The organism is Limnothrix sp. CMB-01, from assembly GCF_055193175.1.
The window spans coordinates 1,395,687-1,511,029 of sequence record NZ_CM143720.1 but is presented as its reverse complement, the minus strand read 5'-3'; the positions used below and the strand labels follow the sequence as shown (position 1 = coordinate 1,511,029).

Genomic DNA, 115,343 nt, shown 5'->3' with positions numbered 1-115,343 from the left:
TAAGGTGGTGGTTTTTGGGGGCCACGATCGCTTGGAGTCGGCGGTGCGCAATCGCTTGCGGGAATCGAAGGTGGAATTGGTTTGGTGTACGGCCCAGGCGGGTCTGAACATGGCTCAGCAGGGGGAAAGCCACATCTCCAGTGCGGACTTGGTGATTATCGTGACCGGTTATGCCAGCCATTCCTTGACGGAAAAGGCGATTCAGTCGGCCAAGAAAATGGGCATTTCACCGGAGATGGTGAACACCACGGGGATGACCAAGCTGCTGGAGACGATCGAGTTTGGGCTGAAGGCGAAGTTGCTGGCGAAGCGCTTGGGGGGTTAGGGGCGATCGCCCCTTGGGTTCAGCGTTGGTTGGCGGGCCGGCGGCCCCGGCCGTTGCCCGGCGGTTTAGAATGGATTGCGCATCAGTTTGAAGATTTGTTGAGGAATGGCGAGGGGGTGCGATCGCCGGGGTGGGGAGGATCTAGCCCCTGCCGATGATCCAAGGAATTTCCTGCGCAATCTCCCTGGAGAGCTTCTCCCTGGAAGACGGCTCCTGAGAAATCCTGCTCGTCTTGCCTTGCTCCGGTTTTCGGCTGCTGTTTTAGCTACCTGCCAGCCCCGGTCTCTGTTCTGGTTGCTATCCAACGGTGTCAGACCCTGGGGCCGGGCGATCGCCCCTGACTCTCGCGCGGCCTATGACCCCTGCAATTGCGATTCGGAACCTACAAAAACGCTATGGCGATGTTACCGCCGTTGATCACGTATCGCTGGAGGTGAAACCCGGCGAGATTTTTGGCCTGTTGGGGCCCAACGGCGCGGGCAAAACCACCACGATTCGCTGTCTTTGTACCTTGGCCCAGCCGGACGGGGGAGAAATTTTTGTGTCGGGGGTGTCGGTGTTGCGGGAACCCCGATCGGCCCGTAAGCGGTTGGGCTATGTGGCTCAGGATGCTGCGCTGGACAAGGTGTTGACCGGGCGGGAAATGCTGGAGTTGCATGGTGCGCTCTATCACTTGCGACGCGAGGCGATCGGGCAGCGGATTGCAGCCATGGCGGATCTGCTGGGGCTGGGCGACTGGCTCGATCGGAAAACGGGAACCTATTCCGGTGGCATTCGCAAGCGCCTGGACTTGGCCACGGGGCTGCTCCACGAGCCAGATGTGCTGGTGTTGGATGAACCCACGGCGGGGCTGGATATCGAAAGCCGGATGGCCGTGTGGGAGTTTTTGCGGAAGTTGCCCCAGTGGGGGACAACGGTTTTGATCACCAGCCATTACCTGGAAGAGATTGATGCGCTGGCCGATCGGGTGGCGATTTTGGATCAGGGCCAGGTGATTGCCTTGGGCACACCGTCGGAGTTGAAGGCTCGGTTGGGGGGCGATCGCATTTCCCTGCGCATTCGGGAGTTTACCCCCGCTGCTGAGGCGGAAACGGCCCAAACCCTGCTGACGGCGCTGCCCTGTGTCAAGGATGCGATGATCAACCGGAGCCAGGGAAATACGCTGAATTTGGTGGTGGATGATCTCGATCGGGGGTTGACCCTGGTGCAGCAGGCCTTGGAACAGGCGGGGTTGCCAGTGTTTGGCATTGCCCAATCGCGCCCGAGTTTGGATGATGTTTATCTGGCTGCGACGGGCCGGACATTGCTCGATGCGGATTTGGCAGCGGGCGATCGGGATCCTAAGCTGGCCCGCAAGCAAAATATGCGCTAGGCCTCAGACCATTCCTTCCAGAGTTTCCAGTTCTCCATCTAGTTCTCCATATTCACCCCTACCCTCCAGATTCCCCTAAGCCTCATGAGCACGACTTTGCCCACGGACAGTCCCACCCGATCGCCCGCCCTGGAACCCTCGCCCCTGGCGGAATTTTGGCAAGAAACGGCGGCCCTGCTGCGGCGATTGTTAATTCAACTGCAACGGCGGCCGGTGACCTTGGTGGCCGGCACTATTCAGCCCCTGATGTGGTTGGTGTTGTTTGGGGCCCTGTTCCAAAATGTCCCGGCCGATTTGTTTGGCGAGCATGTGGGCTATGGGCAGTTTTTGGGGGCGGGGACGATCGCCTTTGCGGCCTTTAGCGGGGCGCTGAATGCGGGCTTGCCGGTGATGTTCGATCGGGAATTTGGCTTTCTGAATCGGCTGTTGGTGGCCCCCTTGGTGTCGCGCTTTTCGATCATCACCGCCTCAGCCCTGTATATTGGCTTGCTGGCCTTGATCCAAACCGTGGCGATCGTGATTGCGGCGGCTGTTTTGGGGGCTGGGCTGCCGGGGGTGGCGGGGTTGGCCGTGGTCGGGGCGATCGTGCTGCTGTTGGTGGCGGGGGTCACCTCCCTCAGCTTGGGTCTGGCCTTTGCGCTGCCGGGCCACGTGGAATTAATTGCCGCCATTTTTATCACCAACTTGCCCCTGCTCTTTGCCAGCACGGCCTTGGCTCCCTTGTCGTTCATGCCCGGTTGGTTGCAGTGGGTGGCGGTGTTGAATCCCTTGAGCTACGCGATCGAACCCATTCGCTATCTTTATCTGCATCCGGACTGGAGTTTTAGCAGCATTGTCATGCAAGCGCCCTTTGGATCGGTTAGTTTTGGTATGGCCCTCGGGGTTCTATTCATTTTTGATTTGGTGGCGATCGGGCTTGTGCGGCCATTGCTGCAACGGCGGATGGCATAGGGCGCTGGATCGCAGGAGCAGGCTAGACGTGGCATGGAGCAGAATCTAAAAGACAAGCTGGATTGCTTTTTAGCATCCCCCTATGGACGCACGATGCTGGGGGAATATGCTTACCTCCATGCCTCGGAATGGTTGCAACAATATTGCGAAGCGGCCGGCGCAATGGCGAACTTGCCGGATTGGTTGCTCCTCCTGTTGGAGTTGGGGCAAGAGTCGGCGGAGATTTTTGCGAGTTTGACCGATGCCGGAACCCTGGAAACCGATCGCAAAACCATGTCCCTGTTGCTGGAGCGACGGGGGCCCCTGTTGGCCCAAACCAGCGGCCGGCTGCGACAGACCTTGGAACTCCATCGCCCGGGCCTTGACCTCAGCCAGGATGCGATCGAAGACGCTAGCCTATTGGCATCAACCCATCCACCGCGATCGGGGTTGGCGGGTTCCGGCCGTCGCGACAACATCGTGAATCGCAACCACTGGGAACCGAAGGCGGACTTTTTGCCTCACAGTGAAAGGCGGGTGATTGGCGATGTGGGGGGTACCCCTCTGCTGTTGGTGGGCTACGAAAAAAACCAGTCCCGATCGCCCATGGTTGCTCGCGCCACTTCCGGTAACCCTCAACAGGATTCGCTGTTTGCGGTTCCCCTGTCCGATTTGCTGGTGCATTCTAACGAACCCGTTAATATCCCTGAATTGGAGTTAGCTGAATCATGAGCCATCTCTCGATCGCTCCCTCGATTGCCTGGTTGTCGGGATCCTCGATCGTCACCGTCTTGAGCATTCTGGCCTTGGGCAGCAACCCCGCGATCGCCCAATCCTCGGCCCTGGGTGACCCAAATGCCAATGGATCGTCCGGTGATGTGCGCCCCAATGAAGTGTTTCAAGGCTCCGGCGTTTCTGCCCAAGACTTGATTCGCAACATCATGTTGGCCCCGGGGCAAACCCTGGATGATTTCAATCAACAACAATCGGGACGGATTGACAACGCTGCCAATGAGTTTTTGCGCCAGCGCCAGCAGCGATTGGAACAAAACGGCCAAGGCGGTGCTAGCGTGACCCCCAGTAGCCCCACTCGCAATTAATTCGCGATGCGGTCTACAAAAACCCCGCTCGATCGAGTCGCGATCGGGCGGGGTTTTGCGGATCGAAATGCGGATCTGAATAACGATCGGAAATAACTGGGTGGATTGGGTCGCGCTGAATTGCTGGGCTGAATTGCTGACCCAGCCCCAAACCCTACAGCAAGTTCAAATCCGTCACGGCTCCCAGGCTGCTGGAAGAGACCAACTTGGCATATTTTGCCAACGTGCCTCGTTTGTAGCGCGGTTCCGGCGGTTGCCAGTTGGCCCGGCGGGCCGCCAGCTCCTCATCGGACACATTCAGTTGCAGCTTGCGGTTCGGAGCATCGATCGTGATGCTGTCACCCTCCTGCACCAGGGCGATCGTGCCACCCACGGCCGCTTCGGGAGCCACGTGACCCACCACCATGCCGTAGGTTCCGCCCGAGAAGCGCCCATCGGTGATCAGCCCCACCGAGTCGCCCAGACCCGCACCGATGATCGCCGCCGTCGGAGCCAACATTTCCCGCATTCCGGGGCCGCCCTTGGGCCCTTCATAGCGAATCACCACCACATCACCGGGGTTGATTTGATTCGCCAAGATCGCCTTTAAGCAATTCTCTTCCGACTCAAACACCCTTGCCGGGCCGGTGATCACGGGATTTTTCACGCCGCTGATTTTGGCCACGGAACCTTCGCTGGCCAGGTTGCCCTTCAGAATGGCCAAGTGACCCTGTTGATAAAGGGGCTTGTCGAAGGGACGGATGACATCTTGGTCGGGGCGCGGTTCGTCGGGGATCTCCGCCAGGGTTTCCGCGATCGTCTTGCCGGTGATTGTCAAGCAATCCCCATGCAGCAGCCCCTGATTCAGCAAAATTTTCATCACTTGGGGGATGCCGCCGGCCTTGTGCAAGTCAGTGGCCACATAGCGACCGCTGGGCTTCAGGTCACAGAAAACGGGCACGCGGGCGCGGATTTCTTCAAAGTCGTCCAGGGTGAGGGTCACCCCGATTGTGTTGGCGATCGCCAGCAGGTGCAACACCGAGTTGGTGGAACCACCCACGGCCATGATCACGGAAATGGCGTTTTCAAAGGCCTTGCGGGTCAAAATTTGCTTCGGTGTGCGGCGTGCTCTGATCGCTTCGGCCAACACGCGGGCAGACTCGGCTGCGCTGGCGTTCTTCTCGTCATCCTCGGCGGCCATGGTTGAGGAGTAGGGCAGGCTCATGCCCATGGCCTCGTAGGCGCTGGACATGGTGTTGGCGGTGAACATGCCGCCGCAGGAACCTGCACCGGGACAGGCGTTGTGTTCCACGGCCATCAGCCGGGCTTCGTCAATTTTGCCAGCACTGAATTGGCCCACGGCTTCAAAGGCGCTGACGACGGTCAGATCTTCCCCGTGCAGATGGCCGGGTTTGATCGTGCCGCCATAGACAAAGATGGCGGGAATATCCAATCGGGCCATGGCGATCATGGCTCCGGGCATGTTTTTATCGCAACCGCCGATCGCCAGGATGCCATCCAGACTTTGGCCGTTGCAGACGGTTTCGATCGAGTCGGCAATTACGTCCCGCGACACCAGGGAATATTTCATCCCTTCAGTGCCCATGGAGATCCCGTCACTGATCGTGATCGTGCCGAAAATTTGGGGCATTACGCCAGCTTCGCGGGCTGCGGCCATGGCGCTGTCGGCCAGGGTGGCAATGCCCATGTTGCAGGGGGTGATGGTGCTGTAGGCGCTGGCGATGCCGACGATCGGTTTGCTGAAGTCATTGTCACCAAAGCCCACTGCACGGAGCATGGCGCGGTTGGGCGATCGCTGCACACCGCTGGTGATCTGTTGGCTGCGGAAATTGTCGGACATGGGGTTTTGCTCTCTCTAGCCGATCCAGAAAAGCGATCTTTAATTGTCGCACTGGGTCTGTCGAATCAAGCTGAACAAATCTCGATCGCCTGGTTTCTTAATGGTTTGGATGGTTTGGGGGACTGGAATAGCTTGTTGGGGAGCTGTTTGGTTCCATAATTGACGCTCCCGCCGGTTGATTGCTGGTTTTGCTGCTGGCTGGGTTGTTGGCCTTGCCGCTGGCCTTGCTGTTGGTCTGGTTATCGGGTTGCTGGCTGGGTTGACGGCCCGGTTGAGAACTGGATTTGCCATTGGCCAGAACGCGATCGCCCGCGCTGGTCTCGGAGCCTGGGAGGGGGGCGGTGGTGAAGCGATCGACCGCCAATTGCAGGTAGGCCGCTTCTTTTTCAATGCCAATAAAGGCGCGATCGACTCGTAGGGCTGAAAGGCCCGTTGTGCCGCTGCCGCTGAAGGGATCGAGCACCAAATCTCCCGGATTGGTGCTGGCGGAAATGATTCGATCGAGTAAATCCAGAGGCTTTTGGGTGGGATGTTTGCCTTGCAATTTCTCCGAAGCCGGTGGGGTGGGAATTGACCAAACACTCCGCATTTGTCGGCCAGAAAGCTTGAGGGGATCGCGGGGAAAATCTCCCAGCTTCATGGCTTCATAGTTAAAGACATGTTTTCCTTTTTTGCTTTTGCGGGCCCAAATTAGGGTTTCATGGCTGGCCGTAAAAAAGCGACAGGATAAATTGGGACTAGCGTTGGGTTTGTACCAACAAATTTCGTTCAAAACATGAAAATCCAAACATTGCAGTGCAAAGCCACAGGCGTAGATATTGTGATAGGTTCCTGAAATCCAAATCGTGCCATTGGGTTTCAAGATCCGCCGACATTCCTGAATCCAAGCGCGGTGAAATTCAAAATCCTGTTCAATGCCATTGCTGCGATCCCAATCGCCTTTATTGACACTGACGGCCCGGCCGCCATGACAGGTAAACCCGTTATTAGACAGGTTATAGGGCGGATCAGCAAAGATCAGATCCACACTATTGGCCGGGAACAGGGGCAAAATTTCAAGGCAATCGCCCTGGTAAAGGGTGCATCGATCGCGCTGGTAGAACGGCTGGACTGCCACAGAAGGCTCGGACATGGTTCTAGGCCAAACGACACACCAAAAGGAAGGCTGGAACGGGACACAACCAAGCCCCGATCGACATAGAAAGATCAGCTTATCGAGAAAGCAAGATTGTGGCTAGCTAAATCCGCTGCTTAAACTTAGTCGCAAACCTAATCTAAACCGTTGGTTAACTCTACTATCAACCCTAATCTAATGCAGGGAACCGTAGCTAGGTTAGCCAGAAAATAACAATCTGGCTAGGTAATTTGCCAACTTTGTTTACGGATCAATGGGCTAATCTTGACGCTGGGCCAGCGCTTGAGGGCTTTTGGGAAACGACAAATTAAGACCGATGCCGCTGTTCACGGCCTGAAAATTTTGGAACGGGAGCCAAGTTGTGGTCGGGGGGCATCCATGGCCACCGGTTGATGGGCGATCGCCCGCCGAGTGAGTCGCGATCGCCGGTTAACAGGCCGGTTCAGTTGATTGGGCCGATCGAGCCGAACCAACGGATCGCACCAAGACTGCATGGGTAAATTGGGCCGCTGGGCCCGTCACGAAGGGGATGCTCGATGGTCTAACGGTTGATTAACCGATTAACCCCACCGATCGTCGCCTTTGCCCAAGGGTTCGTCCAGGGCCATTTGTTCGATCGCGCTGGCAATTTTTAGGGCCTTCAGGGCCTGTTCGCCGCCGATCGAGGGTTGCATCTCGCCCCGCACACAGTTCACAAAATGCTCCAATTCCGCATGGAGCGGCTCCGTGTTCCCGATCGCCACCGACTCGATCGACCCATCCAGCCGATAGCAAGCCTGACTGGCGCGATCGCCTGCCGGATAGCTGGAGGTTTTGCGATGAACCAAAATTTGACGCGCCAGGAAATCCGCCTCCACGAGTGAATCCTGGCAATGGGCGGCAATCCGGCGAATTTTGCGGTGTGTCACCTTGCTCGCCGTCAGGGTAGCCACAATCCCATTGGCAAAGCCCAGGGTTGCCGTCACATAGTCCAACTGACCGGAAGCGGCCCGGCTGCCGCTGGCCGACAGACGCACCACCGAGGAGTTGGCAATTTCCAAAATCAGATCAATGTCATGGATCATCAAGTCCAACACCACCGACACATCATTGGCGCGATCGGCGTGGGGACTCATGCGATGGGCTTCGAGCGCTAACACCCGTTCCGTTTTCAGAACGTTGAAGCATTCTTGAAACGTGGGGTTAAATCGCTCAATATGTCCCACCAGCAAAATGCATTGACGTTCGGCCGCCGCATTCACCAGGGCCTCCGCTTCAATGATGCTGGCGGCGATCGGTTTTTCCATCAGCACATGCACCCCGGCCCGCAGGCAATCCATGCCCACGGTGTAGTGCAGCTTGGTGGGAACCGCGATGCAAACCGCATCCACCAAGGGCAGCATGTCTTTGTAGTCTTCAAAAAACCGAACGCGGTATTTGCTGGCCAATTCCAGCCCCCGTTCCACATTCAGATCTGAAATTCCCACCAATTCCGCATCCTTAAGCAAGCTCAGGATCCGGGCGTGGTGTTGTCCCATGTTGCCGACCCCGATCGCGCCAACGCGGATGGGATGGTGGCTCGGCCGGGCGAGGGCAGGCCGAATTTGAGCATCGAGCGATTCGCTACGGGATTGCACGCGCGTTTAACAGCAGCAGTGAAGGGGCAATGGGGCGAGGAGTGATGCCGCCAGCGTCGGCCGGCCACATCCTACCATAGGGTGGATTTTCGCGAGAATTCTTGACCCATGACCGTCGTACCGCCTGGAACTCCGGAAGCCGCCCCAACGCCCTCTGCCCGATCGCCCCAGTGCCAACCGCTCAAAGCCGTTGTGTTGCTCTCCGGTGGTTTGGACTCATCCACGGTGCTCTATCAAGCCAAGGCCGATGGGTGCGACTGCTACGCCCTGTCTTTTGATTATCAGCAGCGCCACCGTCGGGAACTGCAAGCGGCTGTGGCGATCGCCCAAGCGGCCGGCGTGGTGGCCCATCAAGTGGTGCGGTTTGACCTAACCCAATGGGGTGGCTCGGCGCTGACGGATAACCAGCTTGATTTGCCGAGCGATCGGCCCTTGGACGGCATGGCGACGGAAATTCCGATCACCTATGTGCCGGCCCGCAACACGATCTTTTTGAGCTTTGCCCTGGCCTACGCGGAGGCGATCGATGCGCAACGGGTTTATATCGGCGTGAATGCCCTGGACTATTCCGGCTATCCCGACTGCCGGCCCGACTATTTGGCGGCGATGCAGTCGGTGTTTCAGTTGGGCACGCGCCAGGGCCGGGAAGGCCAACCGATCGAAATCGTTGCGCCCTTGGTGGAACTGCGCAAAACGGACATCATTCAACTGGGCGATCGCTTAGGCGTGCCTTGGGCGGAAACTTGGTCTTGCTATGCGGGGGGCGATCGCTCCTGTGGCCGCTGCGATTCCTGTCGGCTGCGGCTGGCGGCCTTCGCAGAATTGGGCTTAACCGATCCAGTCCCCTACGAAGCTCTCCCCTCACAATAGACTCAATTCTGATGTGTGCTATGGTTGGAGAATGAGACCTAGCCAACCACATCAGAGCTTTCGGTTTTGAGTCTGATCAGGTCAAAAGAAACTAGAGACTGCTGACCTAATCGTTGATCTCTAGTTTCAATATCTTTGGTTCGATCGTTATGATTCATGAAAACTTCCTAGAAAATCATAAAAACATCAATCCTAAAACTTGACTGATTCCGTAGGTTTAAGTTTTAAAGACATTCAGGAGACTGGATAGAAATGGCTAAAAAAATCGCTCTCTTTAATCATAGGAGTGGAGTAGGTAAAACCACAATAACCCTTCACTTGGGTTGGATGTTAGCTAAAAAAGGTAAACGAGTTATCTTAGTTGATAGTGATCCGCAATGCAATCTAACAAGCATGGTATTGGGTAAGGTCACAGAAGAAGATGAAGAAAGAATTCAAGAAATTTACAAGACGATTTCCAATATAAAAACAGGACTTGCCCCTGCGTTTGAATCCCAGCCACGGGCAATTGAAGCCATTGATTGTGTGCCTTTAGAAGGCTACCAAAATCTATTCCTTTTACCCAGCCATCTTAGCTTTGCTGAGTATGAAGTGGCACTTGGATTCGCTCAAGAGTTAAGCGGTTCAATTCAGGCTTTGAGAAATATACCAGGAGCAATCAATGACTTGTTAGATAAGACGGCAGAAAAAATCAATGCTGACTATGTTTTGATTGATATGAGTTCAAGTTTGGGAGCAATCAACCAGAATTTACTAGCAATTAGTGACTTTTTTCTGATTCCTACAACTGCTGATTTCTTTTCGATAATGGCTATTGACTCTCTAATCAAGGTCTTACCTAGATGGTACGCATGGGCAAAAGTCGCAAGCTCACTGCAAGTTCTTCGAGAAGCTCATTACCCTTTTCCAGCGACAAAATTGAAATTTTTGGGAGTTATTATACAAAATAATCGCATTATTCACGGTAAAGCAACAACAGCCTTTCAAAATTGGACTGAAAAGATTGAGAAGGCAGTTTCTGAACAGCTTATTCCGGCACTTCAAAAAAGTAATATGACGTTGCCTGATTATTTATATCGAGAGCAAGGAGTGCAAGACAATCTTTCCTTAGCTAAAATTCCCAACTTCAATAACTTAATTGCCTTGTCTCAAGAGCACCGAACGCCTGTCTATGATTTGACTCCTGAGCAACTTGGGCAAACAGGTATTGTTCTGAAAAGTAATCAAAAGAAGCAAGAAGAGTTTAGACAAATGTTTTCTGATTTGGCCGATAAGATTATTGCGCTTAGTTCTGAAAGTTCGGTGTATGCAGTCAGCCCTTGATCAATTTCGCATCAGTATTGGTCGAGTTAGAGACCTGATTGCACTACACAATTCTATGAAAGCTCAGGCAACCGGTGCATTGGATGTGTCGGATATGCTGCGTGCAGCTTTGGTGCTGACGGTGAGTGCTCTGGATTACTATATCCATGAGGTTGTGACGCTGGGAATGCTGGAAATCTATCGAGGCGATCGCCCTGAGCCAAGCCCTGCCGGAAACATAGCCCAATCAGCCTTTGCCCGCTTTCAGGTTTCCTTGGGTAATGCACGTCAAGATCGCCTGACTGCAATCAATCTCGCAGATTGGCTGGAGTTTGAAATTCAAAAACTTCAGGGTTATGAATTCCTGCAAAATACTTATACCATTTCCGAATTAATTCCAGTTTTGTCTAATAGTCTTTCCAATAAACTAGATGACACTTTGTGGTTAGAAACAGAAATTCGAGAGCGTTTGAGATATCAGAGCTTTCAGCAGGCTGAAAAAATTGCTGATGCAATTAGGCTAATTTCCGATCAAAAGCTATGGGATACAGTTGCTGATCGAATGAAAAGATCCGCAAAAGAGGTTAAGCAACAACTTAGCTTGATTGTGGATCGAAGAAATAAGATTGCTCATGAAGCCGATATTAATCCAATATTGGGAATTGGCGAACGTTGGGGAATTGATGAAATGCAAGTGAGTGATGCTGTGGATTTCATTGTTGGCGTAGTCGAAGCCATTCATCAGGTTATTCAGGTTGGGTGACTCAGGGGCTAAGAGTTGCCGATCAGATAGATTAAATATCCACAAGATTGATTGAGTAATCAGTTTGTTGCCCGATCGCCCAAGAAAGGGTAGGGGCAGTGGATCGATCAATCGCTCGGAATTCCGCTACCATATGGGTCGCTTGACCGCTGTTGCTGAAAGTTGACCCCCTTGCCGTGACCGTTTCCCGCCGCCCGATCGCCGTTGACCTGTTTGCCGGAGCCGGAGGGATGTCCTTAGGGTTCGAGATGGCGGGGTTTGATGTGGCGGTGGCGGTGGAAATTGACCCGATTCACTGTTTAACCCATCAGTACAACTTTCCGCAGGGGGCGGTGCTCTGTCGGAGCGCGGCGGAGGTGACGGGGGCGGAAATTCGGCAGCAATTGGCGGCGGTGTTGCGGGGCGATCGCCCGAGTGATTCCGAACGGGTTCGTGATTCAGCGCTGACCAGCCGCCTAGGGCTAGAAGAACCAGAGCTGGAAATTGATGTGCTGTTTGGGGGGCCGCCCTGCCAGGGATTTTCCATGATGGGAAAGCGGGCCTTTGATGATCCGCGAAATGCCTTGATGTTCCACTTTGCTCGGTTGGTGAATGAGCTGCGGCCCAAGTATTTTGTGATTGAAAATGTGCGGGGCATGACCCTGGGCAAACATCGGGCGTTTTTGAGCGAATTAATTGATTTATTTGCCGATTTTGGCTACCAAGTGGAAGCCAACTATCAGGTTTTGAATGCGGCCCATTACGGCGTACCGCAGGATCGCCAACGTTTGTTTCTGTTGGGGGCCCGATCGGGCTGGCCGCTGCCCAGCTATCCAGCGCCCCAAACCCGCCGCCCGCCGGTTTGCAAAAGCGCCAAGCGCGATCGAACTCTGGCCCATTTGCCCATTTGCCCCACCGTGGCCGGGGCGATCGGGGATTTGCCCGACGTGGATCAATATCCCGAGCTGCGATCAAGCGATTGGTTGGACTTGGGCCAACTGGCCGATCCCCCCGGCGACTATGCCCGCTGGTTACGGGGTGCATTGCGGGATCCCGTTGATTTCAGCCATCCCCGTCGATCGCCTCGATCCGGCTTGTCCGGTTGTCTGCGTACCGACCACAGCGCCGCCTCAGTGGCCCGGTTCCAAACCACGCTCCCCGGCGAAGTCGATCGGATCAGTCGCTTTTTAAAACTGCACCCCGAGGGCATTTGCAACACCCTACGGGCCGGAACCCCCAGCAATCGCGGTGCGTTCACCTCGCCCCGGCCCATTCACCCCATCCAAGGGCGTTGCATCACCGTGCGCGAAGCGGCCCGCCTCCACTCCTACCCCGACTGGTTCTGTTTTCACGGCACGAAATGGCATGGAATGCGGCAAATTGGTAACTCAGTGCCGCCCCTGTTGGCGCGGGCTGTGGCTGCCCAGGTGCGATCGTGCCTGCCGGGCGAACCCACCTTGCCCGATCGCCCCATCCCGATCGGCGATCCTCAGTGGTTGAGCTACACCATGAGCCAAGCCGCCGATTTTTATGCGGTCAGCCGCCATGCGATCGCCCCGCGTCGTCGGCAAAGGGATCAGGCCCCTGCGGAAGCACTTTCCTGAGCTGCGTTTTGCGAATTTCCCGGCTATTTCCCAGCTATTTCCTAGTTAGGATCAACCAGCTCTCTCAATTCCTAATTCTCAATTCTTAATTCTCAATTCTTAATTCTCAATTCTTAATTCTCAATTCTTAATTTTGGGACTATTCCTAAACCGCGCTCTTGCCTTGCAGTTGGGCCGGCTCGATCGGCAGCTCAATCACAAATTCCGTGCCCTGGCAAGGTTCCGAGATGCAGCGCAACCGGCCCCCGTGGCGTTCCGTCACAATTTTGTAGCTAATTGACATGCCCAGACCCGTGCCTCGATGGGCGGACTTTGTTGTGAAAAACGGCTCAAACATCTTCGATTGAATATCTCTGGGCATTCCGCACCCATTGTCACGAATCGAGATGCGCAGCCATCCAGAATTAATCAAAGCTGTTTCAATCCAAATTTTGGGTGATTCTCGTTTTGTGCCCGATCGCGCCGGTAACTCACAAGCCTGATTATGGTCTTCCAGGGCATCGATCGCATTCGCCAAAATATTCATAAAAACCTGATTAATCTGTCCCCCATAACAAGAAATCGGTGGCACATTACCATAGTTTCTAATAATTTCAATGTTCGAGGAAACCTTAGCTTTGTTGAGTCGGCTCTTCAGAATCATCAATGTATTATCAATGCCTTCATGAATATCAAACCAATCGAGCGCACTAGCATCCAAGCGCGAAAATTGACGCAACCCCTCCACAATTTCACGAATTCGCTGACTGCCAATCCGCATGGACTGAAGCACCTTTGGAAAATCATCCAAAGCAAAAGCAAGGTTTTCCAAGTCCAAACTAGCCAAAGCCACAGCACCATCCAAAGAATGCTCAGGATCAATGGCTTGATCTTCAGTATTTGAGCCTAATGTGGCTTCGCTCAACCAACTCCTGGATGAATTGGCATGGGATATCTCGTGCCATTCCCTTGCTCGGGGAGAGGCTTGTAATAAAACCTGACAAGCCTCTAGTAGAGCCTGAGCATAATTGAGGCAGTGATCTAAGTTGCCATAAATAAAATGTAGAGGGTTATTGATTTCATGAACAATGCCTGAAATCATTTGCCCCAAAGTGGACATTTTTTCGGCTTGTACAAGTTGAATTTGTGTTTCTTTTAGCTCCTTGAGTTGTTGTTCAAGCTGGCGGGCTTGTTTTTCCGCCTTAAATCGCAAATGTTCCTGAATTGATAAAGCGTCTTTTAACTGTTCTTGGCTAGCAATCAATTGTTGATTGAGAGTCTCCACCTGCTTCACGGACATCTGGGTGGTTTGTTGCAGAAAAACCAGATCTGGGGTTACATCATGAAGCGGAAAATCTTTCAGTTGAATTCCTACATCTGTTAGTTTTTTAGCATCGATCGCGGATGGTGAGCACAGAAAAAGAAAGATTTCTGATTCCAGCAAATCCACCATCTGCCCCTTCAAAACCAAAGATAAATCTCGAGACTCCAGCAGAAAAAGGGATTGTCTTTTTTTAAGAAAGTCCTCAATGCTAATAGACATGCGAGGACGGTTGATCGAAAAATGATCTGCAAATAAGCGTCCCCTCAAGGGGTGGGGATAGATTCGATCGAGCGCTTGCCCCACCTGAACAATTTGCAGTTGATGATTGAGGGCCAAATGAAACGGAAAGAGCTGCACCAGCAACTCTGCTGAAAGGTGGAATGGGGGTAAGGGCAACTGATCCATAGCCCTAGTCAGTGGTGTAGTGGATGAGGAAGGTGTCGCATTCGTCACCCTGGGCGCGATCGGCAATTTGGGTAATTTCCACTTCCGTATCGAAGCGATCGCCCAGCCCTTCAATCAATCCCTCCACCATCGGCCCCAGACCTTGGCGAGTCGATCGATAGTGTAATTCCACCGTGTGATGGCCCACCTGATCACAGTCAAAGGACGGGGGACGAAACGCGGGAAACTGCACCCCTAGCCGCGTGTGCAAATCATCCAAATTGCCTAAAAAATCCACCAAGTTATCACCGCACATATTCATGATTTCTTGGTAGCCCGCTGTTTTGGTGTAACCCACCCAATAGTGGCCAAATTTGCGTAACAATTCCGTTGCAGAAATATCCAGAATAGTGGTCGCCGCTTGCACAATGTTGTGGGTGATGTCGTCAGGATAGGACTTCATCACAAAAAAATGCTCCTCCGAAAGCTGAGCATGGGCCATGATGTCGTCCCAAATCTCCTGGCCATATTGCTCGCACATCATCATCCGCAAGGCGCTGTTAATTAAGCCATACATAAAAATAAAGTGAAATCCTGATCTGACGGAGTAGGGAGTTTTGAGCACATGATCAGCAATTTTGCTTAATCATGTTCATTATATAAAGACGGCAGTTTTGAGCGTCAAGGGATCTTTCTGACTATCCTCATGGTGCTCAGGAATTTATGAGATTAACTTGGTTAAAATTAATGCCTACAGTCAAAATCAGTTACGGAAACTGACTAGCCAATCATGGTTGTTTTTGAGGACTTTCGTAAGAAATCAAACATGAATTAAAAATAAAGCTTAATTATTTCCGTCAAAAAGTTTTGTGTCTGTGACATTGCGGCATTAGGTTGGCTTGGTACGGGAGGATTGGTAACGAAGTTTGGCGATCTGGATCCATTCCCGGTTGAGAAATAAATGATCTGGGCGATCGCACGACACTGCATGACTCAGTGATGAATTCTTTAATCGCTTCATACTCTATTAGTGATTAAAAATGATGATGATTCACTCAGTGGCGGAGGGGTTGGCTCAAGGTTCTGCGGCAGGGTCAGCAATTCAAGCAATGAGTGCTCCCAAACTAACCCGATTGCCGTGGAGAGTCATCGGCTTGATGAGATTGCTGTCTTGGTATAGCGGTTTAGCCTGTTGAGAGTGAGGCGTTTGGAAGTCTCGGGTTTTTCTTTTGTTAAGGGTGATGTGGGTAACGGCAATATTTTTACGTTGGTATGTGCTTAGAAAATCTGCTTGATTCCAAAAACGCTGAGCGATCGCAGTGCAGTAATTAAGAATGCATTGCGCACCTAAAATTTGCTGCTTAATAGACTTTAAATTAGCGTCGGACTTTTTCAGCTCAATATATAAAATCCACTGACCTATGGCAGGATCATCGCAAATCAAAATATAGTCGGCACAGCGCTGCTCACCCCTAGTTCCTTGGAACAGCTTACGCCGATCCCAAAATTGATCAGCACGGATCACCAGCGTTTGTTCAGGACAGTTAGTCACAGTGAGAGAATAGACCTTGTGCATAGCTCCTGCCTGTTTTTGCCGCTCCGTTAGTTCTACCTGATAGCAATGGCGACCATACTTGATGTCTTGGGGCTGGCAGGGAACGAGTAGTTGCTCATGAATCATGGAGCGCAAGATTTCTATCTCCGCCATCTAATCTGCACCCCAAATAATTGCCTCTTGAATTTGATTCATCTCATCGATCGTTTGATCAAAGCTGCCCACTTCGATGCCCTGATCGGCATTAATATCGGCCGCAGAAAGCGTTTGGCGTTTGACTTTGCCTTTTCGCCCTGAAACAGCAATTAAATCTAGTTGAGCAATATAGACCCTCATTTGTTCAGGAGTTAGCAGCTCTTCCGGTTGATATCCCCATTGGTCTCGAATTTTTTGAAGATGGGGTTGGTCACGATTAAGCATGATTAAATGATTAATTTCCTTAATCAAATAATCGCTATGGGTAGTAATGCAAACCCTGATGCCCACATTTACCAACCTCGCCAAAAGCCGTGCAATACGGCGCTGATTTTCGGGATGTAAGTTTAGCTCTGGCTCATCGATAATCAACAGATCGTCAGGTTGGGCAGCGTGCTTTAGGTAGAAACCAATATCCAAGAGCGATCGAACTGCGCTAGAACTTTCATCCATCGTTAGCCTCAGGCTTTTGCGATGGCTGGGACTATAGTAAATTCCATTGTTGCGAACGCTATATTCACCGCCCACCAATTTTCTGAAATCTTCTAAGATTTCGGGAAACTGACGAACCAAGAAGCTCTCCTCTTTCGCAATAACTTCAAGATTTTGGGTGAAATCCACGTTCTGCTTAACCGGTAATGCATAGTCTCGATAGACCTTGAAAAGTAGTCCCATCGGATCAAAATCTTCATTAGATTGTCTCATTTCTTCTAGCAAGCGATTGCGAGCAAAAATCAGTTCATTACGAAAAATAACCGCACCTGTTCTTTCGGCACTCGCAATGAAGGGATTCGGAAGGTAATCCGAGAAGATCAGATCTTTTAGTGCATTTGAGATAATACTTGCAACAACTGACTCGGGAATTAAATTGTTTTCATTAGAAATCAAAAGTGTAATTGTTAATTCAAGACTGTTCTGAGGCTTGATCAAGGAAAATATTTCTATGTTTCTAGATTGAATATGATTTTCAAATTCTTGATTAAATTGAAGTCGCGAAAAGTCTAATTTAATCCTAAATTCAGCATCTCCGAACTTGTTTTCTGGGGCGGCAAAGATTTTATAAAGCTGCTGGCTATAAAGTCGGCAGCCCTGTTCAAGGATCTCTTGGGCTTGCGTAAGATAGCTGGGAATATGCAGTGAGACAGTTCCTTTTGAAAAAAGCTCGCTGATAATGCTTGGCTCAATTTCAAAGTTTAGATTATGAGCCCAAGTCCCTAATAAAAAGCCAAATAGGGCATAAACTGCATAAGTCTTGCCAGTATTGTTCGATCCACAAATAATTGTGAAATCTCCCAAAGTAAATTTAGCCTCTTGAATTGGCCCTAGATTTTTAACTTGAATTTCCATAGGTTGCCAACACTGGATATGAGTGACTATTACTACTAATTATAAGAAGCCATTCCAAGCAAAAACAGTTAATGGGCGAGTTCGTTGGCGGTTTCGGCTTCCCAGGCGGCGCGGACAAGGCGGATGTCGGCATAGGTGTAGCGTTGCTGCAAGAAGTCGTAGATTTCCGTGAGCCGTTGGGAGCCGCAATGGTCGATCGCCCGGACAATTTCTTGCTGGATCTCGGGAGCCACAAAATCATCGATGTTGATCGCGTAGCCTTTGCGGATTAGCTCTTCGATGTGGGTGACGATCGTGGTGGTGCGTAGGTTGCGGGCTTCGGCAATGTCCGCCAGGCGCTGGCCCTGTTGGTAGAGTTCCCAGGTGCTGTAGATGGTGGTGCTGACGGCGCGGCTGGTACGATCGCTTATTCGCTGGTCGATCGCCTTGGCCGGTGAATCCAGGTTGAATTCCTGGCAATAGGCCCCGATCGCCGCCGTGAAGGTTTGGCCGTATTGCTCCAGTTTGCGGCGACCGACTCCGGGCACATCGGCGAACTGCGCCAAATCCAGGGGCCGCAGCTTGACCATCGCCCGCAGGCTGGCATCGGTGAAGACCACGTAGGGCGGCACGTTTTGCTCGTCGGCCAGTTGTTTGCGTAGTTGCCGCAGCCGATCGAACAGGGGTTGTTCTTCGGGGGCTAGGTCTTCGGTGTTGCTGGTGGGGCGATCGCGCCGCTGGGGGGGCACGGCAACCCAGACTTCGCGTTGTTTGCGCAACACTTCCCAACTAAGGGCGTTTAACCGCAAGACCCGATATCCGTCGGTGGTTTCATCGACCAAGCCTTCGTGCCGGAGCGATCGCGCCAGCAATTGCCACTGTTCCGCCGTTCGATCCTTGCCAATGCCGTAGGTCGAGAGTTCCTGGTGGTTATTGCGCAAAATCTTTTCGCTTTTGGAGCCGCGCAATACGTCGATGATGTATTGCGTGCCGAACCGCTCCCGCACTCGGGCCACGCAGGAGAGGAATTTCTGGGCCGGAATCGTCCAATCTTCCAGGGGTTTGGGATCGCGGCAGTTGTCACAGCCGTTGCAGTTGCCGGGAAAGGCTTCGCCAAAATAGCCCAGTTGGATCGTGCGGCGGCAGACGGTGCTTTCGGCATAGTCGATCGTCTGGCGCAGTTGTTGTTGGGCGATTCGCTGTTCGTTGGGGTCGGGCTTTTGACCGATTAGATATTCAATGCTGCGAATGTCGCCCGTGCCGAAGTAGAGGATGCAGCGGGCGGGGTCGCCATCGCGGCCGGCGCGGCCCGACTCTTGGTAGTAGCCTTCCAGGTTGCGGGGCAGGTCGTAATGCACCACCAGCCGTACATCGGGCTTGTTGATGCCCATGCCAAAGGCGATCGTCGCCACCATCACCCGCACATCGTCGCGAATAAAGCGGGTTTGGTTGTCGGCGCGGCTCTCGTTGTCCATGCCCGCGTGGTAGGCGAGCGCTTCGATGCCGTCCATTTGTAGCTTGCGGGTCAGCTCGTCTACCCGTTTGCGACTGAAGCAATAGACGATCGCGGAGCCATCGGTGGTTCGCAACAGCCGCAACAGTTCGGGATAGGTGTTGCGATCCTTGGGCCGCACTTCGTAGTAGAGGTTGGGGCGGTTGAAGCTGGCGATGTGGATGCGTGGATCGCGCAACTGCAACTGATGCACGATGTCTTGGCGGACGCGATCGGTGGCCGTGGCGGTCAGGGCCATGAACGGCACGTTGGGATAGCGATCGCGTAGGCTCCAGAGTTGCCGATATTCCGGGCGGAAGTCGTGGCCCCACTCGGAAACGCAATGGGCTTCATCGATCGCGAATTGGGCCAAGCCGATCGTCTGGTGGATTCGATCGATCAGGGGCAAAAACCCTTCGGTCATCAACCGTTCGGGCGCAACGTAGACCAATTTATAAACGTTGTTCAGCAGTTCCAATTCGCGCGATCGCAACTCGGCCACGCCCAAACTGCTGTTCAGGAAGGTGGCGGAAATCCCGTTATCGCGCAGGGCGGCCACCTGGTCTTGCATCAGGGCAATCAGCGGCGACACCACCACGGTCAAGCCGGGTTGCAACAGGGCGGGCAGTTGAAAACACAGGGATTTGCCGCCGCCCGTGGGAATCACGACCAGTTGATCGCGCCCTGCCAGTGCCGCTTCCACAATGTCCCGCTGGCCGGGCCGAAAGCTGCGATAGCCAAAATATTGCTTGAGGGCCTGATCAAGGTTGGGATCGGTGACCCGATCGGGCGCTGTGGTGGGTTGCCCCGCCGTTTGGTTTGTTGTCTGACCAACCCCGATCATGTGCCTTGCCGCCACTCGCCGTGCAATTCCTTGCTGAATTTAGCCCAAAACGGCAGTCCATACCGATCTCGCAGGGGATGGGCGATCGATCCGGGGCTGGGGTTCAAGTGCGACCTGCCATAAGCCAGAAAATATACCCAGCTAATGTCAAAATAATCACCGATGGGCTGATCTACATCCGGTCATGAACTCTTCCTTTGTGTGGCGGTGGCTTGTGCGACGATCCTGCACATCTGGGCTGCGGCCCGCTGATGATCCGGGTTCAGGATTGGCGACTAGCTCTGTAGTTGTGGGTATTGTGGGTGAAGATCCGGGTTCTGGATCGGTTGCTGGTTCTGTGACTTTGAGTGATGGGCGATCGGGTCATCAAACCCAGAAGGCTCCTCACTCAATTTTAGGCTGTTTGATTTCAAATCGCTTGATGGCGGGTGACTCAGCGGTGGGGTTTACGCTGCTGGAATTGCTGATTGTGGCGGCGATGGTGGGCATCCTTAGCGCGATCGCCGCGCCCGTTTGGCTATCTTTTGCGGATAATCAACGCCTCAGCCAAGCCCAGGATGCGGCCTTTCGGACGTTGCGAATTGCCCAAGCCCGGGCCCGCCAAAATCGCCGGGTTTGGGAATTGTGTTTGCGGGACACGGGCCGATCGGTTGAGTTGGCGGTGCAGCCCGCTCGGACAGGTTTTTGTGACAATGCCCGGTGGGAACCTCTGCTGGCGGAGGCCACGGGCACGATCGGTGTGGCGATCGATGTGGATAACAGCACCCTGCGATCGCGCAGTGGCGTTTACCGAATGCAATTCCAAGGCAGCGGCTGGGTGAATGGGCAACTGGGCCGCATCACCTTTCAACTGCGCGATCGGGTGGATAGCCGCCGGAGTTGCGTGTTTGTGTCAACCCTCTTGGGTGCGTTGCGGGGCGATCGCGATCGGGCCTGCTTGCGCTAACTCGCGGGTGGTTGGCTCGCGGGCTGCTGGTTTAGTTCTTCGCTTTTTCGCTCACGCCCTGGCCCAGCTCGGGAGCCACGGGATACCAACGCCAACGCTGAAGCCGAAACCGCAGTGTGGTGAACCGGGCCCGTTCCGCCACCGGGCGATCGAGCAATTGCTCCACGGGCAACACTGTGCCATCAGTCTGCACAGCCAAATTGTCCGCCTCTAACTCCAGCATCCAATTGCCGAACCGACAGGTGACCGGTGTGATCCGAAAGCCACTCAAGGACTCGATCGGGTGGCCAATGCGCGCCCCCACACAAAACACCTCCTCCGGGGCCCGGCTCACGACCCGCAGCGCGATCGCCACTTCCTCGCGTAATTTCTCAGACTGCTCAATTAACGATTGCCACTCAGCCAGGCTGGAGGAGCCACCCGCCAAAGCAGGCTGGACTTCCCAGCCAACGGTGGCCACTCGCACAACTCCCACCAGAATGGTGATCAGCCCCAAAGTCCAATGTATGTATTTACCCATTGATCGAGAAGCAACCGCCGAGCGCCCAGACGATTACGTAGCCTCTGTTACGGTTTTAGCCCGATCGATTCAATCTCAGCCCAGTTCTCAAGAAAACCACACAGCAATTTCAGTGCGTCTGGTCACCACGATCCGATCGCCTGCCTCGTATCATGCAACCGAAGCGGGCCCCGTCTCGGATTGACCCACGGGCAGCGGCCAAAGGGTGAATGAAAAACAACATGGGCAACCCTCGCCCGGCCGCCACCAACCGGTCACTCCTAACCTCCCCCAACAAACCCTCAGAGCCACTGACTGACCATGGATCACGAAAGCGAATACATCAGCAAAGCCGAAGCCACCCGGGTGCGCGTTCTCAGCGAAGCCCTGCCCTACATTCAGCAGTTTGCCGGGCGCACGGTGGTGGTGAAATATGGCGGCGCAGCCATGAAAGACGATCGCCTCAAGGACAAGGTGATTCGTGATGTTGTGTTCATGTCCTGTGTGGGATTACGTCCGGTGGTGGTGCATGGGGGCGGGCCCGAAATTAACAACTGGCTGGGCAAACTCAACATCGAGCCACAATTCCGCGACGGGCTGCGGGTGACCGACTCCGACACCATGGATGTGGTGGAAATGGTGTTGGTGGGCCGTGTGAATAAGGAATTGGTCTCGCTGATTAACCAGGCCGGTGGCATGGCGATCGGGCTTTGTGGCAAAGACGGCAACTTGGTCACCGCTCGCCAAAAGGGCAACCGCCAGGAAATTGGCTTTGTGGGCGAAGTCAACAGCATCAACATCGATGTGTTGGAACCGATGTTGAACAATGGCTATATTCCCGTGATTTCCAGCGTGGCGGCCGATGCGGACGGCCAGGCCTACAACATCAATGCGGACACGGTGGCCGGGGAGTTGGCGGCAGCCCTGGGAGCCGAGAAGATGATCCTGCTGACGGATACGGCCGGGGTGCTGCGGGACTATAAAGATCCTTCGACCCTGATCCCCAAGGTGGATATTCAAGGGGCCCGGGAGCTAATTTCCCAAGGCATCGTCGGCGGCGGCATGATTCCCAAGGTGAACTGTTGTGTCCGATCGCTGGCTCAGGGGGTGCGGGCGGCTCACATTATTGATGGCCGCATTCCCCACGCCCTTTTGCTGGAAATTTTTACGGACGCGGGGATCGGAACCATGATTGTGGCCTCCGATCTGATGAAGTCTTGAACGCCTTAGGGGGCGGTTGCGGTTCTTCATAACCCTGATCCCGCGGCCATGAGATCGTGGGGGACAAGGGGCTGCGGCCCCTTGTCTAGTATGGGTATTGCTACAGTTCCCTGCAGCAATCTGAACCGTTCTGAACTGTTTCGAGCAATCATGACCTATTCCACAAGCACCCTGGGCGTGGCGATCGCCGGTACGGGGTTTGGCCAAAAAATCCATCTGCCGGTGTTGCAGCAGCACCATCGCACTCGCCCGATCGCCCTGTACCATCGCCAAATTCAAACGGCCCAGGCGATCGCCCAACGGCATCAGCTCCCCTATGCCTTCGATAGCTTTGAGGAAATGGTGGCCCTGCCGGAGGTGCAGGCGGTGATGATTTCTACGCCGCCCTTTTTGCACTACACCATGGCCCAAACGGCCCTGGCAGCCGGAAAGCATGTGCTGCTGGAGAAGCCGGTGACCATGACGGTGCAAGAGGCGATCGCCCTAGAGCATTTGGCTGCAAAAACGGGGGCGATCGTGGCGGTGGATTTTGAGTTTCGGATGGTTCCGGCTTGGCAATATTTGGCGGAACTGCTGGCGGACGATCGCGTGGGCCAAAAGCGACTGATCAAAATCGATTGGATGGCTTCCAGCCGGGCCGATGCCAGTCGGCCTTGGAATTGGTATGCCCAGCGATCGAGCGGTGGCGGGGCCCTCGGGGCGATCGGGTCACATACCTTTGACTACATCCATTGGCTGTTTGGGCCCGTGCGGCGGTTGTTTGCCCATTTGGTCACCTCCGTGCCCGCCCGACCCGACCCCAGCAGCGGCCAACTGAAACCGGTGGATTCCGATGATATTTGCCAAATCTTGCTGGAGCTGACCGATGGCACGCCGGTTCAGGTCTGTTTAAGCTCCACAACCTACCAAGGGCGCGGCCATTGGGTGGAAGTCTATGGCGATCGGGGCACGCTGATTTTGGGCAGCGACAACCAAGCGGACTATATCCATGGGTTCAAGCTCTGGTATGCACCCGCAGGCGAGCCGTTGCAAGAATTGCCCGTTCCCGATCGCCTGGCGTTTCCCCAAACCTATCCCGATGGGCGGATGGCGGCCGTGTTGCGGGTGGTCGATCGCTGGGTGCAGGCGATCGATCAAGGCCAGGCGATCGCCCCATCCCTCCAGGAGGGGATTGTGTCTCAGCAGCTAATGGACTTGGCCCACGAGTCCCACGATCGGGGGCAATGGGTGACGGTTCCCGATGCTTAATGGCCCCAAGCCCGCCAAAGTTGCCCCTTGCGAACCGGGGTGGCGATCGACCCCTGTTGAAATATCTTCGATCTGAACTATGCTCTTGGGATGAATCGGCCCAGCTCGATCGACGGCGGCCACAGCCAAACCATTTGGCGTTCCGTAGCCAGCCGCTGGGCAACCAGCTCGTGATTCAACTGCGGTTCTGGTGGAGACCAGCCACCAGAGGTAACGGGGAAAGTCCGGTGCAAGTCCGGCGCTGTCCCGCAACTGTGATGGGCGATCGCCCTGAGTCAGGATGCCCGCCGCGCGATGTTTACCCCTTCCACTTCTGCGAGGTTCGGACTGTGGAGTCCTCACAACTTTTGTCACCGACGGGCGAAACGCTCGCGGCCCATTCCGCATCCCCATCCGTCGTTTTCAGCCAAGCTGGCTCCGGGAAAACCAGCCCAGCGCCAACGAATGGAGCCGCTTTGGCCGCTGTGGTGCAGTCGGCCGACCAACCCGCCACCGTGCCCATGGCCCTGTTGGTTTGCACCACCTGTGCCAGCACTTGGCAAAACGGCAAGCGCGTGGGCATCAGTGGCGGTGAGCAACTGCTTGATCGCCTGCAAAGCCGTTTCGCGGATGAGGCGCATGGGGCGATCGCCCTGACTCCCACCCAATGCATGAGCGCCTGTAGCCATGCCTGTGTGGTGGCCTTTGCGGCCCCCGGTAAACACAGCTATCTGTTTGGGGATTTGCCCCACGATCCGGCCCACCTGGATCAGACCGTGGAGGCGATCGCCGCCTGTGCCGATCTCTATGTCAATCGCCCCGATGGTCTTTTGGCTTGGGGTGAGCGGCCGGAACCCCTGAAAAACGGCGTTTTGGCCCGCATTCCCCCCACCACGGTTCCGATTGCCTAGGGGCCGTTGCCCATTCCCCAGAATTCTGCATCCATCCCATATTCATCCCATCCGCCCACTAGGGCTTGGAGAAATTACCCATGCGACAAACCAAAACATTGGCATCGGTTCAAGGTCGTTTTGCTGGCGCTGTGACCGGTTTGGCCCTGCTGTTGGCTGCTCTGCCCGCATCGGCACACCACATGATGGGCGGTCAAGTGCCCAGCAACGGCTTTGAAGGATTCATGTCCGGTTTGGCTCACCCGGTGATCGGCTTGGATCACTTGGCCTTTGTGGCGGCTTCCGGCTTGGTGGCGATCGGGGCTGCCCGAGGGTGGATTGTGCCCGTGGTCTTTGCGGCGGCGGCCCTCGGCGGCACGGGGCTGCACCTGCAAAGTTGGGATTTACCCTTCCCGGAGCTAATGGTTTCCGGTTCGGTGGTGCTGTTTGGGTTGTTGCTGGCCATGGGTCGCCAACTGCCGACGGTGGCCTTGGGGGCGATCGCCCTGGTGGCTGGCCTGTTTCATGGTTATGCCTACGGTGAATCGATCGTGGGGGCAGGCATGGTTCCCCTCACGGCCTATCTGGTTGGGTTCACGGCCATTCAGCTCACGATCGCCCTCGGGGTGCGGGGGTTGGTGCAACAGTTGGCGGAAGGCTCGATCGCCCAAACCCTGCGCTACATCGGCTTTGTCATTGTGGGTGCGGGCGCGGCATTCTTAGCCTCGGCCTTGGGCGCTTAGGGCCGTTCAGGACTGGAGTTCAAGGACTGAATTCAACACCAATAACCATGCACAAAATTCCCGTTACCGTTGTCACCGGCTTTTTGGGCGCGGGCAAAACCACGCTGCTGCGCCATTTGTTGCAAAATCCCCAAGGCCGCCGGATTGCCGTGCTGGTGAATGAGTTTGGCGAAGTGGGGATTGATGGGGACTTGCTGCGATCGTGCCAAGTCTGTGACGAAGAGGAGGCGACTGGCCCCAATAACGGCCCCAGCAACGTGATTGAGCTGACCAATGGTTGCTTGTGCTGCACGGTGCAAGAGGAATTTTTGCCGACGATGCAACAGTTGCTCGATCGCCGGGAAGATATCGATTGCATTGTGATTGAAACTTCGGGGCTGGCGCTGCCCAAGCCGTTGGTGCAGGCCTTTCGCTGGCCGGAAATCCGCACGGGAGCCACGGTCGATGGCGTGATTGCCACGGTGGACTGCGAAGCCCTGGCCGCTGGTCGCGTGGTGGGCGATGTGGCCGCGTTGTTGGAGCAACGGGCCGCCGATGACAGCCTGGAGCACGAAACCCCGATCGAGGAGTTGTTTGAAGACCAGCTCGCCTGTGCTGATTTGGTGTTGTTGACCAAGTGCGATCGAGTGGAGCCGGAGGATGTGGCCCGGGTGGAAGCCTGGCTGAAGCAGGAGTTGCGACCCGGGGTAAAAATTGTTCGTTGCCAACGGGGGGCGATCGCGCCGGAACTGCTGTTGGGCTTCAATGCGGCCGTGGAGGACAACCTGGACGATCGCCCTAGCCACCACGATCATCACCACCATGACCACGATCATGACGATGAGCATGATCACGATCACGATCATGACCATGACCATGACCACGACGACGACATCAGCGCGATCGCCCTCACCCTCGGAACCGTGGAGCCTCGCGCCCTGGTGCAACGCCTAGAGCGATTGGTTCAGGAGTGGGAAATCTACCGCATTAAGGGATTTGCCGATGTGGCTGGCAAGCCGATGCGGTTGGTGGTGCAAGGGGTGGGGCCGCGGTTCGAGACCTTCTTCGATCGCCCCTGGCGGCCCGATGAAGCGCGATCAACCCAATTGGTGATTATTGGTCGCGATTTGGATCGATCGGCGATCGCGGCGGCCATTGGATAAGTTCAGGCTTGGGGAAAAGTTACATCGCCTGATTCCAGGTCGTGCCCACAAACACGATCGCCGCCATCAGGGCCAACAGTCCTTGAATCACGTTGCCAATGATGGATCCCAACAGGATGCCCAAAGCCGCCTTTAGGGAAACTTTGAAGCGGGGCACGAGTGGTACGGTGCGCCGGTAGAGCATTTCCCCCACCACGGCCCCCAACACCGGCCCCAACAAAATGCCTGCCAAAGGCCCTCCGATCGGGAGGGCCGGCAACAGGCCAAAGAACCCCAATAGCAACCCCACGATCGAGCCAATTTGCCCCCACTGGCTGGCTCCGGCCTTTTGTGCGCCAATGATGCCCGCCAGGTTGTCGATTAACAGGCTCAAGACCAACACGGCGATCGACACCCACAGGGCCGTGCTCACCAGGGCCCAGCCCTTGACGGCTCCCCAAATCACCACGGCCAACACCACCAAACTGGGCCCCGGAATGGCGGGGATGAAGGATCCCAAAACGCCCACCAAGGCCATGGCGATTAAGCCCAAATACAAAATTGTCTGACCTGTCTGCCCGTCCATGTTGAGTTGCGAATTGAGCTGCGAGTTGGTTGGCGAATTTGGGCGAGTTAATCGGGTTGGGATGACAGCGGGCTAGCGATCGAGCCGCACCCTCGGATCCAAAACTCCGTAGAGTCCATCCGCAATCAGATTGAACAGCACAATCAAAATCGCATAGATAAACGCGATCGCCATCACCACGGGCGTATCGTTACGCTGGATGGAGTCCACCAGCAAAGAGCCAATGCCCGGCACACGGAACACCTGCTCCGTCACGATCGCCCCCGTGAACACCGCTGGCACATCGAGCGCCACCAACGTCACCACGGGAATCAAGGCATTGCGCAAAATATGCCGCCCCACCACGATCCATTCCGGTAGTCCCTTCGCCCGAGCCGTGCGCACATAGCCCTGATAGACCTGTTCCAGCACCGAAGCACGGGTGAACCGCATCAGGCCGGCCGTTTGAAACAGGGCCAACACCCCGATCGGCATAATGGACTGCTTGATCTGCTCTCCCAGGCTAGCGAAATCCACCACTTGCAGGTTGCTGTCATAGATAAAGGGCAGCCAGCGCAGTTGCACACTGAACAGCAAAATCACCAGCAAGCCCGTGAAAAAGGGCGGCAGAGAAAAGCCAATGAAGGAAATGAGCGTGGCCGTGCGATCAACCCAGCCATGGCGCTTGAGGGCGGCAATTAGCCCCAACGGCAGGGCAATGAGGGCGCTGAATCCATAGGCCACCCCCACCACGGCCAGGGTGGTGGGTAACCGTTGGCCAATCAATTCCAAAACGGGCACTCGACTTACGAAGGAGTAGCCTAAGTCGCCCCGTAGCAGGGACAGCAGCCACTTGAAATAGCGGATGTGAACGGGTTGATCCAACCCCAGGGAGGCGCGAATTTGCGATCGCACCTCGGGGGAGAGGGCCCCGTTGGCGGCAAATTCACCCAAGGGGTCGCCGGGGGCCAGGGCCAGGATGCCAAAAATAATCAAACTGATGGCGAGCAGCGTTGGAATTGCCACCCCAATTCGTCCGAGGAAGTAGCGCCCCATGGGTTTAGTCGCGATTGACCCGGCTGATGGATCGAGTGATTGAATCGAGTGATTGAATCGAATGCCTGAATTGAATGACTGAATTGAACGATTGATCAGGGCATTGACCAACGTTCAAAGTTCAGAGTTCAAAGTTCAGAATTCAGACCGATGATAGGCCTTTGGGGCCGATCGCCCCGTAGCCAGCGAGACCCGCCGTGCAGATCGCTTTGGGCGGGTGTCGCTTGGCCAGATCGGCCTTAACGGACAAATTGGGGCATGATTTCAGCGGCGGTGAACAGGCCAAATTGCCCGCGCCGTTGCAGGGAAACGCCGGCCTTCAGGTAACCAAAGGCGGGGCCGCAAACGTTGGCGGCCATGCTGGTTTCGTCGCCGAGGGTGAAGGTGTGGGTGGAGATTTTGCCCTCGAAGGTGCGGCCCGTCACTTGCACGTTGGTGCTGAGGGGTTTCTTGGCGTTGCGCGTATCCACCACACCACCGACGGTGACCCGATCGCGGCTGCAAATGCCCGCCAGCTCCAGCATCAGATCATCGGCATGTTCCATGTTTTCCAAGGATAGGATGCCGTTGGTGGTGTCGAGCAGGGCTTCGACTTCCGCATCGGTCATCAGGCGGGCCCGCTCGGTGTCATAACCGGGCATGTGGGCGATGTCTTCGCGGATGGTGGCGCGGTAGGCTTCCCAGTTGGCGATGCCCACTCCGAAGGTAATTTTGACGCTGTGAACTTCGGCGTAGCTTTGGGCGGCGATCGTGGCGGCGGCGGTCAACAGGCCGGGGGTGGCTCCGCAACCGGTGAGGTAGGTGATGCCAGCGTTGGCGAGCTGATCGCCCAGGGCCAGGATCTGTTCCATGGCGCTGGTGCGCTTGAGGGCATCCACCAACACGCCGCGCCAACCGGAGGCGATGATTTGTTCGACAACCTCGGCCATGAAGGTGTTGGGCAGGTTGGGCAGGGCCAGGAAGAAGCCATCGACGTTACCCTTGGCGGCTTCGATCGCCTCGATGATGCTGGTGGGGCTGAGGGAGCCGCCGGGCAGATGGCCCACGGAACCCCGATCGCGGTAGGTGGCGATCGCCCGATCGGGATCTAGCCCTTCGGGGCTGTAGGCAAAGCCATCGCGATCGACCGCTGCCACCAACAGCATTTCGCGCTTGGGAGCCAGCACCCGCGCCGCCGCTTGGCCCAAACCGCCAAAGCCCATCACCCCAACCCGAATTGCGCCGGCCTTGTCCGAATTCACCATTTGCGCCGATGCCAAGTCCACAACCGAATGACTCATAACGGAATCCCCAAACTGAACGGGTCAATCAACTTCCAACAAATTCCCACAATACAGATTCCAACAAATTCCCAGTGCGGGAAAACGCTGGAAAAAGATAACCCCCAATCATTGCAGTGATCGGTAAATCTCAGCAATCGCGATCGCCGGGCCACCTGCTTGGACTCGGCGGGTTTCGATCGAGATTGCCTGGGCGGTGGGTTGCCCAAACCGGTAGCTGACAATACTTTCGAGCGATAAATGGTGGGCGCTCAATGGCCGATCGATTGCCCCAAACCCTTGCCAATGCGTCCCTTGACTGCGATCGGAAGTTACGCCACACTATCAAAAAGGCAAAGTCAGCGCTCCTATTCAATTTAAACAATTGTCAAGAAGCGTCTCGAAATGGATCGTTTTTTGGACGATCCGAATCGATCGACTCTCGATCGACATTTCAGACCCTCGGTAACTCGGTGAAATCCCGATTCTAAAAAGACCATGGTTTGCTCGGTTGGCGCTTTTCGCGGCCCGGAACTCCTCCGTTGGGTTCCCCGTTGCGGAGCGATCGCCCGAGTCAGTGCTCAAACACCGGTACGAGTTATCCCGCTTGGGAACTTGTGCAAAGGCCTTGAGACCGCCTGTTGGCCGCCTAGTCTGGAAACCCTGCATGGAAACCCTGGAATTCATCATTTACCCCGATGGTCGGGTACAGGAGAAAGTCACCGGTATCATCGGGGCCTCCTGTGCCGAAGTGACCGCCGCCATCGAAGCACAACTGGGGCGGGTCATTAGCCGCGAGGTAACTTCCGAAAACTTTGCTCGGGCCCAAGCGGATCGCGAGGCCTCGATCGAAGCCCAAACAACCTTCAGCGAGTGGTAGCACTCTGGGATTTCTAAGGCGCAGCTTTCGAGCCATTCGGGAGCGGCGCTTTAAAAATTTCAGCCGCGCTTGCTCCGGGGGGTCTGCATCGTTCAACCCGTTCAGATCGCTGTTAACGAAAACCACCATGTCGCACTTTAGCCAAATCAAAACGCAACTTCGCAACCTGACTTCCCTGAAAGCCGCCCTGACGGATCTGGGCATGGATTGGAAAGAAGGCCCCGCCACCGTGCGTGGTTACCAGGGGCAAACGGAAACTGCCGACGTGGCGATCGAACAGCCCAACGGCTACGACATCGGCTTTGCCTGGAACGGTCAGGAATATGCCCTGGTGACCGATATGCAATTTTGGCAACTGAACGGCTCGGTCGATCGGTTCCTGAAGCAAGTGACCCAGCGCTATGCCTTCCACACCGTGATCAACAGCGGTGCTGAACAGGGCTTCCAAGTGGCCGAGCAGGTCAAGAATGAGGACGGATCGATCCGTCTGGTGTTGCAACGCTGGAATGGTTAAGGTTCGTTAAGGGAGAGGCTTTGATCCTTTCTGCGCAACGACTCAACCGGCCGCGTCGTCTCCATTGTCTAGCGCTGGCTTTGCCCAAAGCAGTGGCGATCTCGCCAGATTTTCTCGCTTGCGATCGGGGCAGGTTCTCAGAGTCCAAACTCGGAACTTGCCCCGATTTGTTTTTTCCGATTGTCGGCTTGCTATGCCACTAGAGGCAGGAAAAACCATGGATCAGGAACCACAAGCACCAATGGAATCCGCGATGGAATCCGCAATGGGATCCACCAACCTGGGGGTCAACAATGACGCGGGCCCCGGGTTTGCGCCAGAGCTGGGCGGTGCATTGCGTGGCCTGGGCGATCGCACCGGATTGGAACCGGAGCTAGGCGGTCTGGTGCGCCAAAAAGGCGTGTATGTGGACGAAATTACCTGCATTGGCTGCAAGAACTGCGCCCACGTGGCCCGCAACACCTTTTACATTGAGCTGGAATATGGCCGGGCCCGAGCCATTCGCCAAGATGGTGACCCCGAGGAATTGATCCAAGAGGCGATCGACACCTGCCCGGTGAACTGCATCCATTGGGTTCCCTTTGCGGAGCTGAAGCGTCTTGAAGAAGAACGGCGCTATCAAGAAATTCCCACGGCGGGCTTCCCGATCGATAAATCCGTGATTGCGGCTAATTTGCGTCGTCGCAAGGAAGCGGCCAGAAAACGGCGATCGGAACAGGGTTGATCAACGATTGCAACCCACCATTACAACCAACGATTACAACCCACCATCACAAGCCTGAGTCCACGATTTAATGGTCGATCGCCCCTGACCCACGGGCTGACCCCGTTTCCCGAAGCTTTTGTTTCCCGAAGCTATGGTTCCTGAACCGCGAGTGAATGAACCCAGGGCCGATCGATCGCAGGCGGATCCTCCCAGGGCGAATGACGATCGACTCAGGGCGATCGTCATTCGCCCTGGCTTGCCCAGCGACGCAGCGGCAATTGCCCGACTTTTTCACGATACTGTGCGAGAAATTAACAGCCGTGACTACAGCCCCTCGCAGGTGAAAGCTTGGGCCCCGGATGATTTGTCGTTTCGTAACTGGGCTGAACGCAGCCAAACCCGCTGGACAATCGTGGCTGAAGATCGGTCAGTACCCGATCGCTACCTGATCGCGGGTTTCTGTGAATTGGAACCCGATGGCCACATTGATTGCTTCTACTGCCACAAAAACTATCAACGCTGTGGTTTGGGTCGGCAGCTTTACCAGGCTTTAGAAACTGAAGCACTCGATCGTTCCCTTCAACAATTGCAAGTTGAATCCAGCATCACAGCGCGCCCTTTTTTTGAAGCGATGGGCTTTATTATGCTCTCTCCCCAGACCGTAAGTGTTCGAGGCGAAAGTTTTGTGAATTACAAGATGGTTAAGGCGCTCAACCCAACTCCCAAAGGCAGCATAACCTAAGATTTAAACAAGCGAAATTTGCATCTTTGCCATGCGCTCTTTTGATGAAAATTCAAAAATTAATCACTAACAACTTTGTGATTGAAAAATGAAAAAATTAGTTGATTTAATTGAAATTAATCAACTAATTTTTGATCTGAGAATCATAGGGTAAATACTGATTGTTGATTCCTGAATTGGGAACTTAATTATAAATTTTGTCAACTGCTGGGATCGGATTCTAGCAATGGAGAAACGGGCGTGCTACCTTGAAAGTCCGGAAAAACTCGTAAATTAGTTCGAGCATTTCGAAGCATTACCCCTGCCCATTACCTGTCTCTGTCACGATCTTGCCCCCTTGATCCCGATATGTTGGTATCAATTTAAACCAGAAAATCTGTATTGATCAATCCTGGTTGTTCCGGCATTGCTTGTAAAGCGGCCTGTGAAAGCTAAATCCTGAGACTATGAATCAGAGAAAAAATAAAATAATCCTAAAAAAGTTGAATTGCCATCTGTTGTTGTGGTTCGGTCTGAATGACTGATCGGCCCTCGGCTCAGAGTGAGCCTGCCACTCACTGCTCCTATCCTCCTCATTGCTGAAACTGATGGCTCCAAAATGATGGTTCCCCAAAAATTTCGACCCAAACGGTTCCCACAATTTCTGTTGGTTTGCGCCTTCGTTCTGAGCCTGGTGATTCATGGCTGCTTGGCCGGTGGAAATCGCGAGCTGCCGACCTTGCGAGTGGGGATGAATAATTGGCCCGGCTACATGATTGCCCTCTACGCCAAAGAAGCGGGCCTCTTCCAAAAGCGCGGTCTCCAGGTGGAGTTAGTGCGCTTCACCAATCAGCAAGATAATATTCGGGCTACCATTCGCGGCTCGTTGGATGCCAGTTTTGTGCCCCTGTGGGAGGCAATGCAGGTAGACCCGGGGAACGATCGCCCGGCCTATGTGATGGTGGCGGACATTTCCCATGGTTCCGATGGGATTGTGGCGCGATCGTCCGTGCCCTCGGTGAAAGATTTGCGGGGCAAAACCGTGGCGGCCAAGTTGGGAACCGTCAGCCATCTGATCTTGCTAGAGGCTTTGCAGTCTCAGCAACTGAAGCCAACGGACGTGAAAATTAAAGACGTTTCCAACGATATTGCCGTGCAGTTGTTGTCCAAAGGCGAAGTGGATGCGGCGGTGGTTTGGGAACCATTGCTGAGTGAAACGGCGGCCAAAATTAAAGGTAAAGTGATTTTTACCACCAAAGATGTGGATAGTTTGGTGATTGATGGATTGGCCACGCGGGCTAGCTTTGCGGCGAATCATCAAGCGGAATTAACCCAACTCATGTTGGCTTGGTTAGATGCGATTCATGCGGTGGATACCCAGCCCGATCGCGTGTTTGCCAGCATTGCGCGTCAGTTGGGCCAAACGCCAGAATCCGTTGCTAAGGACTACTCCGGCCTACTAAAGGGTGGAGTTGAATTGAATCGCCGGATGTTTGAGGGTCGTCTTGAAGCCGCTAAAAATGAAATTGTGCAGTTGCTGAAGTTAGACCCGCGCCATCGCCAGGTTATTCGTGAAGATATTGAGTTTGATCGTGGGCCGATGATGACTGCAATTGAACAATGGAAACCCTAATTTCAAGCCAACAAAACCCAGACCAAAAGTCCGGGACAATCATCATTACCCCATCGCCCAAATCTCCCAAAGCGGTTGCCCCTGCCCGCAGCTTGGCTCGGCAGCTCCTCAGCAAGCTAGGAATTTCCCTGATGGCGATCGGGGTGTCCATTTTGGGCGTGAACTATCACCTGATTTCGGCCCAATTGCAAAACCAAATGGGCAAACGCGCCTTTGCCATTACCCAAGGGTTGCAGTTTGCGACGGAAGGACTGCTGGAAATTAGCCAAGAGAGCATTTTGCGGCGAGTGGTGCAAAATTATGCAACCTTGCCAACGGTGTTGGAAATTGCCATTTTGCGACCCGATGGCACGGTTTTAACCCATAGTTCGGGCTTCCTAGAAAACCAAGCCTATGCTGCAAAATATCCTGCCCTGGCGGAACCGATTCAAGGGGCGGCCGCTTCGGGGGTCGAAGCCAGTTACCCCATGCAATTGCAGGGGCGATCGGTGTTGGTGAGCCTGATGCCCTTTAGCAGCACGCTTTTTCAGGTGCAAGGGAAACGAGGGTTGGCCGTGGTAATGCTGGATCAAGAGCAAACGGCCTTGGAAATTCGCCAGAGTTTTTTGACTTCCATGGTGACTTGGGGGGCTGGCATCATTGGCATTTTGGGTTTGGGAACTCTGCTGTTGCAGCGTCTGGTGTTGCGGCCTTTGAATCAGCTTCAGCAGGCGATCGGGGTTAGCCAGGCAGGCATGACTTTCACCTTGCCTCCGCAAATGCCTGACCATGAAATCGGCTTTTTGGCAAAAACATTTGAGCAGATTTTTACCCAAAATATTGCCTTGCTAAATCAAGCCCAACAGCAAACGGTGGCCCTGGCCAAAGCCAAAGAGGCGGCGGATGTGGCTAACACGGCCAAGAGTGAATTTTTGGCCAATATGAGCCATGAATTGCGAACACCGCTGAATGGCATTTTAGGCTATGCCCAAATCCTTCTGCGATCGCGCACCATGACCGAAAAGGAGAAGCATGGGTTAACGGTAATTTACCAATGCGGCTCCCATCTGTTGAATTTGATTAATGACATTTTAGATCTGTCTAAAATCGAAGCGCGAAAGCTAGAAATTTTGCCCGCTCCGGTGAATTTCCCAGCATTTTTGCAAAGTGTGATCGAAATTTGCAAAATCCGTGCCGAACAGAAAGAACTGAATTTTATCTATGAAGCCGATCGCCCTTTGCCGGAAGGGTTGTTGTTTGATGAAAAACGTCTGCGCCAGGTGCTAATTAATTTGTTGGGCAATGCCATTAAGTTCACCGATGCGGGATCGGTAACGTTGCAGGTGCAATGGGTTGATCGCCCCGTGGAAACCGCCGCAAAATCCCACCAACCAGCACAACCTTGCTTGCGGTTCGTGGTGAAAGACACGGGCATTGGCATGAGTGCCGATCAGTTGGGGCGTTTGTTCACGGCCTTTGAGCAGGTGGGCGATCGCCGCAGAAATGCCGAAGGAACCGGTTTGGGTTTGGCCATCAGCCAGCAAATGGTGCAGTTGATGGGCGGAACCATTCAAGTACAAAGTACCTTGGGCGTGGGGAGTGTTTTTTCGTTCCAGTTGTCATTCCCAGAAACCGATCGCTGGCAAGTGCCGTTGCTGGAGTCCTACAGTCAATTGGTGGTGGGCTATGAGGGGGCGAAGCGCAATTTGCTGATTGTGGACGATCGCCCCGAGAATCGATCGGTGCTGGTGGCATTTCTAGAGCCGCTGGGATTTGGTTTGGTCGAAGCGGAAAATGGGCAAGTGGCCTTGAACTATTTGCGATCGCAGATTCCCAATCAGCTCCCAGATTTGGTGATTACGGATTTAGCCATGCCTGTGATGGATGGCTTTGAAATGCTGGAAAAAGTCCGCCATGATCCGCTGCTCTGCCATTTGAAAATCTTGGTTTCTTCCGCTTCTGTGACGCAACTCGATCGCCAAACTAGCATCGAAGCGGGTGGTGATGATTTTCTGGCCAAGCCAGTGTCAATGGCAAATTTGCTGGACAGTTTGCAGCGCCATTTGGGCGTGGTTTGGCGCTATGAATCGGAGGATGTTGCTGCGGGTTCTCAGTCCACAGCAGCCCATTTAACGAATGAATTCGCCGAACAAAAAGCCATTCATTTACCCGATCGGGCAACCCTGGAAAATCTGCTAGATCTGGCCCAGCGGGGACGCTTAAAACAACTCTTGACAGTCATTGACCCCCTGCAAACCCAAGATCCGCAACTGCAATCCTTTTGGAAGGAATTGCGATCTTTGGCGAAAACCTTCCAAGCGGAACGGATTGAAACCCTGCTGCAAACGGCCCTGGCCAGTCAAGATCAATCGCTGCCCAGCGAAGATCACACTGAGCCGGCCATTGCTGGGTCAGCCATTACCAGTCAGCCATCAACCTTTGGAGAGTTCTCATGACCAATATGCTATCGGGTTTGATTTTGATTGTGGATGATACGCCAACGAATTTGGATGTGGTTTGTGAAGCATTGAGCGATGCGGGACTTGAGGTGGCCATTGCCACCAGCGGTGAACGGGCGCTGCAGCAGGTGCAGCGAGAACTGCCGGATTTGATTCTCTTGGATGTGATGATGCCGGGAATTGACGGGTTTGAAACTTGCCAGCGCTTGAAGGCCGACCCCTTGACTCGATCGGTGCCAATTATTTTTATGACCGCGCTTTCGGATACGGATAGCAAAATTAGGGCCTTAGACTTAGGAGCCGCTGATTACATCACGAAGCCCTTCCAAGAACAAGAGGTGCTCGCAAGGGTCAAAACCCATTTGCAAATTCGATCGCTGACCAAGGAATTAGAACAGGATTTGGATCAAAAAAATGCGGCTCTGCAAGCTTCCCAATTGCACCTAATTCAAAGTGAAAAAATGTCTGCCCTGGGAAACCTGGTGGCAGGGATTGCCCATGAAATTAATAACCCGATCGGGTTTTTACGGGGCAGCATTGAGCACATTCAAGACTATTTGGAAGATTTGATGGAGCATTTGGACTGTTATCAACAGACCTACTCGGAAGCGAGTGCCCAAATTTTGGATCATGCGGAAGATATTGAGCTGGACTTAATTCGCGAAGACTTGCCCAAAATTCTCGATTCCATGAAGGCCGCTAGCCATCGCATCGCAGAAATTAGCACCAGTTTGCGAACTTTTTCGCGATCGGATAGTGATAATGAAGATGCTCAGGTGTTGGCAGATATCCATGAGGGCTTGGATAGTACCTTGTTGATTTTGAAATATCGCCTGAAAGCGAGCGATCGCCGCCCAGAAATTTTGATTCAAAAACTGTATGGGAACTTGCCGGAAGTGCCTTGCTTTCCGGGACAGCTCAACCAGGTTTTTATGAATTTGTTGGCCAACGCGATCGATGCCTTCGATGAAGCCACCCATCAACAATCCTTTATGGAATTGGCAACTCGGCAGCCAACCATCACGATCGAAACCCTCCTAGCACCCGATCAACAATCGGTGGAAATTTGGATTCGTGATAATGCCTTTGGAATGAGTGAAGCGGTGCAGCAGCGCATTTTTGATTGGGCTTTCACGACCAAAGGCGTGGGGCGTGGCACGGGGTTGGGTTTGGCGATCGCCCGCCAAATTGTGGTCGATCGACATCAGGGCGAGCTGACAGTGAACTCAACCTTGGGAGAAGGCAGCAGTTTCTGCTTGCGGTTACCGCTGCCCTCAATGTTTTCTGATCTGACTTGGGACAGTGGCGCGATGATGGGAGGGGTGTCGCCCAGTTCCCTGGTGGAGTCCCGTTGTTTTTGAGGGCCACCGCTCTTGCTCAATTAACCGGAAATCGTCCCTGTGGATCTGGCTCCGATCGTTCAACGGGAATTGCCCAACCTTCCTAGGTCTTCAGGGATTCCAGCACCCAGGGAGATTGTTTCGGGGGTTCCATCTTCGGATAGAGCGTTAGCACCTGTTCCAAACCCAGGCGCGATTGGGCGGCGGTGCTGAGGGGCGATTGTCGCTCCCGATCGAAATGTTCACCGGCCGCACAGGCAATCATGGCCGCATTGTCGGTGCAGAACTTCATGGGCGGGAACAAAACCCGTAGCCCCAAGGGTTCCGCCGCCGCCGCCAGGGTTGCCCGCAAGCCACGATTGGCCGCCACCCCACCCCCGATCGCGATTGTCGAAAGGCCCAGATCCTGTGCCGCCGCGATCGTCCGCTTGGTGAGGGCATTCACCACCGCCGTTTGGAAGCTGGCGGCCAAATCCGCCAAAGGCAGCTCAGGGGATTCCGCTTGCAGTTTTTGCACCAATCGCAACATGGCCGTTTTCAGGCCGCTGAAGCTGCAATCGTAGGGATGAAACCCCCCGTCCGGCAACGAAACGCGCCCTTCCGGCAACTTGAAAGCCTTGGGATTGCCCTCGGCCGCCAGGCGATCGATCACGGGCCCGCCCGGATAGCCCAAGCCCATCAACCGCGCCACCTTGTCAAAAGCCTCCCCCGCCGCGTCATCCCGGGTTTGACCCACCGTTTCATAAACACCCGAGTCGCGCACCGCAATCAAGCTGGTGTGGCCCCCAGAAACCAACAAACACAGGAACGGCGGCTGCAACGTTGGCTCCATTAAATAGGAGGCGCAGATATGACCTTCCAGGTGATGCACCGCCAAAAAGGGTTTTTGGTGCAGCATGGCCAGGGTTTTGCCCGCCGTCAGCCCCACCAACAGGGCCCCAACCAAACCGGGCGCACTGGTGGCGGCCACCGCGTCGATCGCCCCCCAATCGAGACCTGATTCCTGGAGCGCTTGGGCGATCGTCCAATTAATCGTTTCCACATGGCCCCGGGAAGCCACCTCCGGCACAATGCCGCCGTAGGGCTGGTGGAGGGCAATTTGCGACGAGACCACATTGGCCAGCACTTGACGATTCTTTACGATCGCCACCGCCGTCTCATCACAACTTGTTTCAATTGCTAAAGCAGTCGCCATCGTTGGGAATTTGGCTGATATGGTGAGGGGCAGTATTGGCCATTTGTTGAAGTCTAACTGGTTTCGGCCGAAGACTTCAAACGCGCCCTCTGCCTAGCCTTGCGCGGTCTGGTGTTCCTCCTTAAAGGGATCCAAACCAACGGGGCGATCGGGCAAAGTTCTCGCGACAAATTGCCGTGATTTGTAACAGAAACGTATTGTTTCATAAAGAAAGGAAACAATCTATGCGTCAGTTGTTTGCAATTGCGCTAGCGGTTTGCCTCTGGTTTGGGTTTGCTGCCCCGGCTAAGGCAGATTACTACGCTAACCTGACCCCCTGCGGCCAGAACGCTGCCTTCGTCCAACGCGCCAAAGCAGCCACCACGCCCCAGGCGAAAGCTCGTTTTGAAAAGTATTCCACGCTGCTGTGCGGTGAAGAGGGTCTGCCTCACTTGATCACCGATGGCAACCTGTCTCACCTGGCAGAATTCACGATCCCGAGCTTGGCTTTCCTGTACATCGCTGGCTGGATTGGCTGGGCTGGTCGTTCGTACCTGCAAGCCGTCAAGAAGGGTGACAGCCCCGAAGAAAGCGAAATCATCATCAACGTGCCTTTGGCTGTGAAGTGCTCCTTGGGTGGTGCGGCTTGGCCCGCAGCGGCCTTGGCTGAATTCAGCAGCGGTAAGTTGTTGGCCAAAGACAGCGAAATTACGGTTTCGCCTCGCTAAACCCGGTTGGTTTACCGGGGTGCGGTAAGGGCACAGGTTTATGGTGACAAATCGGATGACGACCTCGATCGGTCAGCCTCCGTTGCTGGCAAACAACTGATTCTGTGAGCGATCGCCTGGGGCTGGGAGGCACAACCAACCGACCCGGTGATCGCTTCCCTGTTATCAGCGATCGCCCCGTTTCCGTTCCCGCCTGGGCCATGGCCGATCGACCCCCACTCCCCTGTTTTTAGAGATCTGGATTCGGAGACCATCCATGAAAGACTTGCAGCGCTATTTGTCCTCGGCTCCCGTGTTGGCAGCCGCTTGGGTTACCTTCACCGCTGGCCTGTTGATTGAATTCAACCGGTTCCATCCGGATTACTTGGTGCCGCCCTTCTAAATAAAGGGCGATCGCAGTTTGGGCGTTGGGTTGGGTCTGCCAAAGGGCAGCCAGAACACCGGCCCACGATCCAAACAACCAGTTTTGAAAACGCTTTGTCCCGCTGATTGCACGCTTAACCTCTAGAGGGAAAACTATGGCTTTGGACGTGGTTTCTCATAACGGCGATCCCCAGGTCGGCGATCTGGTGACTCCGATCTCCGGTTCTGGTTTTACGAAGGCTTTGATTCAAAATCTGCCGGCCTACCGCAAGGGGCTGTCGCCGATTCGTCGTGGTTTGGAAGTGGGCATGGCCCATGGTTATTTGCTGTTTGGGCCCTTTGCCTTCACGAGCCAATTCCGCAACACCAGCTACGGCACTTTGGTGGGCTTGATTGAAGCAATTATTTTGGTGACGATTCTGTCGCTGTGCCTGTCGGTCTATGGCAACGTGACGACCAAGGCTCCTTTGGCCTCCGTGGCCGTGTCCGAAGTGCCCGCTGAGTTGGGCACGAAGGAAGGCTGGAGTGAGTTCGCTGGCGGCTTCACGATCGGTGGCATCGGCGGCGCGGCCTTCGCTTACGCGGTTTATTCCGTGGTGCAGTCGGGCGTGTTCCAAACCTTTGCGAACGGTCTGTAATTGACCCGGCCCTTGGTTTTCAACCTGAACTTTTAAGCCCAAAAAGGCGGTGGTCTCAATGGCCATCGCCTTTTGGTTTTGGGCGGCTCATGAATTTTGGGCCGCTGGTTTGGGCACTGATTTCTGGGTGCTGGTTTCTTGATTTTCTGGATCTTGATTTCCTGGATCTTTTAGGAGTCGATCGCGGCGGGTAAATCCGCCAGCCAACTGGCCGCCCGTTGCCCATTGCCGGGGCCGCTGGCCAAACCCCAAGACCCGGTTCCCGTAATCACGAACCCATTGGGGCCACAGGGAGCCACCGTTGATTGGCCATCCGCATGGACTGGCCGCGCCCCCACCCAGGGTTGCAGAGCCGCCAACACCGCCCCATCCGGGGATTCGGACTCCAAATTGGGGGAGCCATGGAGCGCCCACAGCTCCGGAAAGAACTGCGCCGCCGCCCTCAGTTGCGATTGCAGGGCCCACCGTGCGCCGGGGTGTTGTAAATCGAGGGGCCGATCGACCCCGGGATAGAACTTGCAGCCGCCGATCCGAATTTCCCAATTTCCGGCGTTGGCTCCCAGGGCTTCCGGCTGGAATCGATCGAGCCGACGCGGATCCAAAACATCCAGGGGAATGAGCCGATCGCCCCAGGCCGCGGCCCAGGTGCGATCGATCCAATCAGTGGCCTCCCCGCTCATATCCAGCGCCAGGCGATCGAGCGCCCGCTGCTGATCCAACCAATCGAGAAAAGCCGCCGCCGGAATCAGGGTGGGGCTGATCACCAACGGCCCGGCGCTGCCGTCCTGTTTCCAGGCCCGGCGGGGAAAGGTCAGACCCTGGGCGATCGCCGATCGGGGAATGGCGAAGGTGATCGATGTGCCCGCGATCGGGAAGAGTGGTTGGCTGACCGCGCCGCTTTGTTCCAGCAGTGGATCAAACCCCGTGGCAAAGATGAACCGATCGGTGGCGCGGCCGAGGGTGATCGCTTTGCCCCCTTGGTGGGCCCGCAATTGCTGGATTTGACCGCTGGCATCCCGATCGATTCCGGCAATTTCCGTGTTCAGTTGCCACTGAATCCGCCCCATTTGATTCAGCCGATCGGTCAATTCCGCCACCAGTCGCCCCGCATGGATCGCGCCCCCCGGTTGGCGGGTGATTTGGCCCGCAAAGGCCGCCGCTCCCAAAAAAGGAGCCAAACCGGGATTCAGGGCCAAGGCTTCCGCCACCGACACCAGAGCCGCCACGGAGCGATCGCCTGCGGCCCGGTGCAGCCGCGCCACCTCTTGGTTGGCCTTGGTCGCGGCTTGAGAACCCTGATAAACCCGCAGTTTCGCCCCCAATTGCAAACCGGTGCGGGCCGCCAGGTGCGGATCTTGAGCAGCCAGCTCGCGCCAGAGGTGCAAATTGCGGAACCCCAATTGCAGCATGGCCCGCTCCCGATCGGCCGCCGTGGCTTCCTGGGCCCGCGCCCGCTCCAAAAATGCCCCGATCGCGGCTCGATCGGCCCCCTGAGCCACAAACCCCGGATAGGCATAGCCCCCCTGATCCACAGGTGTTTCAAAGGCCTGGGCCAATTGCGCGGCCGTGAGACCGCCGGCCACCAGCCCTTCGGTGGCCGTCAAGCTGCGCCCATTGCCCGCCGTCAGACCCGCCCCCGGTGTGGCGGCGCGATCGACCATGACTAAGGGCAGTTCCGTTTGGCCCGTTTGGCGAATGGCCCAAGCGGTCAACAAACCCGCCACGCCCGCACCGACGATGTAGACCCGACGGGCGCGGGGCCCGGTGGTGCGATCGACAGGATTCAACAGAACAGAGGACATGGCAGCAACTTGGGGTCTAGGGGATGGGAGCAGGCGGGTCGATCGGGTGGGCGATCGGGGGTAATGAATTTAGAATAACTATTCAACGATGAATCGATGAAAGCTTCAAGGGCTAAACAGCGGTCACCATGACCGTTGGCAACGGCCGCCGTAGCCCAAAGCTCATTTTAAAAACGATCGCCCCAACGATCGCCCATTCACGCCGCTGCCCAATCGGCCTAAGGTTCCGGTTCCGTCGCCGGAGCGATCGCCGCAAACAGCGCCGAATAGTCCGTGTTGCCCAACCCCAGAGCGATCGCCCGTTCCACCACCGCCCGCACTGCCTGCACCGGAGCCGTCTCGATTCCTTGGGCCCCCGCCGCCTGGGTGAACAAGTCCAGATCCTTCAGCAGATGCTTCGTGGGGAAATTGGGGCGATCGAAGTCCCGATCGAGCATCCGTTGCAATTTCTTGTCAAAGGTCGGCGCGTAGAGGGCGCTGGGTCGCAAAATCTGCAAAAAAGTCTCAACGGCAATCCCTTCCCGCTGCACCAGAGCCAAACTGGCCGCAAACGCCGTCGTCAGCGACCCAATCAACTGATTCATCGCCAACTTCAGGGCCGCCGCCGACCCCACGGGCCCCACCAACAGCGGCTCGGGGCCAAAGGTTTGCAACCAAGCCCGATCGCGATCGAACTGTTGCGGCGTGGCCCCCACCATCAACAGCAACTTGCCCGCGCTCAGTTCGGGAATGCTGCCCAGGACGGGCGCTTCGTAATAGTCACAGCCCAAAGCGGTCAACTCCGCGCCGATCGCCCGGCTTTCCTCGGGGGCGATCGTCCCCATATGCACCACGGTTTTGTCCGCCAACAGCGCCCCGATCGCCCGATCCAGCAGCACCGATCGAATCGCGGCCCCATCCGCCAGCCACAACACCACCCGATCGGCCGGGGCGATCGCCGCTGCCAAGTCCGTCGTAGTGTTCAGGCGATCGATCCCTTGCAACGGTTCCAGAGCCTCGGGCGATCGGTTCCAAGCCAGCACCTCCTGCCCCGTTGCTGCCAGCCGCCCGGCCGCGGCCCGACCCATTAACCCCATGCCCAACACGGCTACTACAGTCATTGTGCTTACTTTTGTTCTGAGTGATTAGTTTGCGTGATCCTTAAGATCGCATCAAACTGCTGAGAAAATATGAATCCTTAAATGTCAATGATCAACTGAATCGATCATCCCGTCGGTTGGATGGAAGTAAGGCTAAATTGTGATGAAATGGTTGATTTTTCTCCCATATACCGAAAATTCTGACCACTCAACCGATCGACCCGGTTGGAGGGCGTACAGCGGTACGCCCCTACCCGATCGGGCCTTGTTGAATGGAGCGATCGATGCGGAAAAAATCGATCAATTCCCGTAGGGGCGCATCGCCATGCGCCCTCCGATACGCGAAATCTCGAATTGTCAATTCATGGCAACCGATCGACCCGGTTGGAGGGCGTACAGCGGTACGCCCCTACCCGATCGGGCCTTGTTGAATGGAGCGATCGATGCGGAAAAATCCGATCCGCAAAATCTCTACGGCTTCCTGAAATGTGATACAAAAAAATAGGATCTTTGCGGGTGGGATGTCCGCATTTTGGCTGGGAGATTGGGATATGTCGCGCCTGCTAATCGATCGCTACTATGCCGATTTGGCCGATTGCAAGCAATATGGCGGGCAGCTCAACGAAAGCAATTTGCGAAAATCCTTTGCCAATTTGTTAGATGGCTATTGCCGGCCTCGCAACTATCGATTGGTGGAGGAAATTTCGACTCGCACGGCCCGAGGTAACATCATCAAGTTTGATGGGGTGGTGAAAAATGCCCTGCGGTTTGATTTGGGCTATTGGGAAGCCAAAGACACTAAGGACGATTTAGATCGGGAAATTGCGGCCAAATTTGAAAAGGGTTATCCCGACGACAATATTTTATTTGAAAACACCGAAACGGCGGTTCTGATTCAAAGCGGTGAGGAAGCATTTCGGATTGAATTGGCGGATGCGGCGGCGTTGGATCGTTGCCTCAATCAGTTTTTAGATTATGAGCGGCCGGAGGTGAAGGGATTCCGGCAGGCGATCGAGAAGTTTCGGGAGGATTTGCCGCAAATTGTGGAGGTCTTGCGGGAAACGATTGCCCAGGAAGAAACCAGCAACCAGCGTTTTTTGGAGTTGCGCGATCGGTTTTGGGAAACTTGCAAAACGTCGATCAATCCGCAAATTACGCTGTTTGATGTGCAGGAAATTTTGATTCAGCATATTTTGTCTGAGGATATTTTCCTGAATGTGTTTAATGACGCGCAATTTCACCGGGACAACAACATTGCGCGGCAAGTGCAATCGGTGGTGGATACGTTTTTTACGGGTGGGTTGCGGCGAAATGTGCTGAAGTCGATCGACCACTATTACGGGGTGATTCGGCAGCAGTCGGCGGCGATCGCGGATCATCGCGAGAAGCAAGAGTTTCTGAAGTCGGTTTACGAAAATTTCTACAAGGCTTATAACCCGAAGGCGGCCGATCGGCTGGGGATTGTCTACACGCCGTCGGAAATTGTCAAGTTCATGATCCAGGGGACAAATTACCTGCTGGAGAAACATTTCGATCGGCTGTTGTCTGATGCAGGGGTGAAGATTCTTGATCCGGCGACGGGCACGGGGACGTTTATCACGGAGTTGATTGAATATTTGCCGGTGCGATCGCTGGAGCAAAAATATCGGGAGGATTTGTTTTGCAATGAGGTGGCGATTTTGCCGTACTACATTGCGAATTTGAATATTGAATATTGCTATCAGCAGAAAACTGGAACGTATGAGGAGTTCAACAATATTTGCTTTTTGGATACGTTGGATCATGCGGGGTTGAAGGAGGAGCAAAAGGATCTGTTTTCGATTTCGGTGGAAAATACGGAACGGATTCGGCGGCAAAATGCGGAAGATTTGACGGTGATTATTGGCAATCCGCCCTATAACGCTTGGCAGGAAAATTTTAATCTCCGCAATCCAAATCGTCCCTATCAAGAAATTGATAAGCGGCTGAAGGATACCTACATCAAGAAGGGGACGGCTCAAAATAAAATCGCTGTTTATGATATGTATGTGCGGTTTTATCGTTGGGCATCGGATCGGCTAACAGAAGGTGTTTTGTGCTTTATCACCAATTCATCATTCTTGGATTCAAAAGCCTTTGATGGATTCCGCAAGTGTATTCAAGAAGAATTTGATTATGCTTATTTTCTCGACTTAGGTGGCAATGTCCGCGAAATCTCGGGACGTGATGGAATTTTTATCGGTGAAGAGCATACGATCTTTGGCATTTCGGCTATGACTGGGATCGTGATTGGCTTTTTAGTCAAGAAACGCGGCAATCATGACGGCTGCAAGCTTTTCTATTGCCATCCGTTTCATATTCATGCGTTGCGTTCTGAAAAGCTCAATTATTTGAAAGCAACCAAATTTTCTGACATTAATTTTGAGCGAGTTCGACCAGACAAAAAACAAAACTGGATTAATCAGACGGATAACGATTTTGATCAGTTGTTGCCGCTGGTTGATAAGGAAGTGAAGGCGGGTCGGGGAAATAATGCGATTTTCTGCCTGTTTTCAATGGGAGTAAAAACATTACGAGATGAATGGGTGTATGACTTTTCTCTGGATGAGCTGACAAAGAAATCAACGCATATGGTAGCTGCCTATATGCATAGACTTGAACACAATAATCCTCTGGAGATGGATACTAAGTGGGATGCAGAAACAGAAAGACATTTGCTAAACAGAATTACCAAGCATTTTGATGCTTCTAGCTTGAGACGATCTGCATGGCGACCATTTATCAAAAAATATCTCTACTTTGACAAGCATTTCAATGGACGAATCTATCAGAACATGGTGACATTTCCATTTCCTGACAGCATTAATCAGTTAATTTGCTGTACAGATGCTGGAACACAAACACCATTTATGATCACAGCCAGTGATGTTATTCCAGATTTACACTTAGTTGGCACGGCTGCACAGTATCTTCCGCTCTATACCTACGATCGCGACGGCAATCGCAGCGAAAATATCACCGATTGGGCACTGCAACAATTCCGCGACAACTATCAGGATTCACAGATTCAACGGCTCGATATTTTTCATTACACCTACGCCGTTTTGCACCATCCCGCCTATCGGCAAAAATACGAAATCAACCTCAAACGCGACTTTCCCCGACTGCCCCTCTATGCCGACTTTTGGCAATGGGCAAATTGGGGCCGCGACCTGATGGATTGGCATATCAATTACGAGGCGATCGAACCCTACCCGCTCGATCGCGCCGACCTGCCCCCCGACGAAAAAGCCAACCCACCCAAACTGAAAGCCGACAAAACCAAAGGAACCATTCAAATCGATCGGCTCACCACCCTCAGCGGCATTCCCCCGATCGCTTGGGACTACAAACTTGGCAACCGCAGCGCGATCGAATGGGTCTTAGATCAACACAAAGAAAAGACCCCCAAAGACCCCACCATTCGCGAATTATTTAATACTTATCGCTTCGCTGACTACAAAGAACGGGCGATCGATTTGATTCAGCGCGTCTGCATCATTAGCATCAAAACTATGGAAATCGTGCAACAAATGCCCGCTGAATCGGTGCATCAGCCGCGAGTTTTCTGAGGCTCCAGCCAAACCGCATGGGCATAATGGGAGCCATGGCCCAAACCGCAACCGCAACACCCGCGAGGCCCACCCCATGATTGCTCAACTCGATCCGCAAACTCCTCCAGCGGTGATTTATCCCGACAGCGACGGCCAACCGATGGCAGACAACACCCAACAATTCCGCTGGATTACAGTCATTCAAGGCAATCTGGATTGGATTTTTGCCCAGAATGATCAAGTGTTTGTGGCCGGCGACCTGCTTTGGTATCCCGTGGAAGGCGACAACAAAACCCGCCAAGCGCCCGATGTGATGGTCGTGTTTGGGGTGGCTAAGGGCGATCGGGGTTCCTATCGGCAATGGCGCGAAGGAAACATCGCCCCCCAGGTGGTTTTTGAGATTTTGTCGCCCGGCAATCGATTAGCAGAAATGCTGAAAAAACAGACGTTTTACGATCGCCACGGAGTCGAAGAATATTACATCTATGACCCCGATCGCCATGAACTCAGCGGGTTTTTGCGCGGGGCAGCACCGACACCCTGGCTGACCCCGATCGAGTCCATGGAAAATTGGGTGAGTCCGCGCTTGGGTATCCGCTTTGAATTCACCGAAACTGGCCTGAATCTGTTTCAGCCGAACGGTCAGCCCTTTTTGACCTACGCGGAATTGGGCGAGCAACTGGTGAACGAGCGATCGCGCGCCGAAGCCGCCACCCAACGGGCCGAGGAGGAGCGCCAACGGGCTGAACAGGAGCGCCAACGGGCCGATCGCCTGGCGGAACAGTTACGCGCCCTGGGCATCGATCCCGATCGGCCAGTGGACGGGTAAGGCACTTCAGAACAGAATCGGGCCATTTTGGGGGGTGGATGGGCCTCTGCCTATACCATTTGGTTGAAAGAATCGCGGATTCGATCGCGATCGCCCTTGCTCCTGTCTCGTCCTATGTCTGAGTTTGTCGCCGTCGATGCCCCCGCTGCCACCGAGTTCGATCGGGCAATGATGCGCCGTTGTCTAGCGTTGGCGCGTCAGGCCCTGGGGCGCACGGCCCCAAACCCAATGGTGGGTAGCGTGATTGTGCAGGGTACGGAAGTGGTGGGAGAAGGGTTCCATCCCGGCGCGGGCCAGCCCCATGCGGAGGTGTTTGCCTTGCGGGCCGCGGGCGATCGGGCGCGGGGAGCCACCGTGTATGTCAGCCTTGAACCCTGCAATCACTACGGCCGCACGCCGCCCTGTTCCAAGGCGCTGGTGGCAGCGGGCGTGGCCAAGGTGGTGATTGGAACGGTGGATCCGAACCCCCAGGTGGCGGGCCAAGGGATCACCACCTTGAATGCGGCGGGCATTGAAACCCTGGTGGGGGTGGAACGGGCCGCGTGCGATCGGCTGAATGAGCCGTTTTTTTATCGAATTCAGCAGGGTCGGCCCCTGGGCATTTTGAAATATGCCATGACCCTGGATGGCAAAATCGCCACCACCCACGGCCACAGCGCTTGGGTGACCGATGAGCGGGCCCGGGCGGAGGTGCATCACCTGCGGGCCGGTTGCGATGCGGTGATTGTGGGGGGCAACACGGTGCGGCGAGATAACCCCAAGCTCACCAGCCACGGCCTGGAAAGTCACGATCCGCTGCGGGTGGTGATGACCCGGCAACTGGAGTTGCCCCAAACCACGGCCGATGGTCGAATTTTGCACCTGTGGGAGCCGTCGGAAGCGCCAACTTTGGTGTTGACTTTGCCGGGGGCGAATCCGGAAATGCAAGCTTGGCTGCGCGATCGGGGTGTTGAGGTGCAGGAAGTGCCGGATCTGTCGCCGGCCCGGGCGATCGAGGTGCTGAATCAGCGGCAATTTCTATCGGTGTTGTGGGAATGTGGCGGGGCCCTGTCGGCCCAGGCGATCGCCGATGGATCGGTGCAAAAAATCCTGGCGTTTATTGCGCCCAAAATTGTCGGCGGCGTGGCAGCCCCGTCCCCGGTGGGCGATTTGGGGCTGACGCAAATGGGCGACGCGATCGCCCTGGAGCGGGTCACCTGGCGATCGGTGGGTCAAGACTTCGCGATCGAGGGCTACTTGCGTCCCCTCAAAAAAACCGATTAGGGGTGCATCCCTTCCGCCGCCGCCCAACCCAGCAATTCCGCCTCATCCTCGATCGCCACTTCCACATAGGCCTTCAACTGTCCCAGGTTGCCACCCGCCAGGGTCAGCGCCGCCATTAACACTTGCTCCGTGTGGGCTGTGGCGGCCGGGTCTTGGGGATAGTTCACCAAAATTCCCAGCACGGTTTCTTGCTGTTCGATCGGGAACTGGGCTTTGACGTAATCTCGAATCGCTGGGGGCAACAACATCGCAATCTTCCCGATCGTTCCCGATCGCTGAATGTGAACTCAAACCAACCCCCGCGCCCTCGCTCAAGGCTGGCTAGTTTCAGGGTAGCGAATCCCGATCGGCCTGTTTCCCACTGAATAACCTCGCCTACAAACAAGCCCCCGAAATCCGCTCAGGATCTCAGGGGTTTCAACTATTAGCTAGACAGAACTGGTTTCAGAACTGGGTTTCACCCATCCAGGCGATCGGGTCTAGTCGCGGCGGCGCTTCATGGTGCGCAGCGCAGCACCCAAAGCCACCAAGCCCATAACGCTCACAGGTTCCGGCACAGACTTCGGAGTGGGTTCCGGGGTCGGCTCAGGAGTAGGAGTCGGGGTCGGAGTCGGTTCCGGCGTAGGCTCGGGAGTGGGAGTGGGTTCCGGGGTCGGCTCAGGAGTCGGCTCAGGAGTGGGAGTCGGGGTCGGAGTGGGTTCCGGCGTAGGCTCAGGAGTGGGAGTCGGTTCTGGGGTCGGCTCGGGAGTCGGGGTCGGTTCCGGCGTAGGCTCAGGAGTCGGCTCGGGGGTCGGCTCAGGAGTGGGAGTCGGTTCCGGCGTAGGCTCAGGAGTCGGAGTGGGAGTCGGAGTCGGTTCCGGCGTAGGCTCAGGAGTCGGAGTGGGAGTCGGAGTCGGTTCCGGCGTAGGCTCAGGAGTCGGGGTCGGAGTGGGAGTCGGTTCCGGGGTCGGCTCGGGAGTCGGAGTCGGAGTGGGAGTGGGTTCCGGCGTAGGCTCAGGAGTCGGAGTGGGAGTCGGGGTTGGAGTGGGAGTCGGGGTTGGGGTTGGGGTCGGAGTGGGAGTCGGGGTGGCAATCACGAAGGACTCACTGCCGCCGTTGGCAAATCCTTGAACGTGGAAACCAATGTCAAACGCACCGGCCGTGATCGCGTCAATCAGGCTATTGAAGGTTTTGCCCGTATTGAGGCTAAACAGAAACTCAACCCACTCACCTGGGTTTACGCCGCTGGGCTGCACAGGCGACTTGGCTTTGAAGTTGAAATCTTCATCAAATTTGACCGTGTTGCCGCCGGGCAAGTTGCCGCCACTGTCCAACGAGTCAAAATTAACACCAGCACCGGAGTCGTTGATGCCGACACCCGAGGTCTTCAGGAAGCGCGAGCTATCCACATCATCAAAATAAATCTGAGTGATTGAGGATGCCGCCGGGCCCTTGTTGCTGAACTTGAACAGCACTTTATTGCTGCCGCTATCAGTCACATCAAGGCGCAGTTGGCTCTCACCTGAGAGGGCATTGGCTGGGCTATTGCCAGTGATATTTGTAAAGTTAAAAGTAACAGCGTGAGCGCTGGCGGCAGACAGTGCTGAAGCGACGACTGCAACCGCAGCGGAGCCAACTGCACGACCCCAAAAGCTAACTAGATTGGTAGTTTGTCGTTCCATTGTCATTGACCGGCAAGGATAGAGTAGTAGGGAAAGGGCTTGGTAGGTACGGTGGAATTGACTGGCGCAATTCAAACCCAGTGCTTTATCTAAGTGAAGATGCAATGACTAACTTGAATTGCTAGTTCGACATCAGGAGCTTTTGCCGAAAACACATCTCTTCTGGGTATATAGCTAACGATATTCGATCTGTTTGGGCCATTCAAGACACTTGAACTGCTCTTCATAGAAACTTCAATTAACTTCCTTTTTGGGTATCTTTTTTAGCCTAATGTCTCAATTTCTATACGGATATCGCTAATTTTGTATCTGAACTCTAATCAGTGATTTGGTGATTGGAGCTGAAGCCAAAAAACTACGATCCAGCGCTGGATATGATCTTGGGGCATTGCTGAGTATCCCTTAGGCGATCGCGCTGTTTGTGTCTGTCGTGGAATACCTGGCCCGAGCTGGCAACTGAAGGGGGCGGGGGTCGTGTTTTTGCCGACGATCGCGATCGGGATCGAACCAATGCACCAAGAAAGTGCGCAAAACAAAAGCGACCAATTAGATTTCTCCAATCAGTCGCTTTTTGTTTTTAAAGAGCGGGTGACGCGATTCGAACGCGCGACATTCACCTTGGCAAGGTGACGCTCTACCACTGAGCTACACCCGCTTGCGTTTGACGCTTTAGTAGAATGCCAAGAGTTTTTTGATTTGTCAAGGGTTTCAGAAAAATTTTTCTAGGAATTTTCTAGAAAGTATTCAAAAAGTATTCAAGAGGATTCTGGGGCTGTTCCTGGGGACTGTTCTGGGATGTGTTGCTTTGAGCGGCTGGCTGCGGGCGATCGCCCCGTCAAGATCCGGACGATTGGGCCGGCTGCCGGGGGGCTGGGGGATAGAGCAGTAGGCTGAGGCCAACGCCCCGAATTAGCCCCACGATCGCCCCGCTCAGGAGGCCATTCAGCAGGGTGTAGCTCGCGGGGACAATTGCGCCATCGAGCCAGTCCAGGCTCATGGCCCCAAAAACCAACATGGGGAAAAGGTTCACGAACCAGGCCAGGGCACAGATCAAAATCCAGCGGTTGGGGTGTTGCACGCGCGATCGCAGGACGGGGGCTTGGAAGGCTCCTTGGATGGCGGCAGCGATCGGGAAGGCCGCTAGCAGAATTGAGAAATTGCCCGATGGCAACCGCTGCCCCAACCAGACCATCAGACCACCGACCGATAAACCCACCCAAAGGCCGATCGCGCTGGCCTTGGCCCAGGCTTGGCCCCGGCGCAGGTGCGATCGCAGCACGAAGCCTTGGGCCAGCCCCACAAAGGGCGCACCCAGCAAGGGCCCCAACCAGGGCAGCCAAGGGAACTGGGGCCAAGAGGCCAGGTGATGTTGCCCAAAGCCAACGGTTCCGGCCACGAGGCTGCTAACGATGGTCCATTCCAGCCAGAGGGGCAGGGGGCGAGGCCGGGGGTCAGGGAGTTGCATAGGAAGGTGGAGAGGGGATGAGCCGATCGCGTGGGAGCGCCACCTCAAAGCAGGCCCATGGCCCGCTGAGTGGTTAGGTCAGCAATGCCGGTGGGGCTGAGTCGTCGCGATCGCTGGAAGTTGATAACGGCCTGGGCGGTGAGGTTGTCATAGACTCCGTTTACCCGATCGAACCCCAGGAGACCAAGGGCAGCCAGGCGCTGTTGCAGGGCCGTGACGCGCACCCCTCGATCGCCCGGCATCAGCCACCGATCATCGCTGCGGGCACTGGGCGATCGCTGGGCCAGGGGGCTGGTGTTCGGAATGGCTCGCGGGGCGGCGGCGGGCCGAGGCGATTGGAAGGCAGGGACGGCGCGGGCTGGTGTTGCCGAGTTGGGGCTAGGGCTGGCTTGGCTACCGCTGGAGACCCCAAACAGGGCCCGGAGGGTGGCGGGGCTGGCTTGGCCCGTGGCGGGGAGTTGGCGCGATTGCTGGAAGGCGGTGACGGCCGCTTGGGTGATGTCGCCATAGAATCCGGTGCTGCGGGCTTTGAGGAATCCCAAGGCTCGCAACTGGTCTTGCAGGGCCTTGACCCGATCGCCGCTGTCCCCAGGTTTCAAGGCCTGGTAATCGGGATTCAGGGGCCGCATGGACGGGCGATCGGGTGGGTTGACCGGGGTGGCCGGTTGGGTTGGGGTGGGCTGGGTCGATCGCTGGCTGACTGCTTGGCGATCGGCGGGTTGCCTATTGGTCGATCGGGCATTGGTCGATCGGGGATTCGCCGGTTGGGCCGCCAAACGGGTTTCGATCGCCCGCAGGGTTTCCGGTGTTGCCCGGCCCGTGGCGGTCAACCCCGCCGCCTGTTGGAAAGCTCGCACCGCCCGGCTGGTGATTGGCCCATAGAACCCCGTGGGCGTGGTTGTGAAAAAGCCCAACTGGCGCAAGCGGGTTTGCAGTTGCCGAACGGCGGCGCTCCGTTGGCCGGGCCCCAGTCCATTGCTGGCTGTGGCCGGTTGGCTGGAAATCGGGCGGTTGGGCTGGGCTGGCGTGCCTTGGCCGTTGTCGGTTCCGGCTCGATCGCGCAGGGCCTGCATGGTGGCCAAGTCCACATGACCCGTGGTTGAGAGGTTCAGGGATTGCTGAAACCGTTCCAGGGCTTGGCGAGTGGGGCTGTCGAAATTGCCAGTGGGTTCGGCGGCCAAAAAGCCCAACCGATTCAGGAGCCGTTGCAATTCCCTGGTGCTGGGGCCCCGATCGCCCGGTTGCAGATTCGCCACCAAGGTTAAATCAGCCCCCGTGGCTTCCAGGAGCGATCGCTTTGTCACAATATCCACCGCCCCCTTGGTATAGAGACCCCGTGATCGCTGGAAGGCTTCTAGGGCGGCGGCCGTGGCGTGATCAAACTGGCCATTAAGGGGGCCGCCGTAATTACCCAGGGTTTTCAGTTGTCGTTGCAAGCGCACCACGCTGGGGCCCGCATCCCCCGATCGCTGGCTGGCCGACAGGGCCCAAGCGGGCGCACCGCCCAAGACCACAACCCCGATCGCTGTTGCCACACAACTTCGCTCGATCGCTCGGCCCATGGTGGTGTCCTCCTGCTTGCTGATGCTGATGGTTAGGGGTTGGCTGTTGTTTGAACCGTGACTTGGAGCCGTTCCTGTGCATGGCTGCTTTTGGATGGCTACTTTGGATCGTTGCCTCATCCCGAAGGCTGAGTCCAAGGGCTGGTTCAACGGAGCCAAGCTTGTCCTGGCCATGCTAGCTCAGGCGATCGACCGGTTTGCAGGGTCGGTTGCAACGGTTGCGCTGGGCGGGCGGAAGCCCCCACGACCAACCGTTGCCCGATACTATGAAAGACTCCGAAAGACTCCTTTGGCCATATGAGTGCCTCTGCCACGCCGCGTGAGATTCCTAACGCTGACTATCGGCTGCTGAACCGCGATCAGCTCACGCCGATGATGCAGCACTATGTCTCGGTCAAAGAACAACATCCCCAAGCCCTATTGCTCTATCGAGTGGGCGACTTTTTCGAGACTTTTTTCCAGGATGCTTGCACGATCGCGGAAGTGCTGGAGTTGGTGCTGACTTCCAAGGAGGGCGGCAAAGATATTGGGCGCGTACCCATGGCCGGTGTGCCGCACCACGCGATCGAGCGCTATGCGGCGCAACTGGTGGAAAAGGGCTATGCGGTGGCCCTCTGTGACCAAACCCAGGATGCTGCCGAAGCTCAGGGGTTGGTGCGGCGGGAGGTGACCCGAATTCTCACGCCGGGGACGGTGCTCGAAGAGGGCATGTTGGCGGCCCGCAAAAATAACTTTTTGGCGGCGATCGTGCTGGAGCGTCGCCATTGGGGCTTGGCCTATGCGGACATTTCCACCGGGGAATTTTGGGCCACCCAAGGGGAAGAGCCAGAACCCTTGGTGCAGGAGCTGTTGCGCTTGAGTCCGTCGGAAGTGTTAGTGCCGGTGAATGCGCTGGATCTGGTGGGGCTGTTGCGGCCGGGCGAGAGTCGATCGCACCTGAAGGGGCGGGACTTTCCCGATTGGTTACCCGGCCAGTTTTGCTATGCCCTGCGGCCCCAATCGCGGTTTGGGCTGGCGGAAGCAAGGCAACGGTTACTCGATCGCTTCCGGCTGCAATCGCTCGAAGGGGTGGGCTGCGATCGCCGGCCCTTGGCGGCCCGGGCGGCGGGCGGGCTGTTGACCTATCTCACGGAAACCCATCCCAGCTCCGAAGACCAAACCCGCGAAATTCCGCTGCAACTGCTCAAAACCTACGAAATTACAGACTATTTAATTCTGGATTACCAAACCCGCCGGAATTTGGAAATTGTCCAAACCGTGCGCGATGGAACCCTGACCGGATCGCTACTGTGGGCGCTCGATCGCACCGTAACGGCCATGGGCGGTCGGGCCCTGCGTCGTTGGTTGCTGCAACCCCTGCTGGATTTGGACGGAATTCGGGCCCGCCAAGGGGCGATCGGGGAACTGATTGACCAGCCCGACTTGCGCCAGGATTTGCAACGGCTGCTGCGGGAAATGTATGACCTGGAGCGATTGGCGGGGCGGGCCGGCGCGGGCACAGCCAACGCCCGCGATTTAGTGGCTTTGGCGGATTCCTTGGGTCGGTTGCCGGAACTGGCCCAAGTGGTGGGCGGGGGCCGATCGCCCTATTTCCGTGTGTTGCAACAAGTGCCGCCGTCCCTGGAGCAACTGGGCGATCGCCTACGCAGCCACCTGGTTGATGAGCCGCCCCTGTCGGTCACCGAAGGCGGCCTGGTTCGGGATAGCGTAAACCATGCCTTGGACACCATGCGCCAGCAATCGGCGGGCGATCGGGACTGGCTGGCCAACTTGGAGGCGATCGAGCGGCAACGCACCGGCATCAACACCCTAAAAGTGGGCTACAACAAAACCTTTGGCTACTTCATTGGCGTGTCCCGGGCCAAGGCGGATCTCGTGCCCGAGGACTACATCCGCAAGCAAACCCTCGTGAACGAAGAGCGCTACATCACCCCGGAGCTGAAGGAGCGGGAAGCGCGAATTTTGTCGGCCCGCGAAGACCTGAACCGGTTGGAATACGAAATTTTCTGTGAGTTGCGATCGGCCACGGGGGAACTGGCGGATCAAATTCGCAAGGTGGCCCTGGCGGTGGCGGCGATCGATGTGTTGACCAACTTTGCCGAACTGGCGATCGCCCGGGGCTATTGCCGACCCGTGATTGATCAAGGCCGCACGATCGAGATTCGGCAGGGTCGCCACCCGGTGGTTGAACAATCCTTACCGGAAGGGTTCTTTGTGCCCAACTCGACCCAGTTGGGGTATGAACGATCGGGCGATCGGGCGGGGAGCCAGTCCGGTTCGCTGGTGGCTGCTTCCTTCGATGCATCGATTGACGAATCAATCGATGTATCAATTAATACCCGACCGAATCCGGTCGATCGTGACTTTGATCAACACTTTGATCAACCGTTCGATCGCTCAAAAAATCCACCCCTTAGTTCAGACCTTAATCCAGCCCTTGATTCGGCTGGCCATGCCACTTTTGATCCATCCCTTGCGCCCTCGCCTGGGTCATCGGCCAATCAGCCTCAGGCCGATTTACCCGACGGGCCCCATTTGCCCGATTTAGTGGTGCTCACGGGGCCCAACGCCAGCGGCAAGAGTTGCTATTTGCGGCAAGTGGGCCTCATTCAGCTCATGGCCCAGGTGGGATCCTACGTGCCAGCCCAGGCGGCCCATTTGGGAATCTGCGATCGAATCTTTACCCGGGTGGGGGCGGTGGATGACTTGGCCACCGGGCAATCGACCTTCATGGTGGAAATGAACGAAACGGCCAATATTCTCAACCACGCCACCGATCGATCCCTGGTCTTGCTTGATGAAATTGGGCGCGGAACGGCCACCTTTGATGGCCTGGCGATCGCCTGGTCGGTGGCGGAATATTTGGCCAGCGAACTGCGCGCGCGATCGATCTTTGCCACTCACTATCACGAGCTAAACGAACTGGCCACCCTGTTAGACAACGTGGCTAACTACCAAGTGGCCGTCAAAGAATTGCCCGATCGCATTGTGTTTTTGCATCAGGTGCAACCGGGCGGAGCCGATCGCTCCTACGGCATCGAAGCGGCCCGCCTGGCTGGGTTGCCCCCCAGCACGATCGCCCGGGCCCGCGAAATCATGGCCCAAATTGAAAAACACTCGAAAATCGCCGTAGGCCTGCGCAAAACCGCCCAAACGGGGCCTCGGACTCACTCAAAAACTGCTAATGAGCTAAACAGCGCCTCAGAGCCGCCCATCGCCCAATTAGACATTTTTGGAAATGGGAGTTAGGCGTGAGGTTAGTTGACCAGTGTGATGGCTGGGTTAATCACCAGGTTGATTGCTGAGTTGAATTTGGGGCTTTATTTGGAGATCAATTTGAGATTGAAGATTGGGCTGGGTTTTGAGTTAAGCGTTGGGCTTGACTGGCTACTCGCTTTTGGGGGCTAACGGCTGGTGGCTGATTTTCTGGACTGAACCTGGCGCGATCGCGATCCGGTTTCTCCAAGACTTCAGCGTGATCTCAGGATAGTTCCCCTCAATTCAGACGAATTCTGTCACCGCAATCCTGAAAAGTTTCGCCAAATCCAGCGCACCCCATCAATACCGAATTAGCATCGATCGGGACTAATGCGGAGATCGATCGCCTTAACCAACCCAGGAGATAGTTTTGGCTTCTGCTCAGGCATTGACCCACCTCAGATCAATCCCTATGCTCAAAAAGATCACAAGAAATTTGGCAGCCGATCACACAGCGACAGAGGCTCCCTTGACAGGATAGAGGGGAACCCCCGTTCATCCTCAAAAGCAATCGACAAATGGCAGATTGATCGGCTAAAGATAAGACAGCAACGCGTCAAGGCTGAAGCCGTTGCCAGCAAAGCGAACCGGTTCTACGGTTGCCCATCTACCCTTGCTGAAAGTGTATCTATTTCCTTGGGATCTCATCGGAATGCCTCGCTCCGTGAAGTTTCGGACGCGCCCTTGCGGTTGATCGCTGTTGATTTCGGCAGTTTTCCCAAGATTTCTTGGGTTATCTCCGTACTTTTCCGTACTTTGTCGAATCGGTTGGCTAGGATTTGGACAGGTCTAAACCCCCTGACCCAAAATTGGCTGTGGAATCTGGATCTGCGGCCCACCCACAAAGGGCGGATAGCCTGCTGTTTGGTGTGGGGATAGGGATTAGACTCAATCGCCCCGCTACCGGTCTTGAAGGTGATCAGGGTCTCTAGGTTGGTCTACGTCTCCTAGCTCACTATCTTTGCGGATCCATGACGGAAGCGTTTAATCCCCTTCGCACTAGTTCAATCTTGACTCCGCCACCCCTGCAACTACTGGATCAACTGACTTCGCCCATTTGGGTGATTGATCTGTTCGCCATGCGGCTCCACTGGGCCAATCGATCGGGGAGCGAACTCTGGAGCCGATCGAGCCTGCGGGCCTGGGTGAAACATGCCCAGCATGGCCGCCACGAACAAGTGCGGATGCGCCTAGAGCGAATTCAGCAAGCCCTCAGCAAGCGGCAGACCTGGACAGAACATTGGACGTTTTATCGCCAAGGGGAGCTGGTGTCGCTGCCCTGTCTTTGTTCGCGGTTGACTTTGCCGGATCACGGGGAACCCCTGCTGCTGATTGAGGGGCTAGACGAGCGGTTGGAACCCACCTTGGCCAAGGCCTTGCGCCTGGCGGAACAGGACTTGGAACAGCGGGATGCGACGGCGCTGGCGGTGGGGGAAGCCATGCGCTGTTTGATGCTGTTGCCCGATGGCGATCGCGCCATTACCCAAACCCTACAGATGCTGGGCAGCATGACCCAGGCCGATCGAGCCTATGTGTTTCGGAACCATCCCCACCCGGTCACGGGCGAGCTGCTCACCAGCCAGCGTTGGGAATGGACTCGCGCCGGCCTGACGCTGCAAATGGAGCATTTGGAGCTGCAAAACATTGCCTACAAAGATTTAGACCCCAGTTGGCATGAATACCTCAGCACCGATCGGGTGTTGAATTTCCGGCTGCAAGATTTGCCCGCCAACTATGCCTATCGCAGCTTTTGGCATGGGCAGACGGTTCATGGGGTTTTGATGTTGCCCATGATTTTGCAAGGGGAATTTTGGGGGTTCTTGGGGTTCGATCGCTGCCGAACTGATCGGCTCTGGACGGATGCGGAATGCAACCTGCTGCGGTTGGCGGCCGCGGGCATTGGCTGCACCATCTTGCGCCACCAAAGCGATGTGAAGCTGGCCAGCTTCAACATGCAAATTGAGAGCCTGGTGGAACAGCGCACCCTGAAGCTGCGGGCGGCGGTGCAACAACTGCAACAGGAAATTCAGGAGCGGGAACGGGCCGAATCGCAATTGCGCTACAACGCCCTGCATGATCGGCTCACCGGGTTGCCCAACCGCACCTTTTTGATGGAAGAGTTGGCCAAAACCATCCGCCTGATGCAAGTGACGGAACAGGGGGGTTTTGCGATCCTGTTTGTGGATATCGATCGCTTCAAGGTGATTAACGACAGTCTGGGCCATCAAGCGGGGGATGAACTCTTGGTGGCGATCGCCCACCGATTGCGGCGCTGCTTGCGGCCCACCGACTCGATCGCCCGGTTGGATGGCGATGAATTTGCCATTTTGCTGCAAGACGTGACCACCCGGGCCCAGGCGGAACAGGTGGCCGAATCGATCCATCGTTCTTTGGCGCGGCCGGTGACCTTGGGCAGCCAAGAAATTTTCACCAGCGTCAGCATTGGCATTGCCCTGGGATCTCGGGAATATGACTGTGCGGAGCTGCTGTTGCGGGATGCGGATATTTTCATGCGCCGGGCCAAGGCCATGCGATCGCGCCATGAGGTGTTCGATCGGGCTGTTCACCAACAGGTGCTCACCACCCTGCGCCTAGAACATGACCTGCGCCGGGCGATCGCTCAAATTGAGGACATGGGCATTGATCGGGCTGGCCACCCGGAAGTGCCCATGCCCTTCAGCTTGCGCTATCAACCGATCGCCGAGGCTCGCACGGGCGAAATTCAGTGTTTTGAGGCCCTGTTGCGCTGGCATCACCCGGAATTGGGGCCCATTTCCCCCGATCGGTTCATTGCGATCGCCGAAGAAACGGGCCTGATTGTCACCCTTGGTCTGTGGACGCTCTATCGCGCCTGCTATCAGCTTCGGGAGTGGCAACAACTTTTCCCGCAACTGGGCCATTTGCAAATTGCCGTTAATCTTTCCGCCAAGCAATTTTCCCGCCTTGACCTGATGGAGCAAATTGATCAGGTTTTGCATCGCACCGGCATCAATCCCGGAACCCTGAAGCTGGAGCTGACGGAAACCACCATCGCCGACAATTCCGATCTGGCAGCCGCCACCATGTATGAGCTGCGATCGCGCCAGATCGTCCTTTGTCTCGATGACTTTGGCACGGGCTACTCTTCCCTCAGCTATTTGCATCGGTTCCCGTTGGATGTGCTGAAAATCGATCAGTCCTTCATTTCCCAACTGGGCGGGCGCGACAACACCCAAGCGATCGTCCGCGCCATCATCACCCTGGCGGAACAGTTGGGCATGGCCACGATCGCCGAGGGGGTGGAAACCGCTGAGCAATTGGTCTGGCTGGCCAACCTGGGTTGCACCTACATCCAAGGCTATTGGCTGGCCCAGCCGCTTCAGGCCAGCGCCGCCACTCAACTGCTGGAGCAGCACGATCCTCGCCTAATTGCGGATTTGGAATCTAACCTGCAAGAGAGCGATCGCCCGTTCAATTTACTGGCCCGCTCCTAGTCCGGTCGATCGAGCAGCGCGAAGAATCTTGAGCTGAAGATGATCGCTAATCGCTAGGCGATCGCCTGGAGGCTGGCATCATACCAGCGTTGTTCGCCGTTATCTTCGTAGGACAGCAGCAGCCCCGCGCCTTCGAGGGCTTCGATCGCCTGTCTGATGTTCTTTGCTTTGGCTTTGGTGTTTTTGCCGCTGAATCGGCTGGTGGCGCGATCAATTGTCCATTCGCCCCCTTCGGTGCGGAACAGATCGCGGACGGCGGCGACGCGCTCTTTGAATTCCTTGGGCAGGGGCAAGGGGCGATCGTCCTGCGCAGCACGGCTCCGCGCGATGTGTTTGCCTGGAAGCGCGGCGAAACGACGGCTACCGCTGGCCAACTGATGGGTCTGAATGGTCTGACGGCTGAGAACCCGGTGAAGCGGGCGATCGCGCCGTTGGATTAGGGCTGTGGTGTTTCTGGGGCGATCGTTGCGGTAAAAGTCCTATAAGGGGGGGGTATTATCTTGCAACTGCGGGATAATACCCTTAGTACCGGAGCTAGACCGCAACTGCTTGATAACACTCTGCTGAGGGAAGTTATCCTGTACCTGCGGTCTAATGAATAGTTATCTCGCTTCGGTTTCGGGTGGTGGCAGTAATTGAAAGCTGATCTGTTAGCATTCAAAGCATTGTTGTGTCACTTCGTTCAGTTGTGTTGAAGTTTATGTAGACTTGGATCGCGGTTCTAATCTCTCATTCCTGTATGAAATCAGAAGATGTTTTGCAGATTGTGACCTGGTTAGAGGGGGCAGACATTCCAGTATGGTTAGATGGCGGTTGGGGGGTCGATGCCCTCGTCGGTCAACAAACACGAGCGCACAGTGATCTTGATCTCGTCGTGAGATTGGAGGATGTGAACCATATTGAGGAGACCCTCGCGATTCATCAGTTTGCTGTCATACTGAACGAGTTGCCGACGCGGTTTGTGATGAAAGATGCTAACGGTCGTAGTGTTGACTTTCACGCAGTAAAACAGGGTGGTAGCGGGCAGTTCATTCAAGTTCTGCAAGATGGTACGCCTTTTCACTATCCACAAAATAGTTTGGCTGGACAGGGCATGATCGACGGCAATGTAATTTCTTGCATCACCCCTGAAGCTCAGATGCTATGTCACACAGGATACAAGCCGCAAGCAAAAGATATTCATGACGTTCGATTATTGCAGCAATACTTCAATCTTCCCCTTCCAGAAGAGTATGTTGGTGTTGTGACGGACTTCGAGTAGCCATGAAAGTAAAGCAACAGCGAGATAACAACCCGGTTGGAGCGGACAGTTAAGAATCTTTTCGTCTATCGTTGTGGTCGATCTGCTGCCGCTCAACCGGAACGTTAGCCTTCATTTCTTGCTCCTTCTCAAGAAACAAAATTCCTACAAGTTTCTATGTTTCCCATGAACTCCCTCTGGTACTTAAACAAGTCTCTTTATCTAGCAAATTCAGGAATTCCATTATTTACTCAAAGTGTTGGATACCAATTTTGGCTGTTAATCCCGATTATTGCGATTGAAGCTTACACGCACAAAAAAATACTTAAACTTAGCATCATCAAGGCAGTCTATATTTCCTCTGTAACCAACATTTTATCGACGCTTGTTGGAGGGATCTTAGTTTTGTTATTTGGGGCATTTATTGGACAAATAATCTTTCAATCAACTGTGCCTGTACAACCTGGCGCTTTTCCGTTTCTGCCTTTAGAAATAATCGTCACACTTATTCCTATGTTTTTCATTTCCGTCTCCATAGAATTATTTACAGGAAATTTTCGTCTTAAAGAAATTGAAAAAAGCAAAGTAAATCAATCGTTCTTGATAGCTAATGCCTTCACTTACTTCATGTTAGTTGTATTAGCTATGACCCAATTGATTAAGGGATATGTTGAAGGGCGTGGCTAACACGGCGTTGCAACGGACGGAACCGAGAGTGGGGAGGAGTAGCGACGATCATCTGCCGCCGTTGAACTAAGCCGTTGGGCTGCTTGATATCTTGGTGAGGACAGTACAGCAGGGATATCTGCGGGTATCAGAAATTAATTCACCATAAAGTTATTGATGTAGCGTTGCTCTGAGGTAGTTTTTTGAAACCCATCCCATCACAGCTTCAAAAAGAGTATCCTGCCCGTGGTCCTTTACAACAGTTCCGGTTTAAGGAAGCAACAGCCTTTCACTGTTTCCGGTGTGGAACTTCAAAAAAGGCAAAGCTAATCACAATATATGATCAAGATTGGAACCGTCGTTTATGCAACGGTTGTTATGGTCGTTTATTATCGATTTATGAAATTAAGGCTGGTACTGGAGAAGATGATGAAAAAGCAGAAGCTTTAGCTAATCTTCTTCTCTCGTTACTTAATACAGACCAAGAACGCGAATTGCAACGCCTATTTAAGATTTCTGAAAAACGGGCGGAGTTTTTATCCGAAATCACTCTTCGGTTCCTGGCTACTGCGGAGTATGTCTCAAAATCTTTGGATAGTGCTGCAAACCTTGACTGGTCGCCTGCAATTATCGGTCTGTGTAAAGCTGTTGAAATGGAAGTGGTTGCACGACTAATCATGCCGTTGACCGTATTACGCGGTTCTGCCTTGCTTAATGAAGATGTCAAAGATAAGGATATTGGCAAAATTGCTAAGTTCTGTAGAAATGAAACAGAAAAACCACCAGAACTAGGCACTTTTGCTCATTTTTTGCAAACTACTATTAATAGTGAGAAGAGACGTTCAACAAGTGCTTTAATGCAAGCGTTCATCAAACTTCTGCATAATTACCCAAATGCAAATTGGATTCTCGATGTTAACGGTTTGTATACTACGCTTTCACTGCTGACGCGGGATTATCGTAATCGAGCAGCACATATTGATGATTTAAAGAAACTAGACTATGAAAGCTGTCGTTCATTAGTGATTGGGGATAATGGGATGCTATGGAAACTTATTCAAGCTACACAGTCACATAAATAGCACAGCCCAACACGTCACGGCAGCGGACGGACGAAAGCCACTGGTGTTGAGTTCAAGGTTATCTGCCGCCGCTGCGTTTTGCCGTTATGCCGCTGCGCTGCGAGACCCTTGCAGTGATAGCCATCGGCAACCGACAGAGATCAGGCAGACAATGCACTCAGTCCTGTGATCATCCTCATGACAAGAGCCAGTAGAATCGCTGAGCAACAGTTGGGTGAATCCGCAAGACTTGGACGTGCGATCACCCCTTTCGGATCGGGCCGCGCCACCCCCAACAAGTCACACCATTCACTCAAAAAAAGCTGATAATTTCCCCGCTCATTGCCGCTTGACGCTTGCCACCGCTGAATGAAGGAATGAATGGCTGAAGAAGCAGGCTCAGGCATGGCGCAATGGGCTGGAGAGCGCGTCGATCTTGAGTGAGGTTCCTATTGTAACCCTAACTTCTGCCTCCTGCCCTGGCCATCCCGACTGACGCTCGGGGCTAAGTGGATTGCCCTTCTTGCTTCAGGGGCATCACGATCGTAAACGTCGATCCTGCACCCGGCACAGAGCTAAACCGAAGCTGGCCCTGGTGTTGCTCCGTCACAATTTGATAGCTAATCGACATTCCCAGCCCCGTGCCTTTGCCAATCGGCTTCGTCGTGAAAAAGGGATTAAAAATTTGTGATTGGATGCTGTCCGGCATCCCCACCCCATTATCGGTAATTTGAATTTGCACCCGATCGCCCCGCAAAAGGCGCGTTTGAATTTCAATACAACCCTTAAATTGCCCCCTAACTGATGAATCAGGGTTCGTAGCGCCCAGCGGATCAATTTGATATTTTTCAGTAATTGCCTCGATCGCATTGGCAATCAAATTCATAAAGACCTGATTTAAATTGCTGGCATAGCATTCCACCGCCGGTAAATCGCCATAGTCACATTTCACCTGAATTTCCGGGTGGTCGGGTGCAGCCTTCATCCGATGTTGCAAAATTGCCAAGGTGCTGTCAATGCCTTCATGAATGTTGACCAGTTTATAACAAGCCTCATCCATCCGCGAAAAATTGCGCAAGGACAGAATAATTTGGCGAATCCGCTCGGTTCCTAAATTCATGGAAGATAGGATTTTCGGCAAATCTTCCTGAATAAATTCAAAATCCGATTCTTCATCTAAATCAGCAATCATCCGCACCAATTCAGGATGGTTGGCACAAGAACTGGATTGGGCCCAATTTCGGAGTTTTTCTGTCCAACCTAACAGCAACTCCACATGACTTTGCACATGTTTGAGGTTGCCATGAATAAAATTCACCGGATTATTAATTTCATGGGCCATACCGGCCACCAACTGGCCCAAGGAAGACATTTTTTCGCTTTGCACCATCCAGAGCTGGGCTTTTTTCAGCTCATCCAAGGTGGCTTCCAGTTCGATCGTCCGTTGGCGCAATTGATCTTCTGCTCGCTCCCGTTCCTGCATTTCCCGCTGCAAACGAGTCACAACCAATTGCAAATCTTGAGTGCGCTTGGTGACCTGTCGTTCCAAATCTTCATTTGCCGCTTGCAGGGCCTTTTCGGTTTGATGTCGTTCGATCGCCACACGGGCCAAATAGGTTGCCTTAATCAGCAATTTGCGATCGTGGGGATGGGGGCGGTGGGGAAAGGGGTTATACATGGCAAAGGTTCCCAACACCTGACCTTCACAGGACAAAATGGGCGTGGACCAACAAGCCCGCAGGCCAAAGCCGATCGCCAAATCCCGAAATTCAGCCCACAACGGATCGATCGCAATATCTTCAACAATTACGGAAGCTTTGTGATAGGCGGCCGTGCCGCAGGATCCCACCGCAGGCCCGATCGGGATGCCGTCAATGCATTGGTTATAGTCGGGCGGCAGGCTGGGTGCTGCCCCATGGCGTAATCGTTGGGTTTCCGCTTCTAGTAATAAGAAAGCGCAAAAAGTTTGACAGGACGTGTGGGCTTCAATGAGTAAAGCTAATTCCGTGAGTACGGTTTCTAAGGGTTGGCCTTGGGCAATTAGCTCCAAAATATGATTTTGACCATCTGCCAGGGCTACCAAATTTTGGTGATAGATCAGGGGAATCGTTTTGCCCTGCACCGAGTTGCTGACCGGGTACAAGTCCGCCACTTGAAGAGGAGAAAATTGCATAGTAATCACAATTAATATTGACTAGGTGTTTAGGGTTGGTCGTCAAAGCACTTGAAACCCTGATGCTGCTGTTAGCCAATCCTTAGGCAGTCAGGAACTTCAGATCCTTGTTGCAACGATTGGTATCGACGACTGTACGACGGATCGTTACGACGATCGGGGAGCAATTCTGGAGGCAAAGAGCTTGCGAATTTTGTCTGCGATGGTTTGAACTAGAAAATTAGCGATTAGTTTGCCCACAAGAGGCAAGGCGCACCCAATGATCGATGGCTCAACAATGGCTCAACAGAGTCGCCAGTGAGAAAACCGACGAGTTTAGATATAGCGGTCAGGGGTGAAAATCTGGTGAAAGCCGATCTTGATTTGATGGCAAATCCGCCCCGAGTGGGTAGCGCAGAAGTTGCGTTAGATCCCTAGACACGACAAGATGGCGCTGATCCTAAACGCGAGTTTCAGCCATCAACGGTAGATTCTGATTTTTCTCTAGTTTTGACCAAAATTCCGCTGTTTTGGAGAAATTTTGGCTTTTCTGCTGAATCAGCGCACAAAAGTGCCACCTAAGCGGCAGCGGATACCGAAGGGGGCAAGCGATCGGGGCGGAATCCCAGGGCGGCCAATTGCTGTTGGGCCGTGTGGGCGGCTCGCTCCCAAGTCCAGAGGCTGGCGGCTTCAGCTCGGGCGATCGCCCCGCGTTGTTGGGCCGCTTCCCGATCGTGATAAACCTGCCGCATCAAGGCCACCAGCGCATCCAAGTCCGGCTCGGCCCAGTGGCCCCAGTCCAAGGCGGGGTCAAAAAACTGCGGATCATTGACGGGAATTAGGTTTTTGACCGGAATCAGGTAAGCATTGCCCGGGTGAGCATAGGCCCGCAGGCCGCTCCAGTCCGTGACAATGCAGGGCAGTCCACAGGCCATGGCTTCCAAAATGGGCAATCCCCAAGCCTCGCCCCGGGTGGGCAACACAAAAGCATCGGCTTTTTGCAGAACTTGCACTAGGCCCGATCGTCCGGCTGGATGGCTGGGCAAAATGCGATAGGCCTCGGCCCCCAGCAGCCGCGCGGCATAGTCGATCGATTCCTGGAGGTCAAAGTGGGGAATGTAGCCATTGTGGGCGTGCAACACCAGTTCCACGGGATCTTGAGGTTCAAAGGCTTTGGCAAAAGCTTGGATCAGCAGATCGATCCCCTTGCGTCGTTCCCATTTGCCCACACAAAGGAACCGAAAGGGCCGCTGCCGCAAGTCGCGATTCAGGGCTGAGGGGCGGTGGGGATGGGGCTGAAAGACTTGGGGGTCAACCCCTTCCGGCACAACGGCCAGGCGCTGGGGGTCAAGCCCGGACTCGATCGCCACCTGGCGCTGCCAAAGGGACGGAACCCAAAGGTAATCGAACCGATCGAGTAATTGCTGAAATTTTTGATGAATGTGGGTGGTTTCCCACACAAACAGCCCAATTTGGCAGCAACCGGGAAAGGGCGGCATCGGCAACCCGGACACAATCACTAGGGTGGGGGCATTGGCCGCCGGGCTGAGACCGGCCGCTAACAGTTCCGGCACGCCCCGTTCCCAGTCGGCCAGGGGCTGGGGAGGCTGCCAATCACAAAGGGCGATCGGCTCGATCGGGTGCAGTGCTCCCGCGAGCGATCGGGCATGGGTTCCCCAGCCACCGGGGGCAAAAAAATAGCTCGCAAAATTCAACACAAGCGATCGCAGCAATGGTTGAGGACAAAAGACGCAGCTTGCTGTCTCGATCGGTTGGAATCAACTGGAATTAACAAACCTCAGAGGATGGCTGAAGCGACTGGGGGCAATGGTCAAGCCCTAACGGTCTTTGGATCAAGGGACTTGATCAGCTTTGCTTTGTCGGTGCATGAGACCCACAAGCAAGGTAGCCATTGCGGCTTTTCAAACATCCTCTCAGGCTATTTCAAGTGCATTCGCGCGATCGCCTCAATCCTATGGGGGTTCTCAATTGAACTCCATCAATTCTGTGCCAATCTGTAACTGTCTATGCCAACTTTAATTGACTAGAATTTAATTGACTGAAAGTGGGGCTGACTCTAACAATTGGTCGCAACAAAGTCGTGGACTTAAAAAGAAGACATTTCTAAGCGTGATAGAAGTCAACGGGTTTAAGTAGGGTTAAATTCACCCCTAATTGCATCACTCATTCCCGATCGGCTATTTCGCTTCCATCCAGTTTTGACCCGCATGAACTTCCACCGCCAGGGGCACACTCAAGGTGACCGCTGATTCCATGGTTTCCTGAATAATTGGGCGTACAAAGTCCCACTCTTCTGGAGGCACTTCAAAGATCAATTCATCATGCACTTGCAACAGTAAAGTCGCCTGGGTGGATTGCAACCGTTGATGAAGTTGAATCATGGCAATTTTGATGATGTCGGCGCTGGAACCCTGAATGGGAGCGTTGGCCGCCGCCCGCAGCAATTGGGCATCATTTTGACCATTGACCCGCAACCGATCGAGGTCGATCGCCTGGGGATCGGAGCCGCGCAATTGATTCAACGAAGGACTCATGAATTGAAAATAGCGCCGTCGGCCCAGGAGTGTATGCACATAGCCCAGGGCGATCGCCTCGCGCTGCATTTGTTGCAAATACTCAAAGACTTGGGGATAGCGCTGGTTAAAGCGATCGATAAATTCCTTGGCTTCCATGCGCGACACGCCCGCTTCCCGAGCAAACCGTTGCGCCCCCATGCCGTAAATCACCCCAAAGTTGATGATTTTTCCCAGTCGTCGTTCTTCGGGGGTAATGTCAGGGCGATCGAGCAATAATTGCGCGGTCAAAGCATGAACATCTCGCCCCGTTTGATAGGCCTCAATTAAGACCGGTTCCTGACTCAAATGGGCCAAGATTCGTAGCTCAATTTGGGAATAGTCTGCTGCGGCCAACAGCCAGCCCGCTTTGGGTAAAAAAGCCCGCCGAATTTGCCGACTAAAGGCCGTCCGAATCGGGATATTTTGCAAGTTGGGATTGGATGAAGAGAGGCGACCCGTGGCCGTCACCGTTTGATTAAAGTCCGTATGGACGCGATCGGTTTGGGGCGAAACCAACTGCGGCAGCGCATCCACATAGGTAGACTTCAGTTTGGCTAAGGTGCGATGCTCCACGATCGCTTCCACCACGGGATGATCATCCTTTAACTTTTCCAGGGTGGCGGCATCCGTGGAATAGCCGGTTTTGGTTTTGCGAGACTTTTTGGGATCAAGACCCAATTTGCCAAACAACAATTCACTGAGTTGCTTGGGCGAACCTAAATTAAAAGTCTCCCCAGCCGCTGCGTAGGCCCGCTGTTCGATCGCCAATAAATCTGTTTCTAATTGCTTAGAAAATTCCGCCAAATAGGCCGTGTCAATCCGAATGCCTCGCCCTTCCATGGCTGACAAAACCGGCTCAAGGGGCAGCTCCACCTGCTCAAACAGTGGCAACAAATCCTGCTCACTGGACAGTTGCGATCGCAGGATACTGACCAAATGAAATGCACTATAAACATCCGTGCCGCAATAGTTGGCAACGGCAGCAATGCTCACCGCTGCAATGGTTTGTCCCTTCGGCACCAGATCTTGGTAGCTGGTGGCGCTGATTCCTAAATAGCGCAATCCCAAATCTGTTAGGTTATGGCTGGCTTCTGGATTCAGCACATAACTGGCAAGCATTGGGTCAAAAATTACCCCGGCCAGTTGAATTCCTTGGCTGCGCAAAATTGCCCGATCAAACTTGGCATTTTGCAGCACCTTGGGATGGTTTTCACTTTCCAAAATTGGTTTCAACGCTTGCAACACCAGCGATCGATCGAGCTGTTTTCCCGTACTATGTCCCACGGGAATATAAGCCACCGTGAATTGTTCCGCATTGCCATAGCAAACCCCCATTCCCACCAAGGCCGCTTTTCGGGGATCTAGGTCAGTGGTTTCTGTGTCCCAAGCGGTGGGATAGTCACGGTTTTGGCAGCGCAACAGTGCGGAAACCAGCGCCTCCAATTGATCGGGTGTAGTAATAATTTCTGGGGTGAATTCGGCCGGTAGTGGCGGATTTTCCTTGAGCAAATCGGTCTCTTCGGCACTGAAAAACCAAGTATCTTCTGCTTCTAAGGTCGAAGCTGGGGAACTGCCCGCTAATTGGGGCGATCGGCCCGCAGAATTCGTTTCATGGCCTGTCCCTGGCTCCGCTCCCAGCGTTAACTGACCATTACCGAATCGAGCCTCCAAACGTTCAATTTGCTTCAAAAACTGATTCAGTTCTAATTTTTCCAGCAGGGGGGTGAGGGCAGCGCGATCAAATCCGCTTAATTCACAGTCGGCCAAGGCCAAATCTAAGGGCACATCACATTTAATTTGCGCCAAAAACTGAGAATGGTAAGCAGCTTCTCGATCGGCTTCCAATTTGCTCTTGACGGATTTTTTCAGAGAATCCAATGCCTGATAAATCCCATCCAAGGACTCATGCTCTTGCAGAAGCTGGGCGGCGGTTTTTTCGCCAATGCCTTTCACCCCCGGAATATTATCGGATTTATCCCCGCAAAGGGCTTTGAAGTCCACCACCTGATCCGGACGAACGCCCCATTTTTCCACCACTTGGGCTGCACGATATTCGCTGTAGCGGGAAGACTTCACATCACGCCCACCCAAGTGCAAAACGCTGATGCCTTGCTGGTCATTAATGAGTTGAAATAAGTCCCGATCTCCGCTCAAAATTTTGACCCGATAGCCCGCCGCGATGCCCTGTTGGGTCATTGTCCCGATCGCGTCATCTGCTTCAAAACCTGGCGTTTTAACAATGGTTAAATTCAGCGCCACCAACAGGGTTTCGAGATGCTGAATATCTTCAATAAACTCCACGGGAGTTTCCGGCCGCCCATCCTTGTAGGTCGCATCGGCTTCGTGGCGAAAGGTGGGCTGACGAGTATCAAAAGCCAGGGCGATCGCTTGGGGTTTTTCAAGGGCGATCGTGTCTAATAGGGCCTTAATAAATCCGTAGCAAATGCTGGTGGGAATGCCCGTGGAAGTACGTAGTCCACCATCTCGTCCATTCACGAAGGCATAGAATGCTCGGAAAGCCAAGGAATGGCCATCTACCAAAAGCAAGGTCTTTGCGGAGTCGGTCATGGGGCGATTGCAGAATGCTCGCCCTCAGCATAGCAGTCCCTTTGCGCACCGGGCGATCGGGTAGCTCGCCCACTGCTTGGCCCCATTGGCGATAATAGAACTAATCAACCGTTTCAGGAGTTGTGAGCAATGATTGCGATCGCCCCGCTGGCTCCCACCCAACTCATCGGCGAAAAACGTGTCGTCCTCCGTGGACTAACTTGGCTAGCCTATCAACAAATTTTGGATGCATTACCCCAGAGCCGGACTGCTCGTTTAATTTTTAACTGTGGAGTTTTGGAGATCACGATGCCTCTAGAGGAACATGAAAATGCTAGTGAGCTACTGGGGCTTTTCATTCGCGTTTTAGTTGGAGAAATGGGTTTGAAGTTGAAGTCCCTACGATCCACAACATTGGATCGTGAGGATCTAGACCGAGGCGCAGAACCGGACAATGCTTATTACATTCAGAATCAAGCACGGGTTGCAGGACGAAGTGTGAACTTGCAGCAAGATCCTCCGCCGGATCTGGTGGTTGAAGTGGATATCACCCACACGGATATTGATAAAAATCGGCTCTATGCCGCGATGGGTGTTCCAGAATTGTGGCGATATAACGGCCGTGATTGGCGCATTTTTATTTTGGAAAATGGGGATTATCAAGAATCGGAATTCAGCCCCATTTTTCCTTGGGTGCAAAAAGCGTATTTATATCAATTTTTGGCAGAGGCTCAGCAAGATGAAATTGCTGCTGAACAAGCATTGCGCCAGTTGGTGCGTGATCACTTAGCCCAGTAAGCAATTTGGGCTGGGATTCCTTGGACAATTCTGAAAACTTCATTCCTGAGGAATCAGGATCCGTGAGTCGCCGCCCCTGAGAAAAAGCGGTACGATCGAACCGGGGGCTTCTGGCGAAGTTAACCGGATTGGGTTCCCGATTCGCAGAACAATACCCTAGAGATTTGCGTCCACATCCCTAGCTCGCTTCGATGATGAAGCTGGATTGCACTGGGATCATTCCATCGACGACGGGGCTGCATCTCTGAAGTCAGCAACTGGGCTGGCAATTCCCCCAACGTCAATTTTGGGAGGTCAGAATCATGACTCAGCGAACTTTTCCTGACCGATTTCATTCTTGGGACGATGCGATCGACCTGAGGAAAATTGTGGTTGATAAGCGATCGCGGAAACGCTCGAATGCTGCTAAATCCCGCCGCCGCAATCGGCGATCGGAAAATGGACTATTGAGCAGCCAATTGCGCCACAGTTGGGAATCCATGGCCGACTGGGTGTAGGGTCAATTCAATGCAATTGCTCAAGAATTGTTCACAACAATTGCTCAAAATTGTCACTGACCAGTTCCATCGGTCAATTTTGTGGGGGTGTACGGCCGTACGCCCCCACTTGGACTGCTTGAGTTGGACTGTTTCTGTTGAGGGAATGGAACTTGCCTCAACAGAATTGACCCAGTTGATTGATCTTTAGTTTGTTGATCCAGTCCGTTGTTGATCTAGCTCGTTGATCTTTAGTTCGTTGATCTTTACTGATCAAGGGCGGCTCGCAAATCCCGGCAGAATGCTTCAACGGCGGCTAGACCCGCTTCCGGCGTGCCGTCGGCCAATCGCTTCACAAAGGCACTGCCCACGATCGCCGCATCAGCCCCCCAAGTACGCACCTGCACCGCTTGCTCCGGCGAGGAAATGCCAAAGCCCACCCCGATCGGCTTATCGGTAACCTGGCGCATGGCGGCCAAAATTTCGGACACGCGCCCGTGCATTTCGCTGCGCATCCCCGTTACCCCGGTCACACTGACCAGATAAATAAACCCTTGGGACTGCTGGGCAATGGCTTCAATCCGATCCCTGGAACTCGTCGGAGCCACCAACAAAGTGACTTCCAAGCCCGCTGCTGCCGCTGGCTTCAGCAGGCCGTCTGCTTCTTCGAGGGGCAAGTCTGGCACGACCAGGCCCGCCGCCCCGGCCGCTTTCACATCTTGAATGAATTGCTCAATTCCTCGATTCAGAATTGGGTTGTAGTAGGTGAACAGGACGATCGGGGCGGACAGTTCCGGCGACACCCGCTGCACCAGTGCCAACACATCATCAAGGCGAGTACCGTTTGCCAAGGCCCGAGTGGCGGCCGCTTGGATGGTGGGGCCGTCTGCTAGGGGGTCGGAGTAGGGCACGCCCAGTTCAATCAGGTCGGCTCCTGCCCGATCGAGTCGCCGCAGGGCCTCCTCCGTTGTTGCCAAATTCGGATCCCCGGCGGTGATGAAAGGGATCAGGGCACAGCGTTCTGCTTGGCGCAGGGTGGCAAAACGTTCAGAAACAGAGACGGTCATGGTGGCAGGCGATCGATCAACTCGGTGGTCAGGACATCAAAAACGGCCAGCAACTTCGCCCACAGGCTGGATTCAGGGTGAACCCTTGTTGGGGGCTGAGGATGCTGGCTTTGAATTGGGGGAACGGGCGGCGCGTTGGTGGCGAAGAATGCGGATTAGGGTGACGGATGGGTCGGGTTCGATCGATCCGTTTCCGCCGCTTCCGCTTCCAAGCGAGCTTCCAAGGCGGCCAACTCCTCTGGTGACAATGCTTCCAACTGCTTCTGCAAAACCGCGTCTTTGTAGTCTTGCAACTGCTGGGAGTAGGTCATCTTTTGGGTCAGGGCCCGCACCAGATAGGTCAGCAACCAGCCCATCAATCCTACTACCAACGCGGCCTGAGTCCAGATGCCCGCATTGGTGGCATCCATGCCCACCAGTTGCAGGAGACCATAGACCAGCCCCCCACCCAAAAAGACACCTAACCCAATCAGAATCGCGTCAATTCGCCGCATGTTTGCTCGATCGCCCCTGTCAATTGCTCACGATTGCTCACCATCATCCAACCCATCACCTTGGCTCGATCGCCCAAACGGGACAATCGAGGCATCCTAGGCATTAAATAAATGGCCAGACATTAAATGGCCCGACGTTGGGGACGCAGATTCAAAAACGGCGACAACAACAGCAGCCCGGGGAAGAACAAAAACACCGCAAAGTAGGCCAAGAGCCGCTCGATCGAGCTGGCCACATACCACCGTTTTTGGAGATAAACGTAGAGACCCAGCGGCAACACCACCAGGTAAGCCCCCGCCAGCGCCACATACAGAATCAGCGCGATCGGCAAATCCGTCAAAGCCATAAACCAGACCCTCGCCTGAACGTCATCCTGACAGCCCGCACGGACAACCGCAGCCCCTTGCAACCCATTAGCAGCCAGCGTCGGCCCCTAATTTCCGGTTGCGATCCTCAGCGCTGCGCCTTTGTCCGTAACCAGACCACAACCAGACCACATTTTATCGTTCCCCTTCCCCTTCCAAGGGCGATCGGCCCCTCAAAAAATACAATTGCAACCATTAGTCGATCGCCAGATGCCTAGCGATCGGTCAATGGCCCTAACCAATCACCATCAGGAGCGAGGGCAAGGGGTTTAGAAGATGTCGTCATTGCTTGCCTCTCTTCCCCCTTTGCGAGGTATGATGGGACGGCTCAACGTTACCCGTTAACTTGAGTTGTCCTTAGGGGCGAGTCAGCTTAATTGATTCGGTCTAATCGATCGGTCTAATTAATCAATTGGCTCCACTAAGGGGGCATGGCGGAATGGTAGACGCTACGGACTTAAGACAATTGAGCCTCGGTTGAGAAATCGATCGAGTGGCAGCTCTCAAACTCAGGGAAACCTAAGGCACGGAACCAATTCTGGGACGTTGTTCGCAGATCACCCCGATCGCTACGGCAATCCTGAGCCAAGCCGAAGGTACAAAAAGCTTACGGGCTTTTTCTTCGGAAGGTGCAGAGACTCGACGGGAGCTACCCTAACGTAACCAGCCGAGGGTAAAGGGAGAGTCCAATCTTCAACGCCAAACGGTCGATCGAGCAGTTCTGCTGACTCACGAGCCGAATTGTGCAGGGGCGAAAGCCACAGGAAGATGAAAATCCGTTGACCCTAAACGGTCGTGAGGGTTCGAGCCCCTCTGCCCCCATCCTTAAACCCATTTATCATCCAAAGCTCCGGCCAGTGCTTCTGGTCGGAGCTGCGCGTGATCTACCGGCAATCTAACTAGAGGCGCTGGTGTAGAACCGGAGGGCAAACCGCCAAAATTGATTGGACAAATACAACAGCCCGATCGCCAGCAACCCTGAAACTCCTACTAAAAACCAAGCATCGCGGCCCAAGGCAATTTCCGCCGGCACAGTAGTCATAAACAACACCGGCACAATGAAGGTAAAGAAGAAGCGAAATGCCGCCGGATAGGCCGTGAGGGGATAGCGCCCAGCTTCCAATAGTCCCCGCAATACTTCCGTGATGTTATAGATTTTGGTAAACCAAATGCTGGTGGCTCCTAACACAAACCAGAGACTATATAAAATTAGCAATCCAAAGCTGAGGGGCAACATTGCCCAGCCATATTGCCACCAGGGAAGTTGTAGATTGATCCCCGCATAGAAAATCAACCCCAAACCAAGGGCAATGTCAGGAAAGCCCCAAAGGGAAACGGCGCGGGTGGATAGCCAAAATTGGCTGCTGATGGGTTTCAGCAACACAAAATCCAGGGTTCCTAGCTCTACCTGGCGCACGATGCTGTTGAGGTTGGGAGCTAAAAAGGTGTTGGAAAAGCCTTGTAAAAACAGAAAAAGACCTAACACCAAAAGTGCTTCATGCCAGTTCCAGTTTTGGAAGGTGTAGCCCGTTCGATAAAACAAAAAAAGCCCAAAGCCGCTGGCAATTCCCCCGCCAATGGAGGAAATGCTGGCTAAGAGAAAGTTGCCGCGATATTCCATTTCGGCCGCGATCGCGGTGGTGACAAACAACCGCAGAAGTTTCCAGTGATGGAGCAGCATGGGTGCGAGGGTGATAAGGGCCAATTGCGGCCAGGGCGATCGGGTTGGGCGATCGCCCTCAGGATGGGCGGTTGAAGCGGACGGGCGGGAATGGCTAACCCATTACCCCACCGGCTCCAGGGACTCATCAATCGCCTGTTCAGCGCGATCGCGGGCCGACTGTTCCGCCATTTCGATCAGGAACTGGAAGGCCTTCACCATAAAGGTGGCGCAATTGTAGGGCGACGTTTCATAGAACTGTTGCCAGGCCTGACCCTTACGCTCGTTGTAAATGGGTTCATCCTGGGGATGGCGATCGAGCCAGGCCAACCGCACCGCGTGGCCCACCAACACATCCAACACCAGGTAATCATCAATTTGCAGCTCGGGGTTGCGATCGGTCAGGGCTGCCAACTCCGCCAACGCTTCCATACAAACCTGTCGATAAAGCGGCGCACCAATCTTGTTCAGCAGGTGTTCCACTTGCAGGGCGAAGTTCTTTTCGCCGGGGGTCATTTCCGCCAACACCAAGGCACTGTCGAGCCGGTTGCGACGTTCCAGCTTGTCCCCAATCACCAGGCCCTTGCAGTGGCCCAACAGGTTCCAAACCTGGGGATAGAAATCCTTAGGCACGCGGTTCAATGCGCCGTCCAATTCCCGCTGGCGGGCCCAACTCCCGGCGGGGGGCAAACCCTCTTCCCGCTGCGGCACAATTGTCCATTCGATTGCCCGGCCCGTGGCCCGCAGGTGCAACGATTCCTGCTGTTGCAAGGCCAAGGTTGCGCCCTGATAGCCTTCCAGCACGTGGCGCAAGCGCAATTGCACCTCGTAGGGACTGAGTTCCATCAGTTGCTCGTAGGCCTCATCGGGCGTGACGAGCATTTCGCGACCCAATTCACTCACCAACAGCAGTAGGAAATAGCTGGTGCGGAGGGTCAAAAAGCCTTTGAACAGGGCTGGATTGGACTTAATGAGCACGCCCAAGGCCACCAAAATTTCCTGGCTCAAAACCCGATCGCGGATGTCTTCTCCACAAAATTCATCAATCTTGGCCATGATCTCATCGTGGGGCATGGGGCGATCGATCAAGGATCCCTCGCTGTAGGCGCGGCCCACGGCGATGAACTTTTGCCGCACCAGCAAATCCGTCACCGCATCCGAAAGGTTAATATCCGCCTTGTTCAGCAGGCCCGCCGCCCGCCGCACAATTGCCCAATAGGGCCGACGGCGAGCAATCCCGTCAGATTCCACGACGCTGTAGCCCTGAAGGGCCCGGTTATAGATTTCCTCCACCAGCAGATTGAGCGGCACGGCGCGATCGTCCCCGGCAAAGCCCGTCTCAAAATCCGGGCCCACCAGTCGCCACAGGTCTTGAATTAGCTCAATTTGCTCATACAGGTTCACCGTGGCCCGCAACCGGGTGAGCAAGCTCTTGGGATTGGTTTCCGACTCCAGTTGAAATTCCTGGCGGCTGCTGAGGGGTTTGGTATCCGCCGCCGAAAAAGCCAGGTATTGGGACAGGGGCAAGGGTGCGCCATTGGCCACGGATTGCTCGAATTCGTAGCCGTGGAGAAAGTCAATCCGCTCGCTCCCGGCTGTGAGCACAAAGGATTGCAGCCGTCCCAGGCGAATCGGCACATTGTTGCATTTGCCAGCTTTGAAGTCCGCAATCAGGGAAAGCAGGGGCGATCGGGTGTCGAGGTCGGCCTCTGTGGATCCCAACATTTCCCGAGTCAGCAACAGGGTCATGGTCGGCCGCCCCAACTGTCGCCACTGGCGGGCAATGTAAGCTAGTTCGCTGCGAATTTGGGAGGTCAAAAACTCCGGATCTGCGCCCGAATAGAACTGCTCCTGATCTAGGAAGGAGGGCAGAAAGACCATGGTTTTGCCGCAAATTGAAAAAATCCGCGACGTGGTGAGGGTGCGCAGCCGCCGCAGGGGCCGCCCCGTGAGGCCGAGGGCTTCGTTGCGGCCGATTTGGGCATAGGCCGCCGAAAGATCCCGCGCGGGCCGCACCTCGATCGGGGCCACCTGATCCGGCGTTTGGGTTTCAATCCCGTAGATTGCCAGTTGATGTTGCAAGGCCGCATCTTCCGATAGCAACACCATTTGCACCAACGGTTCCCGCACGGCTCCCGGGCGCGATCGCCGGCCAAGGGGATCCAAATCCGCCACATCGATCAGCTCTTCCAACACCAACTGACCCAGCAGCCACAGGGATTGGGCCCAAACCAGGGGTACGTTGTCGTTGGGCAAGCGGGTTTGGGAACCGGGGTTGGCCTGTTCGGCGGCGATCGCCTCCTCCGGCACGTAATAGACCTCCGGCAACAGGGCGAATCCCTCCCGTTCCACGGCCACCCCTTGCAATCGGTGGTGGTAGTCCAAGGCCCTGTCCCGATCGCCCCGAAACAGGGCATCCAGCAACAAATAAGTCCAAAACAGCGGCCACTCACACTCAATATGCTCAAAGCGCTTGAGTTCGTAGGGTTCGTAATGCAGGCGGCTGGTGTCTTCAAGGACGGTTTGGTGACCATCCCGCAGGAACCGCTTGCAGCCGTAGTGCCCCTCCAGCTTTTCGACAATTTGCCGCCGCGTGCGATCGACCAAGTTCGCATCATCTACCGCAAACGCCGGGAAACCAATGATGCTCAACAGGGCCCCATCCACCTCCTTAGAGGCCGACTCGCGCGGCAACAGGGATTCCAGCGTGGCCCGCGATCGGGCAATTTCATCCTCCAGCACATGCAGCACGGATGATTGCGATCCCCTTGCCCCAAACAGATCAAAGCCATTCAGCGCTTCCAATGCCGCCTTTGCCATCCCGATCGAGCTGGCGTTTAGCTCCGGGTTGCCGTGATTAATCTTGTTGCCCCGTTCCCAAATGCCGTAATCGGCCGTGCGGTAGGCGCGTCCAATGTAATAGACCAGATTTTGGACAAAATTCACCTCGTCGGTGGTGTAAATCACCTCCAAACCCGAGGCCGTCATTTGCGCCAAGATCAACAAAAACACTGAGGTGGCATCAATCTGTAGATGGCCCCAGCCGTCATCGGCCACCACCGTGTTGCCCGTGCTCGTGTCGTACTTGGCATGGAGCGCATCCAATGGATCTTGGGTGTGCTTAAAGCGCTCCACCTTGTGGGCTTGCCGCATCATCGATGACAACAGCCCCCGCATCAGCTTCACCACGCTCTGCTGAATTTCGTAGCCGCGTCCCGCTTCGAGTCCCGCCTTGCGATAGGCCAGCGCCAGCCCCCAGGCTGCCAAGATGCTGTAAACGTTATCGCGTACCCAAGCATCGGTGTAGTCCCCATGGATATTAACGGCGGTGCTGGCAGGCATCAGGCCGCTGATGGGGTGTTGGCGGTTCAAAATGACCTGGGAAATCAGCCGATCGAAATACTCCAGGCGATCGCGACGGGACTGAGAGGCGGTCATAGGCTACAGCAGGGACTTAATGACACTATAGACGGTTTATTTTCCTGGATCGCGGCAACGCTGCAGCCGTTGATGAACCCTTGAGGGAGACCCAGGGGCCACAAGCTGTGCCGGGGCGATCGGGAACATCCGCCAAAGGAGTGGGGGCAATTGTGATCGGAATCTCCCTGGCTAGCCAGGCGATCGCCGTAAAATTGGCTCAAGGGGATTGCAACGGTTGTCAATTTCTTGTCAGCCCTTGGTCAGCAATATTGCAGCCACCAACGGTCAGCCGCTCCTAGCCCTGCCTCCAAATAACCCCTCAAAACGGGCCCAAGCTTCCCTATCCAGCGCGCTAAATTTCGACTAGATGAATGGGCCTTGCTTGTTCACGAAGTTCGAGGAGGGGAATTGAGATCTAACTCGAAATTCTACGGAGTCTTGCTCTGGGAACCGTTAGAATCGATTTCTAGATCTCAATGATGGGTCTCACCCCCCATAGCGGTTGATCGGGGGAGTCCGCACCGGGGACAACGGGGAGCCTATTCAACTTCAATGGGATGGGGGCTGGTCGAAAGTGATGCAACAAAACCGTTTGGGAGGCAAATCGGTTCGGAGAATTCGGCAAAATCGGGGTCGAATAGAGCGATCATTGCTGTTGGGGGCCGCAGAGTCCACAATCCCGCAAGAGTCTACGGCTGGGTTAAACCTTGGGGTTGCTTGTCTGATGTTGGGGGTAAAGGCGCAAGTTGATGCAAGGCTGCAACAATCTACGCGGCTCTCTATGCGGCTCTCTATGCGGCTCTGTGCGAATCGATTGAGGCATTATCCCGACCATTGCCTCGCTGCTGTGGCAATTGAGGAGTAGCAACGCAAACACCTGCCTGAGTAATTCTTGTTGGACGAGTGAATGGTTAGTAATTGCTCGCGACTAGGGCAATTTGAAGCTAGGGGTTTCACCCCTCCTATGCTTGAGTTAGAACCCTACGGGATCACACTAGGGTTAAGTTGGGCGTGGGAGTGCGCTCCGAACCATTGTCGCGAATTGATTGGTCGCCAATTAAGTCTCCAATTGATCGATCGCGAATTTATTCAGGTGCATTTGCCGTTGCTGTTGCAAATCGTTGTGCAGTCGCCATGGCAGCTTCCAAGTCAGGTTCGACCGAAACCACCGGCCGAGACCCAGGGGTCTCCAGCCGATCGGGGGCAGTGGATCGATCAACCCTGTGGTCAACCATGGGTCAGGTCAGGTCAGCGATGTTGGCCCGAATCCATTGGCCAAGGGCTGATGTGGCGGAACTATCAGGGGGCCAGGAGGGTGATCGCGTGAACTTACGCCGAAAAACCTTGGCGATTGTGGGGATGGCGGCGGTGGTGTCGATCGTGACGCTCTGCATTGCGCTGTCGGTGTTGGTCTCTGGGGACTTTCGGGCCCTGGAGGTGCAATATGCGCGCCAAGATGCTCAACGGGCCATGGATGCCCTCTCGGCGGATTTCGACAGTCTGGCGGTGGCGGCTCAGGAATATGCGGAGTGGGACGATACCTATGAATTCATTGAAACGCGCAACCCTGCTTATATCCAGTCCAATCTGATCGATCGCACGTTTACGGCTTTGCGGCTGAATGCGATCGCGATTGTGAATCGCCAGAAGCAAGTGCTTTACAGCCAAGGATTTGATGCGAAGCGGGGACGGTTGCAACCGGCCGATCGCTCCCTGTTGGACTATTTGGCTGGGCCGGGCCAAACGACGCTTTTACAACAGGATCAGCCCGATCGCGTAATTTCAGGGTTGGTGTCCCTGCCGGAAGGGGTGTTGATGGTGGCGGCCCGCCCGATCGTCACCAGTCAAGGAGCCGGCCCCATTCGTGGCGCGCTGGTGGTGGGCCGCTGGTTGGATCAGGCGGAAATCGATCGCCTGGCGGAGGGGGTGGAATTACAGCTTTCCCTGCGGCCGGCGGTCAGCCTAGAACAATTTCAGACCGCGGACTCTGGAACCCTCGGCCAGCCCATGACCCTGGAGGTGAGTCGGCCCGGTTTGGCCCGCAGCCCAATCTCCATCACGGCCCTGGAATCCTTGGATCTGTTGCGGGCGGAAATTCTGCTGCGGAACTTGGAAGGGGAACCGGCCCTGATTTTGGGGGTGACGCTGCCTCGGGAAATTGATCACCGTAGCCAACAGGCTATCCGCTACTTGGGAGCCGCCACGGTGTTTTGTGGGGTGCTCTTTGGGGGCGTGGCCCTGCTGTCGATCGAGAAATTGGTGCTTGCCCGCTTGACCCGCCTCAGCACTGCGGTGGCCACCATTGGCCAGAGCGGCAACCTGGCCACTCGCTTAGAAATGCCTGGCAGCGACGAGCTGGGTCTCCTGGCCAACAATATCGATGAAATGCTGGAGGCGCTCGATCGATTCCAACGGGAGCGATCGAGTGTCGAAGAGCGCTACCGGATCATGGCGGAGAACTCCACCGACTTGATCTCCCGGCAAACGGCCGACAATGTTTATATCTATGCCTCCCCCGCCTGCATGGCCCTGTTGGGCTATCACCCGGAAGAAATGGTGGGGCAACAACGTTGGGACTTTATCCATCCGGCCGATCGCGCTCGCCTCATTGAAGAAGACCAGCACGCCCGCGATCGCAAAGCCACCTACACCACCCAATATCGAATTCGCCGCCACGATGGGTTCTACATCTGGTTTGAAACCACCAGCCGCGCCATCTACGACTCCCACAACGGCGAATTTCAGGGCACGTTGTCCGTTTCGCGGGACATCACCCCCCGCAAACAGGTGGAGCAAGATCTGCGTGACAGCGAAAGTTCCATCCGTCGCCTCTACCAAATTGCCGCCGCCCGCCAACTGACCTTTGATGATCGATTGCAACGGTTGCTGCAAATGGGTTGCGAGCAATTTGGCTTGGAATTGGGGCTGCTGGTGGAAATTGACGATCGATTTGCCACCCTCCCGGATCCAGACCCTGCGGACTACAACGGCGGCATGGCCGCCGTGGGCGATTTGCAATGTCGCGTAGTGGGCATCTTTCACACGGGCGATCGCGCCCAAATGCCCAGCACCTGGGACTGGCAAGCGGGCGATCGGTTCCCCCTGCGCAACACCATCTTTCAAATTGCCGTTGCCCGCGAAGAGCCGCTGTATTTCGAGTCCAAATCCCTGGCCCAGCTCGGCCCCACCGCCGTCGATGCGGCCCTGGAAATCGAAGCCTACCTCGGCACACCCATCACCGTCGGCCGTCGGGGCTACGGCACCCTCTGTTTTTGGAGCAATCAAACCCGTAACCAGCCCTTCAAAGCCGTTGATATTGGTCTGTTGGAGCTGATGGGGCAATGGATCGGTGGCGAACTGGAACGCAAACAAGCCGCCGACGACCTGGCCCGGGCCCGCGACCAAGCCCTAGAGGCCACCCGAGCCAAGAGCGAATTTTTGGCCACCATGAGCCACGAAATCCGCACTCCCATGAACGCCGTCATTGGGATGACCGGATTGCTGTTGGATACGGAACTGACCAGTCAGCAGCGGGACTTTGTGGAAACCGTTCGCAGTAGCGGCGATGCCCTGTTGGCCATCATCAACGACATCCTGGACTTTTCCAAAATCGAATCCGGCAAGTTGGATTTGGAGTCGCAACCCTTCGATCTGCGCAGTTGTATTGAAGAGTCCCTGGATTTGTTAGCCGCCAAAGCCAGCGACAAGGGCTTGGACTTGGCCTACTGGATGGGATCAGCCGTTCCCAACCTAATCGTGGGGGACATCACGCGCCTGCGCCAAATTTTTGTGAACTTGGTGGGCAATGCGGTCAAGTTCACGGCCCGGGGGGAAGTGGTGATTCAGGTGGAAGCCAAGCCCCACACCACCAGCGACGAATCGAATGCCTTGCTGCAAAGCGATAGCACCCTGCCGCCAACCCGTTCCCACGACTACAACGCACCGCTGTACGACATTCACTTTGCGGTGCGAGATACGGGCATCGGTATTCCAAGCGATCGCATGAACCGCCTGTTCAAATCCTTCAGCCAAGTGGACTCTTCCACTACTCGCCAATACGGCGGCACAGGGTTGGGGTTAGCCATCAGCAAGCGGCTCTCGGAAATGATGGGTGGGCGCATGTGGGTGGAAAGCGAACTGGGCAAAGGTTCCGTTTTTCACTTCACGATCGTGGCGGCGGCGGCTCCCTATGCATCCCTGGTGGATTTTTACGAAGTCCAGCCCTATCTGCAAGGGAAGCGGGTGTTAATTGTGGACGACAACGCCACCCATCGGGATATTTTGGTGCGACAGGTGGAGGCCTGGGGCACGGTGACCCAAAGCACCGCTTCACCCCAGGAGGCGATCGCCTGGATGATGCAAGGACAATCCTTTGATTTGGCGCTGCTGGATTTGCAAATGCCGCAGATGGACGGCTTGCAGTTGGCCCAACGGTTGCAGGATTTGGCGCTGCCCAAAACAACGCCATTACGGATGATTGCCATGGCTCCGATGGGCTACCAGGAGCGCAGTGCCTCGCCGGTTTTTGCGGCAGTGGTGAACAAACCCATCAAGCAATCTCAGCTTTACAACGCGATCGTGACGGTGTTGGGTGGGCGCACGGCGGAAACGGTGGCCGCTCGATCGGTCATGGCCGATGTGGATTCCCATATGGCCGAGTTCCACCCACTGCGAATTTTGCTGGCGGAAGACCATGCGGTGAACCAAAAGGTGGCGTTGCAGATTTTGCAGCGCATGGGATATCGGGCTGATGTGGCGGGCAATGGGATTGAGGTGCTAGAGGCCCTGCGTCGTCAACCCTATGACGTGGTGTTGATGGATATGCAGATGCCGGAGATGGACGGGCTGGAAGCCACGGAGCGGATCCGACAGGAATGGGTGACGGAGCAAGGGCCCTACATCATTGCCATGACCGCTAACGCGATGCAGGGCGATCGGGAGGCTTGTATTCGAGCAGGGATGGATGATTACATCAGCAAGCCGATCCGAATTCAGAAGCTGGCGGAGGCTTTGGGGCGCTGTCCTTCTCGGGGGTTTGTCCAAGGGGGAACCGGCGAAACTGCGCCGGAACCGCCAACCTTGTCCGATGCGGTGTTGCCTGCGGTGGCGGAGAACGGTGCGGGAGCCGTGGCGATCGCCCTGCCGCAGTTGGTGACGGCCCTGGTGAGTGGTGACTCGGAACCGGTTGCCCCTGAGGCGCTAACCCATACCAGCCATGGGGAGCGAAATGGGGTTGGGTCGGAGGTTGACCTGGCGGTTAACCGAATAGCCCCGGAGCCGGCCGGGTTGCCCTTGCCTCCGGGGTGGGCGGCCAATCAGGAACCCATTTTGGATGAGCAAATCCTGAGCAGTCTGCGGGAAGTGGAGGTGCTGGATGAGGCGATCGAACTCTATTTGCGCGATTCCCCCATGCTGCTGGAAAAGGTGCGATCGGCCCTGAGCAATGGCAACACAGCCCACCTAAAGGATGCGGCCCACTCCCTCAAGTCCACCAGCGGAACCATGGGGGCCCTGTTGGTGTATCAAACCAGCCAGCAAATTGAAACCGCTGCAAAGCAAGGAGACCTTGCCCTCGCCCAGCGATGGTTACCCGCCGTGGAGCAAGAACACCAACGGGCTGTGGCCCGGCTCCAAAGTTTGGGTTTAGCGTTCCAGTCTTTGGAAGCGGAGGCTTGAGCAGCGCAGAAGTCAAGCCATTGCCATTGCATCGTGGCCTTGGACTGCTTGTCGGGATCGCTTGGATGGCTGGCATCACTCGCACTGCTGAATGGCCCCTTGGTTGAGCGGGTTGGTTCAGATCTGCCTCTGAATTAAGGCCGAGGGGCGTTGATCCCAGGCAGAGTACCTAGAAAACCACAATGCGGTTTTGCTGTGCTATGAATCACAGCGATCGGGTAGTAATGGCCATACACTAAGAAACAGGGTGTCAGACCCCCTAAAGTCAACGCACTACCCTGCTAGTAACCATGGCTGCTCGTCCTGCTTGTATTGCGCCCAACGACCTGCGCGCCCGCAGTTTGGAGTTGCTGAACGCCTATCGGGCCTGTCCTTCAACGGAACTGCGCAATCGCTTGGTTGAGCTGAACTTTGGCCTGGTGAAGAAAGAAGCGGCCCACTGGGTTGCCCAATGCCAGGAAAGCTACGAAGATCTGCTCCAAATTGGCAGCATTGGCCTAATTCGGGCGATCGAGCGGTTTGATGCTAGCAAGGGCAACGCCTTTAGCTCCTTCGCCCTTCCCTACATTCGGGGCGAAATTCAGCACTACCTCCGCGATCGCAGTAGTTCAATTCGGATTCCTCGCCGCTGGTTGGAACTCCAGCAACAATCCGCCACCATCACCCGCAACTTACGGGAATCTCTGGGTCGCCAGCCCAATGATTGGGAAATTGCGGAAGCTCTCGGTATTGAACTCAGCGAGTGGCAGCATGTGGAGCTGGCTCGTCAAAATCGATCGCCCCTTAGCCTGGATGCGCCGGTACGCAGCGACGAAGAAGAACCGTCATCCTTGGGGGACACGCTCCCCGATCGTAAATATCGCAGCTTCCAACTGGCCGAAGAAGACCGCCTGCGTTTGAACCAAGCCTTGGTCAAGCTAGAAGAGCGCACTCGCCAGATTCTGGAATTTGTTTTCCTCCATGACTTGACCCAAAAAGAAGTGGCCGATCGAATGGGAATCAGTGCTGTGACCGTTTCCCGCCGGGTGCGCAAGGGTCTCGAGTCATTGAAGGACATGATGGAACCTGTTGACGACTAAACGTTGACCATTCAGCAACTGCCAGAGGCCAGTTCTCAACCTGATTGAGACTGCTCTCGATGCAGCATTGCCAAACCCGAGGCCAATCGGAGATCAGGACTCAGAAAACGAGACGATCGCCTAGCCATTGGTTACAATGCTGGGCAGCTCAGTCCCTTGGACTCAACCATCCCGCGGACTCAACCATCGGAGAATTCACCTATGCCCAGCCTGGTACGGTTTGGGGCAGCCGTAGCCCTGCTGGTGGCAGCCACCAGTTGTGGTGGCCCCACAGACACTGCAACCACTGACGAGGCCAGCCCAACTGCGTCCCCCGCCAGCGGTACGGATGCGCCCACTGCCACCGTGCCCAAGGCTGACTTTAAATCACCCATGGTTGCCGGTCGCCCCAAGACGGCCGTACCCACCATCCAGCGGTTTATTCAGCCCACCAACATTGACGCAAGGGCCAAGCAAACCCAAACCGAAATTCAGCAAAATAGCAAGAACAGTCGGCGCGATCCCTTTGCGATTCCGCTGCAAGTGCAGCCCCTGGCCAAGTTGCCGGATGGCAGCCCTGTGGGCCCCAGCGTGACCCAATCTCCCCGACCGATTGCCATTCCCTCCCCCACTTGGCAAGAGCCGGAAACCGATGTGGAAGGCCGCGATTTCCGAGGCTATCCACCGCCAACGCTGGTTGATCCGCCCAAGCCGCGGCCGGCGGTGCGTCGTCCCACGCCTGCCCGCTCTCCGGTGGCTGCGCGGCCGCAAGTGCCGCCTGTGACGGTTCCCAGCCAGCCGCCTGCGCCTCCTTCGCCCACGGATGCCCTCAGTTTGCGGGTGACTGGTGTGGTGCAAGTGGGCGATCGATTCCAAATCATTGTGCAAATTCCCGGTGAGAACTCCGAGCGCTACGTGAATGTGGGCGATCGAATTGCCAATGGCCAGGTTTTGGTGAAGCGGGTGGAACTGAGCAAGACTCTGGATCCGGTGGTGATTTTTGAGCAATACGGCCAAGAAGTGGCGAAAAATGTGGGCGACAGTGCCCAACCGATCGCCATGCGTTAGGGATTGCTTCAGCAAGATTGCTCAAGCAATTGCCGAACCCAACTGGCTCAGCTAAATTTCCCTAACCCGATTTGCTCAGCCAGAATTGCCCAACCAGAATTGCCCAACCAGAATTATTCAGCCAAAATTGCTTAATCAAGTTTGCTGAACCAAGTTTGCTGAACCAAATTTGCTGAACCAAATTTGCCTGACGGTCTGTTATCAAATTTCTAAAACCCTGATGTTGTTGTTTGGGTGACTGGTGGCTGCTGATGGTTTTGGGTATCCGCAGTTCCCGACTCTTCATGGTTAAAGGCTGTGGAGAGAGTCCTCGGGTGCTCAAGGTTTAGAACGGTTCAGCAATGGTTGAGCCACGCATCCGAGCGAGGAAGAAGTGAACCAGAAAGGAGTGAGGACATGGCTGGTTTAACGCGAACAACGTGGATTCGGGCCGTTTTGGCCACAACTTGCATGGCGGCCACCGCTGCGGTGGTCATGGTTGGTAACTCGTTACCGAGCAACGCCCAGCAAAGTTGGCCGCCGGGCTTTTATCGGCGAATGAGCGATTCCACTATCCGTTGGGTTGCGGGTGATGGTCGCATGTGCCGTGTGATGAATCGCGATCAGTTGACGGCTTTTGGGGGCGATGGTGTGGTGCGAGTGGTGGGCGATCGCTCCACGTTCGATCGGGGCCGGACGGATACAGGGATTTGCCCTTGGCCCGATGGCATCTATCGCGAAACCAACTGGCGCAATATTTGGCAGTTTCTCTACACCGTGGGTAGCCGTCGGTATTACTGCAACATCACCACTCAGCAACACCTCCAGGCTTACAACCTGGTCGATGAGCAAACAAACCCTGTGATTTTGACGGTTCCCAATCGATCGCGCCTGGGCTTCAAGCGGGAATGGGCGGGAGATTGTGTTTGGCCCAACGTTGGCAACAACTAGACGGGTACGGATTCCGATCCAGAGTTCTCGGATCAGTTCTCAGATCAATAGCCCGATCGACCATCGCCCGATCGACCATGGCTTGATCAACGGCCAAATCAGTGCCCTGGTTGGCTGTCCTCGGTTTAGCGAGTAATAAAACTTAAAACCTCACCCCTTTAGTCGTTGGCTGGGCGATAGTAGCCTAGAGAGCAGCCACTTCACCCTAAACGGGACTCAACAGGACTGGCCTTCTGGGCTGTCCTTCCGATGTGGGTGCGATCGTCACGGGCAGTCAGTCCGAGACTCAACATCGACGCGCCGATCGGGTTCATCCAGATTTCTGGGGGCGATCAAGGCAGCGTCAACCCATGGATGAATTAAACAGTTTCGGCTGTTTAATTTAGGGCCAAAGTCCCTGAGTCTTAGACCTGGGGATAGGGTCAAAAGAGAGAAAAATAAACCAAAGGAAGATAAACCTATGGCGGTTCAACGCGGTGCTAAGGTGCGGGTTCTGCGCCCCGAGTCGTACTGGTATCGGGATGTGGGCACGGTTGCTTCGGTCGACCAAAGCGGCATCAAATACCCGGTAATTGTCCGTTTTGAGAAGGTCAATTACTCGGGCATTAACACCAACAACTTTGCGCCCGAAGAGCTGGAAGTGGTGGAAGCACCGAAAGCTGCTCCGAAAAAATAGGCGAATCACCGCTGCGATCGCCCGTTGGGGATGGTGGCAGCGTTGCGCAAACCAGGGCGCTGGCCTTGGTCTGATTCGTGGGTTGGTTCTTTGCAAGGCTGGGGGATGTTGTGCCAGAGCTGCCAGAGGTAGAAACCGTCCGGCGGGGGTTGGCCACAGCAACTCCCGGCTGGCTGATTGTGGGGGGTGAAGTGCTGCTCGATCGAGCGGTGGCGGCTCCGGAACCCGAGGCGTTTTTAGCGGGCTTGCAGGGCTGTTGCCTGGTGAGCTGGAAACGACGGGGCAAGTATTTGCTGGGCGAGTTGCAGCGAGCGCAACGGCCGGCCGGCTGGTTGGGGGCCCATTTGCGAATGACGGGCCAGTTTTTGTGGGTGGATCCGGCGACTCCGGTACATCAGCACACGCGGATTCGGTTGCGACTGCGCTCCAACGCGATCGAGCGAGAATTGCGGTTTGTGGATCAGCGCACGTTTGGGCATTTGTGGTGGGTGTCACCCGATCGCCCGATCGAGCAAGTGATCACCGGTTTGGCGAAGTTGGGACCAGAACCCTTTGACCCGGCTTTTTCGATCGATTACTTTGCGGAGCGACTGCGAAAACGCCACAAAACCATCAAAGCCACCCTCCTAGATCAAGACCTAGTGGCCGGTTTGGGCAATATCTACGCCGACGAATCCCTTTTTTTGGCAGGCATTTGGCCAGAAACAAGGGCCGCAGACCTGAGCATGGAACAGGTTGGCAAGCTCCATCAGCAAATTCGGCAAGTGCTGGAAGCCAGCTTGGCGGCGGGCGGCACAACCTTTAGCGATTTTGTGAACCTGGAAGGGGTAAACGGTAACTACGGCGGGGAAGCTTGGGTGTATAACCGCAAGGGGCAACCCTGCCGCGTTTGTGGCACGGCGATCGAGCGGTTGCGGATTGCGGGTCGATCGAGCCATGTTTGCCCTCAATGTCAGCCCCGATCGCCCCAAGCCTGAACCTGGCACTATGGGGGCTAATCAATGGCTATGGCTCCAGGATGGCCTGGGCCCGATCGGCTGCTGACTTCACCAACGCGGGCAAGCTGAGGCTGCTGTAGTTGGTGGGCATCGAAGATGGTGCGGCCGTGAACCCGCTGTCCTGGGTGGCTCCCGATTGGGTAGGGGCCGTAAAGGGCAGTTGAGGGCTGGTGGTCGATCGCCCGGTGGCTGGCTCTGAGCTGGTTGCCTCTGGGCCAATTTCAAAGGAAATCGATCGGCGCGGGCCGCTGCCCATGGGGCTAGGTGTTGCTGATGGGTTTCCTGCCGGAGCCGTGATGGCCGCCACGGAACGGTTGCTAGGCCCCAACGCTTCATCCGTGGGGGCTTCTGCATTGCGCACCAGTTCGCTCAGTTCCACGGCGGTCATCAATTGCGCCAGTCGATCGCGTGCCGATTGACCAGTGGCTTGGATTCGCTGGCCGATCGCGCTGCCGTCAGAAGAACTGATGGGGTTAGCCCCCGCTTGAGAGGGGCGCTGAGGAGCGATCGGGGCACTGGCCACGGCGGGCGAGCTGCTGGGCATCGGAACCGCTGCGGGGCTGGGCAAGGGGGCGACCACGATCGGCGATTGCCCGTTGGTGGTTGCGGCCGATCGGGTGAAGCTCGGCAGTTGGGGTTGGGGGCGATCTCCGGTGGCTGTCAGTGGAGCCGTTGGGGCGATCGCCATTGGGAGGGCACTGGAACTAGGATTACCAGAACCGGGATTACCAGAATCGGAATTGCTTGAAACGAAATCACCCGAGCCGGAATCGGGAGTCAGATTGGGAGCCGATCGAGCCGTCAACACCATGGATTGGGTCAGGGGTTGGTCAAACCGGCGGGAAATGTAGGTTAGCTCCTGCAAAATCTCCTTCGCCCGATCGCCCTTAGCCACCCGGGGTTGGTAGTTTTGCACCCGCACCGGCACAAAGTCCACCTTCATTTGGCGATCGCGCAGGGCCACCTTCAGCACCGCCGTATCGTAGGTGCTGCGCGAGTGGCCACCAAAAATGAAGTTACCCAGGGAATAGACGATCGCCCGATCCTTGTAAACCTCAGCGCCTTGCAGCACATGGGGATGGTGACCCACCACCAAATCCGCCCCCGCATCAATGGCTCGCCGGGCGATCGACCGTTGGTAGGGAGCGGGATAGCGTGCCAATTCTTCGCCCCAGTGGAAATTCACCACCACCCAATCCACCTGACCGCGCACGGCTTGGATATCTGCCGCCAAGGCCTCGTTTTCGCGTGGGTTAGTGCCCGCGCTGGTTTCCGTGGCCGCGTGCCAATGGGCGTTGTAATAGCCAAAGTAGGCAATCCGTTGACCCTTCACGTCCAAGATTTTGGGGCGACGGGCTTCGGTGATGTTTTCCCCGGCCCCGATCGCGTGGATGTCGCTTTGATCCAAGGCTGCCAAGGTGTCCAACAAACCCGGCCGGCTATAGTCCATCGTGTGGTTGTTGGCCAGCGTCACCAGGTCAATGCCCCCCGCTTCCAGGGCGGCCACCGATTCCGGTTCCGCGCGGAAATTGAAACGCTTGCCCGATCGCTTGCGGTCAGCATCCGTAATTGGGTTTTCCAAATTCACCATGGCCACATCGACCGATCGGGACTCGGGAAACTGGGCCAACGCCGCCGACCAATCTCCCCCTAACCGCCGCTTGACCCGATCGCTCAGGGTCACATCTCCCCCAAACATCAAGGTCACCGCCGGATCGGTGGGATTGGCGGGTGGGTGATTCACCACCGGCAACAGTTCCAAAGCTCCCTGCACCACGGGCGGCCGCACCTGCCGCACCCGATTGGCCACGGGGGCGATCGCCGGGCGCAGGGGCAAGACCTGCTCCGTGGGATTCCCGCTGCGAGGGCTGGCCAAGGGTTGTTGGGGGCGCGATCGGGTGGCATCGGGCGATGAACTAGCCAGCCACAGGGCCAACACAAAGGGCACGATCGTCGCCCCGCCCAACAGCACCGATCGCCAGATGGGTTCCAGGGCCGGATCCGTGGCCCATTGGGTTAATCCCGCTAGCCCTAACTCCCGCCGGCCCGCCGGAGCCGCAATCCGAATCGTTTGTTGCCAAAGGGGATCCACCTGCCCTGACACCGTGGCCCGAATCCGCACGCCGCTGACTTGGCCTTGTTCTGAGGCGTTGAATTGCCACAGTCGTCGGCAAATGGTTTGCACGATGTAGGGTTGGCTCAGGGATTCTGAGGTACTGTCTGAAGCGCTGTCTGAGGTGCTGTCTGAAGGGCTGCCTGAAGTGTTTGAGGTCGCCAGACTTTCCCCATCGCTGGAGATGACTTCGGCGGCCGTTGCTGCCATCGCGGCCTCTGGCGGTAACTGCACTTCCACCACCAAGCAGCGACCATTGAGCCGATCGACCGTTAGCCCAGCCCCCAAGCTTTGCCCCACCGGCTGCAGCCATTGGGAAATAGTGCCCAGATCCATACCAACGGGCGATCTCCAGCGATCGCGCGTGGCCGTCGCCAGTGCTGACCAACCATCTCGCGCCACCAGCCAGCTATGGGCCAAGCGTTGCATCACCTGCTGCTCGGGCGATCGGGGCAACACCTGCTGATAATAGGCCGTGGAACTGAGGCCCGGCCGCTGCTCCAACTGCACCGACTGCTGCCACAGCAATTCCGGCTGACCCACGCGCCGGGCCATGATCCGCACCCCTTCCACCGCCGCCAAATTCAAGCCATGGAGTCGGTGGCAGATGAACCGCACCAACCGATCGCGCTCCGGTTCTTGCTGGCACTCCACCCACACATCAATTTGGCCGGTCATTTGTGCCGAAACCTTGGTGCGGATGCCATGGGGAGCCAGGTAGCGATCGAACCAACTCGCCAACGTGCCCGCATCCCACGTCAACCCGATGCTTCCCGAACCACTAACCCCAGCCGCATAAACCATTGTGTTCTAACTCCTCAACATCACGCGATCGGGCCCTGGGCGATCGGGGAATCGATCGACCGGGGTGAGCGCTGGCGATGAACCCACTCAGTTGCTTGCACTGTTTGAATTGCTTGGATTGCCGGAACTGCTGAAATTTTGGGAGTTGCGGGAACTGTTTGCCCAGCACCGCTATCCAGCCGCGATTTAAAACTTGCCCACACCAAGCTCCTATGGGCAAGCTTGTTTGAGCAGTCTTCCAACAGTATTTCAGCAGGATCGCAATCTCAATCTCAATCGGTTTTAAACGATATATGCGCAGGTTGCATGTTTTTGGGGCCGTCCCCTTGGGCGATTGCGAGCGCCTATAGCATCGCACCGATCGCTCCAAATCGGCTAACCAGCGCCCCGGCCCCACTTTGCGATCAGACAACAACGGTTGATTTTCCATGCCCCAATCATCGTAACAAGGGGCTTAAGCCCCTTGTCCCCCACGATCTGCCAACGACGGAATCAGGGTTTCAGGCGATTTGATGACAAGCCCTAAGCCCCTTGTCCTCCATGATCCGCTAACGGTGGAATCAGGATTTCAGGCAACTTGACAACATACCCCCAGCCAAAACCTAGAACAGGCTTTCCAGCCAATCGGCAATGCCCATCGCAATTCCCGGCTTGTCTAACATCCGCAGGGGCGATCGATCCCGGGTGACCAAATAGGCCACCTGTTCTCCCCGGGGCCCCGTCTCATTTCCCCGATTGGCCACCACTGCCAAGTGACCCCGCTGGAGTCGATCGTGGGCAATTTGCATCAGGGCTTCGTGAGTCACCCCCTCTTGATACTTGAAGCTGATCAAACCCAACTGGGGAGCCAACTCGCTCACCAGGTCAATCACCTTCTCTGTGGGTTGCAGTTGAATCGTCTTCCACTGGCCGCCGCTGGGAATTTTGCCCGGGTGAATCTGCACGGGTTGATAGTCCGCCACGGCCGCCGAAAAAATCCCAAACCGATAATCCCGCTCCTGCAACAGCGACAACACCTGATCGCGATAGTCGTGATAGGTCGGTGTAATGGTGTGGGGGATCCAGTCCGGTGGCGCGGTGCTGCCCGCCCCATGCACCAGATGCACTTGGGATCCCCGGAGATAGAGTTCTTTGGCGATTTCAATTCCCAGTTGCCCCGTGAAGCAGTTGGTAATTCGACGAATGGCATCCAAGGGAACCGGCGTTGGCCCACCGGTCACCATCACCGGCACACCGTGTAGGGGCGATCGACTCAGCACCCGACAGACCTGCACCACAAGGGTTTGCGGATCGGGCAAATTGTTCTTGCCATAGGCGCGGCGGGGTTGAATCATCCGTACCCCAATCGATCGCAGGGCCTGCAACGAATCCGTCAGGAGGGAGTTGTGCATCGTGCCATGCATCGTCGGAGCCACCAACACCTCCGTGCGGCCCGCCTCCATGCGCCCAATGGCCGAAGCCAGGGTCGCCGTCACCACGCCATCGGCAATCCCCAGCCGCATTTTATTAATCGTGTCGTAGGTGGCGGGGGCCACTAAGTAAGCCGCGAAGGGGTGCGCATCGCTGAGGTGTTCGGCCGCGGCCGTGAGTTTGGTGACAACGGGGTTCGTGGTGCTCCATTCCAGGGCCTCCAAGGTGACGTAGCGGCGGGCCTCCTTCGACACAAAGGCCACCACATCCGCTCCTTGGCGACGCAGGGCCCGGGCCACATCGGGCGATCGATAGGCGGCAATGCTGCCACAAACGAGGAGGGCAATGCGCCGGCCGGCCAGATGCATCCCATCCAACAGCACCTCGCGATCCCCCATTTCGGAGGGCGGCGGAGGCGACAAATCCCAATCATCCATAGGGGGATTGATAGGTCTAAACGAGGGGTCAAAATCCCAGGAAAATGAGTCGGCAACGGTCATGGAGCGATCGGGGTCAGGAAGCTACCTGGATGGCTGGAAGGGTTGCCAACGGATGATGAAAAGTCTATTGAAAAATGGCTATGGCGTGAAAAAAGTCTTCAGAAATCGAGTCAATAGAATTCAAACGGCTGAGAGCTGATTTATAAAGACAATATTAATCAGCCATCCCCGCTAATCGTTTCACCATCAAATGCATTAAGCAGCCGTAGATCATCCCTTCGCTCGTCTCCGAATACAACTCATAGTCCTTGCTCAATCGCCGAAATCGGTTCAGCCAGCCAAACGTCCGCTCGACAATCCATCGCTTGGGCAACCTCTCAAACCCTCTACCGATTCGGCTGATCACCTCCACGCGCACACTCTCACCACACACACGCTTCACAGCATCCGCAAACTTTTTCCCGGAATACCCCTGATCGACCCAAACAACTTCTAGCCGAGATAGCTTCTCCTTCACTTCCTCTAACACCACAATCGCTCCCAGTCGCTCAGAAGCATTCGCTTCAGTCACCAACACCCCCATTAGGAACCCTTGCGAGTCAACGATAATGTGGCGTTTACGTCCCTTAACCTTTTTGCCACCATCGAAGCCGTAGACCACCCCCTTTTTTCCGTCGTTTTCACCGACTGAGAGTCACCGATACTGACACTAGATTGCTCTGAACGACCTAATTTGCTCCGCAGTTGCTCTCGCATCTGGTCATGCATTTGCTGCCAAATTCCTTTCCGTTGCCATTTCTGGAAGTAATGGTAGACCGTGCTGTAAGGGGGTAAATCGTGAGGCAGCATTTCCCACTGGCAGCCAGTGCGCTGGACGTAAAAGATGCCATTGAGGATTTCTCGGAAATCAACTTCTATCGGATGTCCAAAGCCTTTAGGAGCGGGCAGCAGCGGCTGGAGGAGCACCCACTCATCATCGCTCAAATCACTGGGATAGGCTTTGCGGGTAGGATTGGCAATGACCGGGAGACGACTCATGAGCTGGGTGATACTTCGGGTAGGTCTAGCCTAAAACCGAATTTAGAGCTGCCAAGTCGGCTTTAGCTTCTCTTTATGAATTAGCTCTGAAATAGTCGAATTAATAATTAAAAACGATTCAAAATGATTAAAAACGATTGAAACAGTTGAATTTAAGTTACATCTGAGCGAGATCAACTTCAATCCAAGAAAACTTACACGGAGTCATCTTGGATTTAAGCGGTGGGTTGGGTCGCGCTTCCGGCCAGTGGCTGGGGCTAGCGGCTGGTGAGACCGAACCGATCGAGCGGCCAAAACCGCCACCAGGCCCGCCCGATCGCGTTCTCGATCGGCAAAAAGCCCCACACATGGGAATCATTGCTATTGTTGCGGTTATCACCCATGACAAACAACATTTGTGCAGGAACGGTGACGGGCGCTAACTCGTAGGTGGGTGGTTCCAGGGTGTAAGGCTCCGTGAGGGGTTGGTCATCCAAATAAACCTGGCCGTTTTTGACGGCGATGGTTTGGCCCGGAAACCCAATAACCCGCTTAATAAACGCTTGATCGCGGGGGTAACCCAGGGCTTGCAGTTGGGGCGGCGGCGCAAAAACCACAATGTCGCCCCGTTGCAGGGGCCGGAACCAGTGGGAAATTTTTTCCACCACCAACCGATCGCCCACGGCCAAGGTGGGATACATCGACTCAGAAGGAATGACGCGCGGTTCTGCCACAAAGGTGCGAATCAACAGGGCCAGCACTAGGGCAATGCCGATAATTTGCACGCTTTCCCGCCACCGCTGCCAACCGGATGGGCGATCGGGGAGGGGGCTGGACTTGGGGCGATCGACTGAATCCTGACTCAGTGGGGCCATGAACAACGTTCTCCAAAAGTTCTGTTGATTAACCCCCAACAGCATGGGTGGGAACAATGGGGCTGTGTGCCTTGTGGGGTTCCGGACGGTGTTGCCTGAATGGTGTTGCCTGAACGGTGTTGCCTCGAAGATTAAGTGCCCGAGACAGTTACCTAAAGATGGTTGCCGGAGGCGATTCGGGACGATTCAGGAAACCGCAAACGGGACACTGAACGCATGGTACAGGAGCAACTACCACCCGGTGCACACCAATTGGCGAAATCAGGCTCCAAAATCGAGATACTGAACGATCTTCCCGCTACTTTTTGGATTGAGCAATTGACTATGACCGATGCTGTGCCGGCTTCCCTGACCCATGCTCCAATGGTGACCGCTCCGATTACGCCCATGGCAATGCCGATTCCCCTGGTGGATTTGTCGATGCAGCACGAGAGCTTGCGGGCCGAACTCGATCGCGCCATTGCCAGCACGCTCGATCGGGGCGATTTTGTGCTCGGCCAGGCTTTGGCTACCTTTGAGGCGGCTTTTGCGGCGGCTTGTGGTGTTGAACATTGTGTCGGCGTGGGTACGGGAACCGATGCGTTGGCCTTGGGGCTAACGGCCTGTGGCGTGGGGCCGGGAGATCAGGTGATTGTGCCAGCCAACACGTTCATTGCCACGGTGCTGGGGGTGTTGCGATCGGGGGCCCAACCGGTGTTGGTGGATTGCGATCCGGACACGGCGCTGATCGATTTGGCGGCGGCGGAACGGGCGATCGGCCCCAAAACCAAGGCCCTAATTCCGGTTCACCTCTATGGGCAAATGGTGGATCCTGAAGCCCTGTTGGCTTTGGCCGATCGCACCGGTCTGTTGATTTTTGAGGATGCGGCCCAGGCCCACTTGGCGCGGCGGGGCGGGCGGTTGGCCGGCTCCTTGGGACGGGCGGCGGCCTTTAGTTTCTATCCGGGCAAAAATTTGGGGTCGATCGGGGACGGTGGAGCCGTGGTCACCAGCGATGCAGCCGTGGCGGCAAAGGTGCGGATGTTGCGCAATTACGGCGCACCTCGCAAATATTTCCACGAAGAGTTGGGCATGAATTCGCGGCTTGACACGTTGCAGGCGGCGGTGTTGTCCGTGAAGTTGCCCCATTTGCCCCGCTGGAATGAAGACCGGGCCCAGTTGGCGGCGGCCTACGATGCGCGGTTGGCGGCCCTGGCCGATCGCGGCATTGTCCCGATCGCCAATCAGTCGGGGCTGGGCCATGTGTATCACCTCTATGTGGTGCGGGTGCAGCCCACCTGTCGGCTCGATCGCGATCAACTGCTGGCGGCCCTGCAACAGCAACAGATCTTTGCGGGCATTCACTACCCCATTCCCTGCCATCTGCAACCGGCCTTGCAATCCTTGGGCTACGGAGCTGGGGCCTTCCCGGTGACGGAACAGTTAGCCAATGAAATTCTCTCGTTGCCCCTGTTTCCGGGCCTGACCCTGGAGCAGCTCGATCGGGTTGTGGGGGCGATCGAGCTAGCCATCCGCTAGGGCCGCTCCCTTAACCAGCGGGCCGCGTCCACCGCGTGATAGGTCAAAATCCAATCGGCCCCGGCCCGCTTCATGCCCAACAGGGTTTCCAGCACGATCGCCCGTTCATCAATCCACCCCTGTTCGGCGGCAGCCTTCACCATGGCGTATTCCCCAGACACGTTGTAGGCCGCCACCGGCAGTTGGGTTTGGGCCTTCAGTTGCCAAATAATATCCAAATAGGCCAAAGCCGGTTTCACCATCAACACATCCGCCCCTTCCGCCAAATCCAACAGCGCCTCCTTGAGCGCTTCCCGTCGATTAGCCGGATCCATCTGGTAGGTTTTCTTATCGCCAAACTGCGGAGCGGAATCCAGGGCATCCCGAAAAGGGCCGTAATAGGCCGAGGCATATTTGGCACTGTAGGCCAGGATGCCCGTTTGCCAAAATCCAGCCGCATCCAGGGCTTGGCGAATGGCCCCCACTCGGCCGTCCATCATGTCGGACGGAGCCACAAAATCCGCCCCTGCGGCCGCTTGCATCAGGGCCTGTTGGGTCAAGACCGCCACGGTTTCATCATTCAAAATCCGTCCCGCCTCATCCACAATTCCATCGTGGCCGTGGGTGGTGTAGGGATCGAGGGCCACATCCGTAAAGACCAATAGATCAGGAAAGGCGGCTTTGATGGCTGTGACGGCCCGGGGCACAAGGCCGTTGGGGTTGTGGCTTTCGGAGCCGATCGCGTCCTTTTGGGCGGGCGGAATCACGGGAAACAGGGCGATCGCCCCAATGCCCACCCCTTGAACCATCTGCAACTTTTCCAACAACCGATCGAGCGATCGGCGATCGCAACCGGGCATCGAGGGAATTGGCTCCACCAGCCCCGTCCCTTCCATCACAAACACCGGATAGATCAAGTCTTGGGCCGTCAACACCGTTTCCGCCACCATTCGCCGCAGGGTGGCCGATCGGCGCAATCGCCGTGGCCGCGCGATTGGTTCCGCTGTTGGCTCCAGGATTGGTTCCAATGTGGATTCCGGGGCGATCGGGTCTGTGGTCTGGGTGGTCGGTGAAATGGGGGTGACGGTCATTAAAACACTCCGATTTTCAAAAGTCGTTTTCAAAAGTCAGTGCGATCGAGATGGCGCGGTTCGAGACGGTGCTGTTAGAGACGGTGTGGTTAGGTATGGCGCGATCGATGGGTCAGCCTCTCGCTTCAGCCGGCATCAGCGATCTGTATTAGCGATCTGCATCAGCAATTTGATGCAAAAGTGATTGTATGAGAATGATTATCATTATAATTTCTCAAGGGAAATTCAAGCCAGTTGCTCCAAATAACTGGTCTGATGCCAACCCAAGTCATGGAGCCAATGCTGGTTTCTAGGGCTGGATGGGTTGCGCCGCCCAAACTCTGAATCTCTTCAACCTGCACGCTCACCTACCCGATCGGGCTGGGTGGGCGTTTCCCAATCCACTCCAATTCACCGCGATCTCAATTCCTATGACCCTTTCGATCGAGTCACCTCGGCCCAACCTGATCACCACGGCGGCCAAACCCCCCGTCAGCCAGGCCGAGATGGAGCAAGCTGTGCGGACGCTGTTAATTGGATTGGGGGAAGATCCCGATCGCGAAGGCCTGCGCGACACCCCCAAGCGAGTGGTCAAAGCCTTGCAGTTTCTGACTTCGGGCTATCGACAATCCCTAGATGAACTGCTCAATGGTGCTGTTTTTCACGAAAACGCCAATGAGATGGTCTTGGTGCGCGATATTGACCTGTTTAGCTCCTGTGAGCACCACATCCTGCCGATCATTGGCCGGGCCCACGTGGCCTACATTCCTGATGGCCGAGTGATTGGCCTGTCCAAAATTGCTCGGATTTGCGAAATGTATGCCCGACGGCTCCAGGTGCAAGAGCGGCTGACGGCCCAAATTGCCGATGCGATTCAAGGGTTGCTGATGCCCCAAGGAGTGGCCGTGGTGGTGGAAGCAACCCACATGTGCATGGTGATGCGTGGGGTGCAAAAGCCAGGATCCTGGACTGTGACCAGCGCGGTGCGTGGAGTGTTTGCGGAAGATCCGAAAACCCGCCAGGAATTCATGGATTTGGTGATGCACCAACGAGGATTCCGCGCCTAGATCTCTAGGCTCTAGATTTTTAGGCTAGGTCTCTAGGCCTGGGTCTCTGGGCCTGGGTCTCTAGGCTACAGATCTAGAAGTCTCTTGCTGGCGGCGATATTTGGGGGGCTGTTGGCCCCCTGCCAGCCAATCTGGTCTTTTGAGGTGGCTGATTAGACCTCTTGCACGAATCAGCTCGTTGCCCTCATCCCCCAACCCCTTCTCCCAAGGTGGGCGAAGGGGAGCCAGAACTGCTGGGTTACGGCGATCTCGTGGCGGGTGATCAAGTCCCTCTCCCGACTTGGGAGAGGGATTTAGGGTGAGGGTCTTGATTAATGCAAGAGGTCTATTGGGCCAAATTAGGCAACCCCAATCCATCGCCGCCAGGGCTGTAACCAGCAAGGAATTGATCAAAAAAGGGATGAATCCAATAAAGAATTCAGAAATCAAAAATAGAGCAGTAAAAATAGAGCAGTAAAAAATAAAAAAGGACTGCCTAGGCAGCCCTGGATGATTCCTTAGATGATGGATTCTTTAGAGATCGAAGGGAAACTTAATGTTGATTGACCAAAAGAAGACTTGCTGAGAACGGATCCCCTGAAAAATGAGAATCCGTGAGTCTTGGGGTGGTGGGTCAATTACAGGTTGGTGAGCCAAGTTACAACGCCATGGCCGGTGACCAATTCCACAGCCAGGGCAGACAGGAAGCCAATCATTGCCAGGCGGCCGTTCAGTTGTTCGGCGTATTGGGTGAAGCCCACACGCTGCACGTCGTCTACATAGACCTTGGGTTCAACGGCGAAGTTGTTCAAACGACCCAGTTCTTCCGTGGTGTAGCCGCGTTGCGTCATGGTGGTTGCTCTCGGTTGGGGTGCTGTAAACAATTGTAACTGCTTTTTAAGAAATGTAAAGAGGTTTGTAACTCGTTTTTAACTCAGGGGCTGCCCGATCGCCCCGTGATCCCAAATACCAACGCAAAACTGCCCGATCGCCCTCGGCCACCCATGCCACAATAGTCACTGGTTTTGCCGGATCGTGACGATTACTCTGGGGCCGTTTGTTGGCTGCATCCGTCACTGGCTGCATTCCCCGCCACCAGCCCCAGCCCGATCGCCCGGCCAGACAACTTTTGAACGTCCTGTCTTGTAACACAGGCTTGTGCGATGGAACCGCTTTACGAGTATGCGTGGCTCGTGCCGGTCTTGCCGTTGCTTGGTGCAGCGCTGGTCGGCCTGGGTCTGATTTCCTTTAACCAATTCACCAACAAGCTGCGGCAAATTAACGCGATCGTCATCCTCACCACGATCGGTGGGGCCATGACCATGGCCTTTGCCCTGTTTTGGAGCCAACTCAACGGCCACGAAGCCTTCGCCCGCAGCATCGAATGGGCAGCCGCCGGAGACTTCCACATCACGATGGGCTACACGATCGACCACCTGAGCGCCCTAATGTTGGTGATTGTCACCACCGTGGCGTTCTTGGTGATGATCTACACCGATGGCTACATGGCCCATGATCCGAGCTATGTGCGGTTCTATGCCTACCTCAGCCTGTTCAGCTCCTCGATGCTGGGCCTGGTGATCAGCCCCAACCTGGTTCAGATCTATGTGTTCTGGGAACTGGTGGGGATGTGCTCCTATTTGCTGATCGGCTTTTGGTTCGATCGCAAACCCGCCGCCGAAGCTTGCCAAAAGGCCTTCGTGACCAACCGGGTGGGTGACTTTGGCCTGTTGTTGGGGCTGTTGGCGCTCTACTGGTGTACCGGCAGCTTTGACTTCAACGTGATGGGCGATCGCCTGCAAGAGCTGGTGTCTTCCGGCTCCCTGAGCGCGGGCGTGGCCAGCCTGTTCTGCATCCTCGTATTCCTCGGCCCCGTCGCCAAGTCTGCCCAATTCCCGTTGCATGTCTGGCTACCGGACGCAATGGAAGGCCCCACGCCGATTTCTGCCCTGATCCACGCGGCAACGATGGTGGCGGCGGGCGTGTTCCTGATTGCCCGGATGATTCCGGTGTTTGAAGGACTGCCCGACGTGATGACCGTGATCGCCTGGACGGGTGGTTTCACGGCCTTGCTGGGCGCTTCGATCGCCATCACCCAAAACGACATCAAAAAAGGCCTCGCCTACTCCACCATGTCCCAGTTGGGCTACATGGTGATGGCTATGGGCGTGGGCGCATCCAGCGCCGGGATGTTCCACCTAATGACCCACGCTTACTTCAAGGCGATGCTGTTCCTCGGTTCCGGCTCCGTGATCCACGGGATGGAAGCGGTGGTGGGCCACAACGCCGTGTTGGCGCAGGATATGCGCTTGATGGGCGGTTTGCGGAAATATATGCCGATTACGGCGGGCACGTTCTTTATTGGAACGCTGGCCATTTGCGGAATTCCGCCCTTTGCCGGGTTCTGGTCGAAGGATGAAATTCTGGGTCTGACCTTTGAGGCTAACCCGGCTCTCTGGGCGATCGCCTGGGTGACGGCTGGTGTGACGGCGTTCTATATGTTCCGGATGTACTTCAACACCTTTGAAGGCGAATTCCGGGGCAATGACAAGGCGATCCAAGAACAACTGTTGGCGGCGGCCGCTGTGCCCGTGCCCGTGGAAGTTGCCCCGAACTTCGGCCCCGGCGCGATGGATCCCAAGGAACTGAGCCACGACCACGACCATCACCACGCCCACGAGCCGCACGAGTCGCCCACCACGATGGTACTGCCTCTGGTGGTGTTGGCGATTCCCTCGATGCTGATTGGGCTGTTGGGTGTGCCCTGGAACAACCTGTTTGAGCATTTCCTGGAGTCGCCCCACGCCGCCGAGCACGCGGAGCACGCCTTTAACCTCACCGAGTTTTTGGTGATGGGCGGCAACTCCGTGGGCATTGCGCTGATCGGGATTACCTTGGCTTCCTTGATGTATTTCAAGAAGTCGATCGACCCCAGCGCGATCGCCCAAAAGATTCCCTTCTTCTATCGCCTGTCCCTGAACAAGTGGTACTTCGATGAAATCTACGATCGACTGTTTGTCCAAGGCAGCCGCCGCCTGGCCCGCCAGGTGATGGAAGTGGATTTCCGAATCGTCGATGGCGCGGTGAACCTGACCGGTTTCGTCACCCTGATTTCCGGCGAAGGTCTGAAGTACTTCGAGAACGGTCGCGCCCAGTTCTACGCGCTGATCGTGTTTGCGGCGGTCTTGGGCTTTGTGGTGCTGTCGGGCATCACGGGCTAGCGGTCTTTTGCTTTGTGGTGCTCTCGGGCATCACCCATTAACAACTGAATTGACGGTTGAACGACCTGTTGAATTGCCGGTCAATTCATCACCCCCTGAACTGGTTCCTGGTTCAGGGGGTTTTTTGTTGAGCGATCCAAACCCTTGAACTCAGCCTGATAGAAATTCCAGTATCCCCACGTAGAGCTAGGGAATTTTCCCCAAACCCATGACAGTCAACAAAGCTTGATTGTTGAACTGTTAGTGGCTAATGGTGAAGTATTTGGGGGGTAGGGCTGACAACACTCTACCGATAGTGAATCTGAATTTGCTAGACTCGGAATATGTTCATACTTAAGTGTTATTAAGTGCCTTTTTTTACACCAATTTGCTGGTGCTCGTGGTTGCCCCCTGGTTGTCATCACAAACCTTCGCGACTGATGAGCCAGAATTGGCAGAACTTGTCAGGAATTGGCGCTGACCAATGCAAATCCCTACTGAATTGATGTTGATTAAGTTGCTCAACTGTAATCATCAAGCAGCGGCCCTCAACAGCGATCACACAGCTATCACTGAGACTGATGGCTGCGATTTCAGTGAGTGAAGGTTCCGGGCTAATGCGGCAGGTTGGTGATCAGTTTGGAATGAGCAATTTCCAACATTCAACCCCATTTAACGTATTGTTTCTGTTTCATTGCATCTACAACCGATGGGTTTTCGGCACAACTCCACCATGGACGCTCTCCTGCCCTCCTCTCCTCTTTCTGCCATGAGCGATCGATCTGCCAGCCGCCATCAGTCCGATTCTCAGGGACTGGGAGCTTCGCCTGCGCCCAAGGGTGAACTTCCAAGCCGTTTAACGGTTCCGCAAATTCAAGACATTATTTTTCAGCATCTGATTCGATCGGTGCAGAATCTTTCGCCGGAGGAAGTTCTGCACGAATTTTGCTGCTTGTTTATCAACTGCTGTGACACAACCGATAGCAAGCCTTTACATGCTTTATATCAATTGGTTTTTCTCAATAATCAAGAGGCCTTTCAAACTACTCTCAAGCGGTCTTGCTACATCTTGATTAATAACTGGGCTAGTCGTCGGAATGAGGCTTTTATTTATCGCCTGATTGCGATGTTTGAGCATTCCCATGAACATAGTGATAGCGCGTCCTTGTCGTTGAATCGGGTGCGCCAGTGGGTTGCGGATTTCATTAGTAGTAATGACTATGACGAGCTAAAACTTTTCATTGCGCGTCACGAGCTAGATCATTCCCAAGCTTCTGACCAAAGTCAGTCAGAAATGACGGCCACGCGCACTCGATTGCAGTCCGATCAGATTACAGCAACTGCTATTACACCTGATGAGCAGCATTGGAGCAGTCGTTACGTGGGGCAACTGTTGGTGGCCCAATCGGTGGATCCCAACAACCCCTTAGAGCAACGGGAAGCGGCGGCGGCCTATGCGCGACAGTGGCGGGAGCGTTTTAAGTTTGATTTGGCGATGTATATGGCCAAGTCTCAATCGAGCCGGAGCGATCGAGAGCGCCTGAAAAATCCAACCAATTTGGGTGATCAGGTGCTCAAAATTGTGAAGTCAATTGTTTTGCGGACGGGAAAATATAGCTACTCCAGTTTGGCCAATTTGTTTTTGCAACAAACGGAAGGGCTGAGGTATCACGGCTATAAAAAAAGTCTGCTGAAATACATCATCTTGGAAAGTACCCAAGATCACATGACGAAGGTGGTTCGCCAAAAGTTACAAGACAAGTTAGCGAGCTTGCTGGCGGAACATCATGATGAGGTGATTACGGAAGATTTGCAGGCGGAGACCTGCCGCCACTTAATTCAGTTTCTGACGACGGAAGATTTGCATAATCCCTCGCGGCTTTTTCTGCTCATTTTGTCGAATGGCAGTGCGTTAACGCTGACCATTTTTCTGTTGAAGTTGGTTTTGATTGCCCCCAGCACCCGATCGCACTTGGATTTGTGTATTGCGCGATTGGTGAAATATTACGAACAGTTTGATGAGGAAAAATGTCGCTGGGCCATTTATTTCTTTGACATTTTCAATGTGACGTTTGCAATTTACACGGAAAATGTCCAGTACAACCTGGTTTCGATCGATGGGCCGGAGCCATTACCCTTGGCCCCGGAAACCACCCAGAAGGAAGATCGGGTGGTGTTTGAAGGGTTGTATGACAATGAGTTGCGCCGCAGCCTGCGATCGGCCCAGTTAGATCGCTATCGACTGTTTTTACAAATGGCTCCCCATGCTCAGTTGCCGTCCACGGGGGATTTGTTGGAAACGGATCCGGTGCTCGCGGACTCGCTGATTGCCGATGGGCCCGATCGCTAGGGGGCTTCAGGCCCTTTGCGTTTGGTGATCGTTTCCGTTTCGATCGAGCCGTCCTCTTGCACCCAAGCCAGCCGCCCGATGCGACGGGCCCGGGCGCGATCGCGGGCCGACTCCCGCGTCACGGTGGGTTGCAAGTCCAATTCCACCCGAATCAAGCTGGGGGCTTCCGTGCGCAGACGACGGGCATAGACAAAGGCCGCAGCCCGGGCGCGGGGCCCCGCCGGAACCACCAACCAGTCACTGGCGGGCAGTTGATTGGGCAGGCGCTCGCCGCTGGAAAGAACGCGGTGCAAGGGTTCCAGATTTAAACAAAAGCCAATGCCGGGATAGCTGTTGCCGTCGGGGTCGTATAGGCCCAGCAGTTGATCGTAGCGCCCCCCTTGACCGAGGATTTCGTGGCCGGTGTCGGCGCTGCTGATCGCTTCAAAGACGATGCCGGTGTAGTAGTCAAAGGTTTGAATGAGGCTCAGATCCAGGACGATCGGCAGGGTTTGTTCGGTGGCTCGACCGTAATCTTGCAGCAGGTCAACGGTGGTTTTGAGCCGATCGAGCATGGCTTGCTGGTCGGGGGTTAAGTCCAGTTGGCCCACCTGTTGAATCACGTCCATGGGGCGGCCGCGCAGATCAAACAAAATCAAAGCCCGATCGCGCAGGGCGGGGTCAAGGGGCATGGCTTCGATGGCCAGGCGATCGAGCCGCGCCATGGCCGAACGCACCCGATCGCGCCAGGGTTGGGGGAAGGGTTCCAGGAGCGATCGAGTCAAGCCCGCCTCACTCAAAAGCAAATGCCAATCGGCTACGCCCGATCGCTCCAGACAGTCCGTCAGCAGCAACAGCACCTCCACATCAGCCGCCACGCCCCCAACACCCAACAGCTCCACCCCCGATTGGAAAAACTCCTGCTGGCGGCTGGCGCTGCCCTTGGGGGGCTTGCGAAACACATTGGCGCTGTAGCAAAGGCGCTGGGGGTGAGTCACGCCGGCCATGCGGGTAACGGCGGCCCGGGCGATCGAAGCCGTCAGCTCCGGCCGCAGCCCCAGATCCTCACTTTCGCTGTCATAGATTTGAATCACCTTGTCCCGGCGCACCGAACCGCCCGCCACCAATGTATCGACCCGTTCCAGGGTGGACGTGACAATCCACTGATAGCCCCAGCGCTGAAACACGTCTTGTAGCTTGGTTTCGATCCAATGCTTCTGGGCCACATCAAGGGGCAACAGATCGCGCGCGCCGGTCGGGGGTTGGTGAATTGCCATGGTGTCAGGGGGGAAACGGAATCGATCGGGCAGTGAACATCGGCCCCCTACTTCTTACGGCCAAACAGGCCCCCAAACAACCCACCGCCGGGTTTATCTTTGCCGCCCCCGATTGTTTTGGGCTGTGGTTTGTTGGGTTTGGCGGTTTGGCCCGTAGCTTGGCCCGTGGCTTGGCCGCCCGTGGCGCGATCGAGTTCCTGCTTAGCGGCCAGGGCGATCGCATTGCGCGGATCAATCGCCAACGCCCGTGTCAAATGCACCTTGGCCAAGGTTCCTTGCTTTTGAGCCAAATACACCTTGCCCAACCAGGCATGGCAATCGGCATTGTTCCCATCAATCTTCAGCGCATCCTTCAACTCCTGCATCGCCATCGCAAATTGGCCCTTTGCGGTTAATTCCTCCGCCCGTTGCAAAGCCCGCACCACAAACTGCGTATTGCTGGCGGCTCCTTCTCGGGCCCCCGTGGTTTCCCCGCCGCTGGTGGGGGTGGGGGCGGGTCGCTGGGCCGGCGGCGGGGGAGCAGCCGCCGGACGCGCTGGGCTGGCGCTGCCCGATGTGGTTTTGAGCAGGTAAACCAAATTCAGTTCGCTGATTTCGGCAATCCGGTTCAGCACCTGTTCCAAATCGTCGTATTGGTTGGCCGTGAGGGTTTGTAACGCCTTGAGATACGTGCCCTGTACATTGGCAGCCTGACTTAGCTCGCGGGCCAGGGCCCCTTGGATGGCCACCTTGTTGGACTGCTGGGGCAAGCGGCTATGCAATGTGCGCAACACGGCCTCGTAATCTGCCCGCTTGGCATCGTTGGAGAGGGTAGCGTAGGCGGGGTTCACCAGCCGCGACATCAGTTGCTGGGCATAGGCTTTGCCCTGAGCATTGGCAGCGGAGCAGGTGTCGGGATGCAGTTGGGGGGCAATTTGTAAAAACCGCTTGCGCACGGTTTTGGGATCTGTCCCCAACGGAATGCCCAGGATGGCATAGTGATCCGTCACATCGTGACCAAAAAGCCCTCGTTGAATCTCGAATGACATAGCGCGCCGCCGGTGCTGTGAGTCGCTAAAGGGGGATGGGAGCAGGAGAAGTAGACGAGACAGGGGCAGAGCCTGGCCGGATAGAGCCGGGCTGAATGCCGTTGGGATGGATGCAGCCTGAGGGGCAATCGGAAAGATCGCCGTTGAATTGCTATTTGGTTAATCGCTATCTAGTATCGCTATCTAGTAGTGTATCGGGTTCCTGGGTTGACCATGGTGATCAGTGACTATGGTGATCTTGGTTACGGGTGGGGACTGAGGAATCTGGCGGTTGATTAACCCCCAATGGGCGCTACTGACCAACTTTCGGCCAGGTGGCGGGGGGCTGGTGCCACAGGTCAAGCTGGGGAACCGTTGCCAGGGCCGCACAGAGTTGATCGTGTAGGTGGCCGTTGGTGGCCACGAGTCGGCCGCTGCTGGGATTGACGGGGCTGCCATCGTAGGCGCTGACTTGGCCGCCAGCCTCTTGCACTAATACGATGCCGGCGGCAATGTCCCAAAGGGAGAGGCCCCGTTCCCAATAGCCATCCAACCGCCCACAGGCCACATAGGCTAGGTCGATCGAGGCGGATCCGCCGCGTCGTACCCCTTGGGTTAAGTGGGTGAGGTAGCAGAATTCAGGATAGTTGGTGTCGTTGGTGTCGCGGCGATCGTAGGCAAAACCGGTCACCAATAGGCTGCGGCTTAGTTGATCGGTGCGTGATACCCGCATTGGGATCCGATCGCGCGTGGCCCCGAGTCCTTTGGCCGCTCGAAACAGTTCCCCGCGCTCAGGATCGGCCACGACCCCAACGATCGGTTGACCCTGAAAGAGCAGCCCGATCGAAACGGCAAAAAACGGGTATTGGTGAGCAAAATTGGTGGTTCCATCCAGGGGATCAATCGCCCAAAGATAGTCACTGTTTTGGGTTCCCCCGATCGCCCCGGACTCTTCCGCCAAAATGGGAATTTGCGGACAGTGGCGACTCAGTACCTCAATGGTGGCGGTTTCCGAGGCGCGATCGGCCGCAGTCACCAGGTCGCCCGATCGCCCCTTTTCCTCGGCCTCAATTTTGCCCAAAAACGATCGCACCACTGCCGCTCCGGCCAGGGCCGCTTCCGTGGCAATTTCCAGCAGTCGTTGCAACGTTGCCTGATCCGGTAACTGACTCATGCTTTAATCTCATGCTTCAATCCGACGTTGTTTAAGGTTATGCATCCTGCAAAAGCTGTTGATTAACCTCGCAGTCTGTTTCCGCCAGTTAGGAGGGGTTTTGGCGACGGAATTCGCTGGGCCGCAACCGCATGGGCGATCGGGGATCCCAAACACCCAACTCCAAAATCCGCGCATATTCCTGGGCGTAGAAAATGCGGCGATCGTACTTCAGCAGCCCCGATCGACTGGCCGGAACCGCACAGCCCGCCTTGGTCAGTTGCTCATTCACAAGCTGCCCATCCCGCCAAACATAGGCCAAGAGTCGCCCGAGGCGATCGCGTGCTTCCCCGGACTCAAATTCCAACCAAACCGTTTGCCCCGCCACCAACTCCATCAGGGTTTGTTGAGCCTTAATCCCCCAGGGCTGTTGGCGCAAGTCCGGAGCATCAATGCCCAGAAGGCGGACGGTTTCCAGCCGCTTGGCATCGGCTCCCGTGCCGCGCACCTCCAGGGTGTTGCCGCTGGGCACGCGGTTCACCACCACCTGCACCCCGGTGAGGGACGAATTGCCACAACCGGTGAGCAACCCCAGGATCAGGCTAAGGGCGATCGCCCTGCGCCAGGGGTGGTTGCGAATGACTGGGGGGAGTGGCCCGGTGCGGGGTTGAGTGGGTATGTTGGCGAGCTGTTTGGGGCTGGTGGCTGTCCCGATGTGTGGGATTGCTGATGGGGTCGCGAATGGGCTGGCTGATGGGGTGCTCGATCGCCCTTGGAGCAACGGTTGACCCCGATCCAGGGGCTTAATCTTCATCCAGGGGCAGGCCGCGGCGGACTTTGCCCTTGCCAAAATAGCGGCCAAATTGCAGTTCATATACTTCGTCTTCGTCCTGGGTTTCCACCACCAGATCCGATTCGGCATAGCTGACACAAAGCAAGGCATAGCCCCGATCGCGCAAAGCAGGCGACAGGCCCATGGCCTCCGGCTGGCTCAGTTTGCCTTCCAGCACGCGCACCGCACAGGCCGTGCAAGCCCCGTTGCGACAGGAAAAAGGTAGTGTTGCCCCTTGATTTTCCGAGGATTGCAAAATGTAGCGATCGCCGGGCACTTGCACTTCATGAACCGTGCCCCGCTGGCGGTTATGAATCCGCACCCGATAGGTTTGGGTGGCGGTCGATCGATCTTCAGCACTGTAGGTCATGGGGGATTTGGGCATCTAGGGGCCAACCAGCACAGCGCGATCGGGTCGCAGGGATTGCCGCCGCGCTGAAGCTAGATTTTATCGTTCTCTTCCCATAACCGGCATCAGCCTGATAAGATAACGTCCTGTCATCTGGAGAGATGGCCGAGCGGTTGAAGGCGCAGCACTGGAAATGCTGTTTAGGGGTAACTCTAACGAGGGTTCGAATCCCTCTCTCTCCGTTTTTGTGATCGCGTTTTGCGATCGAGCGACCTAAACCACAAGAACGACGCTGTACTAAGCTGGCAGAGTCGTTTAGTTGCCAATCAGTTGCCAAAGTTGTCATGGTGACATCTGCCAATCAGACTCCTGAGCAGTCTGCCAATTCGGCCTTGGGTGATTCCAGCGACGGAGCAGCCCCCATCAGGGCGATCGCCCTAGAGCAGCACGAGGTGCAAAACAGCGTGCGCCAGGCGGGAATTAATCCCAATTTCTGGTACGCGGTGGCTTGGTCTAGCCAGTTGGCAGCGGGGCAAGTGTTGGGCGTGGAAGTGTGGCAGCAAAAAATAGCCCTCTATCGGGATCGATCGGGAGCCGTCCAGGCCCTCGAAGATGCCTGCCCCCATCGCGGCGTGGAACTGAGCCGGGGCAAGGTGATGGGCGACCATCTCGCCTGTCGTTACCATGGCTGGGAGTTTGACGGAGCGGGCCAATGTCGCAAGATTCCCTACTTGCCACCGAGCCAAAAGCTGCCCTGTGCCCAAGCCCAGAGCTATCGAGCGGTCGATCGCTACGGGATCATTTGGGTGTTTCCCGGCGACCAGAGCCTAGCGGATCAAATGCCGCTGCCGGAAATTCCTGAATTTGACGATCCCCAATGGCTGGCCGTGCCGGTGACGGGACAGTTTCGGGCCCATTTTTCGGTCTGTAATGAAAACTCGATGGATGTGTTCCACGGGTTTTTGCACGAAGAATTGCAGGGTTGGTTTGATCCGGTGTTGCTGAAGCTCAAGGACGAAGGCAACGCGATCGTGGCCGATTACCAAGTGTCCTATAAGGGGCAAATGGCCAAGTTTTTGGGCTTTACGGAGTCGGCCGATCAAGTCACCACCAAAACTGTGACGGTGCAATATCGCTATCCGCACTTTTTCAGTCGCCTAGAAGGGGTTTCGAGCCTTTATCTAATGCGCCTGCCGGTGGGGCTGCGGGAGAGCCGATCGTTTGCGATTTTCTTTTTGCGGTTAGGGCTGCCCGGTTGGCTGGTGCAGGCGTTGCGGCCCTGGGCTGCCAAGCTCATTGAGCAAAAAATCTTTATGCGCTTTCTGAATCAAGACATTGAAATGATGGAAAGCGAGCAACGGGCGATCGATCGCGATCCGCAACGGCGGTATGTGGAAATCAATCCGGCAATTATTGCGGTTCAGCGCATGATTTTGCGCCAATATCAGCAATTTTTGAACGGCCAAGCCAAACCCTCGCGGTGAAGCAACGCCAACAAACAAACTGGATCACCAACCCGAAGCGGATCAGAAACCTTAAGCGGATCGAAAATTTGTGATGTAGATCACTCTTTGATCCTGAACGGGGGATCACCACAGCGTCCCAATCACAACCGAATTGCCCCCATGCCCAAACTCGCGATCGGGGCCAGAAAACCTTGACAGAGACCTAGCTTCCAATCCCGATCAATCGGTAAACTAGGTTACGATCGCACCGATCGAAGTCATGTTGTGGTAGAGCTTTCCTTCGATGTGATCGTTTGCCCACCGTTTACTCTTCGCCTTTAGAGGTTCCTGCTCGTGCGATCGCGAAACGCTTCCCAAATTGACTCTTCGATCGTGCCTGTGACGCGGCGCACGGGCGCTTATGCTCTGCTCGATAGCCTGTGCCGTCATGGTGTGAAGCACATTTTCGGCTATCCCGGCGGCGCGATCCTGCCGATCTATGACGAACTCTACGGCTTTGAAGTATCGGGCCAACTGAAACATATTTTGGTGCGCCATGAACAGGGCGCGGCCCACGCGGCGGATGGTTACGCCCGCGCCACCGGTCAGGTAGGGGTTTGCTTCGGAACTTCTGGCCCCGGAGCCACCAACCTGGTGACGGGGATTGCCACGGCCCACATGGACTCGATTCCCTTGGTGGTGATTACAGGCCAAGTACCGCGCACGGCGATCGGGACTGATGCGTTCCAAGAAACGGATATTTGGGGCATTACGCTGCCGATCGTTAAGCATTCCTACGTGGTGCGCGATCCGGCCGATATGGCGGCGATCGTGGCGGAAGCGTTCTATATCGCCTCTTCCGGTCGTCCGGGCCCGGTGCTGATTGACGTGCCCAAGGATGTGGGCCTGGAAGAATTTGACTATGTGCCGGTGGAGCCAGGATCGATCCGGCCGGCGGGCTACAAGCCGACCGTGAAGGGCAACCCGCGCCAAATCACCCAGGCGATCGAACTGATTCGCCATAGTCAGCGTCCTTTGCTCTATGTGGGTGGTGGCGCGATCGCAGCCGGGGCCCATGCGGAAATTGCCCGTTTGGCCGACCATTTCCGCCTGCCCACCACCACGACTCTGATGGGTAAGGGGGCCTTTGATGAGCATCACCCTCTGGCCTTGGGCATGTTGGGGATGCATGGCACGGCCTACGCCAACTTCGCCGTGACCGAGTGCGATTTGTTGATTGCGGTGGGGGCGCGGTTTGACGATCGCGTCACCGGCAAGCTCGATGAGTTCGCCAGCCGCGCCAAGGTGATCCACATCGACATCGACCCGGCTGAGGTGGGCAAAACCCGCGTGCCTGATGTGCCGATCGTCGGTGATGTGAAGCAGGTGCTGATTGAACTGCTCGATCGGGTGCGGGAGCTGGAAATCGTCAGCGATCCGGCCCAAACGGCCGCTTGGCACACCCGCATCAACCAATGGAAAACCGACTATCCCTTGGTAGTCCCCAGCTACGACAACGAAATCGCCCCCCAAGAAGTGATCGTCGAACTGGGTCGCCAAGCCCCCGATGCTTACTACACCACCGATGTGGGGCAGCACCAAATGTGGGCAGCGCAGTTCTTGAAGAACGGCCCCCGTCGTTGGATTTCCAGCGCTGGCCTGGGAACCATGGGCTTCGGGATTCCGGCGGCCATGGGCGCGAAGGTGGCCTTGCCAGATCACCAGGTGATTTGTGTGGCCGGCGATGCCAGTGTGCAAATGAACATCCAGGAGCTGGGAACCCTGGCCCAGTTTGGAATCAACGCCAAGACCGTGATTGTGAACAACGGCTGGCAAGGGATGGTGCGCCAATGGCAGGAAGCCTTCTATGGTGAGCGCTACTCGTCTTCCAACATGGAAGTGGGGATGCCCGACTTTGGCAAGTTGGCCGAAGCCTTTGGCATCAAGGGCATTTTGGTGACGGAGCGCAGCCAGCTTGCGCCGGCCGTCGCAGAAATGCTGGCTTATGATGGCCCGGTGCTGTTGGATGTGCGGGTGCGGCGCGATGAAAACTGTTACCCGATGGTGGCTCCTGGTAAGAGCAATGCCCAAATGTTGGGTTTGCCGGAAGTGAAGCGGGAAACCCCCGTGAGCCACCAAACTTGCACCAACTGTCAGACGGATAATCACCCGAGCCACCAGTTCTGTTCCCATTGCGGGGCCAAGCTGTAGGGCTTGAGAGTTGGCTAGGGGCTGTTGAAAGAGCCTGTTGGATCTATCGGAGTTGGCTCTAGTTGGATCTAAATAGACCGCTTTCGATGGGTCTATCCGATCAAAAACAATCAACAGGTTTCAACGGCCCGGCTCGCAATCACTGCCCAAGTCTGAAATTACAGCGGCGATCGACCCATTCTCCATACCCAGATCTACGCGATCGGGCTGGAGATGAGTTGATGGCCGCTCTTTGTTGTGGGTTTGGATTCCCGGTTTCCCGATTGCCTGGCCCTCGCTGACGATCGCGTTACGGATCGTGCTCTTCAATCTATTTGATCTATTCAGTTTGATCTATTCAATGTTTGTTTGATGATTTGATCGATACTCCTCCTGGATATGGTTGCCATGCCCTCTGATTCGCCCTGCAATTCCCAAGCCCCATCCCCGATCGCCCCTGGAACCCCGATCGAGACTGAAACACCCAAGCGGCAATTACGGATAGAAAATAACGATCTAAGTAGTGATTTATACATCTCATGGGAGGACTATCACCGGGTGATCGAACGGTTAGCCTGTTCAGTGCATCAATCGGGCTGGGCATTTGACCAAATTGTCTGTTTAGCCCGTGGGGGCCTGCGAGTGGGTGATATTTTCTCGCGCCTGTTTCACAAACCCTTAGCCATTCTGTTTGCCAGTTCCTATGCCGGAGAGTTGGGGCGGGAACGGGGGCAGCTCAAATTTGCCCAAAGCTTGGCCATGACGGGCGATCGCCTGGGGCCGAGGGTGTTGGTGGTGGATGATTTGGCCGACTCGGGAGCAACCCTGAAGGCTTCGATTCAGTGGCTGCGCGATCGCTACGATCTCAGCGACCTGCGCACGGCCGTGATTTGGTACAAGGGCTGTTCATCAATCGCCCCGGATTATTACGACTGTTATTTACCCCATAATCCCTGGATTCATCAGCCATTTGAGCGCTATGACGTGATGGAACTGGCTGAGCTTGCTTGCTCGATCGAGGCAGATTAATCAAAGTTAACGACAATTCATGGGGCGATCGCATGACCGGGGGGCACTATTGGGGCATGTTACGCTTGAGGCGGAGCCTGAAATCTCGAAAATTCTCCGTAATTACTCGGATGACAAATCCAGTGCCATAATATTCTGAACATGACCAGATTCAACGATGGCAACCCCCTAGGGGGCTAAACCCCACTGAACCCTCCGTTAACTCTGTAATAACGTGGATGGTCAGTTCCGTTGTTCCGTTGCAATCCAGTTCCTTTCCTTCTCTGGTGGTTCCCGAATTCGGCTTTTGCGGAGGGACGCATCTGGATTCTGCCCTGCCATGATCGCGCTCCCGCTTGTATCCCTTGTCGTAGTAGAGGTTGGCTATGGAGAATCAACCGTCTCCCAGCACAGATCGATCGGTCTCAGGACAGCCAGCAGCGCGGCCCCGGTCGATCGGCCTTAAGCCCCTGGGTCAATACCTTGTGGAGGCGGGTTTGCTCGCGCCCGCTCAAGTCACGGTTGCTCTGAATGATCAGAGTGTGACGGGGTTGCGGTTTGGGGAAATTTTGTCGAAACGGGGTTGGGTTCGCGAGCAAACCATCGAATATTTCATGGACAAAGTGATCGAGCCGGAACGTCGATCGCTCCGTCAGTCCATGGCTGTGGCAACCCAGCGCACCAGTGCCGCCCGGGCCGCCGCGCCCGCCAGTCCCCACCGCAAAGGGTTTGTGCGATCGGCCTCGACCTCGGTGGAACCTAACAAGCGGCCCCCGGCTCCCCCATCCGCC

93 protein-coding genes, 2 tRNA genes, 4 pseudogenes and 1 riboswitch (2 of these 100 cut by a window edge) are annotated in these 115,343 nt (G+C 55.5%); of the genes and pseudogenes, 55 read left to right on the top strand and 44 right to left on the bottom strand.

Translation table 11 applies throughout. From position 1 onward, the window contains the following. From ACZA91_RS06350 to ACZA91_RS06330, 5 genes are all read left to right on the top strand, one after another. On the top strand, positions 1-325 hold the final stretch of the coding sequence (locus tag ACZA91_RS06350; protein WP_099533045.1) for a DUF2325 domain-containing protein. The gene continues 701 nt to the left of window position 1, outside the view; the window shows 325 of its 1,026 coding nt (coding positions 702-1,026); its start codon lies off the left edge, out of view; it ends in the stop codon at positions 323-325. 355 nt (positions 326-680) lie between these two features. Then, positions 681-1,697, top strand: a complete 1,017-nt coding sequence (locus ACZA91_RS06345; RefSeq protein ID WP_099533043.1) for an ABC transporter ATP-binding protein — start codon at positions 681-683, stop codon at positions 1,695-1,697. An 84-nt stretch (positions 1,698-1,781) separates the two neighbouring features. Beyond that, a complete protein-coding gene (locus tag ACZA91_RS06340; RefSeq protein WP_463185366.1) occupies positions 1,782-2,648 on the top strand; it encodes an ABC transporter permease in 867 nt (288 codons plus the stop codon). Positions 2,649-2,681: 33 nt separating this feature from the next. Then, the gene (locus ACZA91_RS06335) at positions 2,682-3,359 is read left to right on the top strand and encodes a hypothetical protein (RefSeq protein WP_190529280.1); all 678 of its coding nucleotides are present in this window, start codon (positions 2,682-2,684) and stop codon (positions 3,357-3,359) included. Further along, on the top strand, positions 3,356-3,727 hold the full coding sequence (locus tag ACZA91_RS06330; protein WP_463185361.1) for a hypothetical protein: 372 nt from the start codon (positions 3,356-3,358) through the stop codon (positions 3,725-3,727). The genes ACZA91_RS06335 and ACZA91_RS06330 overlap by 4 nt, the downstream gene beginning before the upstream one ends. A gap of 154 nt (positions 3,728-3,881) precedes the next feature. Here the strand turns inward: ACZA91_RS06330 and ilvD are convergent, their stop codons facing one another. From ilvD to ACZA91_RS06310, 4 genes and pseudogenes are all read right to left on the bottom strand, one after another. Further along, positions 3,882-5,567, bottom strand: a complete 1,686-nt coding sequence (ilvD, locus tag ACZA91_RS06325; protein ID WP_463185358.1) for a dihydroxy-acid dehydratase — start codon at positions 5,565-5,567, stop codon at positions 3,882-3,884. Between the two features lie 349 nt (positions 5,568-5,916). Next, positions 5,917-6,699, bottom strand: a pseudogene (locus ACZA91_RS06320) (DNA-methyltransferase); the annotation flags it as partial. Positions 6,700-7,028: 329 nt separating this feature from the next. Next, positions 7,029-7,196, bottom strand: a complete 168-nt coding sequence (locus ACZA91_RS06315) for a hypothetical protein (RefSeq protein ID WP_463185355.1) — start codon at positions 7,194-7,196, stop codon at positions 7,029-7,031. Positions 7,197-7,262: 66 nt separating this feature from the next. Next, positions 7,263-8,285: a Gfo/Idh/MocA family protein gene (locus ACZA91_RS06310; protein ID WP_255407512.1), complete on the bottom strand. Its 1,023-nt coding sequence runs from the start codon at positions 8,283-8,285 to the stop codon at positions 7,263-7,265. Positions 8,286-8,426: 141 nt separating this feature from the next. On the opposite strand from ACZA91_RS06310, the gene queC reads away from it, so the two are divergent. The 4 genes from queC (at position 8,427) to ACZA91_RS06290 (ending at position 12,836) form a co-directional block, all read left to right on the top strand. After that, positions 8,427-9,188 (top strand): 7-cyano-7-deazaguanine synthase QueC, encoded by a 762-nt coding sequence (gene queC, locus ACZA91_RS06305; protein ID WP_463185352.1) that lies wholly within the window; start codon positions 8,427-8,429, stop codon positions 9,186-9,188. Between the two features lie 252 nt (positions 9,189-9,440). Continuing rightward, positions 9,441-10,511: a ParA family protein gene (locus tag ACZA91_RS06300; protein ID WP_463185350.1), complete on the top strand. Its 1,071-nt coding sequence runs from the start codon at positions 9,441-9,443 to the stop codon at positions 10,509-10,511. Further along, positions 10,495-11,253: a HEPN domain-containing protein gene (locus tag ACZA91_RS06295; protein WP_463185348.1), complete on the top strand. Its 759-nt coding sequence runs from the start codon at positions 10,495-10,497 to the stop codon at positions 11,251-11,253. The genes ACZA91_RS06300 and ACZA91_RS06295 overlap by 17 nt, the downstream gene beginning before the upstream one ends. A gap of 176 nt (positions 11,254-11,429) precedes the next feature. Then, entirely contained in the window at positions 11,430-12,836 is a 1,407-nt protein-coding gene (locus tag ACZA91_RS06290; RefSeq protein WP_463185346.1) for a DNA cytosine methyltransferase, read from the top strand. Positions 12,837-12,981: 145 nt separating this feature from the next. On the opposite strand, the gene ACZA91_RS06285 is transcribed toward ACZA91_RS06290, so the two are convergent. The 5 genes from ACZA91_RS06285 to recQ all read right to left on the bottom strand — a co-directional run bounded on the left by ACZA91_RS06285 (position 12,982) and on the right by recQ (position 19,935). Then, positions 12,982-14,544 carry a sensor histidine kinase gene (locus ACZA91_RS06285; RefSeq protein ID WP_463185344.1) on the bottom strand — a complete coding sequence of 521 codons (1,563 nt, stop codon included), beginning with the start codon at positions 14,542-14,544 and terminating at the stop codon, positions 12,982-12,984. Between the two features lie 4 nt (positions 14,545-14,548). After that, complete coding sequence (locus tag ACZA91_RS06280) at positions 14,549-15,100, bottom strand: heme NO-binding domain-containing protein (RefSeq protein WP_099532412.1); 552 nt, start codon at positions 15,098-15,100, stop codon at positions 14,549-14,551. 525 nt (positions 15,101-15,625) lie between these two features. Continuing rightward, positions 15,626-16,231 (bottom strand): hypothetical protein, encoded by a 606-nt coding sequence (locus tag ACZA91_RS06275; RefSeq protein ID WP_463185342.1) that lies wholly within the window; start codon positions 16,229-16,231, stop codon positions 15,626-15,628. Next, positions 16,232-17,620, bottom strand: coding sequence for an AAA family ATPase (locus ACZA91_RS06270; RefSeq protein WP_463185340.1), 1,389 nt, complete (start codon positions 17,618-17,620; stop codon positions 16,232-16,234). 68 nt (positions 17,621-17,688) lie between these two features. Further along, the gene (recQ, locus tag ACZA91_RS06265) at positions 17,689-19,935 is read right to left on the bottom strand and encodes a DNA helicase RecQ (protein WP_463185337.1); all 2,247 of its coding nucleotides are present in this window, start codon (positions 19,933-19,935) and stop codon (positions 17,689-17,691) included. Positions 19,936-20,119: 184 nt separating this feature from the next. On the opposite strand from recQ, the gene ACZA91_RS06260 reads away from it, so the two are divergent. Then, positions 20,120-20,881, top strand: a complete 762-nt coding sequence (locus ACZA91_RS06260; RefSeq protein WP_463185335.1) for a pilus assembly FimT family protein — start codon at positions 20,120-20,122, stop codon at positions 20,879-20,881. Between the two features lie 31 nt (positions 20,882-20,912). On the opposite strand, the gene ACZA91_RS06255 is transcribed toward ACZA91_RS06260, so the two are convergent. Then, the gene (locus ACZA91_RS06255) at positions 20,913-21,401 is read right to left on the bottom strand and encodes a hypothetical protein (protein WP_190356242.1); all 489 of its coding nucleotides are present in this window, start codon (positions 21,399-21,401) and stop codon (positions 20,913-20,915) included. 300 nt (positions 21,402-21,701) lie between these two features. Here ACZA91_RS06255 and argB point away from each other — a divergent pair, with 300 nt between their 5' ends. The 5 genes from argB to cobW all read left to right on the top strand — a co-directional run bounded on the left by argB (position 21,702) and on the right by cobW (position 26,603). After that, complete coding sequence (gene argB / locus ACZA91_RS06250) at positions 21,702-22,601, top strand: acetylglutamate kinase (protein ID WP_099532406.1); 900 nt, start codon at positions 21,702-21,704, stop codon at positions 22,599-22,601. Between the two features lie 150 nt (positions 22,602-22,751). Beyond that, positions 22,752-23,849 carry a Gfo/Idh/MocA family protein gene (locus tag ACZA91_RS06245; RefSeq protein WP_463185330.1) on the top strand — a complete coding sequence of 366 codons (1,098 nt, stop codon included), beginning with the start codon at positions 22,752-22,754 and terminating at the stop codon, positions 23,847-23,849. 165 nt (positions 23,850-24,014) lie between these two features. Then, positions 24,015-24,155, top strand: a riboswitch (cobalamin riboswitch). Between the two features lie 23 nt (positions 24,156-24,178). Next, entirely contained in the window at positions 24,179-24,739 is a 561-nt protein-coding gene (locus tag ACZA91_RS06240; protein ID WP_463185328.1) for a DUF1636 domain-containing protein, read from the top strand. A gap of 80 nt (positions 24,740-24,819) precedes the next feature. Beyond that, entirely contained in the window at positions 24,820-25,461 is a 642-nt protein-coding gene (locus ACZA91_RS06235) for a HupE/UreJ family protein (protein ID WP_463185325.1), read from the top strand. Between the two features lie 47 nt (positions 25,462-25,508). Then, on the top strand, positions 25,509-26,603 hold the full coding sequence (gene cobW, locus ACZA91_RS06230) for a cobalamin biosynthesis protein CobW (RefSeq protein WP_463185323.1): 1,095 nt from the start codon (positions 25,509-25,511) through the stop codon (positions 26,601-26,603). Positions 26,604-26,622: 19 nt separating this feature from the next. Here the strand turns inward: cobW and ACZA91_RS06225 are convergent, their stop codons facing one another. The 3 genes from ACZA91_RS06225 to bioU form a co-directional block, all read right to left on the bottom strand. Continuing rightward, the gene (locus tag ACZA91_RS06225) at positions 26,623-27,168 is read right to left on the bottom strand and encodes a DUF456 domain-containing protein (RefSeq protein WP_463185320.1); all 546 of its coding nucleotides are present in this window, start codon (positions 27,166-27,168) and stop codon (positions 26,623-26,625) included. 72 nt (positions 27,169-27,240) lie between these two features. Next, positions 27,241-28,203 carry an ABC transporter permease gene (locus tag ACZA91_RS06220; protein ID WP_099532399.1) on the bottom strand — a complete coding sequence of 321 codons (963 nt, stop codon included), beginning with the start codon at positions 28,201-28,203 and terminating at the stop codon, positions 27,241-27,243. A gap of 239 nt (positions 28,204-28,442) precedes the next feature. After that, positions 28,443-29,447: a (S)-8-amino-7-oxononanoate synthase BioU gene (gene bioU, locus ACZA91_RS06215; protein WP_463186398.1), complete on the bottom strand. Its 1,005-nt coding sequence runs from the start codon at positions 29,445-29,447 to the stop codon at positions 28,443-28,445. A gap of 682 nt (positions 29,448-30,129) precedes the next feature. Here bioU and ACZA91_RS06210 point away from each other — a divergent pair. From ACZA91_RS06210 to ACZA91_RS06175, 8 genes and pseudogenes are all read left to right on the top strand, one after another. Beyond that, the gene (locus ACZA91_RS06210) at positions 30,130-30,342 is read left to right on the top strand and encodes a DUF2997 domain-containing protein (protein ID WP_099532398.1); all 213 of its coding nucleotides are present in this window, start codon (positions 30,130-30,132) and stop codon (positions 30,340-30,342) included. 127 nt (positions 30,343-30,469) lie between these two features. Then, positions 30,470-30,856: a DUF1257 domain-containing protein gene (locus ACZA91_RS06205; RefSeq protein WP_099532397.1), complete on the top strand. Its 387-nt coding sequence runs from the start codon at positions 30,470-30,472 to the stop codon at positions 30,854-30,856. A gap of 265 nt (positions 30,857-31,121) precedes the next feature. Further along, the gene (locus ACZA91_RS06200) at positions 31,122-31,580 is read left to right on the top strand and encodes a ferredoxin (protein WP_463186397.1); all 459 of its coding nucleotides are present in this window, start codon (positions 31,122-31,124) and stop codon (positions 31,578-31,580) included. Positions 31,581-31,713: 133 nt separating this feature from the next. Continuing rightward, complete coding sequence (locus ACZA91_RS06195) at positions 31,714-32,304, top strand: GNAT family N-acetyltransferase (RefSeq protein ID WP_463185313.1); 591 nt, start codon at positions 31,714-31,716, stop codon at positions 32,302-32,304. 598 nt (positions 32,305-32,902) lie between these two features. After that, a complete protein-coding gene (locus ACZA91_RS06190) occupies positions 32,903-33,916 on the top strand; it encodes an ABC transporter substrate-binding protein (RefSeq protein ID WP_463185310.1) in 1,014 nt (337 codons plus the stop codon). Further along, a complete protein-coding gene (locus ACZA91_RS06185) occupies positions 33,904-36,351 on the top strand; it encodes an ATP-binding protein (RefSeq protein WP_463185308.1) in 2,448 nt (815 codons plus the stop codon). The genes ACZA91_RS06190 and ACZA91_RS06185 overlap by 13 nt, the downstream gene beginning before the upstream one ends. Further along, positions 36,348-36,722 (top strand): annotated as a pseudogene (locus ACZA91_RS06180) (response regulator); the annotation flags it as partial. The gene ACZA91_RS06185 and the pseudogene ACZA91_RS06180, both read left to right, overlap by 4 nt. A gap of 93 nt (positions 36,723-36,815) precedes the next feature. After that, positions 36,816-37,715, top strand: a complete 900-nt coding sequence (locus tag ACZA91_RS06175) for a sensor histidine kinase (RefSeq protein WP_463186396.1) — start codon at positions 36,816-36,818, stop codon at positions 37,713-37,715. 82 nt (positions 37,716-37,797) lie between these two features. Here ACZA91_RS06175 and tsaD read toward each other — a convergent pair whose 3' ends face one another. After that, a complete protein-coding gene (gene tsaD, locus ACZA91_RS06170) occupies positions 37,798-38,889 on the bottom strand; it encodes a tRNA (adenosine(37)-N6)-threonylcarbamoyltransferase complex transferase subunit TsaD (protein ID WP_463185306.1) in 1,092 nt (363 codons plus the stop codon). Positions 38,890-39,113: 224 nt separating this feature from the next. On the opposite strand from tsaD, the gene ACZA91_RS06165 reads away from it, so the two are divergent. From ACZA91_RS06165 to ACZA91_RS06150, 4 genes are all read left to right on the top strand, one after another. After that, on the top strand, positions 39,114-39,596 hold the full coding sequence (locus tag ACZA91_RS06165; RefSeq protein ID WP_099532392.1) for a Photosystem I reaction center subunit III: 483 nt from the start codon (positions 39,114-39,116) through the stop codon (positions 39,594-39,596). 104 nt (positions 39,597-39,700) lie between these two features. Continuing rightward, a complete protein-coding gene (locus ACZA91_RS06160) occupies positions 39,701-39,829 on the top strand; it encodes a hypothetical protein (protein ID WP_255508539.1) in 129 nt (42 codons plus the stop codon). Positions 39,830-39,852: 23 nt separating this feature from the next. Beyond that, on the top strand, positions 39,853-39,978 hold the full coding sequence (gene psaJ / locus ACZA91_RS06155) for a photosystem I reaction center subunit IX (protein WP_099532391.1): 126 nt from the start codon (positions 39,853-39,855) through the stop codon (positions 39,976-39,978). Positions 39,979-40,114: 136 nt separating this feature from the next. Then, positions 40,115-40,597, top strand: coding sequence for a photosystem I reaction center subunit XI (locus tag ACZA91_RS06150; RefSeq protein WP_099532390.1), 483 nt, complete (start codon positions 40,115-40,117; stop codon positions 40,595-40,597). Between the two features lie 170 nt (positions 40,598-40,767). Here ACZA91_RS06150 and ACZA91_RS06145 read toward each other — a convergent pair whose 3' ends face one another. Both ACZA91_RS06145 and ACZA91_RS06140 read right to left on the bottom strand, forming a co-directional pair. Continuing rightward, entirely contained in the window at positions 40,768-42,399 is a 1,632-nt protein-coding gene (locus ACZA91_RS06145; RefSeq protein WP_463185300.1) for an FAD-dependent oxidoreductase, read from the bottom strand. Positions 42,400-42,617: 218 nt separating this feature from the next. Further along, positions 42,618-43,499, bottom strand: a complete 882-nt coding sequence (locus ACZA91_RS06140) for an NAD(P)-dependent oxidoreductase (RefSeq protein ID WP_463185298.1) — start codon at positions 43,497-43,499, stop codon at positions 42,618-42,620. A 343-nt stretch (positions 43,500-43,842) separates the two neighbouring features. On the opposite strand from ACZA91_RS06140, the gene ACZA91_RS06135 reads away from it, so the two are divergent. From ACZA91_RS06135 to ribD, 4 genes are all read left to right on the top strand, one after another. Continuing rightward, positions 43,843-43,983: a hypothetical protein gene (locus ACZA91_RS06135; RefSeq protein WP_463185296.1), complete on the top strand. Its 141-nt coding sequence runs from the start codon at positions 43,843-43,845 to the stop codon at positions 43,981-43,983. Positions 43,984-44,029: 46 nt separating this feature from the next. Further along, on the top strand, positions 44,030-47,068 hold the full coding sequence (locus ACZA91_RS06130; RefSeq protein ID WP_463186395.1) for a type ISP restriction/modification enzyme: 3,039 nt from the start codon (positions 44,030-44,032) through the stop codon (positions 47,066-47,068). Between the two features lie 76 nt (positions 47,069-47,144). Further along, positions 47,145-47,879 (top strand): Uma2 family endonuclease, encoded by a 735-nt coding sequence (locus ACZA91_RS06125; RefSeq protein ID WP_463185292.1) that lies wholly within the window; start codon positions 47,145-47,147, stop codon positions 47,877-47,879. 114 nt (positions 47,880-47,993) lie between these two features. Then, positions 47,994-49,142: a bifunctional diaminohydroxyphosphoribosylaminopyrimidine deaminase/5-amino-6-(5-phosphoribosylamino)uracil reductase RibD gene (ribD, locus tag ACZA91_RS06120; protein WP_463185291.1), complete on the top strand. Its 1,149-nt coding sequence runs from the start codon at positions 47,994-47,996 to the stop codon at positions 49,140-49,142. On the opposite strand, the gene ACZA91_RS06115 is transcribed toward ribD, so the two are convergent. The 6 genes from ACZA91_RS06115 to ACZA91_RS06090 form a co-directional block, all read right to left on the bottom strand. Next, the gene (locus tag ACZA91_RS06115; protein WP_099532386.1) at positions 49,139-49,390 is read right to left on the bottom strand and encodes a hypothetical protein; all 252 of its coding nucleotides are present in this window, start codon (positions 49,388-49,390) and stop codon (positions 49,139-49,141) included. The two genes, ribD and ACZA91_RS06115, sit on opposite strands and share 4 nt — an antisense overlap. Before the next feature lie 231 nt (positions 49,391-49,621). Continuing rightward, entirely contained in the window at positions 49,622-50,620 is a 999-nt protein-coding gene (locus ACZA91_RS06110) for a PEP-CTERM sorting domain-containing protein (RefSeq protein ID WP_463185288.1), read from the bottom strand. 585 nt (positions 50,621-51,205) lie between these two features. After that, positions 51,206-51,349 (bottom strand): hypothetical protein, encoded by a 144-nt coding sequence (locus ACZA91_RS06105; protein WP_463185287.1) that lies wholly within the window; start codon positions 51,347-51,349, stop codon positions 51,206-51,208. Positions 51,350-51,386: 37 nt separating this feature from the next. After that, positions 51,387-51,458, bottom strand: a tRNA-Gly gene (locus tag ACZA91_RS06100). A 180-nt stretch (positions 51,459-51,638) separates the two neighbouring features. Further along, on the bottom strand, positions 51,639-52,268 hold the full coding sequence (locus ACZA91_RS06095) for a hypothetical protein (protein ID WP_463185284.1): 630 nt from the start codon (positions 52,266-52,268) through the stop codon (positions 51,639-51,641). A 44-nt stretch (positions 52,269-52,312) separates the two neighbouring features. Next, positions 52,313-53,830 carry a peptidoglycan-binding domain-containing protein gene (locus ACZA91_RS06090; RefSeq protein ID WP_463185281.1) on the bottom strand — a complete coding sequence of 506 codons (1,518 nt, stop codon included), beginning with the start codon at positions 53,828-53,830 and terminating at the stop codon, positions 52,313-52,315. A gap of 297 nt (positions 53,831-54,127) precedes the next feature. On the opposite strand from ACZA91_RS06090, the pseudogene mutS reads away from it, so the two are divergent. Together mutS and ACZA91_RS06080 are read left to right on the top strand one after the other, a co-directional pair. Further along, a pseudogene (mutS, locus tag ACZA91_RS06085) lies at positions 54,128-56,974 on the top strand (DNA mismatch repair protein MutS); the annotation flags it as partial. 1,124 nt (positions 56,975-58,098) lie between these two features. Beyond that, positions 58,099-60,561 carry a putative bifunctional diguanylate cyclase/phosphodiesterase gene (locus ACZA91_RS06080; RefSeq protein WP_463185278.1) on the top strand — a complete coding sequence of 821 codons (2,463 nt, stop codon included), beginning with the start codon at positions 58,099-58,101 and terminating at the stop codon, positions 60,559-60,561. 53 nt (positions 60,562-60,614) lie between these two features. Here the strand turns inward: ACZA91_RS06080 and ACZA91_RS06075 are convergent, their stop codons facing one another. Beyond that, on the bottom strand, positions 60,615-60,854 hold the full coding sequence (locus ACZA91_RS06075; RefSeq protein WP_463186494.1) for a hypothetical protein: 240 nt from the start codon (positions 60,852-60,854) through the stop codon (positions 60,615-60,617). On the opposite strand from ACZA91_RS06075, the pseudogene ACZA91_RS06070 reads away from it, so the two are divergent. From ACZA91_RS06070 to ACZA91_RS06055, 4 genes and pseudogenes are all read left to right on the top strand, one after another. Next, positions 60,819-61,001, top strand: a pseudogene (locus tag ACZA91_RS06070) (hypothetical protein); the annotation flags it as partial. The gene ACZA91_RS06075 and the pseudogene ACZA91_RS06070 overlap by 36 nt on opposite strands. A 299-nt stretch (positions 61,002-61,300) precedes the next feature. Continuing rightward, positions 61,301-61,822 (top strand): nucleotidyltransferase domain-containing protein, encoded by a 522-nt coding sequence (locus ACZA91_RS06065; RefSeq protein ID WP_463185276.1) that lies wholly within the window; start codon positions 61,301-61,303, stop codon positions 61,820-61,822. A 165-nt stretch (positions 61,823-61,987) separates the two neighbouring features. Then, positions 61,988-62,488, top strand: a complete 501-nt coding sequence (locus ACZA91_RS06060) for a hypothetical protein (RefSeq protein ID WP_463185275.1) — start codon at positions 61,988-61,990, stop codon at positions 62,486-62,488. Positions 62,489-62,670: 182 nt separating this feature from the next. Then, positions 62,671-63,549 carry a hypothetical protein gene (locus ACZA91_RS06055; RefSeq protein ID WP_463185273.1) on the top strand — a complete coding sequence of 293 codons (879 nt, stop codon included), beginning with the start codon at positions 62,671-62,673 and terminating at the stop codon, positions 63,547-63,549. A 484-nt stretch (positions 63,550-64,033) separates the two neighbouring features. On the opposite strand, the gene ACZA91_RS06050 is transcribed toward ACZA91_RS06055, so the two are convergent. From ACZA91_RS06050 to polA, 3 genes are all read right to left on the bottom strand, one after another. After that, entirely contained in the window at positions 64,034-65,701 is a 1,668-nt protein-coding gene (locus ACZA91_RS06050) for a GAF domain-containing sensor histidine kinase (protein WP_463185271.1), read from the bottom strand. A 557-nt stretch (positions 65,702-66,258) separates the two neighbouring features. Next, positions 66,259-67,413: a glycosyltransferase family 4 protein gene (locus ACZA91_RS06045; RefSeq protein WP_463185269.1), complete on the bottom strand. Its 1,155-nt coding sequence runs from the start codon at positions 67,411-67,413 to the stop codon at positions 66,259-66,261. A gap of 465 nt (positions 67,414-67,878) precedes the next feature. Further along, a complete protein-coding gene (polA, locus tag ACZA91_RS06040; protein WP_463185268.1) occupies positions 67,879-70,824 on the bottom strand; it encodes a DNA polymerase I in 2,946 nt (981 codons plus the stop codon). A gap of 129 nt (positions 70,825-70,953) precedes the next feature. Here polA and ACZA91_RS06035 point away from each other — a divergent pair, with 129 nt between their 5' ends. Both ACZA91_RS06035 and ACZA91_RS06030 read left to right on the top strand, forming a co-directional pair. After that, on the top strand, positions 70,954-71,601 hold the full coding sequence (locus ACZA91_RS06035; RefSeq protein WP_463185266.1) for a Uma2 family endonuclease: 648 nt from the start codon (positions 70,954-70,956) through the stop codon (positions 71,599-71,601). A 302-nt stretch (positions 71,602-71,903) separates the two neighbouring features. After that, complete coding sequence (locus tag ACZA91_RS06030) at positions 71,904-72,098, top strand: hypothetical protein (RefSeq protein ID WP_099535395.1); 195 nt, start codon at positions 71,904-71,906, stop codon at positions 72,096-72,098. 245 nt (positions 72,099-72,343) lie between these two features. On the opposite strand, the gene trpA is transcribed toward ACZA91_RS06030, so the two are convergent. The 5 genes from trpA to ACZA91_RS06005 all read right to left on the bottom strand — a co-directional run bounded on the left by trpA (position 72,344) and on the right by ACZA91_RS06005 (position 79,102). Beyond that, the gene (trpA, locus tag ACZA91_RS06025) at positions 72,344-73,144 is read right to left on the bottom strand and encodes a tryptophan synthase subunit alpha (protein ID WP_463185264.1); all 801 of its coding nucleotides are present in this window, start codon (positions 73,142-73,144) and stop codon (positions 72,344-72,346) included. 155 nt (positions 73,145-73,299) lie between these two features. Beyond that, positions 73,300-73,638, bottom strand: a complete 339-nt coding sequence (locus tag ACZA91_RS06020; protein ID WP_190529361.1) for a DUF3007 family protein — start codon at positions 73,636-73,638, stop codon at positions 73,300-73,302. A gap of 122 nt (positions 73,639-73,760) precedes the next feature. Continuing rightward, complete coding sequence (gene ndhL, locus ACZA91_RS06015) at positions 73,761-73,985, bottom strand: NAD(P)H-quinone oxidoreductase subunit L (RefSeq protein ID WP_190354306.1); 225 nt, start codon at positions 73,983-73,985, stop codon at positions 73,761-73,763. A gap of 914 nt (positions 73,986-74,899) precedes the next feature. Further along, positions 74,900-75,682 (bottom strand): ABC transporter permease, encoded by a 783-nt coding sequence (locus ACZA91_RS06010; protein WP_190529371.1) that lies wholly within the window; start codon positions 75,680-75,682, stop codon positions 74,900-74,902. Between the two features lie 105 nt (positions 75,683-75,787). Beyond that, on the bottom strand, positions 75,788-79,102 hold the full coding sequence (locus ACZA91_RS06005; protein ID WP_099535385.1) for a phosphorylase b kinase regulatory subunit alpha/beta: 3,315 nt from the start codon (positions 79,100-79,102) through the stop codon (positions 75,788-75,790). A gap of 1,116 nt (positions 79,103-80,218) precedes the next feature. Between ACZA91_RS06005 and ACZA91_RS06000 the strand changes: the two genes are divergently transcribed. From ACZA91_RS06000 to ACZA91_RS05975, 6 genes are all read left to right on the top strand, one after another. Continuing rightward, a complete protein-coding gene (locus tag ACZA91_RS06000) occupies positions 80,219-84,760 on the top strand; it encodes a response regulator (RefSeq protein WP_463185256.1) in 4,542 nt (1,513 codons plus the stop codon). 290 nt (positions 84,761-85,050) lie between these two features. Further along, positions 85,051-85,839, top strand: coding sequence for an RNA polymerase sigma factor SigF (locus ACZA91_RS05995; RefSeq protein ID WP_099535378.1), 789 nt, complete (start codon positions 85,051-85,053; stop codon positions 85,837-85,839). Between the two features lie 201 nt (positions 85,840-86,040). Then, positions 86,041-86,886: a hypothetical protein gene (locus ACZA91_RS05990; protein ID WP_099535376.1), complete on the top strand. Its 846-nt coding sequence runs from the start codon at positions 86,041-86,043 to the stop codon at positions 86,884-86,886. 396 nt (positions 86,887-87,282) lie between these two features. After that, a complete protein-coding gene (locus ACZA91_RS05985; protein WP_099535374.1) occupies positions 87,283-87,816 on the top strand; it encodes a hypothetical protein in 534 nt (177 codons plus the stop codon). A 460-nt stretch (positions 87,817-88,276) separates the two neighbouring features. Then, positions 88,277-88,492 carry a photosystem I reaction center subunit IV gene (locus tag ACZA91_RS05980; protein WP_190354314.1) on the top strand — a complete coding sequence of 72 codons (216 nt, stop codon included), beginning with the start codon at positions 88,277-88,279 and terminating at the stop codon, positions 88,490-88,492. Positions 88,493-88,602: 110 nt separating this feature from the next. Further along, a complete protein-coding gene (locus ACZA91_RS05975) occupies positions 88,603-89,469 on the top strand; it encodes a DNA-formamidopyrimidine glycosylase (protein ID WP_099535371.1) in 867 nt (288 codons plus the stop codon). A gap of 28 nt (positions 89,470-89,497) precedes the next feature. On the opposite strand, the gene ACZA91_RS05970 is transcribed toward ACZA91_RS05975, so the two are convergent. Then, positions 89,498-92,407, bottom strand: a complete 2,910-nt coding sequence (locus ACZA91_RS05970; protein ID WP_463185249.1) for a CapA family protein — start codon at positions 92,405-92,407, stop codon at positions 89,498-89,500. A 64-nt stretch (positions 92,408-92,471) separates the two neighbouring features. Here ACZA91_RS05970 and ACZA91_RS05965 point away from each other — a divergent pair, with 64 nt between their 5' ends. Next, on the top strand, positions 92,472-92,597 hold the full coding sequence (locus ACZA91_RS05965) for a hypothetical protein (protein WP_255407566.1): 126 nt from the start codon (positions 92,472-92,474) through the stop codon (positions 92,595-92,597). Between the two features lie 412 nt (positions 92,598-93,009). On the opposite strand, the gene ACZA91_RS05960 is transcribed toward ACZA91_RS05965, so the two are convergent. The 3 genes from ACZA91_RS05960 to lepB all read right to left on the bottom strand — a co-directional run bounded on the left by ACZA91_RS05960 (position 93,010) and on the right by lepB (position 96,149). Next, on the bottom strand, positions 93,010-94,254 hold the full coding sequence (locus ACZA91_RS05960) for a phosphopantothenoylcysteine decarboxylase domain-containing protein (protein WP_463185247.1): 1,245 nt from the start codon (positions 94,252-94,254) through the stop codon (positions 93,010-93,012). A 217-nt stretch (positions 94,255-94,471) separates the two neighbouring features. Next, positions 94,472-95,295, bottom strand: a protein-coding gene (locus ACZA91_RS05955) for an IS5 family transposase (protein WP_463183673.1) whose coding sequence is annotated in 2 segments (ribosomal slippage) — positions 94,472-94,917 and positions 94,917-95,295 — 825 coding nt in all. Because the reading frame shifts where the segments join, the coding sequence is not laid out codon by codon here. 257 nt (positions 95,296-95,552) lie between these two features. Next, positions 95,553-96,149 (bottom strand): signal peptidase I, encoded by a 597-nt coding sequence (gene lepB, locus ACZA91_RS05950; protein WP_190530910.1) that lies wholly within the window; start codon positions 96,147-96,149, stop codon positions 95,553-95,555. Between the two features lie 378 nt (positions 96,150-96,527). Here lepB and ACZA91_RS05945 point away from each other — a divergent pair, with 378 nt between their 5' ends. Further along, positions 96,528-97,667: a DegT/DnrJ/EryC1/StrS family aminotransferase gene (locus tag ACZA91_RS05945; RefSeq protein ID WP_463186394.1), complete on the top strand. Its 1,140-nt coding sequence runs from the start codon at positions 96,528-96,530 to the stop codon at positions 97,665-97,667. Here the strand turns inward: ACZA91_RS05945 and hemB are convergent. Continuing rightward, positions 97,664-98,737 (bottom strand): porphobilinogen synthase, encoded by a 1,074-nt coding sequence (gene hemB / locus ACZA91_RS05940; protein ID WP_463185244.1) that lies wholly within the window; start codon positions 98,735-98,737, stop codon positions 97,664-97,666. The two genes, ACZA91_RS05945 and hemB, sit on opposite strands and share 4 nt — an antisense overlap. A gap of 410 nt (positions 98,738-99,147) precedes the next feature. On the opposite strand from hemB, the gene folE reads away from it, so the two are divergent. Continuing rightward, positions 99,148-99,783 carry a GTP cyclohydrolase I FolE gene (folE, locus tag ACZA91_RS05935; protein WP_190354324.1) on the top strand — a complete coding sequence of 212 codons (636 nt, stop codon included), beginning with the start codon at positions 99,148-99,150 and terminating at the stop codon, positions 99,781-99,783. Between the two features lie 617 nt (positions 99,784-100,400). Here the strand turns inward: folE and ACZA91_RS05930 are convergent. Next, on the bottom strand, positions 100,401-100,613 hold the full coding sequence (locus ACZA91_RS05930; protein ID WP_099535357.1) for a chlorophyll a/b-binding protein: 213 nt from the start codon (positions 100,611-100,613) through the stop codon (positions 100,401-100,403). Positions 100,614-100,659: 46 nt separating this feature from the next. Beyond that, positions 100,660-100,914, bottom strand: coding sequence for a hypothetical protein (locus tag ACZA91_RS05925; protein WP_190354326.1), 255 nt, complete (start codon positions 100,912-100,914; stop codon positions 100,660-100,662). An 11-nt stretch (positions 100,915-100,925) separates the two neighbouring features. On the opposite strand from ACZA91_RS05925, the gene ACZA91_RS05920 reads away from it, so the two are divergent. Next, positions 100,926-102,983, top strand: coding sequence for an NAD(P)H-quinone oxidoreductase subunit 5 (locus ACZA91_RS05920; RefSeq protein ID WP_190354327.1), 2,058 nt, complete (start codon positions 100,926-100,928; stop codon positions 102,981-102,983). A 748-nt stretch (positions 102,984-103,731) separates the two neighbouring features. After that, positions 103,732-105,312 carry a hypothetical protein gene (locus ACZA91_RS05915; RefSeq protein ID WP_463185241.1) on the top strand — a complete coding sequence of 527 codons (1,581 nt, stop codon included), beginning with the start codon at positions 103,732-103,734 and terminating at the stop codon, positions 105,310-105,312. Here the strand turns inward: ACZA91_RS05915 and ACZA91_RS05910 are convergent. The 5 genes from ACZA91_RS05910 to ACZA91_RS05890 form a co-directional block, all read right to left on the bottom strand. After that, positions 105,309-106,568: an ATP phosphoribosyltransferase regulatory subunit gene (locus ACZA91_RS05910; RefSeq protein WP_099535349.1), complete on the bottom strand. Its 1,260-nt coding sequence runs from the start codon at positions 106,566-106,568 to the stop codon at positions 105,309-105,311. The genes ACZA91_RS05915 and ACZA91_RS05910 overlap by 4 nt on opposite strands. A gap of 47 nt (positions 106,569-106,615) precedes the next feature. Then, positions 106,616-107,596: a J domain-containing protein gene (locus ACZA91_RS05905; RefSeq protein WP_463185238.1), complete on the bottom strand. Its 981-nt coding sequence runs from the start codon at positions 107,594-107,596 to the stop codon at positions 106,616-106,618. Between the two features lie 292 nt (positions 107,597-107,888). Continuing rightward, positions 107,889-108,749 (bottom strand): inositol monophosphatase family protein, encoded by an 861-nt coding sequence (locus tag ACZA91_RS05900; protein WP_463185235.1) that lies wholly within the window; start codon positions 108,747-108,749, stop codon positions 107,889-107,891. Positions 108,750-108,837: 88 nt separating this feature from the next. Continuing rightward, the gene (locus ACZA91_RS05895) at positions 108,838-109,542 is read right to left on the bottom strand and encodes a thermonuclease family protein (protein ID WP_463185234.1); all 705 of its coding nucleotides are present in this window, start codon (positions 109,540-109,542) and stop codon (positions 108,838-108,840) included. Then, positions 109,532-109,930, bottom strand: coding sequence for a 2Fe-2S iron-sulfur cluster-binding protein (locus ACZA91_RS05890; protein ID WP_099535405.1), 399 nt, complete (start codon positions 109,928-109,930; stop codon positions 109,532-109,534). The genes ACZA91_RS05895 and ACZA91_RS05890 overlap by 11 nt, the downstream gene beginning before the upstream one ends. Before the next feature lie 134 nt (positions 109,931-110,064). Between ACZA91_RS05890 and ACZA91_RS05885 the strand changes: the two genes are divergently transcribed. The 3 genes from ACZA91_RS05885 (at position 110,065) to ilvB (ending at position 113,565) form a co-directional block, all read left to right on the top strand. Then, positions 110,065-110,151 (top strand) — tRNA-Ser (locus ACZA91_RS05885). Positions 110,152-110,253: 102 nt separating this feature from the next. Next, positions 110,254-111,393, top strand: coding sequence for an aromatic ring-hydroxylating dioxygenase subunit alpha (locus tag ACZA91_RS05880; protein ID WP_190354339.1), 1,140 nt, complete (start codon positions 110,254-110,256; stop codon positions 111,391-111,393). A 315-nt stretch (positions 111,394-111,708) separates the two neighbouring features. Continuing rightward, positions 111,709-113,565 carry a biosynthetic-type acetolactate synthase large subunit gene (gene ilvB / locus ACZA91_RS05875; protein WP_190354341.1) on the top strand — a complete coding sequence of 619 codons (1,857 nt, stop codon included), beginning with the start codon at positions 111,709-111,711 and terminating at the stop codon, positions 113,563-113,565. A gap of 120 nt (positions 113,566-113,685) precedes the next feature. Here the strand turns inward: ilvB and ACZA91_RS05870 are convergent, their stop codons facing one another. Further along, positions 113,686-113,874 carry a hypothetical protein gene (locus tag ACZA91_RS05870; protein WP_190528717.1) on the bottom strand — a complete coding sequence of 63 codons (189 nt, stop codon included), beginning with the start codon at positions 113,872-113,874 and terminating at the stop codon, positions 113,686-113,688. A 78-nt stretch (positions 113,875-113,952) separates the two neighbouring features. Here ACZA91_RS05870 and ACZA91_RS05865 point away from each other — a divergent pair, with 78 nt between their 5' ends. Together ACZA91_RS05865 and ACZA91_RS05860 are read left to right on the top strand one after the other, a co-directional pair. After that, positions 113,953-114,573 (top strand): phosphoribosyltransferase, encoded by a 621-nt coding sequence (locus ACZA91_RS05865; RefSeq protein ID WP_463185228.1) that lies wholly within the window; start codon positions 113,953-113,955, stop codon positions 114,571-114,573. Between the two features lie 365 nt (positions 114,574-114,938). Next, positions 114,939-115,343: the 5' portion of a hypothetical protein gene (locus ACZA91_RS05860; RefSeq protein ID WP_190530916.1), read on the top strand. Its footprint extends 270 nt past the window's final position; only the first 405 of its 675 coding nucleotides appear in the window; it begins with the start codon at positions 114,939-114,941; the stop codon falls past the right edge of the window.

Excerpts from the sequence above, each read along its gene's own strand:
- ACZA91_RS06345 (WP_099533043.1), top strand. The coding sequence starts at position 681 with ATGACCCCTGCAATTGCGATTCGGAACCTACAAAAACGCTATGGCGAT.
- ACZA91_RS06340 (WP_463185366.1), top strand. The coding sequence starts at position 1,782 with ATGAGCACGACTTTGCCCACGGACAGTCCCACCCGATCGCCCGCCCTG.
- ACZA91_RS06335 (WP_190529280.1), top strand. The coding sequence starts at position 2,682 with ATGGAGCAGAATCTAAAAGACAAGCTGGATTGCTTTTTAGCATCCCCC.
- ACZA91_RS06330 (WP_463185361.1), top strand. The coding sequence starts at position 3,356 with ATGAGCCATCTCTCGATCGCTCCCTCGATTGCCTGGTTGTCGGGATCC.
- ilvD (WP_463185358.1), bottom strand. The coding sequence starts at position 5,567 with ATGTCCGACAATTTCCGCAGCCAACAGATCACCAGCGGTGTGCAGCGA.
- ACZA91_RS06315 (WP_463185355.1), bottom strand. The coding sequence starts at position 7,196 with ATGCAGTCTTGGTGCGATCCGTTGGTTCGGCTCGATCGGCCCAATCAA.
- queC (WP_463185352.1), top strand. The coding sequence starts at position 8,427 with ATGACCGTCGTACCGCCTGGAACTCCGGAAGCCGCCCCAACGCCCTCT.
- ACZA91_RS06300 (WP_463185350.1), top strand. The coding sequence starts at position 9,441 with ATGGCTAAAAAAATCGCTCTCTTTAATCATAGGAGTGGAGTAGGTAAA.
- ACZA91_RS06295 (WP_463185348.1), top strand. The coding sequence starts at position 10,495 with ATGCAGTCAGCCCTTGATCAATTTCGCATCAGTATTGGTCGAGTTAGA.
- ACZA91_RS06285 (WP_463185344.1), bottom strand. The coding sequence starts at position 14,544 with ATGGATCAGTTGCCCTTACCCCCATTCCACCTTTCAGCAGAGTTGCTG.
- ACZA91_RS06280 (WP_099532412.1), bottom strand. The coding sequence starts at position 15,100 with ATGTATGGCTTAATTAACAGCGCCTTGCGGATGATGATGTGCGAGCAA.
- ACZA91_RS06275 (WP_463185342.1), bottom strand. The coding sequence starts at position 16,231 with ATGGCGGAGATAGAAATCTTGCGCTCCATGATTCATGAGCAACTACTC.
- ACZA91_RS06270 (WP_463185340.1), bottom strand. The coding sequence starts at position 17,620 with ATGGAAATTCAAGTTAAAAATCTAGGGCCAATTCAAGAGGCTAAATTT.
- recQ (WP_463185337.1), bottom strand. The coding sequence starts at position 19,935 with ATGATCGGGGTTGGTCAGACAACAAACCAAACGGCGGGGCAACCCACC.
- ACZA91_RS06260 (WP_463185335.1), top strand. The coding sequence starts at position 20,120 with ATGAACTCTTCCTTTGTGTGGCGGTGGCTTGTGCGACGATCCTGCACA.
- ACZA91_RS06255 (WP_190356242.1), bottom strand. The coding sequence starts at position 21,401 with ATGGGTAAATACATACATTGGACTTTGGGGCTGATCACCATTCTGGTG.
- argB (WP_099532406.1), top strand. The coding sequence starts at position 21,702 with ATGGATCACGAAAGCGAATACATCAGCAAAGCCGAAGCCACCCGGGTG.
- ACZA91_RS06245 (WP_463185330.1), top strand. The coding sequence starts at position 22,752 with ATGACCTATTCCACAAGCACCCTGGGCGTGGCGATCGCCGGTACGGGG.
- ACZA91_RS06235 (WP_463185325.1), top strand. The coding sequence starts at position 24,820 with ATGCGACAAACCAAAACATTGGCATCGGTTCAAGGTCGTTTTGCTGGC.
- cobW (WP_463185323.1), top strand. The coding sequence starts at position 25,509 with ATGCACAAAATTCCCGTTACCGTTGTCACCGGCTTTTTGGGCGCGGGC.
- ACZA91_RS06225 (WP_463185320.1), bottom strand. The coding sequence starts at position 27,168 with ATGGACGGGCAGACAGGTCAGACAATTTTGTATTTGGGCTTAATCGCC.
- ACZA91_RS06220 (WP_099532399.1), bottom strand. The coding sequence starts at position 28,203 with ATGGGGCGCTACTTCCTCGGACGAATTGGGGTGGCAATTCCAACGCTG.
- bioU (WP_463186398.1), bottom strand. The coding sequence starts at position 29,447 with ATGGTGAATTCGGACAAGGCCGGCGCAATTCGGGTTGGGGTGATGGGC.
- ACZA91_RS06210 (WP_099532398.1), top strand. The coding sequence starts at position 30,130 with ATGGAAACCCTGGAATTCATCATTTACCCCGATGGTCGGGTACAGGAG.
- ACZA91_RS06205 (WP_099532397.1), top strand. The coding sequence starts at position 30,470 with ATGTCGCACTTTAGCCAAATCAAAACGCAACTTCGCAACCTGACTTCC.
- ACZA91_RS06200 (WP_463186397.1), top strand. The coding sequence starts at position 31,122 with ATGGGATCCACCAACCTGGGGGTCAACAATGACGCGGGCCCCGGGTTT.
- ACZA91_RS06195 (WP_463185313.1), top strand. The coding sequence starts at position 31,714 with ATGGTTCCTGAACCGCGAGTGAATGAACCCAGGGCCGATCGATCGCAG.
- ACZA91_RS06190 (WP_463185310.1), top strand. The coding sequence starts at position 32,903 with ATGATGGTTCCCCAAAAATTTCGACCCAAACGGTTCCCACAATTTCTG.
- ACZA91_RS06185 (WP_463185308.1), top strand. The coding sequence starts at position 33,904 with ATGGAAACCCTAATTTCAAGCCAACAAAACCCAGACCAAAAGTCCGGG.
- ACZA91_RS06175 (WP_463186396.1), top strand. The coding sequence starts at position 36,816 with ATGTCTGCCCTGGGAAACCTGGTGGCAGGGATTGCCCATGAAATTAAT.
- tsaD (WP_463185306.1), bottom strand. The coding sequence starts at position 38,889 with ATGGCGACTGCTTTAGCAATTGAAACAAGTTGTGATGAGACGGCGGTG.
- ACZA91_RS06165 (WP_099532392.1), top strand. The coding sequence starts at position 39,114 with ATGCGTCAGTTGTTTGCAATTGCGCTAGCGGTTTGCCTCTGGTTTGGG.
- psaJ (WP_099532391.1), top strand. The coding sequence starts at position 39,853 with ATGAAAGACTTGCAGCGCTATTTGTCCTCGGCTCCCGTGTTGGCAGCC.
- ACZA91_RS06150 (WP_099532390.1), top strand. The coding sequence starts at position 40,115 with ATGGCTTTGGACGTGGTTTCTCATAACGGCGATCCCCAGGTCGGCGAT.
- ACZA91_RS06145 (WP_463185300.1), bottom strand. The coding sequence starts at position 42,399 with ATGTCCTCTGTTCTGTTGAATCCTGTCGATCGCACCACCGGGCCCCGC.
- ACZA91_RS06140 (WP_463185298.1), bottom strand. The coding sequence starts at position 43,499 with ATGACTGTAGTAGCCGTGTTGGGCATGGGGTTAATGGGTCGGGCCGCG.
- ACZA91_RS06135 (WP_463185296.1), top strand. The coding sequence starts at position 43,843 with ATGGCAACCGATCGACCCGGTTGGAGGGCGTACAGCGGTACGCCCCTA.
- ACZA91_RS06130 (WP_463186395.1), top strand. The coding sequence starts at position 44,030 with ATGTCGCGCCTGCTAATCGATCGCTACTATGCCGATTTGGCCGATTGC.
- ACZA91_RS06125 (WP_463185292.1), top strand. The coding sequence starts at position 47,145 with ATGATTGCTCAACTCGATCCGCAAACTCCTCCAGCGGTGATTTATCCC.
- ribD (WP_463185291.1), top strand. The coding sequence starts at position 47,994 with ATGTCTGAGTTTGTCGCCGTCGATGCCCCCGCTGCCACCGAGTTCGAT.
- ACZA91_RS06115 (WP_099532386.1), bottom strand. The coding sequence starts at position 49,390 with ATGTTGTTGCCCCCAGCGATTCGAGATTACGTCAAAGCCCAGTTCCCG.
- ACZA91_RS06095 (WP_463185284.1), bottom strand. The coding sequence starts at position 52,268 with ATGCAACTCCCTGACCCCCGGCCTCGCCCCCTGCCCCTCTGGCTGGAA.
- ACZA91_RS06090 (WP_463185281.1), bottom strand. The coding sequence starts at position 53,830 with ATGGGCCGAGCGATCGAGCGAAGTTGTGTGGCAACAGCGATCGGGGTT.
- ACZA91_RS06065 (WP_463185276.1), top strand. The coding sequence starts at position 61,301 with ATGAAATCAGAAGATGTTTTGCAGATTGTGACCTGGTTAGAGGGGGCA.
- ACZA91_RS06060 (WP_463185275.1), top strand. The coding sequence starts at position 61,988 with ATGAACTCCCTCTGGTACTTAAACAAGTCTCTTTATCTAGCAAATTCA.
- ACZA91_RS06050 (WP_463185271.1), bottom strand. The coding sequence starts at position 65,701 with ATGCAATTTTCTCCTCTTCAAGTGGCGGACTTGTACCCGGTCAGCAAC.
- polA (WP_463185268.1), bottom strand. The coding sequence starts at position 70,824 with ATGACCGACTCCGCAAAGACCTTGCTTTTGGTAGATGGCCATTCCTTG.
- ACZA91_RS06035 (WP_463185266.1), top strand. The coding sequence starts at position 70,954 with ATGATTGCGATCGCCCCGCTGGCTCCCACCCAACTCATCGGCGAAAAA.
- ACZA91_RS06030 (WP_099535395.1), top strand. The coding sequence starts at position 71,904 with ATGACTCAGCGAACTTTTCCTGACCGATTTCATTCTTGGGACGATGCG.
- trpA (WP_463185264.1), bottom strand. The coding sequence starts at position 73,144 with ATGACCGTCTCTGTTTCTGAACGTTTTGCCACCCTGCGCCAAGCAGAA.
- ACZA91_RS06020 (WP_190529361.1), bottom strand. The coding sequence starts at position 73,638 with ATGCGGCGAATTGACGCGATTCTGATTGGGTTAGGTGTCTTTTTGGGT.
- ndhL (WP_190354306.1), bottom strand. The coding sequence starts at position 73,985 with ATGGCTTTGACGGATTTGCCGATCGCGCTGATTCTGTATGTGGCGCTG.
- ACZA91_RS06005 (WP_099535385.1), bottom strand. The coding sequence starts at position 79,102 with ATGACCGCCTCTCAGTCCCGTCGCGATCGCCTGGAGTATTTCGATCGG.
- ACZA91_RS06000 (WP_463185256.1), top strand. The coding sequence starts at position 80,219 with ATGGCAGCTTCCAAGTCAGGTTCGACCGAAACCACCGGCCGAGACCCA.
- ACZA91_RS05995 (WP_099535378.1), top strand. The coding sequence starts at position 85,051 with ATGGCTGCTCGTCCTGCTTGTATTGCGCCCAACGACCTGCGCGCCCGC.
- ACZA91_RS05990 (WP_099535376.1), top strand. The coding sequence starts at position 86,041 with ATGCCCAGCCTGGTACGGTTTGGGGCAGCCGTAGCCCTGCTGGTGGCA.
- ACZA91_RS05985 (WP_099535374.1), top strand. The coding sequence starts at position 87,283 with ATGGCTGGTTTAACGCGAACAACGTGGATTCGGGCCGTTTTGGCCACA.
- ACZA91_RS05980 (WP_190354314.1), top strand. The coding sequence starts at position 88,277 with ATGGCGGTTCAACGCGGTGCTAAGGTGCGGGTTCTGCGCCCCGAGTCG.
- ACZA91_RS05970 (WP_463185249.1), bottom strand. The coding sequence starts at position 92,407 with ATGGTTTATGCGGCTGGGGTTAGTGGTTCGGGAAGCATCGGGTTGACG.
- ACZA91_RS05960 (WP_463185247.1), bottom strand. The coding sequence starts at position 94,254 with ATGGATGATTGGGATTTGTCGCCTCCGCCGCCCTCCGAAATGGGGGAT.
- lepB (WP_190530910.1), bottom strand. The coding sequence starts at position 96,149 with ATGGCCCCACTGAGTCAGGATTCAGTCGATCGCCCCAAGTCCAGCCCC.
- hemB (WP_463185244.1), bottom strand. The coding sequence starts at position 98,737 with ATGACCGTCACCCCCATTTCACCGACCACCCAGACCACAGACCCGATC.
- folE (WP_190354324.1), top strand. The coding sequence starts at position 99,148 with ATGACCCTTTCGATCGAGTCACCTCGGCCCAACCTGATCACCACGGCG.
- ACZA91_RS05930 (WP_099535357.1), bottom strand. The coding sequence starts at position 100,613 with ATGACGCAACGCGGCTACACCACGGAAGAACTGGGTCGTTTGAACAAC.
- ACZA91_RS05920 (WP_190354327.1), top strand. The coding sequence starts at position 100,926 with ATGGAACCGCTTTACGAGTATGCGTGGCTCGTGCCGGTCTTGCCGTTG.
- ACZA91_RS05915 (WP_463185241.1), top strand. The coding sequence starts at position 103,732 with ATGAGCGATCGATCTGCCAGCCGCCATCAGTCCGATTCTCAGGGACTG.
- ACZA91_RS05910 (WP_099535349.1), bottom strand. The coding sequence starts at position 106,568 with ATGGCAATTCACCAACCCCCGACCGGCGCGCGCGATCTGTTGCCCCTT.
- ACZA91_RS05905 (WP_463185238.1), bottom strand. The coding sequence starts at position 107,596 with ATGTCATTCGAGATTCAACGAGGGCTTTTTGGTCACGATGTGACGGAT.
- ACZA91_RS05900 (WP_463185235.1), bottom strand. The coding sequence starts at position 108,749 with ATGAGTCAGTTACCGGATCAGGCAACGTTGCAACGACTGCTGGAAATT.
- ACZA91_RS05895 (WP_463185234.1), bottom strand. The coding sequence starts at position 109,542 with ATGAAGATTAAGCCCCTGGATCGGGGTCAACCGTTGCTCCAAGGGCGA.
- ACZA91_RS05890 (WP_099535405.1), bottom strand. The coding sequence starts at position 109,930 with ATGACCTACAGTGCTGAAGATCGATCGACCGCCACCCAAACCTATCGG.
- ACZA91_RS05880 (WP_190354339.1), top strand. The coding sequence starts at position 110,254 with ATGGTGACATCTGCCAATCAGACTCCTGAGCAGTCTGCCAATTCGGCC.
- ACZA91_RS05865 (WP_463185228.1), top strand. The coding sequence starts at position 113,953 with ATGCCCTCTGATTCGCCCTGCAATTCCCAAGCCCCATCCCCGATCGCC.